Origin of the sequence: Salinarimonas rosea DSM 21201 (genome assembly GCF_000429045.1) — a bacterium.
Lineage (GTDB): Bacteria > Pseudomonadota > Alphaproteobacteria > Rhizobiales > Beijerinckiaceae > Salinarimonas > Salinarimonas rosea.
In genome coordinates this window covers 114,471-226,092 of sequence record NZ_AUBC01000010.1, presented here as the reverse complement: position 1 = coordinate 226,092, position 111,622 = coordinate 114,471, and the positions used below count along the sequence as shown (strand labels likewise).

Genomic DNA, 111,622 nt, shown 5'->3' with positions numbered 1-111,622 from the left:
CGTCGGCTACCTCTACTTCATCGACGAGATCTTCCTGCCGCAGAAGGCGCTGCTCGAGGCGCTCGTCGAGCGCCCGGTCGTCTTCGGCGTGCAGACGCGCATCGACCTGTGGAAGCCCGACCTGCTGGAGCTCTTGGGCGAGGCGGGCTGCGTCTCCATCGAGGCGGGACTCGAGAGCCTCACCGAGGAGGGGCGCGCCATGCTGGCCAAGCGCTGCCGCATGGACACGCCGGAGCTGGCGGCGCTCCTCGTGAAGGCGCGCGCGCACGTGCCCTTCGTGCAGGCGAACCTGATCGGTACGCCGACCGACTCGACGGAGATCGTCGCGCACTGGCGCGAGCACCTGATCTCGCGCGGCGTGTGGGCGAACGATCCCGTGCCGCTCTACCCCTATCCCTCCTCGCCGTCCTACCGCGACCTCTGGGGGATGCCGGACGACCGGGCCTGGGAGCGCGCGCACGAGCATTATCTCGCGGCCTTCGACCGCTTCAGCGACATCCAGGACGAGCGCCCCCGGCCGCTGCCGGAGCTGGAGAACGCCTGCTGCGGGGTGCGGGCATGAGGACACCGCCCCTTCGCTCGCCCTCGCTCTCGTCTCCCCCCGCCCCGCGCCGGATCCTCGTCACCTGCGATGCCGTCGGCGGGCTCTGGCGCCACGCCCTCGACATGGCCCGCGCGCTCGCGCAGCACGACGTCGCGATCGTCCTCGTCGCGTTCGGCCCGGAGCCCGCCGCCGAGCAGCGCGAGGAGGCGCGCGAGGTGCCGGGCCTGACGCTGCTCTGGTTCGACCATCCGCTCGACTGGCTCGCCGGCGACGAGACGGCGCTCGCCGGGGTGCCCGCGGTCCTCGACGGCGTCGCCGAGCTCTACGACGTCGACCTCCTGCACCTGAACTATCCCTCGCAGGCGCGCGGCCTCGCCACAACCCGGCCCGTGGTCGCCATGTCGCATTCCTGCCTCGCGACCTGGTGGGAGACGATGCGCGAGGGGCCGATGCCCGACGCCTTCGCGCTCAACCGCAGGCTCGTGAACGAGGGCTTCGCCCGCGCCGACCGCGTCCTCGCGCCGAGCCGCAGCCATGCGAACGCGCTGCGGCGCGCCTACGGCCCGATCCCGGGCCTCGCCGTCGTGCACAACGGGCGCTACCCGACCCCGACGCCGGAGGAGGCGCGCGGCGACGGGACGGAGGCCGTCGTCCGGGCCTGCGCCGTCGGCCGCTGGTGGGACGAGGCGAAGAACGCGCACGTCCTCGACGCCGCCGCCGCGCGCGCGACGACGCCGATCGCCGCGATCGGCCCGACCGAGGGGCCGCAGGGCCAGCGCGTCGGCTTCGCGCATGTCGAGGCGCGCGGCACGCTCTCGGCCCGGGAGACCTGTGCCGCCCTCGCCCGGGCGAGCGTCTTCGTCTCGCCGGCGCGCTACGAGCCCTTCGGCCTCGCCGTGCTGGAGGCCGCGCAGGCGGGCTGCGCGCTGGTTCTCGCCGACATCCCGACCTTCCGCGAGGTGTGGGACGGCACGGCCTTCTTCGTCGAGCCCGACGACGCCGCCGGCTTCGCGCAGGCCATCGACCGGATCGCCGCCGACCCCGACCTGCGGGCCGCGCGCGTCGCCCTCGCCCGCGAGCGCGCCGGCGCCTACGCGCCGACGGTCCAGGCGGCGCGGCTCCTCGACGTCTACGCGGACGTCCTGGCGAACGCCCCCGACGATCCGATGCGTCCGCTCCCCTCCTCCCTGGCCGAGACGGTGTGATGCGTTTCGTGTTCTACACCCACTCGCTCACGTCCGACTGGAACCACGGCAACGCGCATTTCCTGCGCGGCGTCATGCGCGAGCTCGTCGCGCGCGGGCACGCGGCCACCGCGCTCGCGCCCTTCGACGCCTGGAGCCGGGCGAATCTCGTCGCCGACCAGGGCTTCCGGGCGCTCGACCGCTTCGCGCACGACTTCCCCGAACTCGACGAGCAGCTCTACGAGTCCGGCTTCGATCACGCCGCCGCGCTCGAGGGCGCCGACGTCGTCGTCGTGCACGAATGGACCGATCCGGCGCTGGTCGCGGAGGTCGGCCGGCTCCGCCGCGAGGGCACGCCCTTCACGCTCCTCTTCCACGACACGCACCACCGGGCGGTCTCCGCCGAGGACGCGATCGCCGGGCTCGACCTCTCCGGCTACGACGGCGTGCTCGCGTTCGGCGAGACACTGGCCGCGCGCTACCGCGCCGCCGGCTGGGGACGGCAGGTCCACGTCTGGCACGAGGCCGCCGACACGCGGCTGTTCCGGCCGATGCCGGAGATCGAGAAGACCGGCGACCTGATCTGGATCGGCAACTGGGGTGACGGCGAGCGCGACGCGCAACTGCGGGAGTTCCTGGTCGAGCCGGTGCGCGATCTCGGGCTCGCCGCCGAGGCGCGGGGCGTACGCTACCCGCCGCACGCGCTCGCCGCGCTCGACGAGGCCGGCATCGCCTACGGCGGATGGATCGCCAACGCGGATGCGCCCGACGCCTTCGCCCGCCACCGCGTCACCGTCCACGTGCCGCGTCGCCCCTACGTCGAGAGCCTGCCCGGCATCCCGACGATCCGCCCCTTCGAGGCGCTGGCCTGCGGCATCCCCCTCGTCTGCGCGCCCTGGGACGACGCCGAGGGGCTGTTCCGGCCGGGGGAGGATTACCTCCTCGCCCGCGACGGCGACGAGATGCGCGCGGCGCTTCGCGGCATCCTCGACGATCCGGACCGCGCCGCGGCCCTCGCCGCGTCCGGCCTGGAGACGATCCGCGCCCGCCACACCTGCGCCCACCGCGTCGACGAGCTGATCGGCATCCTCGCCGACCTCGGCGTCGACCACCGCGAGACGGAGACCGTACCGTGAAGATCGCCTTCTATGGGTCGAGCCTCCTGTCGTCCTACTGGAACGGCGCCGCGACCTACTACCGGGGCCTGCTGAAGGCGCTCGCCGCCCACGGCCACGAGATCACCTTCTACGAGCCCGACGCCTTCGACCGGCAGACGCACCGCGACATGGACGAGCCGCCCTGGGCGCGCGTCGTCGTCTGGGAGGCGAGCGCCGAGGGGCTGCGCGGCGCCGCGGCGCGGGCGGCGGAGGCCGACGTCGTCGTCAAGGCGAGCGGTGTCGGCTACGCCGACGACGCGCTGCTCGAGGCCGTGATGGGCGCCGCACGCGCGGACGCGGTGAAGCTGTTCTGGGACGTGGACGCGCCCGCGACGCTGGCCGAGATGGCCGCCGACGAGAGCCACGCCGTGCGCCGCATGCTGCCGCGCCTCGACGCGGTGATGACCTACGGCGGCGGCCATCCGGTGGTGACCCGCTACGAGGGCTTCGGCGCCCGCGCCTGCCACCCGATCTACAACGCCCTCGACCCGGACACCCACCACCCGGTGCCGGCCGACCCGCGCTTCGCCGCCGATCTCGCCTTCCTCGGCAACCGCATGCCCGATCGCGAGGCGCGGGTGCGCACCTTCTTCCTGGAGCCCGCGGCGGCGGCGCCCGACAAGTCGTTCCTGCTCGGCGGCTCGGGCTGGGAGCCGTGGCAGCTCACGGGCAACGTCCGCGCCATCGGCCATGTCGGCCAGGGCGAGCACAACGCCTTCAACGTCACGCCCAAGGCCGTCCTCAACGTCAACCGCGAGAGCATGGCGCATATCGGCTTCTCGCCGCCGACCCGCGTCTTCGAGGCGGCGGGCGCGGGGGCCTGCCTGATCACCGACCATTGGGAAGGCGTGGCGGAGTTCTTCGCGCCGGGCGAGGAGATCCTCGTCGCCCGCGACGGAGCGGACGTCGCCGAGATCATGGGCTGGCTCGAGCCCGACGACGCGCAGCGCATCGGCCGCTGCGCCCTCGAGCGCGCGCTGCGCGACCACACCTACGCCCGGCGCGCGGTGGAGGCGGACGCCATCCTGCGCGCGCTCGCCGGTGCGAAAGGCCGCGAGGGAGCCGCCGCATGACGAAGCCCCTCGACATCGTCGTCCTCGGCCTGTCGCTGTCCTCCTCCTGGGGGAACGGCCACGCGACCACCTTCCGCGCGCTGCTGCGCGGCGCGGCGGCGCTCGGGCACCGCATCACCTTCCTCGAGCGCGACGTGCCCTGGTACGCCGACCACCGCGACCTGCCGGACCCGGACTTCTGCGACTTCCGGCTCTACCCGGACCTCGCGGCGCTCGACGCCCATGCCGCGACGATCCGCGATGCGGACGCCGTGATCGTCGGCTCGTACGTGCCCGACGGGCCGGCCGTGATCGACCGCGTGCTGGAGATCGCCCGCGGCGTCGTCGCCTTCTACGACATCGACACGCCGGTGACGCTGGCCCAGCTCGCGCGCGGCGAGACGCCGTCGCTGGAGGCGCGGCAGATCCCGCTCTTCGACGTCTACTTCTCCTTCACCGGCGGCCCGACGCTGGATCGCCTGGAGCGCGACCTCGGCGCCCGGGCGGCGCGGGCGCTCTACTGCTCGGTCGAGCCGGAGCGCTACCGGCCGACGGGCGAGCCGTACGCGTGGGACCTCGGCTATCTCGGCACCTACTCGCCCGACCGCCAGCCCGCCCTGGAGCGCCTCCTCCTCGAGCCCGCCCGGCGCCTGCCGGACAAGCGCTTCGTCGTCGCCGGGCCGCAATATCCCGACGACATCGCCTGGCCCGACAACGTCACGCGGATCCCGCACCTGCCGCCGGCGGAGCACCCGTCCTTCTACGCCCGCCAGCGCTTCACGCTCAACGTCACGCGCGCGGACATGATCGCGGCCGGCTTCGCGCCGAGCGTGCGCCTGTTCGAGGCGGGCGCCTGCGCCACCGCCATCGTCGGCGATTATTGGGAGGGGCTCGGCACGCTCCTGCCGGACGGCGCGGCGATGCTCGTCGCGCACGACGCAGACGACGTCGTGCGCATCCTGACCGAGCTTCCCGCCATGCGCCGCGACGCCATCGCAGCGCGCGCCCGCGCCATCGTGCTCGCCGAGCACACCGGCGAGGCCCGCGCGCGCGAGCTGGTCGACGGGCTCGAGCAGGCCCGCGCCGCTCGCACGGCTGCGCCTCGGAAAAAAGTCGCCGCCCTGTGAGCCGGGCATGCATCTTCTCTCCGGCCCGGTGCGTTGGGGCGAGGAAATCCACCCGATGCCGGATGGGATCGGCGATCTTCGGAAAGGTGATCCAGTATGAATACTTTCCGTTCACGCAACAAGCCGCGCTCGCGCGCCGTCCTCGTCGCCGGTGGCGCCGGCTTCCTCGGCTCTAATCTGTGCGAGCGCCTGATCGCCGACGGCGAGCGCGTGATCTGCCTCGACAACCTGCAGACCGGCACGACGCAGAACCTCGCCGCGCTCGCCCGCGAGCCGCGCTTCTCGCTCGTGGAGCAGGACGTCTGCGATCCGATCCCGCGCGCGATCGAGGTCGACGCGGTGCTCAACCTCGCCTGCGCCGCCTCCCCGCCGCGCTACCAGGCGGACCCGGTCCACACGATGATGACGAGCGTGATGGGCACGCGCCACCTGCTCGACCATTGCGCGGCGCACGGCGCCCGCTTCGTCCAGGCCTCGACGAGCGAGGTCTACGGCGATCCGCGCGAGCACCCGCAGCGCGAGGACTACTGGGGCCACGTCAACCCGATCGGCCCGCGCGCCTGCTACGACGAGGGCAAGCGCGCCGGCGAGACGCTGTGCTTCGACTACCGGCGCGGCAAGGGCGCCGGCACGCCGGTCGACGTGCGCGTCGCACGCATCTTCAACACCTACGGCCCGCGCATGCGCCCCGACGACGGGCGCATCGTCTCCAACCTGATCTGCCAGGCGCTGGCCGACGAGCCGTTGACGATCTACGGCACGGGGGAGCAGACGCGCTCGTTCTGCTACGTCGACGACATGATCGAGGGGCTCGTGCGCCTCATGCGAGTCGATCCCGCCCCGGAGACCCCGATCAACCTCGGCAACCCCGGCGAGTTCACCATCCTGGAGCTCGCCGAGATGGTCCTCGACCTCGTCGAGACCACCTCGCGCCTCGTCCACGAGCCGCTCCCGACGGACGATCCGCAGCGCCGCCGCCCCGACGTCTCGCGCGCCGAGGCCCATCTCGGCTGGCACCCGAAGACGCCGCTCGCGGCGGGCCTGCCGCCGACGATCGACTGGTTCGCCGGTCTCGCGCAGCCGCGGCGCGGGGAGCGTCGCGCCCCGGCGGCGGCGACGGCGCTGCACGGCGTCGCCTGAGGGCGCGCGGGCCGATCACACTCGCGTGACCGGCCCGCGTCGCGACCCGCACGGCCTCGTCGCGGGGCTGTCCGCGGCGGAAAGCCGCGCTATCCTCCTCGGAGCCGCTCCGATCCGGACGCCAGCCCGAGGGGGACCCCGTGACGCTCAGACCGACCCGCATCGCCTACGTGACCGGCCTCGCCGTCGCCCTCGCCGCGCCCGCTGCGCTGGCTCCCGTGCTCTTCGCAGCGAGCGCCCTCGCGCAGGGCGAGCCGATCGCCGCGCGCCAGGAGATCATGAAGGGCGTCGGCAACGCGACCCGCACCGGCGTGCAGATGATCCGCGGCGAGGCGCCCTTCGACCTCGATACCGCCCGCGAGACCTTCGCCGTCTACATCGACGCGTCCGAGCGCATGCCCGGCCTCTTCCCGGAGGGGACCGAGACCGGCGGCGACACCAAGGCCGCCCCGGCGATCTGGGAGGACAAGGAAGGCTTCGACGCGCTGTTCGTCGAGTTCGGCGAGCGCGCCGCGGCGGGCCTCGAGGCGACGACGGACCAGGCGAGCTTCCAGGCCGCGCTGGGCACCGCGACGCAGTCCTGCCGGACCTGCCACGAGCAGTTCCGGCTCGACAATTGAGCGGCAGCGGGTCCGCTCGCATGAGGGACGCGCTCCAGAAGACGGCGGTGGTCGCGGCGACGCTCGGCATCCTCGCCGTCTTCGGCTTCTTCCTCCTCACCGATCCCGACCTGCAGGGCACGGGCCTGGAGCGCGTGCCCGGCGGGGAGGTCGACCTCGCCAACGGCGAGACCCTGTTCCGGGCGGGCGGCTGCGCCTCCTGCCACGCGACGCCGGAGCAGGACGACCCCCTCCACCTCGGCGGCGGGCTCGCTCTCGAGACGGACTACGGCACGTTTCGGGTCCCCAACCTGTCGCCGTCGCGCGACGGCATCTTCGGCTGGACGACCGCGCAGTTCGTGCGCGCCATGCGCGGGGGCGTCTCGCCGGAGGGGGAGCACTATTATCCGTCGTTCCCCTACACGTCCTACACGCGGATGACGGCCGCGGACCTGCGCGATCTGCACGGCTTCCTGATGACGCTGGAGCCGGTCGACGGCGCCGCTCCCGACCACGACCTGCGCTTCCCGTTCTCGGTCCGCCGTGGCATCGGCCTGTGGAAGCTCGCCTACCTCGACGGCGAGCCCTTCGCGGCACCCGAGGGGATGGACCCGCTGCTCGCGCGCGGCGCCTATCTCGTCGAAGGCCCCGGTCATTGCGCGGAGTGCCACTCGCCCCGCAACGCGCTCGGCGCCATCCGCGAGGACGCCCGTTTCGCCGGCGGGCCGAATCCGGAGGGGCGCGGATTCATCCCCAACATCACCCCGCACGAGACCGGCATCGGCGGCTGGTCGCGCGCCGAGATCGTCGAGCTTCTGGCGAGCGGCTTCACGCCGGAGTTCGACGTCGTCGGCGGGCAGATGGCGAAGGTCGTCGACAACACCTCGGAGCTTTCGGCGGAGGACCGCGACGCGATCGCCGCCTACCTCCTCGCGCTTCCGCCCCGTCCCGAGACGCCGCGGGATTAGGCGCCGCGGCGCCTGTAGAGCGTCCGGCTGACGTAGTCCTTCGCCGGCCCGCGCACGCGGTGGACGATCCGCATCGTGCCGTCGGGCTCGAAACGATAGGTGCTCTCGTAGGTATCGGCGCCGCAGAGGTGCGCGGCCGTGCCGACCAGGGCGTCGCCTTCCGGCACGGGCAGGATGCGGTGGAACCGGCGCTGCGGCGCCTCGTCGAACAGCACGTCGAAGCCGCCGCCGACCGCACGGAAGACGTAGCGCCGCGCGGCCCTCAGGCACCGGCCGTCCGCCAGCGCCAGCGTCCCGCTCTCGTGGTAGGCGAGCGCGCCGTCGCGCATCGGCGTGAAGCGCGCCGCCCCGCGCAGGGTCGCCAGCCCCTCGACGAGGCGGTCGATCTCCCAGGCGCCTTCCAGAACGGCGAGGACGGCGTCGGGGGAGCCCCAGCCCACGTCGTGCGGCCCGATCAGGAACGCGCCCGCGCCGGCGCCTGCGCGCCGCCCGCGCCCGGCTCGGCGGCCTGGCCGGCGCTCGGCGGGACGGTGGCGGGCGCGTCCGCGCCGGCGTCTCGGCCGGCCTCCGGCGAGAGCCGCCCGGCGGAGCGCCTGACGCGAGCGTCGACGACCTCCGCACGATGGGCGAGATCGCCCGCCTCGTCCGCGGGCTTGCGCTCGCCCCGCCGCTCGCGCCCGTCCCGCGTCGCCCGCGCCCGCGCGCGCTCGGCGCGCGCCGTGGCGAGCGCGCCCTCGAGCGAGCCCTTCTCGGCCTTGAGCACCTCGATGCGCTCGTTGAGCGCGCGCAGCGCGGTCTCGTGAGCGGCGCCGAGCGCGCGCTCCCGCGCCTGGATGTCGGCGATGCGCCCCTCGAGCCGCGCGGCGGTCTCCCGCGCGGCGGCGAGCGCGGCGTGGGCATCCGCCACGATGGCGCGGGCGAGGTCGCGCTCGCCCCGCGTCTCGGCCAGCTCCGCGGCACGCGCGGCGGCATTCGCGGCCTCGCGCTCCGCGGCGGCGGCCGCCTCGGCGAAGCGCCGGTCGAGGACGGCGCCCCGGGCCTGCTCGTCGGCGAGGGCCGCGCGGGTCCGCTCGTGGGCGGTCCGCTCGGCCGCCAGCTCGGTGCGGCGCTCACCCAGGCGCTTGTCGAGATCGTCGCCACGGCGCGTCTGCGTCGTCAGCCGCGTCTCGAGATCGGCGATGGCGATGCGCCGGGCGTCGTTCTCCTGGAGCGTGGCATCGTGGCGGGAGGCGAGGTCCGCGTGGGCGCTCTTGAGCTGGGCGAAGGCCTCGCGCGTGTCTGCGAGGTCGCCCCGCGTATCGGAGAGGGTCGCCTCCGTCTCGGCCAGGGTCCCGCGCGTCGCCGCGAGATCGGCCTCGAGCACGGCGATGCGCGCGTCCCGGCCGGCGACGTCGCGCCCGAGCGCCTCGATGCGCACGGCGCGGCGCCCGAGCTCGGCGAGGTCGGCGTGCTTGCCGGCGAGCGTCGACTCGAGCCGCTGCTCGATCCGGCGCTCGCGCAGGGCGAGCTGCGCGCGCAGATGATCGCGCTCGGCGTTGAGCTCGACGAGGGATCGCGGGAGCTGCGCCTCGAGGCGGCGGCGCGCGAGCCGGTCGGCACGCGCCGCGAGCGCGGGCGCCATCAGCAGCGCCAGGAAGGTCGCCGCCAGGAAACCCAGCGCTATGAACATCGCGGCTTCGATCACGCGTCGCCTTCCGAGGCATGGGTCCGAGGCATGAGCCAGCATGCGTCAGTTAAGCCAAACGCCCGCGCGACGCCAGCGTTGCAGCGGCATCGACGACGCTAGAAGGGATTCCAGGTAGGCTGCGCGGTGAACTTGAGGTACCCGAGGTTGACGCCGAGCCGCGCGCCCACGCCCGTGCGGATCGGCACGACCACCATGTCGTCCGCCATCAGCGCCGTCATGCCCACGCCGCCGACGAGGTACGCCGACCCGTCGATGCCGACGAAGCGCCGGTAGAGCGCCTCCGTGGCGGGGAGATTGTAGACGAGCATCATCGTGCGCGCGCCGTCGCCGCCGACGTCGAAGCCGAGCGTCGGCCCCTGCCAGAACACCGGGCGGTGGCCGGCATTGCGGGTGTAGAGCGTGCCCTCGCCGTAGCGCAGCCCGCCGAAGAAGGCGCCCGAGCCCTCCTGCCCGAGGATGTACCCGTTCGGCTGGCCCCAGCGCGAGACCGCCTGCTCGATCGCGAGCGCGAGGCCCCGCGAGGTCGAGCCGAAGAAGCGGTGTCCCGCCTCGACCGTCTCGGCGGTCGTGTAGGTCTGCGTGTCGCGCATCATCTGCGCGTTGGTCGCGCGCGGATCGTTCGGCGCGGCGGCCGCGACGCTCGGCGCGACGAGCACCAGCGCGGCGACGAGGGCGGCGATCGCGGGAGCCGCGGGCGCGAGACGGGCGAGGCTCGCGAGAACCTGTCGGGCGGCGCGCATGTCTTCGTCTCCGGCTTATGGGCCGATCGCTACAATTCGAGCGATCGGCTCGACGTGATCTTCAGCCATGATGGCCATGTTTGCGGCCGACACGGGGCGAGGGCCGCACCTGCGGCTCACGGCAGGGAAGAATTCACTCGAGATGCACAACAGATCCTTAACGCTGGCAGCGCTCGCGCTCCTCCTCGCGACGCTCCCCGCGGGAGAGAGCCGCGCCGCGAGTGCCGCGCGCGCGGGCACCGAGGGCGCCGCGCTCGTCGCGGCGCTGCCGTCGGCGATCGGCGTGACCGAGCAGCTGGCGTTCCACGCACTCTCGGGTTTCGCGCTCGACGGGCTCGACCCGGTCACCTACTTCCTTCCCGAGGGTCCCCGGCCGGGGCGCGGCGCCTACGAGATCGTCTGGCGCGGTGCGGCCTGGCGCTTCCATTCCGCCTCGAACCGCGCCGCCTTCGCCGCCGGCCCCGAGCGTTTCGCGCCGCGGCTCGGCGGCTACGACCCGGTGGCGCTCGCGCAGGGACGTCTCGCGGCCGGCCGCCCGGATCTCCACGTGGTCGTGGACGGCAGGCTCTACCTCTTCCACGACGCGCAGAGCCTCGAGCGCTTCGCCGAGGCGGCGGCGGGCGGGGTCCTCGCCGACGCCGAGCGCGCCTGGCCGCGGGTCGCCGCGGGGCTGGTCGATCCGGCGAGCGGGAGCTGAGCGCCGCCGGACCCGCGCTCTCGCGACGGCTTTGCAACGCGACGCCTTGCGGTTACGAAGGGCGACGGCGCACGCGCGCCCGAATCGCACGCGACGGCGCCTTCGCTGGAGAGGCCGGCGCCGCTCGCCGCCCAGGTCCCGCGGAGGTCCCCATGGCCACGGTCTCGCTCGACTCCCTCGATCTCGCCGCGCTCCTGTGCTCGCGCGTATGCCACGACGTGATCAGCCCCGTGGGCGCGATCGTCAACGGCCTGGAGGTCATGGAGGAGGAAGGCGGCGACGAGGAGATGAAGACCTTCGCGCTCGACCTCATCCGCAAGAGCGCCCGCCAGGCCTCCGCCCGCCTCCAGTTCGCCCGCATCGCCTTCGGCGCCGCCGGCTCGGCAGGCGCGGCGATCGACCTCGGCGACGCCGAGAGCGTGGCCAAGGGCTTCTTCACGGACGACCGCACGACGCTGACCTGGACGGCGCGGCGCATGCTCCTGCCCAAGAACCGGGTGAAGCTGCTCCTCAACCTCATCGTCATCGCCGCCCAGGGCATCCCCCGCGGCGGCACGATCGACGTCACCGTCGGCGGCGACGAGGCCACCTCGACCTTCATGATCAAGGCGCAGGGGCGCAACGCCCGCATCCCGACCCACGCGCCCGCGCTGGTGCGCGGCGAGGCGGAGGACGGCACGGTCGACGCCCACGCGATCCAGACCTACTACACCGGCCTCGTCGCCCGCGCCGCCGGCATGGGCGTCGACTTCGCCCTCGACGGCGAGACGCTGACGATCGCCTCGGCCCCGGCCTGACGGATCGGCCCCGAAGACCCGAGGCGGTCCTCGTCCGTGGGCTCGCCGGTCCGCTCGTCGGCCGGCTCGCGCCGGCGCCGCCGCGGGATGCCGCGAGCTCCATCGCCCCGCGCGCAGGGCAGCCTCGCCACGTTGCTCGGCGCGCCGCCCGACGTCGGCGGCCCGATCGGGCTCGTGGGCAATTCCGGAAACACGACCGAGCCACATCTGCACGTCCATGCCCCGCGCAGAGGGAGCGGCCGAGGCCCGGTCGATGCCGGGCCCGTCGCGCTTTCCATCGAGGGTCGGCTTCCGATCCGAAACGACACCATTACGGTCCGCTGGCTCCGTTACGACGAGCATTCGCGCTCGGCGCGCCCATTCGAGGAAACGGAACTTAAACGACTTCGGGCCACTCTCGATCAGACCCGGCCCAGCCCTCTGGTGGATCGAGAGATATCCATGGATGAACTGCTTCGCGAATTTTTGACCGAGACGAGCGAGCACCTCGACACGGTCGACGTCGAGCTCGTTCGCTTCGAGCAGGACCCCAACAACGAGAAGATCCTCTCGAACATCTTCCGGTTGGTCCACACCATCAAGGGGACCTGCGGCTTCCTCGGCCTGCCGCGCCTCGAGAGTCTCGCCCATGCCGCCGAGACCCTGATGGGTCGGTTCCGCGACGGGCTGCCGGTCACCTCGAGCGCGGTGACGCTGATCCTCGCCACGCTGGACCGGATCAAGGAGATCCTCGCGGAGCTGGAGCGGACCGCCGCGGAGCCGGAGGGCGTCGATTCCGACCTGATCGGCGAGCTCGAGCGCATGGCGAGCGCCGACGAGACGACGCTGCTCGCCGAGGCCGCCGCCGCGCCGGAGCCCGCGCCCGAGCCGGTCGCGCCCCCCGCGCCCGAGCCGGAGGCGCCGCGCCTGGGCGAGGTGTCCCTCGACGAGCTCGAGCGCGCCTTCCTGGAGGCGCCCGGTCCGGACGAGGACTTCGCCCCGCCCGCGCCCGCGCCGATGCCGGCCGCCGTCGCGGTCGTCGCGGAGCCGCAGCCCGCTCCGGCGCCCGCCCCCGAGGCCGCGAAGCCCGCACCGGCGCCGAAGCCGGCCGCGAAGCCCGCCGGCGCCAGGGACACCGCCGCCAAGGACAACGCCTCCCAGGAGGGTGCCGCGAGCGGCGAGAACGTCGCCAAGGTGCAGACGATCCGCGTGAACGTCGACACGCTCGAGCACCTGATGACGATGGTCTCCGAGCTGGTGCTGACCCGCAACCAGCTGCTCGAGATCGCCCGCCGTCACGAGGACAACGGCTTCAAGGTCCCGCTCCAGCGCCTCTCCCACGTCACGGCCGAGCTGCAGGAAGGCGTCATGAAGACGCGCATGCAGCCGATCGGAACGGCCTGGCAGAAGCTGCCGCGCATCATCCGCGACCTGTCCTCCGAGCTCGACAAGAAGATCGAGCTCGTCATGCAGGGCGCCGACACCGAGCTCGACCGCCAGGTGCTCGAGGTCATCAAGGACCCGCTCACCCACATGATCCGCAACTCGGCGGATCACGGCATCGAGACCCCCGCCGAGCGGCGCGCCGCCGGCAAGCCCGAGCGCGGCAACATCCGTCTGAACGCCTATCACGAAGGCGGCACGATCACGATCGAGATCTCGGACGACGGCAAGGGCCTGAACTTCGAGGCCATCCGCAAGAAGGCCGTCGATCGCGGGCTCGGCAGCGAGGCCGAGATCGAGCGGATGAGCGAGGCGCAGATCGCCAAGTTCATCTTCCATCCCGGCTTCTCGACGGCCAAGGCCGTCACCGCGGTCTCCGGCCGCGGCGTCGGCATGGACGTCGTCAAGACGAACATCGAGCTCATCGGCGGCACGGTCGAGATCGCGTCCGAGCAGGGCAAGGGCTCGACCTTCACGATCAAGATCCCGCTCACCCTGGCCATCGTCGCCGCCCTCATCGTCGCCGCTCGCGACCAGCGCTACGCCATCCCGCAGGTGGCGGTGCTCGAGCTCGTGCGCGTCAAGAAGGGCTCCGACCACCAGATCGAGCGCATCAACGGCACGCCGGTGCTGCGCCTGCGCGACCGGCTCCTGCCGATCGTCCCGGCAGCCAAGGTGCTCGGTCTCGACGGCGCCGCGGCGGATGCCGGCGACGAGGGCTTCGTCGTCGTCTCCCAGGTCGGCCGCCAGCGCTTCGGCATCCTCGTCGACGGCGTCTTCCACACGGAAGAGATCGTCGTGAAGCCGATGTCGACGAAGCTGCGCCACATCCCGCTGTTCTCCGGCAACACCATCCTCGGCGACGGCGCCGTCGTGCTGATCATCGACCCGAACGGCGTCGCCAAGATGGTCGACAGCGGCAAGTCCGAGCAGGGCTACGGCTTCGAGGAGCCCACGGAGTCCGAGGCGACGGAGGAGACCGAGACCGTGACGCTGCTCGTCTTCCGCGGCGGCGGCGCGAGCCTCAAGGCGGTGCCGCTCTCGCTCGTCACGCGCCTCGAGGAGATCGACGCCTCGAAGATCGAGTGGGTCGGCGGGCGTCCGCTGATCCAGTACCGCGGCAAGCTGATGCCGCTCGTCCCGGCCGACCCGTCGATCCAGATCAAGAGCGAGGGCACCCAGGCGCTCGTCGTCTTCTCCGACGGGGATCGCACGATGGGTCTGGCGGTCGACGAGATCGTCGACATCGTCGACGACGTGCTCGACATCGAGCTCGCCGACGACCGGTCCGACCTCGTCGGCTCGGCGGTGGTGCGCGGGCGCGCCACCGAGATCGTCAACGTGGCGCACTACCTCCCGCTGGCGCACGAGGACTGGACCCGCGGCGGCCCGCCGCGGATCGCCAACCTCTCGCGCACGCTGCTGCTCGTCGACGACAGCCCGTTCTTCCGCGACATGCTCACCCCTGTCCTCAAGGCCGCCGGGTTCAAGGTGATCACGGCGGGCTCGACCGAGGAGGCGCTGCAGGTGCTCGCCGCCGACAAGCGCATCGACGTCATCGTCACCGACATCGAGATGCCCGGCCGCGACGGCTTCGCCTTCGTCGAGGCGGTGCGCGCCCAGGCGCGCCTGCACGACGTGCCGGTGATCGCGCTCTCCTCCGGCATCACGCCCGAGGCGATCGAGCGGGCGCGTCGCCTGCGCATCTCGGAGTTCGTCGCCAAGTTCGACCGTTCGGGCCTCGTCGCCGCGCTCGCCGAGACGCAGCCCGACATCCGCAGCTCCCTCGGAGAAGCCGCATGATCGCCGCCAACCAGAACGACACCGCGCGCGACGGCCGCCTGTCTGGCGACATGGAGGAGTTCGTCACCGTGATGGTGGCCGACCAGATGTTCGGCCTGCCCATCGACCGGGTGCACGACGTCTTCATCGCCTCCTCGCTGACGACCGTCCCGCTCTCCCCGCCCGAGATCGCGGGCCTCCTGAACCTGCGTGGCCGCGTCGTCACCGCCGTCGACCTACGCCGGCGTCTCGGCCTGCCGGACCGCTCCACGTCGGGCGACGAGATGGCGGTGGGGCTCGAGCACAAGGGCGAGAGCTACGGGCTCCTCGTCGACTCCGTCGGCGAGGTGATGAAGCTCTCCGTCGACACGCACGAGCCGAGCCCGGTCCACATGGATCCGCGCTGGGTCAAGCTCTCGCACGGCGTGCATCGCCTCGAGGGCCGGCTGCTCATCATCCTCGACGTCGACGCCGTCCTCGCCTTCGACGCCGAAGCCCGCGCGGCCTGACCCGCGCGAAGGAGCCCGCCATGAAGCACTGCCTCGTCGTCGACGACTCGGCCGTCATCCGCAAGGTCGCCCGCCGCATCCTGGAGGGCCTGTCGTTCCGCATCAGCGAGGCGGAGGACGGCGAGCAGGCGCTCGTCGCCTGCCGCGCGCAGATGCCGGACGCGGTGCTGCTCGACTGGAACATGCCCGTGATGGACGGCTACGACTTCCTGCGGGCGCTGCGCGCGCTCCCGGGCGGCCAGCACCCGAAGGTCGTGTTCTGCACCACCGAGAACGACGTCGCCAACATCGCCCGCGCCATGCGCGCGGGCGCCGACGAGTACATCATGAAGCCCTTCGACAAGGAGATCATGACCGCGAAGATGCAGGAGGTCGGGCTCGCCTGAGCAGCTCCCTCGGTTCGTCAGCCCTCGCGCCGCGTCCGCCCTGCCGGCCGCGCCGCGCTACCTTCGAGCACGCGTCATGTCATCCGCCCTCGCTTCGACCTCGCACAACGCGCCGCCGCAGGCCACGCGCGTCATGATCGTGGACGACTCCGTCGTCGTGCGCGGGCTCACCTCCCGCTGGCTGGAGGAGGAGGGCTTCGTCGTCGCCGCCACCTGCTCGAACGGCCGCGTCGCCGTCGAGCAGGTCGAGCGTGCGCGCCCCGACATCATCGTCCTCGACATCGAGATGCCGGAGATGGACGGGCTGCAGGCCCTGCCGCTGCTGCTCGCCAAGGCGCCGCGGGCGACGATCATCGTCATCTCCACGCTGACCCAGCGCAACGCCCAGGTCTCGCTCAAGTGCCTCTCCATGGGCGCGACCGACTACCTGCCCAAGCCCGAGAGCCACCGCGGCGTGACCACGTCCGCGAGCTTCCGGCAGGAGCTCATCGCCAAGGTCCAGGGCCTCGCCGCCCGCCACCGCCGCGCGCCCGCGGCTCCCGCGATGCGCTCGCCCTCCCCCGCCTCCGCACCGGCCCAGCGCACGAGCTTCTCGCCGACGACGCGCACGCCGGTCTCGGCGCCGGTCGTCGGCCAGATCCGCCCGGCGCCGGAGGCGGCGCAGGCGCGCATGCAGACGACGCGGGTCGTGGTGCGGCCCCGCGTCGGGCTGGTGCATCCCAAGGCGCTCCTCGTCGGCGCCTCGACCGGCGGCCCCCGCGCCGTGGGCGAGGTGCTCTCCGCGCTCGCGCCCTCGCTCAAGTCCGTGCCGGTCCTCATCGTCCAGCACATGCCGCCGATCTTCACCGCCGTCTTCGCCGAGCATCTCGGCACGCAGACGCGCATGCCCGCCGCCGAGGGCCGCGACGGCGAGAAGCTCGAGCCCGGCCGCATCTACGTCGCGCCGGGCGGCAAGCACATGGGCCTGCGCAAGGACGCGTCGGGCGCGGTCCACGTGCGCATCGACGACGGCCCGCCGGAGAACTTCTGCAAGCCCGCGGTCGACGTCCTCTTCCGCGACGCCGCCGCCGTCTACGGCGCCTCGGCGCTCTCCGTCGTGCTCACGGGCATGGGCTCGGACGGCACGCTCGGCGCCAAGGCGCTCGTCGCCGCCGGCGGGCTCGTCTACGCCCAGGACGAGGCGACGAGCACCGTCTGGGGCATGCCCGGCTCGATCGCCAAGGCCGGCCTCGCCCACGATATCCTGCCGCTGCCGGCGCTCGCGCCGGCCCTCAAGTCCCTGCTCACCGGAGGCGCGGCATGACGGACGCCGACTTCGAATACCTGCGCGCCCTCCTCAAGTCCCGCTCGGGCCTCTCGCTCGCGCCGGAGAAGCGCTACCTCGTCGAGAGCCGGCTCGGGCCGGTGTGCCGCAAGCACCAGATCCCCGGCCTCCCCCAGCTGGTGCAGGTGCTGCGCGGCGGGCGCAACTCCTCCGTCGAGACGGAAGTCGTCGAGGCGATGACGACGAACGAGACCTTCTTCTTCCGCGACAAGACGCCCTTCGACATCTTCCGCGATCAGCTCCTGCCCAAGCTCGCCGCCGCGCGCGCCACGCAGAAGCGCCTGCGCATCTGGTGCGCCGCCGCGTCGACGGGCCAGGAGCCCTACTCGCTCGCGATGATCGTCGACGAGATGAAGCCCCGCCTCGGCGGCGTGCAGGTGGACATCCTCGCCACCGACCTCGCCGACGAGGTGCTCGCCAAGGCCAAGGCCGGCGTCTACTCGCAGTTCGAGGTCCAGCGCGGCCTGCCGATCCAGATGCTGCTGAAGCACTTCAAGCAGGACGGCGAGCAGTGGCGGATCTCGCCGGCGATCAAGAACATGGTCCAGTTCCGGCCGCTGAACCTGATCCGCGACTTCTCGAGCCTGGGCCAGTTCGACATCGTCTTCTGCCGCAACGTGCTGATCTACTTCGACCAGCCGACCAAGGCGGACGTGCTGCGGCGCCTGTCGAACGCGCTCGCAGCCGACGGCGCGCTGTTCCTGGGCGCCGCCGAGACGGTGATCGGCCTCACCGGCGCCTTCCAGCCGCATCCCGAGCACCGCGGCCTCTACGTCCCCACCCGCGCCCAGCCGGCTCCCGCGCCGCGCCTCGCCGCGAGCGCCTGAGGACGACGCGCCGGCTGCACAGGGAACGGGTGGCGCCACCGCCCGCGCCCCCCGAAGCTCGCCTCTCGATGATCGACATCGGAGGGCGGGCGGCATGGAGACGACGGCGGGTATGCGCACGGGGGCCGCGGCGCGGCTCCTCGTGGGGCCGGGGCTCGTCGCGGGCTTCACGCTCCTCTCGGCGGTGCGCGACGTCTTCCTTTCCGATCGGCTGCAGGCCGAGCCGCCGCTCGTCGTCGCGGCGCTGGCGTTCGCCGTCACCAACCTGGCCTTCGGCCCCTTCCTCCTGCGTGCCGTGCGTGCGAAGCGCGAGGCCCTCCGGGGTGCGGGGCGCCTCGCACTCGGCGTCAACGCCTCCACGGCGGCCGCCTGGCTCCTCTACTTCGCCGCACTGGCGAACAGCCCGCCGGCGATCGTGATCACGATCTGGTCGGCGGCGGGCCCGCTCGCCGCCGCCTGGCTCGTCACCCGCGCGAAGCCGGGGGAGGCGATCGGCGCCGGTGCGCGGATCGGCCCGCGGGAACGGCTCGCCTACGGGCTGCAGTTCCTGCTCGCGCTCGGCCTCGCCCTCGGCACCGGGGGCGTGGCGCTGGCGGGAGGCGACGGGCCGGTCATGCTCGTCGGCAACCTGTGCGCGCTCGCCAGCGGGCTCGCGATCACGGTCTCGGTCCTGCAGTCGCAAGCCCTCGCCCTGCGCGGCCTCGCGCCCGCCGAGATCATGGGCCTGCGCTTCCAGCTCACCGGCGCGCTCGCCGTCGTCGGGGTCCTCGTCGCCGGCCCGCCCCTCGCGACGCTCCTGGACGAGCGGCTCGTCGCGGTCGCCGGGCTCGTGGCGGCGCTGATCGTGCTCCCGAACTTCGTGCTCCAGATCGGCGTCGTGCGCACGAACGCGGTGACTGCGAAGATCATCCTCTCCTTCGCCCCGAGCCTCACCTTCGCCCTCCAGACCCTCGTCCTGGGGATCGCGCCGACCACCGCGACAGCGGTGGCCGTGGGCCTGTTCTTCGCGCTCGCCGTGGCGGGCGCGCTGGCGCGTGCGGCGCGGGCATGACGGGAGCGTCGCGGGCGGCCGGTGGGCGGCCATCCGTGCCGGAAACCTGTTGGTCGCCCGCCGCGCCGTCTGGACAGACAGAACGGGAACGCGTCTGATGCGCGGATGAGGACCGCCTCGCTCTTCACGGGAATCGGTGGCCTGGAGCTCGGCCTGGCGCGCGCGGGGCACCGCGCGACGTTGGCTTGCGAGATCTGGGAGCCGGCCCGCGCCGTTCTCGCGGCGCGCTTCCCGGACGTCCAGAGCCACGACGACGTGACGACGCTCGCCGGTCTCCCCGCCGACACCGAGCTGCTCACGGCGGGCTTTCCCTGCCAGGACCTCTCACAGGCCGGGCGAACGCTCGGCATCGGCGGGACCCGTTCCGGCCTCGTCGGGCACGTGTTCCGGCTGCTCGACGCACGCGCGGTTCCCGTCGTGGTCCTGGAGAACGTCTCCTTCATGCTCTCGCTCGACCGGGGCGCGGCGATGCATCATCTCGCCAGCGCGTTCGAGGAGCGGGGCTACCGCTGGGCCTACCGCACGATCGACGCGCAGGCCTTCCTCCACCAGCGGCGCGAGCGCGTCTTCCTGGTGGCGACGCGCGGCGAGCTCGATCCCGCCGACGTGCTCTTCCAGGGCGACGTGCCGATGCCGCCACTGAGCACGACCCTCGCGTCGCACGCGCACGGCTTCTACTGGACGGAAGGCACGCGCGGCCTCGGCTGGGCTCCCGACGCCGTCCCGACGCTGAAGAACGGCTCGACGGTCGGCATCCCCTCGCCTCCCGCCATCCTGCGCACCGACGGCGTCGTCGTGAAGCCGGACCTGCGCGACGCCGAGCGTCTCCAGGGCTTCCCGGCGGACTGGACGCAGCCAGCCGAGGAGGTGGGACGCGCGTCGCTGCGCTGGTCTCTCGTCGGCAACGCGGTGTCGGTCCCCGTCGCCGAGTGGCTCGGCGAGCGACTGCGCGCTCCACGCCCGCACGAGACGGAGCGGGACGTGCCCTGGCCGACCGGCCGCGGATCGTGGCCGCGCGCCGCGCGGTTCGACGGGGCGACGCGGCACGCGGTGCGGATCGGCGCCTATCCCGTGTTCGCGGATCGCGAGCCCCTGGAGCGCTTCCTGGAGCATCCCGGGACGCCGCTCTCCGCCCGGGGCACGGCGGGCTTCCTGTCGCGGGCCGAGGCGTCCTCGCTGCGCTTCGCCCCCGGGTTCCTCGACGCCGTCCGCCGGCACCTCGCCGCCCAGCGGGGCGAACGGGGTACAGCGCTCGCGGCTTGACATGGAGGATGCCGAACGGCGCAGCGCGCTGATGCGGCGCGTGAGGCAGCGCAAGACCGCACCGGAGGAGAGGGTCGCGCGCCTCCTGCGCGACCTCGGCATCGCCTATCGCCGGAACGTGCGCACCCTGCCCGGTTCGCCCGACTTCGTGAACCGCAGGCGCGGGTGGGCTCTGTTCGTGAACGGGTGCTACTGGCACCACCACACCGGCTGCCGCCGCGCCACGACACCCAAGAGCAATCGCGATTTCTGGGAGCGGAAGTTCGCCGACAACCGCCGGCGCGACGCGCGCAAGGTGCGGGAGCTGCGCGCAGCCGGGCTGCGGGTGATGATCGTCTGGCAATGCGAGCTGGACGATCCGGCGGCACTCCGCTCGCGGCTCGCGCGCCTGCGCCGGGAGGCCGTGCCTCACTCCCCCGCCACGACCCCCTCCACCCGCAGCCGCGTCTCCTCCAGCCCCGCCTCGACCGGCAGGAGCCGGACCTCGAGCGTGAGCGGGCCGTCGGCTTCGGCAAGCGTCGACAGGTCGAGGGGAAAGCGGCGCGGGGTGCCTTCGCGGGGCGGGGGGAAGAAGGCGTAGGAGCCGATCTCGCGCTCGGCGCCGTCGGGCCCGATCGCGACGACGGAGACGAGGAACGCCTCGTCCTCGGCGATCCGGGTCGGCACGAGGGCGAGGGAGAGCGGGCCCACGGCCGCGCGCACGCGGTCGCGGGGCAGGACGAGGCGGGCGGGCGCATCGGGCGCGACCTCGGCGCCCGCGCCCTCCGCGAGCAGGCCGTCGGCGGGGCGGCTCTCGCCCGAGGCGTCGGTGGCGGACGTCTTCATCGTGGACGATCCGGTCGTGTCCCCCGCGGCCGCCCCGTGGACGAGGACAGGTCCCGCGAGGGCGAGGAGCAGCGCGCCGGCGAGGCCGGCGCGGCGCATCGAGGGGAAGGCGCATCGGGTCATGGGCTCGAGCCTCCCCGATCGGCGCGGCGAAAGCATGGCCGCGCGCGCGGCCTCAGGTGCGCACGATCTCGATGCCGTCGAAGGTGAAGCCCGTATCCGCCGGCTGTCCCTGCGCCGGCAGCGGCACGACCTGCAAAGTGATCGCGTCGTCGGTGAGCCGGCCGAGCCGCGCGAGCGCCAGCAGCGCGTTGGTGATGTCGACCGGGTAGCTCGTCCCGGTGTGGCCGTTGCCGTGGTCGGTCATCCCCGCCATGAAGAAGGCGAAGGTGCCGGCGTAGTGCGGGTCCGTGGGCGGCGTATCGGGGCCGGCCTCGGGCAGGTTCACGAAGACGTTGACCGCGAGGCCCCGCGCCTCCTCGGGCACCATCACGCCCGTGAGCCGCGCGAGCACGCGCCCGGGCTCCGTGCCGATCCGCGGCTCGCCCGTCGCGCCGAGCAGGCGGAAGGAGCGCGGCGAGAACAGCGTCTGCGCGAGCCCGCGCGTGTCGACCGGTACCGTCGTCGTCGTGTTGGCCACGGCGCGGAAGTCGCCCTGGGTCCCGCCGAGGGGCTGCGTGACGATCGCCGGCGCGGCGAAGAGCGACATCATCGCGACGGCCCCCGCCGCCGGCCCGGTGATCAGGCCCGACGGCGTCTCGTAGGCGTAGCCCATCGCGGAAATGTCGAGCGCCGTCGCCGAGCTCGCCGGAGCGGGCTGGCCCTCGCCGTTCACGAACTGGCCGGAGAAGTCGTAGTCGAGCGGCGGCATCGTGTTGCCGGCCGCCTGCCACTGCGCGCCGAGCCGGTCGACGTTGCAATGATGCAGCCAGAAGATCGGGTCGAGCGGCGACATGCCGTCGCCCATGTGGCCCTGGCTGCCGCCGACGATGACGTGGGCGGTGTTGTGGGGCGAGTGCTCGAGCAGGTTCGTGAAGTTGGTGAAATCGGTCTGCGCCAGGATCGAGTCGATGTTCTGGTCGCTGAAGGCACCGCCGCCGGGCGCCTGCTTCACGCCCGAGCCCTCGGCGAGCGCGCGCACCCCCGTCGTCGTCACCTCGTCGGGACCCCAGTTGTCCGACTGCGCGTCGGACGGGTCCTTCCAGAACGTGACGTTGAGCTGGTCGATATCGTAGAACGGGTTCGGCACCTGGCCGATGCCGGATTGCCAGTTCCAGTAGGGCAGCGCGAAGTCGCTCTTGCCGATGAGCGTCCCGCAGATCTCCTCGTAGTAGCGGATGTACCACCGGTGCCAGTGCACGAACGGCATCGCCACGCCCGGGTAGGGCGGCGCGCCGGAATGCGGGCAATGGTTCAGGTGGATCAGCGCCTGGGCGCGCCAGTTGCGCCCGTCGCTCGGGTTCGACGTCTGCAGATCGTGCATGGCCGCGACGGCGTCGGCATAGTCCTTGAAGAACGGGTCGTCGGCCGACATGCCCATCACGTCCCTGCGGACGAGCGGCGTCTGGCCCAGCGCGGCGCGGCGCATGACGAAGGGCGCGGCCACCACGGTGCCGGCGCCGACGATGAACTGCCTGCGATCGATCATGAGCATCCCCCTCGAGCCGCGAATCGTTGCGTGCGGCGGAGGGACGCTATCAGGAATTTGGCTTGCGGCAAGCGGGGATTGTTTCGACGCCTAAAGAGCGGATCGTGGGGCGTCGCGGGAGAGGCCGGGCTCGTCGCGCACGAAAAAACCCGCCGCGGCGAACGCCGGAGCGGGTGATCCCGTGTCGCGGGCGGCGGGCCGGGGGGCGCCGCCTCGCGTCTGGACGAGGGCCGCGGGGCTTACCCCGCCATGCGGTCCTCGCCGGTCTCCGGCTCGCGCAGCACGTAGCCGCGGCCCCAGACCGTCTCGATGTAGTTCTTGCCCTGGCTGGCGTTGGCCAGCTTCTTGCGCAGCTTGCAGATGAAGACGTCGATGATCTTCAGCTCGGGCTCGTCCATGCCGCCGTAGAGATGGTTGAGGAACATCTCCTTGGTCAGCGTGGTGCCCTTGCGCAGGGAGAGGAGCTCCAGCATCTGGTACTCCTTGCCCGTCAGGTGCACGCGGGCCCCGGCCACCTCCACCGTCTTGGTGTCGAGGTTGACGACGAGGTCGCCCGTGGTGATCACCGATTGAGCGTGGCCCTTCGAGCGGCGCACGATCGCATGGATGCGCGCGACGAGCTCGTCCTTGTGGAAGGGCTTCGTCAGGTAGTCGTCCGCCCCGAAGCCCAGCCCCCGCACCTTGTCCTCGATGCCGGCGAGGCCGGACAGGATCAGGATCGGGGTCTTGACCTTGGCGACCCGGAGCGTCCGGAGCACCTCGTAGCCGGACATGTCCGGCAGGTTCAGGTCGAGGAGGATGATGTCGTAATCGTACAGCTTGCCGAGATCGACACCCTCCTCGCCGAGATCCGTCGTGTAGACGTTGAAGTTCTCGGACTTCAGCATCAACTCGATGCTCTGCGCCGTCGCGCTGTCGTCCTCGATGAGAAGTACGCGCATCCTTCCATCCCCAGCCTGGTCGTGGAGCCCGACGGGACATCCCGCCCTCCCCCGGCCGCGGCCGGAGGCGCTCCCACCATTTGCGACTCGCGACGCTACGCCCCGATGGTTAACAAACTGATTCTCCGGCGCAAGGGGGTAGAGACATCGACTTCACGAATCCGTCCAAATCCCTGTTCTGCCGATCGATTCAGGTCTCCATCCAGCTCACGTCACGCATGAAGAAAATCGTCCAAGCGACTCTCGCGACTCGCACTGGCGCAGATTCGGCCCTCGGGCTTAATCTCGCCTCATCCAGTCTTAACGAAGCGGGTAAACAGAAGGTTGACGTCCGTGAGAGAACCCTCCGACCGCCCCTCCCGCCTCGGTTCGGCACTCGAGGCGCTCGAATCAGTCGAGCCGCTGTCGCTGTACGGTCGCGTCGTCGCCGTGCGCGGGCTCCTGATCGAGGTCGCCGGCCCGGTCTCGGCGATGACGCTCGGCGGGCGCCTCGAGATCGAGATCGCGGCGGGCGCGCGGGTGCCCTGCGAGGTGATCGGCTTCTCCGGCGAGCGGGCGCTGGCGATGCCCTTCGGGGCGCTGGAGGGCGTGCGCCGGGGCTGCCCGGCCCACGTGATGGCGAACGCGGGGGGCGTGCGGCCCTCCTCCGCCTGGCTCGGCCGCGTCGTCGACGCGCTCGGGCGACCGATCGACGGCAGGGGGCCGCTGCCGCAGGGCGACGTCTTCCGTCCCTTCCGCACCGATCCGCCGCCGGCCCACGCCCGCCGACGCGTCGGCCCGCCGCTCGATCTCGGCGTGCGCGCGCTCAACACCTTCCTCACCTGCTGCGAAGGCCAGAGAATGGGCATCTTCGCCGGCTCGGGCGTCGGCAAGTCGGTGCTGCTCTCCATGCTGGCACGCAACGCGGGTGCCGACGTCGCCGTGATCGGCCTCGTCGGCGAGCGCGGGCGCGAGGTGCAGGAGTTCCTGCAGGACGATCTCGGCGAGGAGGGGCTCGCGCGATCCGTGGTCGTGGTGGCGACATCGGACGAGCCGGCGCTGATGCGCCGCAACGCCGCCTACCTGACGCTCTCGCTGGCCGAGCACTTCCGCGACGCCGGGCAGTCCGTGCTGTGCATGATCGATTCGATCACCCGTTTCGCCATGGCCCAGCGCGACATCGGGCTGGCGGCCGGCGAGCCGCCCACCGCGAAGGGCTACACGCCGACCGTCTTCGGCGAGCTGCCGCGCCTGCTCGAGCGCGCGGGGCCGGGGACCGGCGAGGGCGTCGTCACGGGGCTGTTCACCGTGCTCGTCGAGGGCGACGACCACAACGAGCCGGTGGCGGACGCCGTGCGCGGCATCCTCGACGGCCACATCGTGATGGAGCGCGCCATCGCCGAGCGGGGGCGCTACCCGGCGATCAACGTCCTCAAAAGCGTGTCGCGCACGATGCCCCGCTCCTGCGACCCCGCCTTCTATCCGCACGTGCAGCGCGCGCGGCAGGTGATGGCGACCTACGCGGACATGGAGGAGTTGATCCGGCTCGGCGCCTATCGCAGCGGATCCTCGGCGGAGGTCGACGAGGCGATCGGGCTCAATCCGGCCCTCGAGGCCTTCCTCGGGCAGGGTAAGGAAGAGTCAACTTCCATCGGCGATGGTTACCGCCGTCTCGCCCGGCTCCTCGACGCCGATCGGGACGCGTGATCCCCTGGAGAATGACCTGCGATGAAGTCGCGTGAGACGCTCATCCGCCTGAAGCGCTTTCAGCTCGACGAGAAGCGCCGAAAGGTCGCGCAGATCGAGGCGATGATGGCCGACTTCGAGCGCATGGCCGTGGAGCTCGACAGGGAGATCGCGGCCGAGGAGCTCAAGGCCGGCATCTCGGACACCGCCCATTTCGCCTACCCGACCTACGCCAAGGCCGCCGCCCAGCGCCGCGACAACCTGCGCTCGTCCGCCGACGACCTCAAGGTCCAGCTCGACGATGCGCAGAGCCAGCTGGCGGAGGCCTTCGAGGACCTCAAGAAGGTCGAGATCCTCGACGACCGCGAGCGCGGCAGCGAGCGCGCCGCCGCCAACTCCCGCGAGCAGGCGGCGCTCGACGCGATCGCGCTTTCGCGCGTGGCGCGCTGAGGCCGGGTCCCGGCCCGCCACCGTGCAGCGCGCCGGCCGTCACGACGACCGCCGCGACGGCCGCCACGGCAATTGCGGGCACGGCGCCCAGCGGCTCCGCGAGCAGCGCGACGCACGTGCAGAACGCCGCGAGGCTCGACGTGCCCAGCGTGGCGCCGGCGAGGGTCGCCGTCACGGCCGGCACGCCGCCCCGGCGATGGATCTGCACGGCGATCACCGTCGTCCCCACCGGATAAGCGATCAGCAGCCCCGCGAGCGCCGGCCCGAGACGCGCCGAGGCGGCGGTCACGCCGCCGACGAGGAGGCCCGCGAGTGCGCCGCGCAGGACGAGGGCGGCCGCGCCCTCGTTCGTCCGAACCGGCGCGTCGGGCACGGCGAGACGGGCGTGCGCGGCGCGGGCGAGCATCGTCGCCGCGCCGAACGCGACGAGCGCAGCGGCGACGCCGACGTCCTCGACCCGAGCGAGGACGAGCGCACAGAGTGCCCAGGCACCGATCGCCGCCGCGAGCGCGCCCGGCACGCCGGTCCCGCTCCGTGCGGCGGCGGAATAGGCGAGCATGAAGGCCTGCGTCGCGACGAGCGAGAGCAGCGCGTGGGCCGCCGCGCTCCCGACATAGGCGGCGGGCTCGACGAGGGCGAGCACGGCGAAGCCCGGCCCGAGCACGATGGGCAGCCCCACGAGCACGCCCCCGCGCCGCGGGCCGAGGCGCTCGACCGCGATCGCGACCCCGACGACGATCGCCGCCGTCGCGAGCGCCCGCACGAGGAGAGCGCCGACCTCGAGCGCGCTCACGCGTCAGGCGACCACGGGGAGGGCGCGGGTCGTGTAGGCGTGGGTCAGGCGTCGCTCGCCGTCCCCGATCTCCACGCGGATCGCGTGGGCGGGGCGCACGCCCCCCGAGAGGACGGGGAGCGTCCCACACAGCATCGCCGTGTTCGCCGGCAGCCGTCCGTCGATCGCGACCGGCGATCCCGCGATCAGCTCGACGAGCGGGCGGATCGCGGCGAGCGTTCCCGCCTGGTAGGGCACGAAGGGACTATCCGCCTCCTCCTGCACGAAGGAGGCGAGGGAGAGCCCGTCGAGCCGCTCCATCAGGGGTGCGAGCGGCCAGGCCGCGCGCGCCAGCGGCTTCGCGCAGACCTGCTTGGAGAGCGCCACCGACGTCGCCTCGAGCGCGCGGTCGGTGTGGTCCGATCCCACGGTCAGCCAGAGCGCGCCCGTGGCATCGGAGATCACCACCGGCTCGGCCTCACCGGACGTCTGCGCCCCCACGACCTCGATCGTCTCGTCCTGGGTGAGGAGCGCGGCCGCGATGCGATAGTAGAGCGGCACCGTTGACGGCGCCGGCACGCCGATGGCGGCGAGCTCCTCGATATGGTGATCGACGGCGGCGCGGTCGCGCGCGGTCCAGCCGGCGACGATGGCGGTCTCGACGCGGACGTCGAGCGTTCCGCCGTCCGGCGTCGCGAAGGCGAGCGTGGCGCTCATGGCATCGGGCCTCACAGGTTGGGAAGGAAGAGGGCGATCGCGGGAAACAGGATCAGCACGCCGACCATGGCCAGCATGGCCACGACGTAGGGGACCGCACCGACCATCACGTCCGAGAAGCGCCCGCCCGGGTTGGCGCCGTGGACGACGTAGAGGTTCAGCCCCACCGGCGGGGTGATCAGCGCCATCTCGACGAGCACGATGAGCAGGATGCCGAACCAGATCTTCGTGTCGGCCGGCGACATGCCGAAATCGAGCCCGGCGACGATCGGCACGACGATGGGGATCGTGGCGATCATCAAGGCCATCGTCTCGATGAAGAAGCCGAGCACGATGTAGAGCGCGACGATCACGAGCAGCGTGCCGTAGGGCCCGAGCCCGAGGCCCTCGAGCATCGCGGTGAGCTCGCGGCCGAGGCCGGCGGCGCCGAGCGTGTAGTTGAGGAAGTAGGCGCCCACGATGACGAACATCACCATGGCGGTGATCTTCACGGTGCCCAGCAGCGCCGCGACGAGAACGGGGAGCGTCAGCGTGCGGTTCGCCGCGGCGATGGCGAGGGCCATGGCCACGCCGATGGCGGCGCTCTCGGTGGGCGTCGCCCAGCCGGCATAGATCGAGCCGATGACCACGGCGAAGAGGGCGAGCAGAGGCACGAGATGGCGCAGCCCGCGGATGCGCTCGCCCCAGCTCGCGGAGCGGCTCGGGCCGCCGAGCCCGGGGCGCAGCCGGCACAGGATCGCCGTGATCGCCATGAAGGCCGCCGCCATGGCGAGGCCGGGCACGAGGCCCGCGAGGAAGAGCTTGGGGATCGAGCTCTCGGTGAGGAAGCCGTAGACGATCAGGTTCATCGACGGCGGGATCATGATGCCGAGCGTTCCGCCTGCCGCGATGGCGCCGGCGAAGAGGCGCTGGTCGTAGCCGAGCGCCCGCGCCTGCGGCATCGCCACCGTCGCGACCGTCGCCGCCGTGGCGACCGAGGAGCCCGACGTCGCCGAGAACATGGTCGCCGTGCCGATATTGGCGTGGATCAGCCCGCCGGGGAGCCAGGAGAACCAGGCGTCGAGCGCCTTGTAGGTCCGCTCCGCGATGCCGGCGCGCACCAGGATCTCGCCGAGCAGGACGAAGAACGGGATCGCGATCAGCAGGAACGAGTCGGAGGCGGAATAGACCACCTGCCCGAGGCCGCGCATCAGCGGGAAGGCGGAGAAGAACCAGTCCACCCCGAAGCCGAGGAGGAAGAGCACGACGCCCACGGGGAGCGACAGCGCGAGGAGCCCGAGGAGCGCGGAGGCGACGGAGACGATCACGGCGTGTCCCCCCCGGCTTCGGCGGCGAGACCCGCGGTATCCTGCGCCTCGCGCCAGCGCCGGCCCGCGATCAGCGCCGCGGTCGCCAGCGTGAGCAGTGCCGCGACGAGCGTCAGCCAGGCCCAGCCCGAGAGCCAGATCGCCTGCGGGATCCACAGCGGCGTCTCCAGCGGCGTGTTGGCGCGCGAGCCGCGGGCGAGCGTGGTCTCGAGCACCCGCCAGCCATAGGCCGTGACGGTGCCGGCCACCGCCGCGAGGGCGGCGAGCGCGAGGAGATCGAAGAGGGCACGGCCGGGCGCGGGCAGCCGGCCGGTGAGGACGTCGATGCGCACGTGCGCCCGCTCGACGAGCGCATAGGAGAAGCCCCAGGCCGCGATGCCGGCCATCACGTAGCCGGAGATCTCGTCGGCCCCGCCGATGCCGTGCCCGGCCAGCTGCCGCAGCACGATCTCGGCGAGGATGAGCAGCATCGCGGCGAGCAGCACGACGCCGCACACGACGGCGATGGCGCGGTTCACGCGCGCGAGCAGCGCCACGAGGCGCAGCGGCCAGGATGAGGGTGAGGCGTCCGGCATGAGGGGTCCTCGCAAACGACGCGCTGTTCGATACTCCCCGAAGCGGAGGTGGGCCGCGCGGCGCGGACCGGAGGGGGCGAGCGGCGACCTGCTCGACCGTTCGCCCCCACCCGCCGGCCTGCGGCCCTCGACCTCCCCTTGCGACCTCCCCAGCGGGGAGGTCGCATCCGCCCCTCAGTCGAGCGGGATCTCGACGCCCGTCGCCTGGCCGACGCTCTGGTTCCAGCGCTGGGCCCAGTCCGTGCCGGCGCGCTCGGCCCAGTCGGGGAGGACCGTCTCCTGGAGCGCGGCCATCGCCGTCTGCCGGTCCTCGTCGGAGGCCTCGACGAGGGTCATCGCCGCCTCGGTGTCGCTGGCGCATGCGCCACCCGTGAGGCAGGCGACGTCGCGTTCCAGCGCGCCCTGCGCGTCGGCCCAGGCCGGGGCCTCGAAATGCTCCGAGATCTGCGCCTGCAGGAAGGCCTGCGTCTCGGGCGAGAGGCTCTCCCAGCGATCGCGGTTCATCGCGGTGACGACCGGGTCCCAGCCGCCGAGCGGGAGGGTGAGGAGATAGTTCGCGCTCTCCCACCAGCCGGCGTTCAGGCCCGAACCCGCACCCGTGATGGCGCAATCGACGATGCCGCGCTCGAGCGCGCCGGGCACCTCGGAGAAGGCGAGGTTGATGCCCTCGGCACCGAGCGCCTGGAGGAACTGCGTGGTCATGCGGCCCGAGCCGCGGACCTTGCGGCCCTCGAGATCCGACAGCGAGGCGATCTCGTCGCGGCAGAACACGACCTGCGGCGGATAGGGCGCGATGGCGAGGAGCTTCGCGTTGAAGCGATCGCGCATGATGTCCTCGACCATCGGGCGCGCCGCGTCCACCGCCGCGCGCGCCGTCTCGGCGTCGGTCGCGATCAGCGGCACGTCGAGGCCCTCGAGCTCCGGCGCGTCGGCGACGGTGTAGTCCGCCACCGTCATGCCGACGTCGAACACGCCGTCGGCGAGCAGGCGATAGACGTCCGAGCCCGACGAGCCCAGCTGGTTGAACGTCGTCATCTCCACCGTGATGCGGCCGTCGGAGGCCTGCGGCAGGTGCTCGGTCCAGAACGGCTGCTCGAATTGCTGGTAGAGCGGCAGGCTCGACCAGGAACCGACGACGGAGAGCGTCACCTCGTCGATCTCCTGCGCCCCGGCGGCGCCGACGGCGGCGAGGAGGCTCGCACCGGCGAGGAGGCTCGCCTTCGAGAACTTCGTCATGGCTGTTCCTTTCCCTCTGGTTGGCGCCCTTTCGGGCGCGTGGAACGACGGCGGTGGATCGCGCGTCACGGGCCGATGCTCGCTCCTTCCGCGGGCTTGTCCGTGACGAGCATGTGCCCGGGCTCGTGCGTGACGGCGAGGTCGGGCCGGGCCTCGCGAATGGCGATCTGCGGTGTCACCCCGCAGGCCCAGAAGACCGGGACGTCGCCCGGCGCCAGGACCGGCGGATCGCCGAAATCGGGGCGCATCAGATCCGCGATGCCGATCCGCGCGGGATCGCCGAAATGGACCGGCGCGCCGTGGGCGAGCGGCTGGCGCTCCGAGAGCACGATGGCCCGGATCGCGTCCGCCGGCGAGAAGGCGCGCATCGAGACCACCATGGGCCCGCCGAAGGGGCCGGCGCGGCGGGTCTCGAGGTTCGTCACGTACATGGGCACATTGCGCCCCGCCTCGATGTGGCGAACCGGGATGCGGGCGCGGCTGAGGCTTTCCTCGAAGGAGAACGAGCAGCCGATGACGAAGCCGACGAGATCGTCGCGCCACACGCCGCCGAGGTCGGCGACGCGCTCGTAATCGGGTCCGCCGCGGAAGACCCGGTAGGCGCCGACATCCGTCGCGAGGTCGAGATCCGCGCCGAGGGACGGCACGCGGGACTCTCCGGGCTCGGACACCCCGATCAAGGGGCAGGGCTTGGGGTTCGCGACGCAGAAGGCGAGGAAGTCCTGCGCATGGGCGCGGGGCAGGATCGCGAGGTTGCCCTGCAGGTATCCGGGCGCGCGCCCGCTGGTCGGGCCGCGGAACCTGCCGGCGCGGATGGCGCGGCGCAGGTCCGCCGGGCTCTCGTCCACGATGCGCGCGATGGGCTGCATGCGCTCCCCTCTCGGCTGCGAAATACCGTAGGGGAAGTGTTCCATTCGGAGAAAATCGCGTCAATCGATCAAAAACTGATCATCTTGATCGCTCCAGGTGATCGTCGAGGAAGCCTTCGATCGCCGCGCGCGCCGCCTCGAGCAGCGCCTGCATCGCGCTCGGGCTCTGGCGCGGCATGTGGGCGAAGGCGAAGGCGAGATCCGGCAGATGCGCCTCGCGCGTCGTCTCGATCCGCCTCAGCGTGCCGCGGGCGAGGTCACCCGCGGCCATCGGCGCGGGCAGGAGGCCGACGCCGAAGCCGTCTCGGGCGAGGTGGAGCGTCGTCGACAGCGACGCGCAGGCGTGCAGCAGGGGCGGGGCGAGCCCGTCGGCGGGCAGCCGTCGCTCGAGCTCGGCATAGGGGATCGTGCCGCGCGCGAAGGTGATGATCGGCTGCGCCGAGAGGGCGGCCGGGTCGAGCGGCTCCGGCGGCAGAGCCAGGGAAGGGGCGGCGAACCAGTCGAGCCGGCAGGTGTAGAGCGGCGCCGCGATCGCGCCCTCCGGGGTGAGCGGCTCCATCAGGACGGCGACGTCGAGCACGTCGTCGAGGAGCTGTCGTGCGAGGATCGGCGACGTCTCGACCGAGAGCTCGATGCGGATGCGCGGCAGCGCGTCCCGCACCCGCGTGAGCATCCCGGCGAGCCAGGTGTGCACGATCGTCTCCGCGACGCCGATGCGCAGCGTGCCGACGAAGCCCGCCTCCGGCGCGAAGCTCTCCGCGATCGCGTCGCGCAGCGTCACGAGCCGACCAGCCTGCTCCAGGAAGGCTCGCCCCTGCGGGGTGAGCCGCGCCCCGCGCCGCTTGCGGTCGAAGATCGTGATGGAGAGGCGTTCCTCGAGCGCCGAAACCCGCGCGGAGATGGCCGATTGCGTCAGGTTCAGCCGCGTCGCCGCCGCGCGGAACCCGCCGCAGCGCACCACCTCCCGCACGACCTCGGCATCGCGGATCTCGAACATCGGCTCAGGTCGCCGGCTGGATCACCGGCCAGCGCTCGGCCGCCGTCTCGCGCGGGTAGTACCCGGCCAGCCGCGGGTCGTCGTGGATCTCGATCGCGCGCTTGTACGGGCGAAAGCCCGAGCGGACGTAGAAGGCGACCGCGTCCGGGTGGTCGAACGTGCAGGTGTGGACCGTGAGCCGCGCGATCGGCCGCGCGAAGGCCTGGGCGAGCGCCGCGTCCATCAGCCAGCGCCCGCTGCCGCCGCCGATCGCCTCCGGCACGAGGCCGAAATAGGCGAGCTCGGCCTCGCCGTCCTCTCCGAACGCCACCTCCATCAGCCCGATCGCCTCGCCCGCGCGCACGAGCGTCCGCGAGACGAGCCGCGGGCCCGCGAGGGTGCGGGCGAGCGCGGCGTCGGAGAGGGCGAGCCGGCCCATCCACAGCCAGCGCGCCCCGATGCGCCGGTAGAGTGCGCGGTACGCGTCGGGGTCGCGCGTGGTCTCGACGAGCGTGAGATCGGGCCGCGCCGGCGCCCGCGGCGGCGGCGGGCGGGTCATCTCCAGGTAGGTCACGAGGTTCGCGAGCTTGCCCGGCGGCAGCTCGGTATACCCGTCGATCCGGCAGGCGAGGAACTCGGGCTCAGCGGGGGCGTGCATGGAGGAGGCTCCGCGATGTGTCGCGGGCGATCCCTAGCAGAGCCGGACGGATGCATCCACACGGGCGCGCCGCCGGTGCAGGCCTACCCCGACAGCTCCCCCGCGCGGCGCTTCGCGGCGGCGACGGTGTCGCGCACGAGATCGGCGAGGCCGCCGTCCTCCCGCTGCAGCACGGCGAGGCCGGCGGCGGTGGTGCCGCCGGGCGAGGTGACGTTCGCCCGCAGGGTCGCGGCCGGGAGGTCGCTCTCGCCGAGCAGCGCGCCCGCGCCGACCACGGTCTGGCGCGCGAGGCGCATCGCGAGATCCTCCGGCAGGCCGGCCGCGCGGCCGGCGTCGGCGAGCGCCTCGACCAGCGCGAAGACGTAGGCCGGGCCGGAGCCCGAGACGCCGGTGACGGCGTCGATCAGCGCCTCGTCCGCGACCCATTCGACGAGGCCGGACGCCCGCAGCAGCGTGTCCGCGACGACGCGCTGCGCCTCGCTCGTCGCCGCGTTGGCGAAGGCGCCGGTCGCGCCCTTGCCGATCGCGGCGGGCAGGTTCGGCATGGCGCGCACGACGGCGCGGGCGGCGGGGAGCGCCGCCTCCAGGTTCGCCACCGTCTTGCCGGCGAGCACGGAGACGACGAGCGTGTCCGCGCCGACGAGCGGTGCGAGCGCGGGAGCGGCGGCCTCCAGCATCTGCGGCTTGATGGCGAGCACCAGCACGTCGACGGGGCCGCGCGCTCCCGGGTCGGGATTGGTCGCGAGCCCCTGCGCCGCGGCGAGGGCGGCGATCGCGTCCGACGGCTCGGGATCGTGCACGGACACGGCCGCGCCGGGCAGGCCGGCGGCGAGCCAGCCTTCGAGCATGGCGCCGCCCATCTTGCCGGCGCCGACGAGGGCGAGGCGCGCGGGGAATGCGGTATCGGTCATCGCGGGGGCTCCGAGGGTACCGGCCGGTCAGGCCTCACCTTCGGTCTCGAAGAGCACGCTGTCGAGGGCCTCGCGCGCCGACTTGCCGGCCCAGATGATGAACTGGAAGGCCTGGTAGTGCCGCTCGCAGGCCTCGACGGCCGCCTGCATCAGCATCTCGCACTGGCCGCGACGCGGCTCGGCGCCGCCGGTGAGCAGCAGCGCATGGCGGAACATCACCACGCCCTCGTTCGACCACAGATCGAAGTGCCCGACCCAGAGCTGCTCGTTGATCATCGAGACGAGGTTCAGGATCTCCCCGCGCCGACGCTCCGGGACCCGCAGGTCGAAGGCGCAGGCGACGTGGAGGGCCTCGACGTCCTCGATCCAGGTGAACGCCACCTGGTAGTCCGCGTGCGTGCCGCGCACCGCGACGGACATCTCGTCCGCCTCCGCGCGGTCGAACGCCCAGTCGCACATCGCGGCCACGCGCTCCACCACGTCGAGGGGGTGCTCGGTGCGGTCGCTGTCGAGGAGGAGGAGATCGGTCATGGCGTTCCGATTTGCGCCGCGGGGCGCGAGAGAGGGTCGAGGGCACGTCGAAGGCGGGTGACGGTGGGCGAATACGCTGCCCCGGACCGAGATCGCCGGATGAATCGCCACTGCGGCCGGGCTTCACCGACGCGCCACCCGCGAATCACCTCGCTCTCGACTTTAGCCCGCCCGACTCCCGACTTGCAAAGTGGTTCGACCGTCGAAGATTCGGCCCCGATCGACAAGCGCACCGGCAACCCTTGTCCACATGGAAGCCGCCGACGGGCCGCGACCGTTCGACTCGGGAGGGTCGGTTCGGGGGGCGCTACTCCGCCGCGTCCGCGATCGCCGCCGCGGCGGCCGAGCCGAGGTTGTCGAGGCTCGCGCGGATCTCGTCGGCGAGTGCCGCGGACAGCGCCGTCGCGGCGGCGCGGTTGCGCAGGATGGCGATCTTGCAGGTGGGCAGGGCGGGGAAGCCGTCGGACGGGCCGAGCACCCGCATCCCGGCGCGCACGGCGCTCTCGGGCAGGACGGAGACGGCGAGCCCCGCCTGCACGGCGGCGCCGACCGCGCTCGAGTTCCAGCTCGCGTAGAGGATGCGGAAGGGCTTGCCGAGCGCCTCGAGCCGCCCCGTCGCCGCCTGGCGCCAATCGCAGGTCGGGCGCCCGAGCGCGAGCGGCAGCGGGCTCGCCTCGTGCACCGCGTGCCGCGCCGAGGCGACCCAGACGAGCCGCTCGATGCGCACGATCTCGGCGGGATAGCCGCGGCTCGCGACGTGGGTGACGATGGCGAGATCGAGATCCTCGCCGCGCACGCGATCCATCAGCATCGGCGACGGTTCGCAGACCACCGTCACCTCCGCCTGCGGGTGCGTGCGCGAGAAGCGCGCGAGGATCTCCGGCAGGTAGCGCTCGGCGTAGTCGTCCGGCACGCCGAGCCGCACGCGCCCGGTCAGCGCCGCCTCCTCGAAGCTCGCGAGGCACTCGGAATTGAGCCGCACGATGCGCCGCGCGTAGTCGAGCAGCCGCTCGCCGTCCTCGGTGAGGCGCACGCCGCGCCCGTCGCGGGCGAAGAGCGGCCGGCCGACGCGCTCCTCGAGCCGCTTCATCTGCATGGAGACGGCCGACTGGGTCTTGTGCACGACGTCGCCGGCGCGGGTGAACGACTTGTGGTCGGCGATCGCCAGGAAGGTCCGCAATTGCTCGACGTCGATCATGTGCGCCATCGCGGCCTCCCGGCTCATGAGAGAGCTTGATCCTTCCTATCAGGAACATTCGTTTCCGTCATCCGCCCGAAGCTGTCATGAAAGCGGGGCAGCCGTCCCAGCCCGATCTGGACTGCCGGGCCCGCTTCCGCGGCGCCCGCCGTTTCGCATTCGCGCCCGTCCGCACCCGCATGCGGGCGCACCACCCTCTCGAAAGGAGAGCCGACCATGTCCGGCAAGATCCTCCCCCCGACCTCTTCGTCGAAGGGCGAGATCCTCGCCCGCTTCGTCCTCGTCTCGATCGCGGCGACCGTCGCCGCGCTCTGGAAGGCCATGGTCAACCGCCGCGCCGTGCTGCGGCTCTCCGAGCTCGACGACCGCCTGTTGCAGGACATCGGGGTGACGCGCTCCGACGTCCGCCACGTCCTGCAGGAGCCCTACCGGGTGGACCCTTCCTACCGCCTCGCGCTTCGACGCCTGGAGCGCACGCGATCGCAGCGACCGACCCTCACCCTGATCGAGGGCGGCCGCGGCGGCGCCGAGGCGGCGGACCGAGCGCGACTGAAGGCCACGCTCCAGGCGGCGTGACACCGGCGCGGCGCCCTCCGCAGCGCTGACGAGAACGACACCCGCACCCCCGGAGCAGGCTCCGGGGGTGCGGGACGTTCGCGGCCCGGCCGCATGCCTCGTCGGCCATCGAGCGGCGGGTGCCGCATCGTCGGATCACCATCCCGCGACAAACGCTTCACGTCTATACTGCTATGCGGAAATTACGTTACGTCATAGAACACAACTATTGACACGCCCTGCGATTGGGAACATTACTTATCCCATGACCGCGCGAACCCTCTCCCCGCCCCTCCTCCCGCACGCCGCCTCGTTGTGGCCGGCGTTCGGGCTCGGCCTCGCCGTCGCGGTGGGCAACGGGCTCGCGCGCTTCGCCTACGCGCTCATCCTCCCCGCCATGCAGGAGGACCTCGGCTGGACCTACACGCAGGCCGGCTGGCTCAACACCGCGAACGCGCTCGGATACGTCGCGGGCGCGGTGACGGGCTACCTGCTGCTGCGCCGCCTGCGTCCGGCCCGGCTCTTCGCGGCCGGTCTGTGGCTCGGCTTCGCGGGGCTCCTCGCCACGGGCCTCCACGAGAGCCAGGCCTGGCTCACGGCGATGCGGATCACGGCGGGCATCGGCGCCGCCTGGACGTTCTCCTGCGGCGGCGCGCTGATCGCCGCACGCTACCGGGAGAGCCCGCAGCTGATGGGCACCGCGACCGGCCTGTTCTTCGCCGGCGCGGGCATCGGCATCGCCGCCGCCGGGCTCGCGGTGAACCCGCTCCTCGCCGCCACCGGCCCCGGCGGCTGGCCCCAGGCCTGGCTCGCGCTGGGCGTGCTGGCCGTGGCCTTCTCGATCTGGCCGCTGCTCGAGGCGCGCCGCGGGCGCGGCGACGCGACGGATGCCGCCGCGCCGGAGGGGCTCGCGCTGGCGGGGCTCGGTGCGCCCCTCGCGAGCTACACGCTCTTCGCGGCCGGCTACATCGTCTACATGACCTTCATCCTCGCCTGGCTGCGCGAGGCGGGCTTCTCCTGGGTCGCCGCGACCGGCGTGTGGCTCGCTCTCGCTGTGGCGGTGGGCGTCTCGCCCTTCGTCTGGCGCCGTGCGCTCGAGGGCTGGGCGCCGCGGCTGACGCTCGCCGCCGCCTGCGCCGCCTGCCTCGTCGGCACCGCGATACCGCTCGTCGACACGGGAACGCCGGCGCTCCTGGTTTCCGCCGTCGTGTTCGGGCTCGGCGTCTTCATCGCGCCCTCGGCGGTGGCGCTGATCGTGCGCCGGTCGATGCCCCCGGCGCAAATCGCCAAGGGCATGACCTTCTTCACCGTCCTGTTCGCCGTCGGGCAGGCGATCGGCCCCGTCGCCGCGGGCCTGATCGGCGACCGGGGCGACCTCGACGACGCCCTCGTCTTCGGCGCCGTGCTGCTGGCGCTGGCGACGGCGCTGCCCCTCGCGGGAGCGCGCCGGCCCGGGTGACCCCTCGCACCACACATCCATCGGAGGACACGACCATGACCAGCGATCCCATCGAGCGCCTGAGGACCTTCATCCGAGACAACCAGGACGAGCCCCGCGCCTTCACCGAGCACGACGACCTGATCGAGTCCGGCCTGATCGACTCGCTGCGCTTCGTCGACTTCGTGCTGCTCGTCTCCGAGCTGTGCGGGCGCGACATCCCGCTCGACGACATCGACATCGAGGCCTTCCGCACCCTCGACGCGATCCGCGCCGCGTGGTTCGCGCCCGCGGCGCCGGAGGCGGTGGCGTCGTGAGCGGAAGCGGGCCGACCCACGCGGAGGACTACACGCAGGGAGCGGTCTTCGCGCTCGGCAGCGTCGTCGTCGGCGCCGGGGAGATCGTCGACTTCGCCCGCCGCTTCGACCCGCAGCCCTACCACGTGTCCGCCGAGGCGGGCGCGGCCTCGTTCTTCGGCGGGCTCGTCGCCAGCGGCTTCCACACCACGGCGATCTGGATGGGGCTCTATGTCCGCGCGCTGCTCGACGGCGCCGCCGTCGAGGGCTCGCCGGGGCTGGAGAACGTGCGCTGGCACGCGCCCGTTCGCCCGGGCGACACGCTGGAGGGCCGCTGCGAGGTGGGCGAGATCGTGCCGAGCCCGTTCCGCAGGGACATCGTCACCATCAAGAAGAAGGGCAGCCTCTCCCGCCCCGGCGAGGCGAAGCCGGTGATGACGCTCGTCCTGCTCAGCCGCTTCCGCCGGCGCGACGCTATCGGCGGCTGACCCGCCGCCGACGCCGCCCGCACCGGCGGCAGTCCCGACCGACCATCCCCCGACGCGGCCCGCGCGCCGCGCCGGAGCGCCGAGTCACGCCCTGCAATACAACTCAGAATCGTTCATCTCTCGCAAGGGAAGTTCTGCATGCAGCCCGTCTCCTACACCGCGCAATGGACCGCGGCGATCCGCGCCCTGGAGAGCGAGCGCCCCGAGGGCGCGCTCTTCGTCGACCCCCTCGCCCGCCGCCTCTCCGAGCCCGACGGGTTCGCCCTGGTCGAGCGCTATCGCGGCGGCGGCGTGAAGGAGTTCGTCACGATCCGCACGCGCTACTTCGACGACGCCGGCGGCGCGGTCCTCGCCGCGCGGCCGGACCTGCGCCAGATCGCCATCGTCGCGGCCGGCATGGACACCCGCGCCTTCCGCCTCGACTGGCCGGCGGACGCCTGCGTCTACGAGATCGACCACGAGGCGCTGCTCGCCGAGAAGGCCCGTCGGCTCGAGGCCGCCGGCGCGACGCCGCGCACCCGCCGCGTGCCCGTCGCAGCCGACCTCGCGGAAGGCTGGACGCCGGCCCTGCTCGCCGCCGGCTTCGACCCGCGGGCGCCGACGCTGTGGCTCGTCGAGGGCCTGCTCTTCTTCCTCACCGACGCGCAGGCGCGCGGCGTGCTCGAGACCTGCCGCGCGCTCAGCGCCGAAGGCAGCCGCCTCGTCGTCGACATGACCAGCGCCGCGCTGCTGCGCAGCCCCTTCACCCGGGGCTTCCTCGGGGTGCTCGAGGCCGAGGGCAATCCCTGGCGCTTCGGCACCGACGAGCCGGAGGCCTTCCTCGCCGAGAGCGGCTGGCGGGTGGAGGACCTGAAGGAGCCCGGCAGCCCGGGGGCCGGCGCCGATCGCTGGCCCTATCCGCCGCGCCCGCGCGAGGTGCGCGGCGTCGCCCGCAGCTGGCTCGTCACCGCCGCGCCGGGTCCCTCCGCCGCATCGCGCCCGGCCTCCGTCGCGGCGGCGTCCCCGACGCGCGCCCTGGAGGCCACGCCATGAAGATCACCGGCGCCTGGACCGCGCTGCGGCGCGACCTCGAGGGGGCGATCGAGCGCCTCTTCGCCCTCCCGCCCGAGGACAATGTCGAGTTCGACAGCCTGCTGCGGCCCGACGAGCTCGATCGCCTCGGCTACCTCCGCAACTTCCCGCACCTGACCTGCCTGATGTGCGCCGTCGACGAGGCGGACCGCCCCGCCTTCGCCGCCGGCCGCCGGCTCGATTCCGGCTACGCCCCACCGGCGACCCGGCTCGGGCTGCTGCCCGCGACCTGCTACAAGGTGTATCTCGACCACGAGGGGCGCACCCTGCCCGGCCCCGTGCGGGTGTGCTGCGTCGCCCGCTGCTTCCGCCACGAGGACAAGCCGCTCGACCGCTACCGCGGCTACAACTTCACGATGAAGGAGATCGTCTGCCTCGGCAGCGCGGAGGACGCCCGCGCGCACGCCGAGGACGGCGCCGCGCGCATCGCGCGGCTGATGGCGGCGCTCGACGTCCCCTTCGCCTTCGAGGCGGCGACGGACCCGTTCTTCGACACGTCGAGCTCCGTCGCCGTGCTGTCGAAGGCCGCGCCGACCAAGCGCGAGGTCGTCGTCGCGGGGCGCGCGCTCGCCTCGATCAACCTGCATCGCAACTACTTCGGCGCGAAGTTCGGCATCCGGCTCGCCGGCGCACCGGTGCACACGAGCTGCGTCGCCTTCGGGCTCGAGCGCTGGATCGCGATGTTCCAGGAGACGTTCGCGAGCGCCGACGCCGTGCGCGAGCGCCTCGCGGCGCTCGACGCGCGAGACCCCACGCCGATCGAGCCCGCCTTCGCCTGACCCCGCCCCACGCACTGGAGGAACCGTCCATGACCGTCGCCACCGCTCCCGGCACCGCCCACCTGCCCGACCCCAAGCACGTCGAGCGGCTGCTCACCCTCTCCCGCAAGAACAACTACGATGCGTATTCCCGCTTCGACTGGCCGGCCCCGGACGCCATCGCGCGCGACGTCCTGTGGTGCGACGAGGACCTGCTCACCACCTGGGGCACCGAGCTGCACGAGACGTTGCCGCGCGAGACGCTGGTCGCGCTCAGCCATTGGGAATGCGTGAACTTCTTCAGCCTCAACGTGCACGGCATCAAGGACGCGCTCGCCTTCGTGATGCAGGCGATCTACCAGGATCGCTACGCCCCCTGGTCGGAGTACCTGCACTTCTTCATCGCGGAGGAGAACGCCCACATGTGGTTCTTCGCGAAGTTCTGCCTCGACTACACCGGCACGATCTACCCCACCCCGGCGATCCCCGCCGGCAAGCTCGAGGACCCGCTCGAGCGCGACCTGTACATGTTCGCCTCGACGCTGGTCTTCGAGGAGTTCGTCGACTTCTACAATCACAAGGTCAGCCGCAACGACGCGGTGCCGGCGATCCTCAAGGAGATCAACCACGTCCACCACGTCGACGAGAGCCGCCACATCTCCTTCGGCCGCGGCGTCGTCGCCCAGCTCCACGCCGAGATCCTGGCCCGCGACGAGACCGGCGAGGTGAAGGCCCGCATCGCCCGCACGATCCAGAAGATCTTCCTCCACTTCATCGGCCAGATGTACAACCCCCGTGCCTACGAGGATGCCGGCGTCACCCGGGCCACCGGCCTCTCCGCCGCGGCGGTGCGCAACCGGCTGAGGAACGACCCGGCCCGGGTGGCGTACCACCAGCAATGGTTCAAGCGCACGGCGGACTGGTTCGTGCGGCAGGGAATGCTCGGCGACACCGCCTTCCTGGAGCGCTGACCCGTTCGGGCCCTTTCCCCGGGGCGGCCGCGCCGCCGCCCCGGACCATCTTGACACCACTCCGCCGACCATCCAAATACCATCCATGTGGATGGAGGAAGGCATGGCGGAGGGTGGCCGGACGGCCCGCGAGAAGGCGGCGCCGGACAGCGAGAAGATCACGCTCAACCTCGGCTACGTCGACCTCGGCCGCATCGACCTCCTGGTCCAGGAGGGCTTCTATGCCAATCGCAGCGACTTCATCCGCACCGCGATCCGCAACCAGCTGACGCGCGAGGGCGAGGTCGTGGCGCGCACCATCGAGCGCCACACCTTCGACCTCGGGCTGCGCGTCCTCGACCGCGCCGACCTCGAGGCGGCCCGTGCCGCCGGCGAGCGCCTGCACGTCAAGGTGATCGGCCTCGTGCGCATCGCCGCCGACGTCGACCCCGATCTCGCCCGCGAGACCATCGCCTCCATCACCGTGCTCGGGTCGCTCCAGGCCGACGCCGCCGTGCGCGCGGCGCTCGCCGAGCGCATCCGATGAGCGAAAGACCCACCATGAACAAGCCCATGCTCCCGCCCGCCATGCGCGAGGCGCTCTCCCTGACGCGGGCGGGGCGCGTCCTCGACGCGACGCGCGCCATCCAGCAGGCGCTCGGCGCCGGCGCGCACGCGCCGAGCGGCGACGCGGGAGGCGAGCCCGCGCGCGAGGCCCTTCCGCCGCCGACGAACACCACATCTCGTAGCGCCCGCCCGCGCCGCCCCCTCGGCGCGGTGATCGCCGCCCTGCGCGAGGGCCGCCGCGGGCTCGATCTGCCGCCGCTCGACCTGCCGCCGTTCCCCGGCGGCAAGCCGGGCGAGGCGCCGGGAAGGATACCCGGCGCCACGCCCGCTCCCCTGCCCGCCGGCGCGCGCGTCGAGGCGCGCACCCATGCCGGCGCCGCCGGCTCGCGCCGCTACAAGCTCTACGTGCCCGCCGCCGCGGCCGCGCGGCCGCGCGGGCTCGTCCTGATGCTGCACGGCTGCACGCAGGACCCGGACGACTTCGCCGCCGGCACGCGCATGAACGCGCACGCCGAGGCGCACGGCCTCCTCGTCGCCTATCCCGCGCAGGCGCGCGGAGCCAACCCCAACCTGTGCTGGAACTGGTTCTCGCCGGAGCACCAGGCGCGTGGCGCCGGCGAGCCGGAGATCCTGGCGGGCCTCGCCCGGGCGCTCGCCGCCGAGTTCGGCGTGCCCGACGACCGCGTCTTCGCGGCGGGCCTCTCCGCCGGCGGCGCCATGGCCGCCGTGCTGGGGCAGGCCTATCCCGAGCTGTTCGCCGCCATCGGCGTGCATTCCGGCCTTCCCGCCGGCGCCGCGAGCGACGTCGTCTCCGCCTTCGCGGCGATGCGCGGCGACGGCGGCGGGAGCGTCACGCCAGCCGAGAGAATCCCCGGCACCCGCACCATCGTCTTCCACGGCTCGGGCGACAGGACGGTGCACGTCTCCAATGCGACGCGCCTGGCCGACGCCCTCCACCCCGGCGCCGCCGCGACCCCGCCGGAGCACGGCGAGGCGAACGGCCGCCGCTACCGCCGCGTGCGCGTCGCCGACGGCCCCGCCGCCGCCCTCGAGCTCTGGACCATCGACGGCGCCCCCCACGCCTGGTCCGGCGGCAGCCCGGCGGGGAGCTACGCCGACCCGGCGGGGCCGGACGCGTCGGGGGAGATGGTGCGGTTCTTCATGGAGGCGTGACGGGGGCCTGCGGTGGCCCGTCCCGCCGGGGGACGGGGCCGACCGGCAGGAGAGCTTCCGCCCCCTCGGGGCGGGGACGATCCGCGGAGCGGATCAGGGGCGGGGTCCCGTGGCACCGACGCGGGTGATTTCGGCCGTCGCCGAACGCGCCTTCGGCGCCCCCCTCCGTCTCGTCGCCTTCGGCGCCGATCCACCTGCCCCGGTGGGGGAGGAGCGATGCCGCCGCCGGCTCCTCACCGCTTCCCCCAGACCCCCTCCATCATCGCCCGCATCATCGCGATCTGCGCGTCCTGCATCTCGCGGCCGGCGTCGATCATCTTGCGCCAGGCGTCGAAGGCGGCTTCCGCTGCGGCCTGGGGGTCGCCGGGAAGCTCCGGCTCGGGCTCGGGCTCCGGGGCGGGCTTGGGGGGCGCGCCCATCATGGAGGCGAACATGTCCTCCCACGGATTGCCGGACGGCGGCGGCGGGGCGGGCTCCGGCCGGGGCTTCGCGGCGCCGCCGCCCGCCGCGTTCATCTGCGCGCCCATCATCGCCATGCCGTCCATCAGCGTCGAGGCGAGGATCGGCAGCATCTTGCCCGTCGCCTCTCCCGCCACGCCCGAGAGCGCCGCCGCCTGCTCGGAGACGCGCTTCACGTAGTCGGGCGAGCCGAACATGGTCGTGAGCGCGTCCGCGCCGGTGTCGCGGGAGCGCTGGGAGAAGGCCGTCTTCGGGTCGGCCCAGGCGCCGGCGAAGGCGCCGCCGGCCATCATCCGCACGAGCGCGTCCATCGCCTCGGGTCTCGCGGCGGAGCGCTGGAGGCCCATGGCGAACGCCGGCACGAGGGCCGCCACCGCCTTCTGCGTCTCCTCCGTCGAGAGGCCGAAGGCCTTGGAGAGGTTGTCGAAGGCGGCGCCGCCCTGGGCGGTGCGCATCAGGTCGAAGAGGTTCGTCATCGCGGGCTCGGCGCTCGTGCTGGCTCGAGGCCATCCTGGGGCAACACGCGCGGGAAGGGAACAGCCGTCGGCGGGATCGGGCGTCGTGCGGATGCGCGGGCTACTCCGCCGGCTTCAGAGCGGCGCTCCCCTCGGCGGACGCGGTGGCTGGAGCGGCCACCGGAGCGGGCTTGCCCGCCTTAGGCTTCCAGGGCGAGGCCTTGAACCAGCCGACCACGTAGGCGGTGGCCACCAGCGCCGCGATGCCCGCGACGTTGGCGATCGCGTAGGTGACCGGCTCGCGCCCGGCGAAATCGAGGTAGATGCCGGCGAGCCGCGAGACGACGAGACCCACGGCGAACACCGCGAGGGACTGCTGCCCGACCTTGGCGAGCACCCGCGCCGGCGCGTTGTGCAGGAGCCCGCCCCAGCGGTCCACCACCCACAGCGCCACATAGGCGAGCGCCAGGAAGTGGACGAGACGCAGGATGCCGAAGCGCGTCTTCGTGATGAGCGGGGCCAGCGCCTCCCGGGCGGTGCCGAGCCAGTCCACCGCCTGGAAGATCGGCCAATGGGCGAACGGCACCGTGACGACGAGGATCGCGACGCAGGCCGCGAGCAGGAGCGGGCTTCCCCGCGGCGGCGCCGGCAGGTCCCCGCGCATCCAGAAGAAGCCGAGGAAGAAGGCGAGCTGCCAGGCGAAGGGGTTGAAGAACCACGTCCGGTCCGACCACGGCTCGGCCGGCAGGTCGAGCAGCCGCAGCTGCGCCGCCGTCCACAGCGCCACGACGAAGCCGAGCGCCAGGGCGAACCGGACGCGGGAGAGCAGCGCGACCACCGGCAGCAGAGCCAGGATGACGAGGTACATCGGCAGGATGTCGAAGTAGTTCGGCACGTAGGTCAGCGTCAGGAAGCCGACGAGGTTCGTCGCCGTGTTCTCGAAGAACGGCACCAGGTTGAGCTGCTGCATGTAGGTGCGGTCGCCGAAGGGCATCGGACCCATCACGACGACGAGCGCGGCGATGACCAGGAACACCGCCACGTGCACCCAATAGACCTGCCACACCCGCTGCGCGACCCGCGCCGTGCCCATCACCGGCCCCTGGCGATCGAACACGCGGCCGAAGGCGATGGCCGAGGCCATGCCCGACATGAACACGAACATCTCGGTCGCGTCCGAGAACCCGTAGCGGGCGGGAATGAAGTTCGACCACAGGTTCCACGGCACGTGGGCGATCATGATGATGATCATGCCGAGGCCGCGGAACACGTCCAGGCGCGCGTCGCGCGGGCGGACGGCGGCGGGCTGTCCGGCGTGGCTCGTCGGCATGGCGTCCTCCGGCGTGCTCGTCCTGCGGCGCGCCTCCGGCGCGGGCCACGCCGTTCTATACGCGCGAGGCGGGCATGCGGGTCACGATCCTGCGAGAATCGCGAGGGCGCGAGAAATCCGCGCGCGGGCGAGAAATCCGCCTCGCGGGACATGCGCGTGCGCGCCGCATGCTCTAGTTATCCCGCGGCCCGCCCCGAGCGGGCGAACGCACACGGAGACAACGTACCATGACGATCGAGGTCGGCGAACGCCTTCCAGAGGTGACCTTCCGCGCGATGACGGCGGAGGGTCCCGTCGAGCGCCCGTCGAAGGCGGTGTTCGAGGGCCGCAAGGTGGTCCTGATCGCCGTTCCCGGCGCCTACACCCCCACCTGCACGCTCAACCACGTGCCCGGCTACATCACCCACGCCGATGCCATCAAGGCCAAGGGCGTCGACGCGATCGTGGTCACCGCCGTGAACGATCCGTTCGTGATGGGCGCCTGGGAGAAGTCGCTCGGGGCCGACGGCAAGCTCGAGTTCGTCGCCGACGGCAACGGCGACTTCGCCCGTGCGATCGGGCTCGAGCTCGACGGGTCGGGCTTCGGGCTCGGCCTGCGCTCGAAGCGCTATTCGATGATCGTCGAGGACGGCGTGGTGCGAGCGCTCAACGTCGAGGACGCGCCCGGCAAGGCGGACGCGTCGGGCGCCGAGGCGCTCCTGGCGCAGCTCTGAGCGGCCGCCTCCGCGGTACGGCACCGCTGCCGTCAAAGCCAGGCGAGCGCGCCCGACAGGAGCGCGACGCCGGCGAGCAGCGCCGTGCCGAGGAGGAGCGAGACCCGCGACAGCCGCGCGACGTGGTCGGGCGCGATCCGCGCCGCCGTTGCGCGGTAGCGCCGGAAGCCGAGCGCGAGCACGACGAGGGCGAGGAGCGCGAGGCCGCTCGCACCCGCGCGCAGCAGCCAGTCCGGCTCGATGTCGGAGAACAGGCGCGGGAAGACGATCGCCGCCGCGATCGCGGCCATGGCCGTGCGCCACCAGGCCGCGAGCGTGCGGTCGTTGGCGAGCTGGGTGCGGTCCTCCGCCAGATCGTCGCGGGTGCGACGGGAGGCCTCCGCGGCGGTCTCGGGGTCTCGCTCGTGGTTCGACACGCGCCGTCAACGCGCGGGACCGCGCCGAGGCTCCCGGGTCCGACGCGCTCACGCGTCCGCGTGAAGCGGCGCGTGCCGGCGAGGGGCGGAGGCGGGCTCGTCCGGCGGCGCTAGCGCCTCCTCCGCGAGGGCGTAGGCGATCAGGTTCGCCTCCGTCTCCGCCATGGCGGCGCGGGCTTCGAGCTTGCGCCGCATCTGGGCGGAGCCGCCGCGATAGCGGTCGGCCTTGTCGCGGGCGAGGCGGGCGCGCCGCCGGGCGGCGGCGAGGTCCGCGGGGGTGTAGACGCCGTCGATGCCGATCACGACGGCCTCCCGCAGGCGAGGGGCCGCTCCGCCGGTCCGAGGAGCGCCGCCGCGGCGGCCGCGGTGCGCGCCACGCGGCCCTCGGCCGCGCCCGCACCGTCGGCCCGGGCGCGGGCGACGTGCGCGAGGAGCGCGACCTCGTCGGCGGTCGCGCGGCAGCAGGACGCCGGCAGCACCGCGAGCGGGCGCCCCGCATGCGCCTCGAGCGCCCGCACCAGCCCGGCCAGCGCGCCGACGAGCAGCGCGGCGCTCTCGGGCGGAAGCGCCGCCTCGGCCTCGGCGAAGGCGGCCTCGATGCAATCGGTCTCGCCCGTGGCGCGGGCGCCGGCGACGTAGCGGGCGATGGCGAGGGCGAGACGGGCGCCCGCATCCGGGCAGACGTCGGGCACGCGGCGCGGTATCGCCGCCGCGCGGGGGCACGGCGCCTCGCAGGGGACCTCCACCGCCTCGACGGCGGTCGAAGGCGGCAGGACCGCGGCGTGGGTGGGCACGCGCACGGGATTGGCGGGCATTCGGATCATCGCAGCTCTCCAGACCGCCGGGTTCAGGGCCCGGGCTCCAAGCTCCCGCCCACCTTGCCGGAGGCAGCGCGGCGGTCAAGGAAAAACATCATTGAAATCAACAGCTTGTAATTAGAACAGGTCGAAGCTGGAGGGCATGCGCGCCGCCCCGGCTTGACAGCGGCCCGCGCCGCGGGCTCGTCTCGACGAAAGACAACGCCGGGAGGAGGCGAGCGTGAGCGTCGAGATGGTCATCAGCGTCATCGCCCGCGACAGGCCGGGGCTGGTCAAGCGGCTCTCGGCGCTGGTCGCCGAGGTGGGCGGCAACTGGATCGATTCGTCGATGGCACGGCTCGGCGGCGCCTTCGCCGGCATCGTGCGCGTCTCGCTGCCCGAGGCGGCCGCGGCCGCGCTGGAGGCGGCGCTCGACGGCCTCGCCGAGGAAGGCATCACCGCGCTCGCACGCCGCTCCGAGCCCGAGCCGCCGCCGGCGGGGCAGACGGCCGTGCTCGAGCTCACCTGCGCGGATCACCCCGGCATCGTGCGCGACATCGCCGACCGGCTCGCAGTGCGCAAGGTGAGCATCGACGAGCTCGAGACGGAGGTGTTCGCCGGCTCGATGTCCGGAGACGCGCTGTTCTCGGCCAAGGCCCGCATCGTCCTGCCCGAGGGCGTCTCGGCGAGCGCCGTGCGCGAGGACCTCGAGGCGATCGGCCTCGACATCATGGCGGAGATCGTGCTGCGCGAGACCGACTGAGCCCGCCGCCGGTCGCGAGAACGCACCCGGGTCCCTCGGCGTTGTCCCTGGCGACACGGAGGGTCCCATGAACGACGAGAAAGACCGCGACCGCACCCCCGATCCGCGGCGCGAGAGCGAGCCGCGGGACGAAGCCACGCCCGCGCGGACGCCCGCGCAGGAGAAGGCCGGGAGCCACCGGCGCGGGCCGATGCCGCCCGCGGGTCCCCACGATTCTCCTGATCTCACCAATCCCGACGCGACACCGGGATCCGGCGTCCTGCCCGGACATCGACGCAAGGGGGTGGACACCGATCCCGGCGGCGGCTGAGCGGGCGCCGGAGGGAGCGGCCCGCCGCTCTCGACACCCGCCCCGGAGGCGCTATCTACAGCGCGCGCATGTGTGTGCCGCCTCACGAGCGGCCTGCGCCGCAGCTCTACATCGGGTCGCTTCTTCGCGGAAGCGGCCCTTCCTTCGCCGGAGACCCGAGTGACCACGACGAACGAGCGCGACGAGCCCTTCCACGCGGACGCGAGCACCAGCGACGGTCGTGTCGGCGCGGGCGCCGAGACCTCGCGGCTGTCTCGCGGCGGCAACGCGCGCGGTGAGGGCGTGCAGGACCGGCACTCGGACATCTTCTTCGCCGCCGTCGAGAAGACCCGCATGCCGATGGTCGTCACCGATCCGCGCCAGCCGGACAACCCGATCGTCTTCTGCAACCGCGCCTTTTCGCAGATGACCGGCTACGCCATGGCGGAGATCGTGGGCCGCAACTGCCGCTTCCTGCAGGGGCCGGAGACCGATCGCGACGTGGTGGCGGAGGTGCGGCTCGCCGTGGAGGAGCGGCGCGAGACCGCGGTCGAGATCCTGAACTACCGCAAGAACGGTGCGGCCTTCTGGAACGCGCTGTTCATCTCGCCGGTCTATGCCGACGACGGCGAGCTCGTCTTCTTCTTCGCCTCCCAGCTCGACGTGACACGCCGGCGCGACGCCGAGGACGCGCTTCGCCAGTCGCAGAAGATGGAGGCGCTGGGCCAGCTCACCGGCGGCATCGCGCACGACTTCAACAACCTGCTCCAGGTCGTGAGCGGCTACGCCGAGATCCTGGACAACCAGCTCGACCTCCTGCCCGAGCGCCCGCCGCGCATGGAGCGGGCGATCGCCCAGATCCGGATCGCCTCCGATCGCGCGGCGACGCTGACGCAGCAGCTCCTCGCCTTCGCCCGCAAGCAGCGGCTCGAGGGGCGGGTCGTCGACCCCAACGAGCTCGTCGAGACGCTCTCCGAGATGGCGCACCGCACGCTGGGCGACGCCGTCACCGTCTCCATGGATCTCGCGCCCGATCTCTGGAACGCGCGCCTCGACGTCGTGCAGGCGGAAGTCGCCCTCCTCAACGTGCTGATCAACGCCCGCGACGCGATGCCCGGAGGGGGCAAGGTCACGCTCTCCACGCGCAACCGCGAGATCGCGCCCGGCGACGAGGCGGCCTTCGACGACATTCCCGCCGGACGCTACGCGATGATCGCGATCACGGATACGGGGGTCGGCATGCCGCCGGAAGTGGCGCGGCGCGTGATGGACCCCTTCTTCACGACCAAGGAGGAGGGCAAGGGCACCGGGCTGGGGCTCTCCATGGTCTACGGCTTCATGCGCCAGTCCGGCGGCGCCGCGCGGATCTACTCCGAGGTGGGCCACGGCACCACCGTGCGGCTCTACTTCCCCGCGGCGACCGGCGACGTCGTCGCGGACACCGCCCGCCCGCGCGGCGCGACCGGCGTGCGCCTGCGCGAGCAGGACGGCGGCACGGAGACGATCCTCGTCGTCGACGACCGCGCCGAGGTGGCGGATCTCGCGGAGAGCATCCTCGCGGACTTCGGCTATCGCGTGCTCAAGGCGGGCGACGCCGCGGAGGCGCTCGAGGTGCTCGACGGCGCCGAGGACGTCGACCTCCTGTTCTCGGATCTCGTCATGCCCGGCGGCATGAACGGGGTGATGCTCGCGCGCGAGGCGCGCCGCCGCCAGCCCCGGCTCAAGGTCCTGCTGACGACGGGCTATGCCGAGGCCTCGCTGGAACGCCAGGACGCGGGGGGCACCGAGTTCGACGTCCTCGACAAGCCCTATCGCCGCACCGAGCTCGTGCGTATGGTGCGCCGCGTGCTGGACGGGCCGACCGGCGTCGGTTGAGCGCGCCCCCGCCGAATTGCCGCATCGGGGCTGGACCCGAAGGCAAGCTGGAGCGTTGTCGTGCGCTCGTCCCGATGCCGGTTCCTGGAGTACGCCTGCGATGCCCACCATCCTCCTCGTCGACGACGACGCCCTCACGGCCATGGGCTCGGCCGACCTGATCGAGGATCTCGGCCACACCGTCCTCACCGCCCATTCCGGCAAGGAAGCGCTGGCGATCGCGGCGGAACGGCCCGATCTCGACCTCGTCGTGACCGACCAGTCGATGCCCGGGATGAGCGGCGTCGAGCTCGCCAAGGCGCTGCGGGCCGAGCGGCCCGCGCTGCCGGTGATCCTCGCCACGGGCTACGGGGCGGCGCCGGACGGCGAGAGCCTGCCGACCCTCCCCAAGCCCTACGATCAGGCCCAGCTCGCCGAGGCGATCCGCAGCGCGCTCGCGCGCTGAGCGCGTCCGCCGTCAGCGGCCGCGGAAACGCACGCCGAGCCGCGTCGGGCTGCGGCGCACGACATCGCACACGCGGCGAATCGCATCGGTGCCGTTGACGAGCAGCACGAAGGTGTCGGGCAGCGCGTCCGCCTTCGAGCAGTGCACCTGCGCGCCGTGCTGCGAGATGTCGACGACCGTGCAGGCGTAGCGCAGGCGGCGCGCCGTGTCGTAGGCGACGCTGGGAATGCCGATCGTGCGGCGAATCTCGCGGCGCCTCTCGTCGCTCGGCGCAGCGCCCTCGTACACCCAGCCGCGGCTCATGCCATCCTCCCGCTCGCGGCCGAACGATAATCCCCGAACGTGAGCGGTTCGTTAATCCTTTCCCCCGAGCGCATCCGATCGCGCCTGCGCGTCCTCGGCCGTACGCGTGAGCGATCCGCCGAGGAAGGCGCCGAGCACGTGCCACGACGGCAGGTGGTCGCACACGGTCTTGAACGCGACGAGGAGCGGCACCGCGAGGAAGACGCCGACCGCCCCCCAGAGCCAGCCCATCGCCGCGACCCCGATCAGGATCGCGATCGCGTTGAGCTCGAGGCGCCGCCCGAGGATGAGCGGCGTGACGACGTTGCCCTCGAGCGTCGTGCAGGCGAGATAGACGAGCGGCGGCGCCAGGGTGGCGCCCAGGCCGTCGAAGGTGACGACCGCCACCACCGCCGTGATCGCCACGCCGAGGATCGCGCCGATGTAGGGCAGGAAGTTGAGGAGCGTCGCCATCGCCCCGAACAGGGCCGGCGTCGGCATGCCCACCGCCCACAGCAGCAGGCCGACGACGATGCCGAGGCCGGTGTTGATGAGCGCGATCGTGAGGAGATAGGTCGAGATCGAGCGCTCGATGGCGCGCCCGATCTCCACCGCCGTGCGCTTGTCGTGGAAGGTCGGCATCACGTGCACGATGCGCTCGTAGATGCGGTCTCCCGAGGCGAGCAGGAAGGCCGTCAGCAGCGCCGCGATGGCGACGATCGCCGCCCCGCGCAGCACGCCGCTGGACGCGGTGGCGAGGAAGCCGCCCTCGCGCACGACCACCTCCTCGACGCCCGGCTCGGCGTCTCCGCCGGTGATGGCGTCGACACGCTCGCTCGCCTGCTCCACGGCGGCGAAGGACGAGCGCAGGTCCCGCAGCTCCCGCTCGATCTCGTAGCCGATCTGCGGGGCACGGGCGACCCAATCCGAGAGCGGATAGCTGAGCGTGTAGGCGATCAGGGCGAGCGCGCCCGCGAGCGCCGCCACCAGGAGCGGGGACGTGAGCCATGCGGGGATGCCGCGCCGCGCCAGCAGACGCACGATCGGGCTGAGCGTCAGGGTGACGACGAGGGCGAGCGCGAGCGGCAGGATGAGGTCCTGCGCCACGTAGAGCGCCCCGGCCCCGAGCACGACGGCGCAGACGTGGATCGAGAACGCCACCGAGCGCGTGAGCCGTGCATCGACGATCTGGCGCGGCGTCTCCGGGGTGCGCGGCGCACCCTCCTGTGCTCCCGGCGGCTCCGGCCGCCTCCGCTCCAGCATGTCGGCGGCCTTTCCCACGTACGTCGTACCCTCGAATTTCGAGCGAGAACGGCGCCGCTGACGACGCGGTTCCACAGGAAACGGAGCGGATCGCGACGCGAGGTCGCAGCTCTTCTGGTAAGCTCGGCCATGACGCGGCTGGAACCCGCGGACGAATCGGGAGCGACGGGCGATGGATGTCGGGCTCCTCTACGGCGGGCTTCTCGCGGCGGGAGCGCTCTGGGGCGTCCTCGCGGGGCTCGTGGCGGGCCGCACGCTCGGCCTGCCCGCCTTCGCGCTCGGGCTCATCCTCGCCCTCGCGACGCAGGTGATCGCCGACACGCTGGCGGAAGCGGGCACTTTCCCGACGATCTGCCGCGCGCTCGTCCTCGCCGCGGTCCTGCAGGTCGCCTACGGCCTCGGCCTGCTGCTGCGGCGGCTGCGCCGCGGGGCGACGCACGGGGCCGGCGGCTCCGCGCGCGAGCGGTCGCGCGCTCTGGTCGAGCGGCCCTGACCCGTCGAACGGCCGTGGGCTTCCGAGCGTTGTCGCGTCACACCCCGCGACACGCGAGAAGGAGAGCACCCATGGCGACGCGCTTCGAGGACGGCCCGCCCGGCTACCACGACATCTACCGCGAGAACGGCCGCGAGGGCGCGCGTGCCCGCGTGGCGGTGCGCCACGCGGCGCGCTCCGCGCGCGACGCCATGCCCCCCACTCGCCGTCTCGCGGCGGCGAGCGTCGGCGCCGCCGCCGTGGGCGTGCTCGCCGTCGGCGCCTTCGCCATCGGCGCGCTGGCGATCTCGCGGCTCGCGATCAACCGCATGGGCCTGCGCCAGGGGCACATCCAGTCGCTGACGATCGACGAGCTGCGCGTGCGCCGCCTGCGCATCGACCGCCAGGACGGGCCCGACGCGCGGCCGCGCTACGCGTCGATTCGCCGGGTGTGACGGGAGCGGAGCCCGCGAACCAAACCGCGACGCGGCCCGTTCACCGGCCGAACCGGACAGCCCGAACGAGGAGCCCCAGATGACCACCGACCCCAAGGCCCGCGAGAAGCTCTTCGACCTGATCGAGGACGTGCGCGTGGCGATGATGACCACCGTCGAGGCCGACGGCTCGCTGCGCGCGCGCCCGATGTGGACGCAGAAGCCCGACGCGAACGGCGACCTCTGGTTCGCCACCCGCATCGACAGCGCCAAGGCCCGCGAGATCGGCCGCACGCACCAGGTCGGCCTCGCCTATTCCGACCCGGACGACCAGGACTACGTCTCGATCTCCGGCCGCGCCGAGATCGTGCGCGACCGCGCCGCGATCGAGGCGCACTGGCAGGAGGGCATGCGCACCTGGTTCCCCAGCGGCAAGGACGACCCGGAGCTCGCCTTCGTCAAGGTCACGCCGGAATACGGCGAGTACTGGGACGCGCCCTCCTCGAAGATGCTCCACGTCTACGGCTACGCCAAGGCCGCGGTGACCGGCGAGCCGCCGCACCGGCCGGGCGACCAGGAGAAGGTCGACCTCTGACGCCCGGCCGCGCCGCGCCTCACTTGCGCGCTGCGCGGCTTTTCCTGGCGCTGCGGTCGAGCGCGATCGCGGCCCCGTTGATCTCCCCGCCCACGATGAAGATCACGGCGATCGTATAGAGGAAGATCAGCGACATCATCGCGGTCGCCAGCCCGCCGTAGGTGGACGCGTAGGCGCCCGGGAACTGCGCGAGGTAGATGCCGAAGGCGATGCCGCCGACCGTCCAGAGAACGAGCGTGACCACGACGCCGGGCAGCACCGAGACGACGCTGCGCGTCCCCGCCGCCAGGAACTTGTGGGTGATCACGAGGGCGACGGTGATGAGCAGCGTCGTCGTGCCGAGCCGCACGAGCCCGACGATCTGCGAGAACGGCGCGAGCGCGGGGAAGAAGCCGGTCGCCGCCCGCCACAGGAGCGGCCCGAGCACCACCGCGAGCGAGAACACCATCATCACCGCCGCGACGATGACGACGAACACGATCGATTCGAGCCGCGTCACGTACCAGGCCCGGTTCTCCCGCACGCCGTAGGCGCGGTTCAGCCCGACCCTGAGCGCCTCGATGCCGTTCGAGGAGAACCACAGCGCCAGCGCCGCGCCGATGGTCAGGAGGTCGCCGCGCCACTCCGTGAGCACCGTGCGCACCTCCGAGGCCAGCGGCTCGGCGATCTCGACGGGCAGCACGTCGAGGATGATATCGGTGGCGTTGTCCGCGAGCGTCCCGAACTCGAACGTCGAGGCCAAAGCGGTGAGCAGGATCAGGAACGGAAAGAACGAGAACAGCGCCGAGAGCGCGATATGGCTCGCGATCGCCCAGCCGTCGTGCAGCAGGAAGCGGTCGTAGGCCAGGTTCAGGACGGCGAGGATCCTGCGCGCACGCGCCAAGTCGAGCTGCCTCCGCTTCGGCCGGCCCGTGTGGCCCGCCTGCTCCTCCCTCCGCAGATGGCGCAAACGCGCACGCGAAGCAAGCTGGCGTACGAGACCCGCGCCCGATATGCCGTGTGCGATGCCCGGACGAACCGACAAGACGCCCGCCGGGGCGGGTCCCGATCTCGCGACGCGGCTCGCGCCGCCGCTCTTCGTCCTGATCTGGGCGACGGGCTTCATCGTCGCGCGCCTCGTCGCGCCGCACGCCGACCCGCTCACCTTCCTGTGGATCCGCTATGCGCTCGCGATCGCCGTGCTCGCGCTGGCGGCGTTCCTCGCCCGCGCCCGCTGGCCGGAGGGGCTCGCGGGATGGCGCGACGGGATCGTCGCCGGCGTGCTCCTGCACGGGGCCTATCTCGGCGGGATCTTCTGGGCCGTCGGCCACGGGCTTCCCGCGGGGATCGCCGCGCTGGTGGCCGGGCTCCAGCCGCTGCTGACGGGGCTCCTCGTCGCCCCGCTGCTCGGCGAGGCGGTGTCGCGCCGGCGCTGGCTCGGCATCGTCGTGGGCTTCGCCGGCACGCTCCTCGTCGTCCTGCCGCGGCTCGGGGAGGCGGGGGGCATCCCGCTCGTGCCGCTCGCGATCGCCTTCGGCGGCGTCGTCGCGATCACCTTCGGGACGATCTGGCAGAAGCGCACCGCCGCAGGCGTGGATCTGCGCACCAACACGGTCGTGCAATATTGCGGCGCTCTCGCCGTCACGCTTCCCCTGGCGCTCCTGCTCGAGGACGGCGAGATCGCCTTCACGGCGGAGGTGGTCCTCGGCCTCGCGTGGGCGGTGCTCGGCCTGTCGATCGGGGCGATCTCGCTGCTGCTCGTGCTGATCCGCCGCGGCGCGGTGGCGGGCGTCGCCTCGCTGCTCTTCCTCGTTCCGCCCTGCTCGGCGGTGATGGCGTATTTCCTGTTCGGGGAGACGCTCGCGCCGGTGCAGATGCTCGGCATGGCGGTGGCGGCGGCGGGAGTCGCGCTCGCGAGCCGAGGCTGACGCGTTACGGTGCGCGCGCCCGCCCGGCGAGCGCCCGCGACAGGTCCTTCGCGCCGTAGGGCTTGCGCACCAGCTCGAAGCCGCCGAGCCCCTCCTCGGCGAGAACGTGGCTGTACCCGGTGGTGAGCACCACCGGCAGCGCCGGGAGCCGCGTGCGGATCGCGCGGGCGAGCGCGACGCCGTCCATGCCCGGCATCACCACGTCGGAGAAGACGACGTCGAAACGCTCCGGACCGTCGTCGAGCGCGGCGAGCGCCGCCTCCCCGTTCGGGACCCAGGTCGTGTCGAAGCCGAGGTCCTGGAGCGTCTGCGTGGCGAAGGCGCCGACCTCACGGTTGTCCTCGACGACGAGCACGCGCCGGCCGCCGCCGTCCTCGAGCGGCCGCGCGTCGTCGCCCCGGCCCGCCGCCTCGGTCGTCGCGGGCGCGACGCGCGGCAGGCACAGCGTCATCACCGTCCCCTCGCCCACCGAGCTCTCCGCGGAGACGTCGCCGCCCGATTGCCGGGCGAACCCGAAGACCTGCGAGAGCCCGAGCCCGGTCCCGCGCCCCACCTCCTTCGTGGTGAAGAACGGCTCGAAGATGCGCGCGAGCGCGTCCGGCGGGATGCCGCAGCCGCTGTCGGCGAGGGCAACGAAGACATGGTCCTGCGACTGGGTGCCGACGGTCAGCGTCAGCCGCCCGGCGCCGTCCATCGCGTCCTTGGCGTTGAGGGCCATGTTGACGAGCGCCGTGTCGAACTGCGTGCGGTCGGCCTCGATCCAGCAGGGCTCGTCGGGCGTCTCGACGGCGATCTCGATCCCGGCGCCGAGCACGGGGCCCAGCATCTCGGCCATCGCGGAGACGCGGGCGCCGACGTCGAAGGGCACGGGCTCCAGAGCCTGCCGGCGCGCGAAGGCGAGGAGCTGGCCCGTCAGCTTCGAGCCGCGGTCCACCGCCTCGGAGACCGCCTCGACGTAGCGCCGACGCCGCTCCTCGGGGAGGTTCTCCCGCCGCAGGAAGCCGACGGACGTGCGCACGATGGTCAGCAGGTTGTTGAAGTCGTGGGCGATGCCGCCGGTGAGCTGGCCGATCGCCTCGAGCTTCTGGGACTGGCGCAGCTGCTCCTGCGCCGTCTCGAGCTCGGCCTGGCGGGCCATCTCGTCGGTGACGTCGCGTCCCACCGCGTAGACGAGATCGCCTTCCGGCGCCGCGCCCCACGAGATCCAGCGATAGCTGCCGTCCTTGTGGCGGTAGCGGTTGAGGCGCCCGGTGACGGCGATCCCCTCGCGCAGCCGGGCGAGGTCCTCCTCGTCCGCCGCGACGTCCTCGGGATGCTTGAAGCGCCGGTGCCGGCGCCCGACGATCTCCTCGGGCTCCCATCCGAGCACCCGCGTCCAGGCCGGGTTGACGCTGACGAAGGTGCCGTCGACGTCCATGACGACGAACAGGTCCTGGCTCTGGCGCCACATCCGGTCGCGCTCCTCGGTGCGCTGCGCGACCTCCGCCTCGAGCCTCTCCGTGAGCCGGTGCAGCGCCTCCTGCGCGTAGCGCTGGGCGGTGACGTCGGTGTTGCTGCCGAACCAGCGCACGATCGCCCCGCGCGCGTCCCGGATCGGTACCGCGCGGCTGAGGAACCAGCGATACTCCCCGTCCTTGCCGCGCAGGGGGAAGGTGTCCTCCCACGGCTCGCCGGTCCGGTAGGCGCGCGAGAGCTTGGCGACGACGCGGTCGACGTGGTCGGGATGATGCACCGTCCGCCAGCCCCAGCCCTGCATCTCCTCGAGCGTCGTGCCCGTGTAGTCGAACCAGCGCTTGTTGTACCAGTGGATCCAGCCGGTCTCGTCCGTCGTCCAGACGAACTGGCTGATGTTGTCGGCGAGCTCGCGCAGGCGCGCCTCGCTCTCGCGCAGCTCGGCTTCCGCACGCGCCCGTTCCACCGCCTCCCAGGTCCGCTCGCCGACGTCGCGCACGAGGGCGACGTCGTCCGCCGACCAGTGCCGCGGCGCGGAGGCGTGGACGAAGAGCAGGGCGACGAGCCGCCCGCCCCGCACGAGCGGCAGCGCGACGTGCGCCCGCACCCCCACGGCGAGATAGGCGTCGCGCGCCCCCGACCCCGCCGCGAGCGGGTCCGTCACGACGTCTCCGATCACCACCGTCTGTCCCGCGCGCAGGGCCGCCTCCATGCCCGGCCCGTAGCTCGCGAGCCGATGGCGGCCCACGATCGACGCGACGCCCTCCCCGCTCCAGTCGGCGTGCACGACGGACGCGGCGCCGTCGGGCTCCATCTCGGCGTAGCCCACGCGCGCGACGCCGAGCCGCCGGGCGAGCATCTCGGCCGCCGCCGCCATGATCCCGCGCGGCGCCTGGATCTCCCGCAGGCGCGTCTCCAGCGCGCTGCGGAATTCAGCGCGGCGCTCCGCAACGACACGCTCGGTGACCTCGACGCATGCGCAGTAGACGCCCTCGACGCGACCCTGCGCCTCGTCGCGCAGCGGCGCGTAGAAGAACGAGAAGAACGTCGTCTCGGGGTAGCCCTTGCGCATCATGACGAGCTCGAGCGCGTCCATCGACGTCGGCTCGCCGGCATAGCCGCGCTCCATGATCGGCCCGACGCTCTCGACGAGCTCGGACCAGGTCTCGAAGAACGGGCGCCCGAGCGCGCGCGGGTGCTTGCCGCCGAGGATCTCGGCATAGGCGTCGTTGTAGAGCATCGTGCGCTCGGCGCCCCAGACGACGAACATCGCCTGGTTCGCCGCGAGGATCACGCCGACGATCGTCTTGAGCGGCTGCGGCCAGCGCTCGGGCGGGCCGAGCGGCGTCCCCGCCCAGTCGTGCGCACGCATGCGCACGCCCATCTCGCCGCCTCCCGCGAGGAAGGCGGGTGCGCTCGGTCGTGCCTGGTCGAGGGATATCATCGCGCGGCCTTCGTTGTCGTCGCCGCGAGAGGTCGGCGGCGTCCGGCGCAATCTAGCCAAATTCGGCCGAGATGCGAGCGTGGCCGTGCCACGCCGGGCCGGGTGCAGCCGACGCCGACGCCGGCGGCACCTTTCCCGCCACCCCCGTTCCATGCCAGAAGGACGCCGCGGACGCATCCTCCATCCGCGCCGCCGGAGCCCCATGGCCACGATCGACGACACGCTGCGCGTCCTCGAGGACGTCTTCGGCTATCCCGGCTTCCGGCCCGGGCAGGAGGACGTCGTGCGCGCCGTACTCGAGGGCGAGGACGTGCTCGCGGTCATGCCGACCGGCGCGGGCAAGTCCCTGTGCTACCAGCTGCCGGCGCTCGTGCGCGACGGCCTCACCGTCGTCGTCTCGCCGCTGATCGCGCTGATGCGCGACCAGGTGGCGGCGCTGCGCAACAACGGCGTCTCGGCCGGCGCGCTCAACTCCGCCAACGACGAGGCGGAGGCGGCCCGGGTGCGCGAGGAGCTGCGCGAGGGCTCGCTCAAGCTCCTCTACGTCTCGCCCGAGCGGCTCGGCTCGGAGAGCCTCGCCGACTTCCTGATGCGGCGCGGCGTCTCGCTGCTGGCCATCGACGAGGCGCATTGCGTCTCGCAATGGGGCCACGACTTCCGGCCCGACTACGCGCGGCTGGGCGACGTGCGCCGCCGGCTCGGCGACGTGCAGACCATGGCGCTGACGGCGACCGCCGACGCGGCGACCCGCGACGACATCGCCCAGCGCCTCTTTCCCGGCACCCCGCGGATCTTCGTCCACGGCTTCGACCGGCCGAACCTGCGCCTCGCGATGAGCCCCAAGACGGACGCATCGCGCCAGATCGCGGCCTTCCTCGCCAAGCATCGCGAGGAGAGCGGCATCGTCTACTGCTCCACCCGCAACGCGGTGGACAAGCTCGCCGAGAAGCTCTCCGGCCTCGGCCTGCGCGCCCTGCCCTATCACGCCGGCCTCGTGCAGGAGGTCCGCCAGGCGAACCAGGACACGTTCCTGCAGGAGGACGGGATCGTCATGGTCGCGACGGTCGCCTTCGGCATGGGCGTCGACAAGCCGGACGTGCGCTTCGTCGCCCACGCGGCGATGCCCAAGACCATCGAGGCCTACTACCAGGAGATCGGCCGCGCCGGCCGCGACGGCGCGCCTGCGGACACGCTCACCCTCTACGGCCTCGACGACATGCGGCTGCGCCGCCAGCAGATCGCCGAGAGCCAGGCGCCCGACGAGGTCAAGCGCATCGAGTTCCGCCGCTTCGACGCGCTCGTCGCCCTGTGCGAGGCCCCGCGCTGCCGACGCCAGACGCTGCTCGCCTATTTCGGCGAGACCTCGGAGCCCTGCGGCCATTGCGACCTGTGCGAGGGCGGCCCGACGCTGTTCGACGCCACCCGCGAGGCGCAGATGATCCTCTCGGCCATCGCCCGCACCGGCGAGCGCTTCGGCTCGGAGCACATCGTCTCGGTCCTCGTGGGCGACGAGACCGACCAGGTGCGCCGCTTCGGGCACGAGCGCATCCGCACCTTCGGTGTCGGCCGCGAGAAGGCGAAGAACGAGTGGCGCGGGCTCATCCGCCAGGTCTATGCCGGCGGGCTGATCGAGAACGACATCACCGGCTACGGCGCCTGGCGCATCACCGAGCGCGGCGACGCCGTGCTGCGCGGGGGCGAGACGGTGACGCTGCGCGCCGACGTCCACGCCCCCAAGGACACGAAGAAGGCGCGCCGCGCGGCCGCCATCGCCGATGCGGGCCTCGCCTCCGACCCGCTGCTGAAGGCGCTGCGCGCGCTGCGCACCCGCCTCGCCAAGGACGAGGGCGTGCCGGCCTACGTCGTCTTCACGGACCGCACGATGATCGACATCGTCGAGCGCCGGCCCGGCTCCCTCGACGCGCTCGCCGCCTGCCACGGCGTCGGCACGGCGAAGGTCGCGCGCTACGGCGAGGAGATCGTCGCGACAGTGCGCGAGGCCGGCTGACAATCCCAGGTCGGGCGCGCCGACGTATAGGATAAAGGTCTCGGAAACTACCCGACGAATCGCACCCTATCGCACCGGGTTCCATGGAGTGGCCTTAGGGCGGTCTTAATCGCCCCGGGCGCATCCATCGCATCGTGCGAGGAGGTGCCGCCATGAATTTCGGATGTCGGATGCGAGAGGCGATTGCGAGCAGGGGCGGGAACGTCACACTCGCATTCGCACTGGTGATGGTGCCGATCCTCGGTCTCATCGGGGCGGCCGTCGACTACACCCGCGCGCGCAACGCCGCGGACCGCATCCAGCTCGCGCTGGACAACGCGGCGCTCGCCGCCGTGCGCGACCCCGACGCGACGTCGAAGGAGACCCTGCTCACCTTCGCTCGCCAGCAGCTCGAGACGGTGCTCGGCCCGGACGCGTCCCTGACCATCGCCGAGCTCGACGGCGACAAGGTCGACGAGACCGTCTGGCTGCGCGCCCGCGTGCGGGTCGGAACCACCTTCATGCGCGTCGTCAACGTCGACGACGTGTCGGTCTCGCGCTACAGCGAGGCGAGCTACGGCCGCAAGTCGATCGACATCGCGCTCGTCATGGACAACACGGGCTCGATGGGCTCGCGCTCCAAGATGACCGAGCTCAAGCGCGCCCTGTGCGGCGACACCTCCTGCACGAACGCCAACCCGACGAGCGGCTTCATGCATATCATGCGCGAGGCGGCGAGCGGGCCCGACCGCATCCGGGTCGGCCTCGTGCCCTTCGACATCGGGGTCCGCGTGCCGCAGGCAGTCCAGGACACGGTGCGCACCGAACGTCCGCTGACCTCGCGGGTCACGGTGCCGCCGCGCGGGAGCGGTTACTGCGCCGTCCCCCGCGGGCCCGTCGACGTCCAGCGTGTCTCCTGGCTGCGCTTCGCCGCCGCCGACGCCGACCCCGTCGTCACCGACTGCTCGCGGTGGGGCCGGACGACGCCGGCGACCTGGGACGGCTGTGTCTGGGATCGCGACCAGATCCCGGACGATCTCGACGTCACCGACGCCGATGTCGACCTCGACGACCCGCGCACCCTCTTCCCGGCGGTGAACTGCCCCAACACGAGGCTCGCGCGCATGGCGCCGCTCGCCGACGTCTGGACGCAGAACGCCGGCATCATCTCCTCGCTTCGCCAGATGGAGCCGTCGGGCAACACCAACGTGACGATCGGCGCCGCTTGGGGCATGGCGATGCTGACCGAGCGCGCGCCCTTCGTCGAGGCGGGCACGATCACCGGCGACGAGGTCGAGCGCTTCATGATCCTGCTCACCGACGGCGACAACACCCAGAGCAAGTTCAGCCGCAACCGCTCCGAGATGGACCCGCGCACGCAGGCCGCCTGCGACAGCGCCAAGGACGCCGGGATCGTCGTCGTCACCGTGCGGGTGATCAACGGCAACCGCGACCTCCTGCGCCGCTGCGCGACCTCCCCGGACCTCTACTACGAGGTCTCGCGGGCCTCCGACCTCAAGCAGGTCTTCGACGAGATCGCGCGCCGCATCGGCTCGATCCGCCTGACGCAGTGACCGAAGGCCGACCGCGTCGGGGCACACGCATCCCGAGCGCGGCCGTCGGAACGCCTCCGCGGCCCTGGTGTTCACAGGGCTGCGGACGGCCCGAGCCTCCGCGCAACCGGAGGCCCCGCATGAGAGCGCTGAGCTGGCACGGCAAGCACGACATCCGCTGCGACACCGTTCCCGACCCGCAGATCGAGCACCCCCGCGACGCCATCGTCCGCGTCACCAGCTGCGCGATCTGCGGTTCCGACCTGCACCTCTACGACAATTTCATCCCGGGCATGAAGCCGGGCGACGTGATGGGCCACGAGTGCATGGGCGAGGTGGTCGAGGTCGGCCCCGACTCGCGCCACGCGCTCAAGCCCGGCGACCGCGTGGTGATCCCCTTCACCATCTCCTGCGGCGAATGCCCGCAATGCCTGCGCGGCAACTACTCGGTCTGCGAGCGCTCGAACCGCAACGCCGCCCTCGCGGAGAAGGCCTTCGGGCGCACCACCGCGGGCCTGTTCGGCTACACCCAGCTGACCGGCGGCTACCCGGGCGGCCAGGCGGAGTACATCCGCGTCCCCTTCGCCGACAAGACGCACGTGAAGGCGCCGTCCACGCTCTCCGACGAGCAGTTGCTCTTCCTGTCCGACATCCTGCCCACCGGCTGGCAGGCGGCGGTCCAGCTCGGCATCGAGGAGACCGACACGGTGGCCGTGTGGGGCTGCGGCCCGGTCGGCCAGTTCGCGATCCGCTCGGCGGTCCTGCTCGGGGCGCGGCAGGTGATCGCCATCGACCGCGTGCCCGAGCGCCTCGACATGGCCGCCGCCGGCGGGGCGATCCCGATCAACTTCGAGGTCGAGAGCGTGATGGAGCGCATCGACGACCTGACGAACGGGAAGGGTCCCGAGAAGTGCATCGACGCCGTGGGGCTCGAGGCCCACGCGTCCGGCCACATCGACTCGATGTACGACCGCGCCAAGCAGGCGGTGATGGCCGAGAGCGACCGCATCCATGCGCTGCGCGAGATCATCTACCTGATCCGCCCGGCCGGCACGATCTCCATGCCCGGCGTCTACGGCGGGCTGGCCGACAAGGTCCCGCTCGGCGCCCTGATGAACAAGGGCATCACCGTGCGCACGGGCCAGACGCATACCCAGCGCTGGACGGACGATCTCCTGCGCCGGATCGAGGAGGGCCAGATCGACCCGACCTTCGTGATCACCCACGTCGCCGATCTCGCCGACGGGCCCGCGCTCTACGAGACCTTCCGCGACAAGAAGGACGGCTGCGTCAAGGTCGTGCTCAAGCCCTGAGGAGACCCCCATGCGCTACGAATCCACCGGCTCGCCGCGCCGCGGGCACCCCGACCGCGAGACCGACCGCCTCGCCCGCGGGCTCGGCCTCTTCTCCATCGCGCTCGGCGTCGCCGAGCTCGCGGCGGCGCCCGCCCTCGCGCGCGCCGTAGGCATTCCCGGCCGCGAAGGCCTGGTGCGGGCCTGCGGCGCCCGCGAGGTCGCGACCGGCGTCGCGCTCCTCGCCGCCGAGGATCCGGCGCCGTGGATGTGGGCGCGCGTCGCCGGCGACGCCGTCGACCTCGGGCTCCTCGCGACAGGGCTCGACGACGGCCCGCGCCGGCGCGAGCGCGCCGGCCTCGCCATGGGCGGTGTCGCCGCGATCGCGCTCCTCGACCTCGCTGTGGCGACGACGCTCGCGCGCGAGGACCGCCGCCCGGCGCCGCCGCTCGCCGACTACCGCGACCGCACGGGCTTCCCCCGCCCGCCGGCGGCGATGCGGGGCGTGGCGCGGGAGGTGGCGTCGACCTATTGATCGGCGCGCCGCGCCGCACGAACGAGATCCTCGTGCGGCCGGCGCAGGACCGGCTGCTCCGTCACATCCCCCCGTCGCGCCCGAACCGCTCGCGGGTGGCGGCGAAGCGCAGGACGCGCTGGGCGCTCTGCACGGAGAGCTTCTCGAAGCTCTCGAAGGCGGCCTGGGTGAGATCGAGCGGGGGCGTGCGGCCGGCCTTCTTGGTGAGGAGCAGCTTCAGCGTCGCCCAGGTGAAGTCGACGGCGCGCACCACGAAGAGAAGCGCCTCCCAGTCCGGCGCGTGGTAGGCGTTCGCCACCATCTGGACGGGGATGCCGCCGACATGCGCGATCGCCGCGAGGGCGTCCTCGATACGGTTCCGGTTGAGCCAGTCGACGACGTCGCGCTCCTCGAGCTTGCGACTGCGGGCACGGGCGCTCACGAAGTCGAAGGATCCGACGAGATCGGCCTTCGCCACCTCCGGCGCGTCGGTGTCCGCCATGCGCCGGGCGAGATCCTCGACCACGGAATCGATGGCGCGCTGCATGCGCTGGCCGAGCTCGTCCTGGAGCGTCTCCCGCACGCGCTCGCGGGCGATCTCGACGAGCTTGCCGACCTGCTCCGGGGAGAGATGGCTGCGCGCCTCGAGCACCTCCTGGAGCGCGGAATCCGCGCGGGCGCGCTCGAGCAGGGTCGAGAACCCGCGATCCGAGAAGCTTGCGCCGTCATTGTCCGCGACCGAGCGCACGACGACGGTGTCGCCGCGGTCGATCAGCACGTCGGTGACCCGCGCCGACAGGGTCACGCGGCGCGACAGCGCGAGCAGATGCTCCTGCCCCTTGGTGTTCGCCACCGCGACGAGGTCGTCCTCCGAGAGGCGTCCGCTGCGGGCCAGGACGGGGGCGGCGACCGCCACCTCGTCGTCGAAGGCGAGATCGCGCACCACCTGGCGCGGCGCCATCGCCTGGTCGGCGAGACGTTCCGACAGCTCGATGCGCGCGCGGAATTCCAGGTTGCGCGCGAGCCGCAGGATCACCTCGTCGAAGGCGCCGACGCGCTCCTCGTCGAGCTCGGGCGCCTTCTCCAGGAACAGGTTCGTGATCTTGCGCAGCATGGCCGTACGACGACGCGCGTCGGCGCTCGACACGATGTCGTCGATCTCGTCCATCACGCTGATGAGTGCCACCATGTCGGACCTTCTGGCTCCTCTCGGCTACCACTACGGCATAAAGTCCTTATGGAATTGTGAAATCGGTTGCGTCGCAGGTTAGGGGAGTGACCATCATGCCGCGCTTGTTCGTCGGCCTCGAGATACCGGACGACGTCGTTGCGTCGCTCGCCGCCTGCCGCGGCGGGCTGCCCGGGGCGCGCTGGATCGAGCCGGAGAACTATCACGTCACCTTGCGCTTCATCGGCGACGTGGACGAGGACGTCGCCGAGGACGTCTATGCGCTCCTCGCCGAGCGGCGCCCGCGCGCCCCCGTCGAGATCGTGATCGACGGGCTCGGCTGCTTCGGCGGGGACAAGCCGCATGCCGTCTTCGCGAACGTGCACGCGAGCGAGGCGCTGGTCGCGCTCCACGACGAGGCCGAGCGGCTGGTGCGCCGTGCGGGGCTGGCGCCCGAGCGCCGCCGGTTCACGCCCCACGTCACCCTCGCGCGCCTGCGCCGGGTCACGCCGCGGGACGTCGCCGCCTGGATCACCGCGCGCGCCCCCTTCGAGCGCACCGCCTTCTTCGCCGATCGCATGGCGGTGTTCTCGGCGCGGGAGCAGACGGGCGGCGGGCCCTACGTCGTCGAGGCCGCCTACCCGCTCGGCTGACCGGGATCACGGAACCACGCGCCGGCAGCACGGGTTCGGCCGATACGCATGGTTCACGCCCGCGGTGGACCGCGGAGGGTCGCGCGCGGGCCAGCGACAGGAGAGCGCCATGAGAGGTCCCGGCGATCGGCATCCAGGCGCCGGCGCGGGCGGGCGGCTGCCGCCCACCGACCCGGCGGAGCGCGACCGCTTCGGCATGACCGGACGCGGCTACGAAGAGTTCGACCCGGACGACGACGATCGGCCGACGCGCCGGTCCGGCCGCGGCAACGAGCGGCCCGGGCCGATGGGCCGGGTCGGGTTCGACCCGAACAGCCAGCGCCACGGCGATTACGGCGACTACGGCGACGAGCTCGGCACCACGACGCCGATGCGGGCCTTCTACGAGGGCGAGCTTTCGAGCGTCGGCGGCGGCCCGGCGCCTCGCGGCGGGCGGGGCCGCGGCTACGGCGCCGGCGAAGGCGGCGAGCCGCGCTACCGCTCCGGCGCGGACGCCGTCGACTACGACCGCGGCTACACGAGCGCCCGGCGCGGCCCCTATGCCGACTACCGCGACTATCAGGCCCGGCCCGATCGCGGGCTCTATCGCGGCCAGGGCGGGTCGATAGAGGACGCCGACGCGCATCGTACGGGGCGCGACCAGGAGCCGGACTACCGCGGCCGCGGCCCGCGCAACTACCGGCGCACGGACGCGCGCATCTCCGAGGACGTGCACGACCACCTGACGGAAGACCCGCACGTCGACGCGAGCGAGATCTCGGTGCGCGTCGAGAACGGCGAGGTCACGCTCGACGGCACTGTGGCGAGCCGCACCATGAAGCGGCGCGCCGAGGACGTCTGCGACGCGGTCTCCGGCGTTGTGCACACCCAGAACAACCTGCGCGTCGTGCGCCATGCCGAGGGCGGCCGGACCACGTTCGGCGAGGCCTCCGGCGCCCGCGAGCCCGGCTCCATCGGCCGCGAGCCGCCGGAGGAGCCGGCGACCGGCCCGCGCACCGGCGACCGCATCGGCGACACCGGCACGGCCCACGGGTCCGGCCGGACCACCGGGGAGCGCTGAGCCATGGCGGGCGGACGCGGCGACGACGACGAGGGCGCGCGCGACCGGCGCGCCCGCCGAACGGGCTCCTACATCGGCTCCTCCGCCGGCGGCTACGGCTCCGGCGGCGGCTATGCCGACTATCGCGAGGTGGTCGGGCCCGGCCAGGACGCGCCCGACCCGGAGCGGGTGTTTGCGCGCGAGCGCTTCCCCCGCGACCGCTTCGACGAGGGCCATCGCGGCCGCGGGCCGCGCGGCTGGCGCCGCTCGGACGCGCGCATCCTGGAGGATCTCGCCGAGCGGCTCACCGAGGACCGGCACATCGACGCCTCGACGATCGAGATCCATGTCCGCGACGGCGAGGTGACGCTCGAAGGCACCGTGCCCGCCCGGCCGCACAAGCGCTACGTCGAGGACCTGGCCGAGGACACCGGCGGCGTGACGCACGTGCAGAACAACCTGCGCGTCGACCAGCGGGCGCGAACGACGACGGGCGGCGGGCGGACGACCGGCGGCGCCGGCGGCGGAGGTGGGCCGGTGGTGCTCTGAGACGCGCGGACGTTGCGCGGGCCGCGTGGGGCGGGTCTACTCGACCCGGAACCAATCCGCGGAGCCGCGCATCATGACGATCCTGGTCACCGGCAGCGCCGGCCATCTCGGCACGGCGCTGATGCGCCGCCTCCGGGCGCAGGGTCAAACGGGGATCGGGCTGGACCTGCGCGCCTCGCCCGAGACCGATCGCATCGGTGCGATCGGCGATCGCATGCTCGTGCGCGCGGCGATGACCGGCGTGCGCGCCGTGCTGCACACCGCCACCCTGCACAAGCCGCAGCTCGCGACGCATTCGAAGCAGGACTTCGTCGACGTCAACGTCACGGGCACCCTCGTGCTGCTCGAGGAGGCCGTGCGCGCCGGCGTTGCGGCCTTCGTCTGTACCAGCACCACCAGCGTCTACGGCGCCGCCCTGACGCCGCCGCCCGACGCGCCGGCCGCCTGGGTCACCGAGGCGACGGCCCCGGAGCCGCGGACGATCTACGGGGCGACGAAGCACGCCGCCGAGGACCTGTGCGCACTCTTCCACCGCGAAGCCGGCCTGCCCGCGATCGTGCTTCGCACCGCACGCTTCTTCACCGACGCGGACGCTCAGAGCGAACGCCTCGGGATCACGGACGCCAACCTGCACACGAACGAGCTGCTGAACCGGCGCGTCGCGCTGGAGGACGCCGTCGACGCCCATTTCGCCGCGCTGGAGCGTGCCCCCGCGCTCGGCTTCGCCCGCTACGTGGTCTCGGCGACGACGCCCTTCGCCGCCGGGGACCGGGCGGCGCTGCGACGGGACGCGGCCGGCGTGGTGCATCGGCTGTTCCCGGACTGCGCACGGCTCTACGCCGCGCGCGGCTGGCGGCTGTTCCCGACGCTCGACCGGGTCTACGACAACACGGCCGCGCGCCGCGACCTCGGCTGGCGGCCGCGCCACGACTTCGCCGGGGCGCTCGCGGCACTGGCCACGGAGGAGACCGGCACCACCGCGGCTCGGTAGCTCACGCGCGTACAGCGCAGCTCTCCCATGCCTCCCCGCCCCTTGCCCGTGGATTGCGGCTCCGCTGCACTGTCACCGGCAGGCAGGGAGGCGAACCGCGATGAGGCGCAAGACTGAGACCCGCCGGCGACGGCGCGCCCGATGACGGTCGGCGGCCTCGCGGCACTGTTTGCGGCGATGGCGGTGCTTGCCGCCATGCCGAGCGCGAGCGTGCTCGCCGTCTCCGCACGCGCCGCCGCCGGCGGGTTCGCGCAGGGCGCGGCCACCGCGCTCGGCGTCGTCGCCGGCGACGTGGTCTGGCTGCTGGTGGCGCTGTTCGGGCTCGCGCTGCTGAAGAGCGCGCTCGGGGACTGGGCCGGGCTGATCCGCTGGGTGGGCGCCGCCTACGTCATCCTCGTCGGCATCGCCCTCGCCCGATCGGCGTGGAGGGGACCGGCAGCGACCGCGCCGCCCGAGAGCCCGGGCCGGGCGGCGAGCTTCTCGGCCGGCCTCGCGATCACGCTCGCGGACCAGAAGGCCGTGCTGTTCTACCTCGGCTTCCTGCCGGGCTTCGTCGATCTCGCGCGCATCGGCCCCGGCGAGGCCGCGCTCCTCGTCGTGGTCATCGCCGTCTCCGTTGGCGGCGTGAAGCTCGCCTACGCCTATGCGGCAGCGCGCGCCGGCGTGATGGTCGGCCCCGCCGCGGGCCGGGCCCTGACCCTGCTCGCGGCGGCGATCCTCGTCATCGTGGGCATCGCTCTTCTCGTCGGCGGCTGACCGCTGGCGCAGGCGCGGAAAGAGCCGATGGCCGCCCGGTGGCGCTCCGAAGCTCAAGGCGCCGAGATCGGCGTCGGCGTGCGCGCCGTCGTCGCGCCGTGCCAGCGCGGCTCCTCCTCGCCGCACATGAAGCCCAGCGCCAGCCGGTCGGCCACGTCGCGGGCGAGCACGTTGGCGTCGGGGTTCGCCTGCGCGTCGACGAAGCCGACGCGGCAGCCGGGTGCGCTGTCCGGCTGCCAGACGCGCGAGACGACGAGCACCTGGCGCTCGCCGCCCTCTAGATCCGAGACGAGCCAGCGGTGGACAGTCGCGAAGGGCCGGCCCTCGCGCAGCCGCCACTCGATCGTGTCGTGGACGCGGTTGAAGCTTTGGAAGCTCGTCCAGGGCAGCTCCTCCGGCGCGAAGCCGTAGGCGAGGCTCATCCGCCCGTCGGAATCGCGCACGATCACGGGATAGTCGCCCCAGCCCTCGCATTCGAGCACAACCCACTCCGCGGGCTCGCCCGGCTCGGGCGCATCCAGCGTCAGGCAAGCGTCGTAGGCGAGCGTCGTATAGGCGCTCTCCTGAGCCGTGGCGGGCGCGGCGACGAGCAGGGCTGCGACGAGGAGGTCGAATCGGCGCGTCATCGGGCGATCCTCCCAGACGCGCCGGCCGCTGTCATCACTCCGCGGCTTCGCGCACCGGCTGCGGCGGGGTCCAGCGCAGGATGGGCTGGCGCGCCGCGCGAGTCTCGTCGAGGCGCCGGCGCGGCGCGTGGTAGGGCGCGCCGGAGAAGCGCGCCGTCTCGCCCGCCGTCGCCGCCATGGCGAGGTCCCGCAGGGCCGCGATGAACAGGTCCAGCGAGGCCTTCGATTCGCTCTCCGTCGGCTCGATCAGCATGGCGCCATGGACGACGAGGGGGAAGTACATCGTCATCGGGTGGTAGCCCTCGTCGATCATCGCCTTGGCGAAATCGAGGGTGGAGACCCCGGTGTCCTTCAGCCACTCGTCGTCGAACAGCACCTCGTGCATGGACGGGTGGTCCGGGAAGGGCAGGCTCATCAGGTCGACGAGGCCGGCGCGAATGTAGTTCGCGTTCAGCACCGCGTCCTCGGAGGCCTGCTTCATGCCGTCCGAGCCGTGCGAGAGCATGTAGGCGAGCGCGCGCACGTACATGCCCATCTGGCCGTGGAACGCGGTGATCCGCCCGAAGGGCGCGCCGTCCACGACGGCGCTCTCGTGCTCGACCAGCGTCAGCGCGCCGTCGGCTCCTTCCGTGATGAACGGCACCGGCGCGTAGGGCGCGAGCCGCTGCGACAGCACCACCGGGCCCGAGCCAGGCCCGCCGCCGCCGTGGGGCGTCGAGAAGGTCTTGTGCAGGTTGATGTGCATGGCGTCGACGCCGAGGTCCCCCGGCCGCGCCTTGCCGACGATGGCGTTGAAGTTCGCGCCGTCGCAGTAGAAGTAGGCGCCGACCTCGTGGAGCGCGTCCGCGATCTCCACGATCTGCGGCTCGAACAGGCCGCAGGTGTTGGGGTTCGTCAGCATGATCGCCGCGACCTCGGGGCCGAGGAGCTCCTTCACCGCCTCGACGCGCACCGTGCCGTCGTCGGCCGCGGGCACCTCGCGCACGGTGAAGCCGAGCAGCGCCGCGGTCGCCGGGTTGGTGCCGTGGGCGCTCTCGGGAACGAGAACGACCGTGCGCGTCTCGCCCTCGCCCTTGGCGTCGATGGCGGCCTTGATCGCCATCATCCCGCACAATTCGCCGTGCGCGCCGGCCTTGGGCGAGAGCGCCACCGTGGTCATGCCGGTCAGCGTCACGAGGTAGCGGGCGAGCTCGTCCATCAGCGCGAGCGCGCCGGGCACGGTCGAGACCGGCTGGAGCGGGTGCACGTCGGAGAAGCCCGGCAGCCGCGCCATCTTCTCGTTGAGCCGGGCATTGTGCTTCATCGTGCACGAGCCGAGCGGGAAGAGGCCGGTGTCGATGCCGTAGTTCTTCTGGCTGAGCTTGACGAAGTGGCGCATCGTCTCCGGCTCGGAGAGCGCGGGGATGCCGATCTCGCCCTCGCGCGCCAGCCCGCCGAGGCGCGGCGCGAAGTCCTCGGGCTCGTCGAGGTCGACGCCGGTGACGTCGTATCGCCCGATCTCGAAGGAGAGCGCCTCCTCCTGCATGAGGGCGCGATTGCCGGTGAAGGTGCCCGCGCTCTCGGCGCTCTCGGCCGAGCCGGCGGCGGTGGGACGTCCCTGACGGTTCAGCATGAGAGGGCTCCGTAATGGGAAAGCGTGTGTGCGAGGGCGACCTTTTTCCTTCCCTGTAGGGGAAGGTGGCGCCGCGCGAAGCGCGGTGACGGATGGGGCGCGCGGGACGCGCGTTCGGCGAAGCCGAGACCGGCTGCCGGACCCCACCCCTGGCTCGCTGCGCGAGCCGTCCCCTCCCCTACAGGGAGGGACAGGGCGGCGGCCCTCATCCGAGCGCCCCCTTCAGCCCGTCGACCAGCGCGTTGCGATCCTCGTCCGTGTTCACCTCCGTCGAGGCGACGAGCAGCAGGTCGTCGAGCCCCGCCTGCGGCGCGAGCCGCGAGTAGGGCACGCCGGCCAGCACGCCCTCGCCCGCGAGGCGCTCGACCACCGCGGCCGCCGGCTTCGCCAGCTTCAGCGTGATCTCGTTGAAGAAGGCCTCGTTGACGACCTCCACCCCCGGCACGCCGGCGAGCCTGTCGGCGAGCTTCACGGCATTGGCGTGGTTGATCCGCGCCAGACGCTGGAGGCCGGTCTGGCCGAGCAGCGTCATGTGGATGGTGAAGGCGAGGCAGCAGAGGCCGGAATTGGTGCAGATGTTCGACGTCGCCTTGTCGCGGCGGATGTGCTGCTCGCGGGTCGAGAGCGTCAGGACGAAGCCGCGGCGGCCTTCCGCGTCCACCGTCTCGCCGCACAGGCGCCCGGGCATCTGGCGCACGTGCTTCTGCCGCGCGGCGAAGAGGCCGACATACGGCCCGCCGAAGTTCAGCGCGTTGCCGATCGACTGCCCCTCGCCCACCACGATGTCCGCACCCATGGCGCCCGGCGGCGCGACCAGGCCGAGCGACACGACCTCGGTGAAGACCGCGATGAGCAGCGCGCCGTTCGCATGCGCCGCGTCGGCGATCTTGCGCAGGTCGCGCAGGTTGCCGAACACGTCGGGGGTCTGCACGACGACGCAGGACGTCTCCTTGTCGATGCGCGAGACGATGTCCTCGGCCGCGGTGACGTCCGGCGCCAGGCGCTCGACCCGGTCGTTCGCCATCTCGGAGAGGGTCTCGATCACCTCGGCGTATTGCGGGTGGAGGCCGCCCGACAGGATCGCCTTGTTGCGCTTCGTCACCCGGTGCGCCATCAGCACCGCCTCGCCGGCGGCGGTGGAGCCGTCGTACATGGAGGCGTTGGCCACATCCATGCCGGTGAGCGCCGCGACCTGCGTCTGGAACTCGAACAGGTATTGCAGCGTGCCCTGGGCGATCTCGGGCTGGTAGGGCGTGTAGCTCGTCAGGAATTCCGAGCGCTGGATCAGATGGTCCACCGAGGCCGGGACGTGGTGCTTGTAGGCGCCGGCGCCCACGAAGAAGGGCACGGACGACGCGGGCACGTTGCGCGCGGCCATGCGCCCGAGGATACGCTCGACCTCGAGCTCCCCCTTGCGGCGCGGCAGGTCGACGGGCTCGGTGAGCAGCTTGTCGGAGGGCACGTCGACGAAGAGGTCGTCGATGTGCGAGACGCCCACCTTGGCGAGCATCTCGGCGCGGTCGTCGGGGGAAAGCGGGAGGTAGCGCATCGGCTGGCCGTCTCGTCAGTGGGAAGAGGTGTCGTCCACGCCCGCGACCACGATCTCGGTCCTGACCGAGTTCGCGATGAAGCACTCGCGGTGCGTGAGGTGATGCATGGCGGCGATGGTCGCCGGGTCGGGCCGGCGCTCGCCGGCCCAGTCGATCGCGGGGTCGAGCACGACGCGCGAGACCCAGAGCTTGCCGGCCGCGTTCGGCGTCATCACGCCGCGCGCCACGTCCTCGTAGCGCTCGACGAGGAAGCGCTTCTTCGCCGCGATCGAGAGGAAGACGAGCATGTGGCAGCTGGCGATGGCGGCGACGAAGGCCTCCTCCGGGTCGACCGCGTTCTCCCGCGAATGCGGCAGCGGCACGACGAGCGGGGAGGACGAGGCCGGCACGGTGATGCCGCCGTCGAACGCCCAGGTGTGGCCGCGATCGTAGGCCGCGCCGAGGAAGTCGCCACCCTCGCGCGCCCAACGGATCGTCGCCGTGTAGAGGTGCCCGCCACCCTCGGCCAATCCCGCCTCCCTCAGCCGATCGACGTCACATAGGCCTCGTAGTCGGCCTCGCTCATCAGGGCGTCGAGCTCGGAGGGGTCCGCGAGCTTGAGCTTCACGAACCAGCCCGCCCCGAGCGGATCCTCGTTGATGGCGGCGGGCGCGCCCTCGAGATCGCCGTTGACCGCGACGACCTCGCCCGAGACCGGAGCGTAGACCTCGGAGGCGGCCTTGACGCTCTCGACCACCGCCGCCTCGCCACCCTTTGCGATCGTCTTTCCGACCTCGGGAAGCTCGACGTAGACGACGTCGCCGAGCTGGCCCTGCGCGTAGTCGGTGATGCCCACCGTGCCGACGTCGCCGTCGACTCGGATGTATTCGTGGTCCTTGGTGTAGCGAACGGTCATGACGGCCTCCTGATGCGGCTCTCGACGATCTCAGCGCTTGAAGCGGGCGGGCGTGAAGGGCAGCGGCACGACGAGGCCGACGAGCGGCTTGCCGCGCACGACGCAGTGCAGCGCAGTCCCCACCTCCGCCGCCTCCGGCGTCACGTAGCCCATGACGATCGGCCGCTCGACGCTCGGCCCGAAGCCGCCCGAGGTGACGATGCCGACGCCCTCCCCGTCCGGCGTCGTGATCGGCGCGCCCTCGCGCGCCGGCGCGCGGCCCTCGAGCGCAATGCCGATGCGCTTGCGCGCGGGCCCCTCGGCGAGCTCGCGCTGGATGCGCGCGGCGCCCGGGAACCCGCCCTCGACGCGGCGGCGCTTCTGGATCGACCAGACGAGCCCCGCCTCGACCGGACTCGTCGTCGTGTCGATGTCGTGGCCGTAGAGGCACAGGCCGGCCTCGAGCCGCAGGGAATCGCGCGCGCCGAGCCCGATCGGCTTGACCCGGTCGTCGGCGAGGAGCGCGTCCCACAAGGCGGGCGCGTCGGCGGCGCGGACCGAGATCTCCCAGCCGTCCTCGCCCGTGTAGCCCGAGCGCGAGACGGCGACGTCGTGCCCGTGCAGCACGACGCGGGCAGTGCGCATGAAGGTCAGCGCGACGGCGTCGGCCGCACCCGCGTCCGCCATCACCGCCTCGGCGGCCGGACCCTGGAGCGCGAGGAGCGCGCGGTCGTCGTGCCGCTCGAGGCGCACGTTCGGGGGCAGCCGCGCGGCCATGTGGGCGTAGTCGCCCTCCTTGGTGCCGGCGTTGACCACGAGGTGGAGCTTGCCCTGGTCCGCATCCGCGAGCGGACGCGAGACCATCAGGTCGTCGAGGATGCCGCCCTCGTCGGTGAGGAGCTGGGTGTAGCGCTGCTGGCCCGGCGCGAGCTCGAGGATCGCGGCGGGCACCAGCGTCTCGAGCGCACGCGCCGTCGTCTCGTGATCGGGCCCGACGAGGGTCGCCTGGCCCATGTGGGAGACGTCGAACAGGCCCGCCTGGGAGCGCGTCCAGAGGTGCTCGGCGAGGATGCCGGTGGGGTACTGCACCGGCATGGCGTAGCCGGCGAAGGGCACGAGGCGCGCCCCCGCGGCGGCGTGCCGGCCGTGGAGCGGCGTCTGCGCCAGGGTGTCGGCGGATCCGGCCTCGGTGTCGGCCATGGGTGCCTCTCGGTCGAAGGTGGACGGACGCGCCGACGGCTCGCTGGCGAACCTTCGTTGCGCGCCCCCTCTGTCCTCGACCTGAGAGATTTCCCGCCGCGGCCCGGGGCGTGACCCTGGTCCACGATCGGTTACGCCCTTCGGTGGGCGGAGCGAACGGGCTCCGCCGCTTTCCAGAGTGCCAGCTCCCCGCGGTCCGTTTGCCTGAGCGTTTCCGGGGCGGTTGCGCCTTCGGCGCCGGGCTCGGGACCCGGTCTCTCCCGCGGGGATCGTGCGGCTGGTGACGTTGTAGCCCTGCCCCCCGGGAAGTCAATCGGCGGGCGTGAGCAAAAGCCGGGCAGGGGTGGTCGTGCGGTGGGCAGGCCGCAGCGACGCGCGATTCACGGTAGCATCACTCCGCCGCAGCCGCAGCCTTCGCCTGCTGCGCCGGCGTCGGCTTCCGCGCGGGCGCCTTGCGCTGGACCGGGGCTGCGAGGCGGGCCGGCCAGTCGTGCGGGGGGATGCCGGTCTCGGCCACGGCGCGGGCGAAGATCGCCTGGGTGACGCGGGCGTCCTCCAGGGCGTCGTGGTGGCGGAAGGAGAAGCCGAGCCGGGCGGCCAGCTTGGCGAGCCCGTAGCCGGGCAGGCCGGGCCAGGCGCGGCGCGCGACGGAGACGTTGTTGATCCAGCGCGCGTCGATCTCCGCGCACCCGCAGGCCTCGGCGGCGCGGGCGAGCGCCGTCTTGTCGAAGCCGCCCTGCTGCACCACGAGCCGCCCGGTGAGGCGCTCGCACAGGTCGGCGTAAAGCGCCTGGAAGGTCGGCGCGCCGGCGACGTCCTGCGCGCGGATGCCGTGGACGCGGATGTTGAACGGCGAGAACGTGCAACAGGGATCGACGAGCGTGACGTGCTCCTCGACGATCGCGCCGTCGACCACCCGGACGATGCCGATCTGGCAGATCGATCCGCAATCGCTGCTCGCCGTCTCGACGTCGAGGACGCAGTAATCCACGAATCGGCTCCCTCGCGCGTGGCGGACGTCGTCCTGCCTAGCCTGCGCGGGAGCCGCGGGTCCAGTGCGGAAGAACGCCGGGCGCGACGGGGACGCCCGTCACGTCGCGCGTCCCTGCAGCCACTTCCAGGAGAAGACGCCGAACACCGCGACGAGCACCGCCGCGAGGCCGAACCAGGTGAAGGCGTATTGCAGATGATTGTTGGGCGGCTCGAGCACGGTGGCGCCGCCGCGGGGCCAGGCGGTGTCGGCGCTCTCGTCGCGCACGGCGTCCACGTAGAACGGCGCGACCCGGTCGAGCCCGCGCGCGTCCGCGATCGCGGCGAGGTCGCGCGTGAACCACTGGCCGGCTTCCGGGTCGTTCTCGGGCACGAAGGGCGTGCGCTCCTCGCTGGCGCGCACGAGCCCCTCCACCGTCAGCGCGCCGGCGGGCCGCGCCGCCTCGTCGACGAGAGGGGTCGGCACGAATCCGCGGTTCACGACGACGACCGCGCCCGTGTCGAGCTCGAGCGGGGTGAGCAGGTAGTAGCCCTGCAGCGGCTGCCCCCGCGTCTCCCCCGGAAGCAGGCCGTGCACGGCGACCTCGTCCTCAAAGCGGTACGAGCCTGTGACCGCGACGCGCCGGTATTCCTGCTCGTCGCGCGAGAACGTGTCCCACTGAGCCTCGGGCAGGATCTCCCCGGGCGCGCCGTGGGCCCGCGCCTCGATCCGGGCGATGACGCCCTCCTTCCAGGCGAGGCGCTGCAGCTGCCAGGTGCCGAGCCCGATCAGGATGGCGAGCGAGACGAGGGTCGCCACGCCCGCCATGATCAGCGACCGCCAGCGGGGCGGCGGCGCGCTCTCGTTCTCGCTCAGGGTCCGAGCCGCCACGGGCCTCTCCCTCACTTGCTCTCCAGGCGGCCTTCCTCGGCCCTGTGGTGGTATTGCAGCGCGATCATGACGCCCTTGAGCGGTCGGATGATGGCGAGGCTGAGGATCGCGGTCAGCGGGAACCACAGCGCGACGTGCACCCACACCGGCGGCGTGTAGGCGAACTCCAGCCACAAGGCGAGCCCCACGACCAGGAAGCCGACGATGAACATCACGAACACGGCCGGCCCGTCGGCGGCGTCGGCGAAGCCGTAGTCGAGGTCGCAGACCTCGCAGCGCTGCCGAACGGACAGGTACCCGTCGAACATGTGCCCCTCGCCGCAGCGCGGGCAGCGGCCCTTGAGCCCCGCGGGAATCGGGGGCGGCTCGGAACCGGGGCGATAAGCCATGACCTGGCGTACTCCTGCGTGAAACGACGAAGGGCGGCGCTGCCGCCGCCCTTCATGTGGGGTCCCGCCCGGCGGATGTCAGCGGCGCGCCTCAGTGGCCGCCGTAGCCGTAGACGTAGATCGCGGCGAACAGGAACAGCCAGACCACGTCGACGAAGTGCCAGTACCAGGCGGCGAACTCGAAGCCGAGGTGCTGCTTGGTGGTGAAGTGGCCGAGATAGACGCGCCACAGGCACACGGCGAGGAAGATCGTCCCGATGATGACGTGCGCCCCGTGGAAGCCCGTCGCCATGAAGAACGTCGCGCCGTAGATGTTGCCCGAGAAATCGAAATTGGCGTGGCTGTACTCGTAGATCTGCAGCGCGGTGAAGAACAGGCCCAGCGCGACGGTCAGCCACAGGCCCCACTTCAGGCCCTGGCGATCGTCCTCGAGCAGCGCGTGGTGCGCCCAGGTGATCGTCGTGCCCGACGTGAGCAGCACGAGCGTGCCGAACAGCGGCAGGTGCCACGGGTCGAAGGTCTCGATCCCCGCGGGGGGCCAGGCGCCGCCGGTGATCTCGGTGCGCAGGAACTGGTTCTCGGCGGCCGGGAACAGCGCCACGTCGAAATAGGCCCAGAACCAGGCGACGAAGAACATCACCTCGGAGGCGATGAACATGATCATGCCGTAGCGATGGTGGAGCTGCACCACGCGGGTGTGGTCACCCTGGCGCGCCTCCTTGATCACGTCCATCCACCACCCGGCCATGGTGTAGAGGACGCCGATCAGGCCGAGCCCGAAGATCAGCCCGCCGACCTGGAGGCCGGCGATCGGCATGCCGCGGATGAAGGTGATGAACCCGACCGCGAGGACGAAGGCGCTGACCGAGCCGATGAACGGCCACGGGCTCGGGTCGACGAGGTGGTAGTCGTGCTTCTTGGCGTGGGCGTCGGCCATGGCTCTCTAGGTCTCCGGTGCCTTCTCTCGCGTCCCCCCGGAAGGGAACGTCCCGCGTCGTTGCTCACAGGGCGGACGGCGCTGCCTCGGGGATGGGCGCCGTCGCGTTGGTGAGGGTGTCGCCGTCCAGGTCCGCCGGGTCGTCCTCCGGCAGGCCGTTCTTGGACGGAAAATAGGTGTAGGACAAGGTGATCGTGGAGATGTCCCGCGCGGCCGGGTCCTCGACGATCGCCGGGTCGATGTAGAACATCACCGCGGAGTCCATCGTCTCGCCGGCGGCGAGCGTGTTCTCGGTGAAGCAGAAGCACTGCAGCTTGACGAAGTACTGCCCCACGACCGCCGGCGTCACGTTGAAGGTCGCGATGCCCGCACGCGGCGCGTCGGTCGGGTTCGAGACGCGGTAGAACACCGTCTGCGTCTCGCCGATGCGCACCTCGACCTGCGGCGCCTCCGCGGCGAACTTCCAGCCGAGGTCGCGCGAGACGTTGGCGTCGAACCGCACCTTCACCGTCTCGTCGAGCACGGTGCCCGCCTCCGCCGTGCCGACGATCGGCGTGCCGCCGAAGCCGGTGATGCGGCAGAACAGATCGTAGAGCGGCACGGAGGCGTAGGCGAGGCCGATCATGCCGGCGACCACGCTCACGCAGGTGACCACCGTGCGGCGCACGGCGCGGGACTGGTCCGTGGTCGTCGTCTCGGTCGTGTCCGTCATCGCGTCGCCTCCTCCAGTCTCAGAGCGGCCGGTCGAGCACGCCGGGGCCCATCTTGACGATGGTCACGGCGTAGAACAGCGCCACCAGGGCCGCGAGCGCGATCGCCAGCGCGATCGAGCGCCCGCGCCGGCGCCGGCGGAACGCCTCCGCCTCGCGCTCCTCCGGCGTCCCCTCGCCCGCGTCGTGGTCCTCACCGGCCCGCGCCATCACGCGAATCCCGGGATCACGAGGGCGGGGACCGCGCGGAAGAGCCCGAGCCCGTGCTCGGCGAGCAGCACCGCGAACAGGATGAACAGGTGCAGGATGGTGAAGCCGAACAGGCGCTGCGCCGCCTTGGCCGCCTCGTCGCCCTCACGGACGCGGTAGACCCGCCAGGTCAGCCCCAGCATCGCGAGCGCGGTGGCGCCGCCGATCACCGTATAGACCAGGCCGCCGAAGCCGAGCGGGATCGGCGCCAGCGTTACCGGCACGAACACGAGCGTGTAGAGCCAGATCTGCCGGCGCGTCTCGTCGGGGCCGGCGACGTTGGGCAGCATCGGCACGCCGGCGCGGGCGTAGTCGCCGGACTTGACGAGGGCGAGCGCCCAGAAGTGCGGCGGCGTCCACAGGAAGATGATCGCGAACAGGACCAGCGTCTCTATGCCGAGCGAGCCGGTGACCGCGGCGTCCGCCACCATCGGCGGGAAGGCGCCGGCGGCGCCGCCGATGACGATGTTCTGCGGCGTCGCGCGCTTGAGCCACATCGAGTAGACGACGGCGTAGAAGAAGATCGTGAAGGCCAGGAAGCCGGCCGCGAGCCAGTTCGCCACGAGGCCGAGCGTCAGCACGGCGCCGATCGAGAGCGTCAGCCCGAAGGCGAGCGCCTCGCCGGGCGCGACGCGTCCGTCGGGGATCGGGCGCTTGCGCGTGCGCGTCATCACCGCGTCGATGTCGGCGTCCCACCACATGTTGAGCGCGCCGGACGCGCCGGCACCGACCGCGATCGCCAGCAGCGACGCGAAGGCGACGATCGGGTGGACCGTGCTGTCGACGACGACCATGCCGACGAGCGCCGTGAACACGACGAGGAACATCACCCGCGGCTTCAGCAGCGCCAAGTAGTCACCGGCCTCCGCCGTCGATCCGCCGATGGCGGTGGGCGCGGGCCGCGCCTGAGGCGCGTGGTCGGTCATCACGGTCATGAGATCGGGCGTCGTCTCTGCTCTTCGGGGCGAAGGCCCCGCATCACGGGATCGATCCGCGCGGGTTGGCGCGCGGATCGCGGCTCGGGACCCGGTGGGGCCCCTCCCCGCAGCGCCGCATGGCGACGCTCCGGAGAGGGGCCGGGCGGCGCGAGGCCGCCCGGCCGGACGAAGGATCAGTGGCGCGTGTCCGCGATCTTCGGCAACTCCTCGAACTGGTGGAACGGCGGCGGGGAGGACAGGGTCCACTCCAGCGTCGTCGCGCCCTCGCCCCACGGATTGGCGGCGGCGACTTCCTTGCGGCGGAAGGCCACGACGATCCCGTAGAGGAAGACCAGCAGCCCGACGGCGAAGATGTACGAGCCGATCGACGACACCAGGTTCCAGCCGGCGAACGCGTCCGGATAGTCGGCGTAGCGGCGCGGCATGCCGGCGAGACCGAGGAAGTGCATCGGGAAGAAGAGCACGTTGGCGCCGATGAAGGCGATCCAGAAGTGCAGCTTGCCGATCCACTCCGGCATGACGTAGCCGGTCATCTTCGGGAACCAGTAGTAGACGCCCGCGAAGATGATGAACACGGCGCCCAGGGAGAGCACGTAGTGGAAGTGTGCCACCACGTAGTAGGTGTCGTGCATGTAGCGGTCGATCGAGGCGTTGGCGAGCACGACGCCCGTCACGCCGCCGACGGTGAACAGGAAGATGAAGCCCACGGCCCACTGCATCGCGGCCGAGAACTTGATCGACCCGCCCCACATCGTCGCGATCCAGGAGAAGATCTTGATGCCGGTCGGCACCGCGATCACCATCGTCGCGAAGACGAAGTAGGCCTGCGTCTGCAGCGAGAGGCCGACGGTGTACATGTGGTGCGCCCACACGACGAAGCCGACGACGCCGATCGCGACCATGGCGTAGGCCATGCCGAGATAGCCGAAGATGGGCTTCCTCGAGAATGTGGCGATGATGTGCGACACGATCCCGAAGGCCGGCAGGATCATGATGTACACTTCGGGGTGCCCGAAGAACCAGAACAGGTGCTGGTAGAGGATCGGGTCGCCGCCGCCGGCCGGGTCGAAGAAGGTCGTGCCGAAGTTGCGGTCCGTCAGCAGCATCGTGATCGCGCCGGCCAGCACCGGGAGCGCGAGCAGCAGCAGGAACGCCGTCACCAGCATCGACCAGGCGAACAGCGGCATCTTGTGCAGCGTCATGCCCGGGGCGCGCATGTTCAGGATCGTGGTGATGAAGTTGATCGCGCCCAGGATCGAGGCGGCACCCGCGAGGTGCAGCGACAGGATCGCGAAGTCGAGCGCCGGGCCGGGGTGACCCATCGTCGACAGCGGCGGATACACCGTCCAGCCGCCGCCGAAGCCGAGCGAGCCGGGCGCGCCCTCGACGAAGAGTGAGAGCACCAGCAGGCAGAAGGCCGCGACCGTCAGCCAGAAGGAGATGTTGTTCATGCGCGGGAACGCCATGTCCGGCGCACCGATCATGATCGGCACGAACCAGTTGCCGAAGCCGCCGATGAGCGCGGGCATCACCATGAAGAACACCATGATGAGGCCGTGGCCGGTCACGAACACGTTGTAGGTCTGCGGGTTCGTGAAGAACTGCATCCCGGGCTCCTGGAGCTCCAGGCGAATCCCGATGGAGAGGGCACCGCCGACCAGACCCGCGATGAACGCGAAGATCAGGTACATCGTGCCGATGTCCTTGTGGTTCGTGGAGTAGATCCAGCGCCGCCATCCGGTGGGATGGTCGTGCGCGCCCTCGTGCGCGGCGTGGGTCGCGGTAGCCATGTCGTCCTAACCCTCTCGGCCCCGAACGGGCCGGTCTCGCATGTTGACCTCGCCGGCGGCGCCCAAGGGAGCGCGCCGCCGAGAACTCATCGGGTCGGCGCCTGCGCGCCGGAAGGCCGCCGGGTCGGCGCGCTCAGCGCACCGGCTCCTGGATCGTGGCGGCGACGCGGGTCGCGCCGTACTCGGTCGCGGCGAAGCGCGTCTGCGCCTCCGCCAGCCAGGAGGCGTACTCGGCCTCCGAGACCACGCGGATCGCGATCGGCATGAAGGCGTGGCGCGCGCCGCACAGCTCCGAGCACTGGCCGTAGTAGACGCCCTCGCGCTCGGCCTCGAACCAGGTCTCGTTGAGGCGACCCGGCACGGCGTCGATCTTGAGCCCGAAGGACGGCAGCGCGAAGGCGTGGAGCACGTCCGCGGAGGTGACCTGGAGCTTCACCACCTTGTTCACCGGCACGACGACCTCGTTGTCCACGGCGAGCAGGCGCGGCAGGCCGGCGGCGGCCGCCTCGTCGTCCTCGAGCATCAGCGAATCGAAGACGAAGCCGCCCTGGTCGGTCGGGTACTCGTAGGACCAGTACCAGGAGTGCCCCGTCGCCTTCACGATCACGTCCGGCTCGGGGATCACGAGCTGCTCGCGCAGGATGCGGAAGGAGGGGATGGCGATGCCCACCAGGATCAGGATCGGGATCACCGTCCAGGCGACCTCGATCATGGTGTTGTGGGACGTCTTCGAAGGCGTCGGGTTCTTGCGCTCGTTGTAGCGCAGGATCACGATCAGCAGCAGCGCGCCCACGAAGAGCGTGATGACGGTGATGATCCACACGAGAGCCGTGTGGAAGCCGTACATGTTCTGCGCCGTCGCCGTCACCGGCGTCTGCATCGCGATCTGCCAGTCGACCGGCTGGCCGACCTGCGCGAGCGCCCCGGTCGACGCCGAAAGACCCGTCGCGCCGGCGAGCGCCGCGGCGAGCGTCCGGCGAGCCGCCGTGAAGCACCTGAACTGACCAATCCGCATCGTCTACCTCGAAGCTCCTCGTGCCCTCCCGCGCGCCTCGCACCCGTCTCTCGGGGGAATCGGCGGACCGGCTGGCATGCGCGGTGGATTTGATCCACGTCAAAATCACAATAGGGTGACGGACGCAACGCCTCCGTCGTCGCAGCCCGACACGACTTTCGCCGCGTTTTCGCCTCGGACGCTCGGGAAGATGGGCGCCCACCCTCCCCTGCCCACGGCAGCGCGTCGTCGCGCCGCGCGACGCGCGGCCCCATCCGGGACGGCCCCGCGGCCGCTTCCTTGACAAAGCGTCGCGGCGGTGTTCGGGAAGGGGCGAGGCTGCGGGAACACATTCGGTTCTCCGCAGGTGTCTTCAGGCCGTGCGCGCCGCCGCGCCGGCAGCGAGATCAAGGACCCGTCCATGGCAGGCAGCGCCGTCGCCGTCCCGAGCGCCTCGTTCCCCGACCGCCTCTCCGGCCCGCGCGCGCACCCCCGGATGCGCCCACCGGTGCGCGGCCTTCGGAGCGCGCCCCTGCGCGCCCTTGTCGCAGGTCTCGTCGCCATTCTTCTGGGGAGTGCGGTGCTCGCGCCGCAGGCGTCGGCTCAGGGCACGGTGCGGGGCACGTACGGCGACTGGCAGCAGCGCTGCGAGACGCCCCCCGGCGCGCAGGCCGAGCAATGCGCCATCGTGCAGAACGTCGCGGCCGAGGATCGGCCGAACGTGACGCTCCTCGTCATCGTGCTGTCCACGGCGGACACCAACCAGAAGCTCCTGCGCGTCGTCGCGCCGCTGGGCGTGCTGCTCCCGGCGGGGCTGGGGCTGCGCGTCGACGACGTCGACGTCGGCTCGGCCGGCTTCGTGCGCTGCCTGCCCACGGGCTGCGTCGCCGAGGTGATCATGGACGACGCGCTCGTCGACCTCCTCTCGGGCGGCAGCCAGGCGACCTTCATCATCTTCCAGACGCCCGAGGAAGGGATCGGGATCCCCGTCTCCCTGAACGGCTTCGGGGAAGGCTTCGAGACGCTGGCGAGCGACGTCGCGCCGCAATGATGGACGCGCGACCGGCGCACGGCACGGCCGCGCCCCATCGACACCCCGCCCCGACGGGGCTAGAGACTCGGGGCAAATGAGTTCGTCTTCGGTCGCGTGAGGGGGGCATCCACCGTGTCGGCGCATCGTGGTCTCGTTGCCAGCGTGGGTTTCGCCGCGCTCCTGGCCCTGTCGGGCTGCAGCTCCGTCTCCGGCGGAGGCGGCCCGTTCGCGGGGATCTTCGGCGGCGGCGCGGAGCCGGTCGCGGCCGAGGCGCCGGTCGCGACCAGCTTCGAGGACTTCGTCGGCTCGGACCCGACGCCCTGCCCGCGCCCGGAGGTGATCCAGGGCTCGGCCGCGCAGCGCGTCTATCGTAGCGGGCGCTCCGGCTCCAACCAGGACCTGCGCTACCAGATCGCGGTCATCGACCTCGCCCGCGAATGCGTCTCGACGCCCGAGGGGCAGAACCGCATCAAGCTCGGCGTGCAGGGCCGCGTCCTGATCGGCCCCGCCGGTGGCCCCGGCAGCTTCACCGCGCCGGTGCGCATCCGCGTGCGCACGCCGTCGACCGTCTACGAGGACGTCGCGCGGCGTGTGGCGGTGACCGTTCCCGCCGGCCAGACGCTCGCGGACTTCACGCTCGTCGAGGAAGGGCTCGAGATCCCGCTCTCGGTCGGGGACAACTTCCTCATCGAGGTGGGCATCGACGGCTGAGGGGCGCGCGCGTCCCCATTCCGGCCGCAAAGCGGGCGCACCCCGGACCCGGCGCGGGCGCCGCGTGCTTGCGTGTCCCGCCCGCCCGCTCTACCAACCAGGGGAACCGTGGCCGCGCCCCGGCGGCGGCCCCGCCCCGAGCCGACGCCAGAGCCTCCGCCGCTCGGGCGCAGGCGAGCCCCCGCCCGCTCGGGCACAGGAGAGTATCGAGCGTTGCGCGCCGTCCGTCCCGCTTTCGCCCTCGTCCTCGCCGTCCTGGCCGCGCTGCTGGTCGTCGTCGGCGCGAGCGCGCCCGCCGCGGCGGTCGACGCCGTGCGGGTGAACCGGGACGTCACCGCCATCGACCTCACGCCGGCGATCGAGCGCTACCGCTCCGACGGCGACGTCATCCAGATCTCCACGGCACCGGGCGCGGACGGCATCGTGCGCCGCATCGCCGTGCGAGCCCGCGAGGCCGGCACCCGGCCGGACTGGATCGTCTTCGCGCTAACCAACGACGGCGACGAGCAGATCGACCGCCTCCTCGTCGCCCCGCACTTCCTGCTGCCGGGCTCCGGCGTGATCTGGCCCGATCTCGGCGCATCGCGCATCGCCGCCATCACGGCGAGCCAGGGCATCCGCCCCGACCGGCTGGAGGAGCCCGGCGCCGACCTCTTCCTGCTCACGCTCGACCCCGGCACGACGGTGACCTTCGTCGCCGAGCTGCGCGGGCCGGACGTGCCCAAGCTCCTCCTGTTCGAGCGCGGGGTCTACCGCGAGAAGCAGAACGGGCTGACGCTCTACAAGGGCATCATCATCGGCATCGCGGGGCTCCTCGCGCTGTTCCTCACCGTGATCTTCGTCGTCAAGGGCGCGCTGATCTTCCCCGCGGCCGCGGCGCTGGCCTGGGCGGTGCTCGCCTATGCGGGAATCGACTTCGGCTTCTTCCAGCGCGTGTTCCCGCTCGCCGAGGACGCGGAACGAATCTACCGCGCGGCCGCCGAGGCGATCCTGGCGGCGACGCTGCTCGTCTTCCTGTTCGCCTACCTCAACCTCAACCGCTGGCACGTGCGCTACGGCCACGTGACTCTGCTCTGGCTCGCCTTCCTCGCGGGCCTCGTCGCGCTCGCCGTGGTCGACCCGCCGGTGGCGGCGGGCGTGGCGCGGATCTCGCTCGCGGCGGTGGCGGGCATCGGCTTCATCCTCGTCCTGCACCTCGCCACCCACGGCTACGACCGGGCGGTGATGCTGATCCCGACCTGGTTGCTCCTCGTCGTCTGGGTGACGGCCGCGGGCTTCACCGTGCTCGGCCGGCTCGAGAGCGACCTCGTCGCGCCGGCGCTGATCGGCGGGCTCGTGCTCATCGTCATGCTGATCGGCTTCACGGTGATGCAGCACGCCTTTTCCGGCGGGGCGCTCGCCCACGGCTCGGCGAGCGAGGCGGAGCGGCGCGCGCTCGCGCTCTCCGGCTCCGGGGACGTCGTGTTCGACTGGGACGTCGTCTCCGACCGCGTCTATGTCTCCCCCGAGGTCGAGACCCTGCTGGGCCTCTCCCGCGGCGCCCTCTCGGGCCCGGCGCGGGACTTCCTCGACGCGATTCACCCGTTCGACCGGGACCGCTCCGGCGCGGCCCTCGACGCGCTCATCGAGCAGCGCCGCGGGCGCATCGCGCAGGACTTCCGGCTTCGGGCGGCGCAGGGCACGTATCACTGGTTCCGCCTCAAGGCGCGCCCGGTGGTGGGCACCGACGGCGAGGCGATCCGCATCGTCGGCACGCTGTCGGACGTCACCGAGAACAAGACCTCGGAGGAGCGCCTGCTCGTCGACGCGGTGCACGACAACCTCACCGGCCTGCCCAACCGCCAGCTCTTCGAGGACCGCCTCGACGCCGCCCTCGCCTTCGCCGCGCAGGACCCGACGCTGCGGCCCGCCGTGCTGATGGTCGACCTGGACCGCTTCAAGGCGGTCAACGAGGCGGCGGGGCTCGCCGGCGGGGACGCGATCCTGCTCACCCTCGCGCGCCGCCTCGGGCGGCTGCTGCGCCCGCAGGACACGCTGGCGCGTATGGCGGGCGACGCCTTCGCGGTGATCCTGCTGTCCGAGCGCGATCCGGAGCGGGTGATGGCCTTCGCCGAGATGATGCGCCGGGCGCTGTCGACGCCGGTGACCCACGCCGACCGCGAGATGTTCCTCACCGCCTCCATCGGGGTCGCGCTGCACGACCAGACCGCCGACACCCGCCGCGAGGACGTGATCCGCAAGGCGGAGATCGCCGTCGCCCACGCCAAGCGCCAGGGCGGCAACCGCATCGAGATCTTCAAGCCGACGATGCAGACCGGGCGCGACGACCGGCTGACGCTCGCCGCCGACCTGCGCCGGGCGCTGGAGCGCGGCGAGATGAAGGTCGAGTTCCACGCCGTGGTGCGGCTCGAGGACCGCACGGTCGCGGGCTTCGAGGCGCAGCTGCGCTGGGATCACCCGCGGCTCGGGCGCCTGTCGCCGGCGACCTTCGTCCCCATCGCGGAGGAGACCGGCACGATCGCGAGCCTCGCCGGCTTCGTCCTGGAGCGCGCCGCCCAGGAGCTCGCGGCCTGGCAGGCGGCGCTCGACGTCGACCCGCCGATCTTCGCGAGCGTGCGGCTGCCCTCGCGCCAGCTGCTGCGGCAGGACTTCCTCGGCGAGGTGAAGACGGTGCTCGCCCGCACCGGCGTGCTGCCGGGCTCGCTCAAGCTCGAGCTGGCCGAGAGCCTCGTCATGGAGAACCCGGAATACGCGGCCCAGATGCTCGCGCGCCTGCGCGACCTCGGCGCGGGGCTCTCGCTCGACGATTTCGGCACCGGCTATTCCTCGCTCGCCTACCTGCAGCGCTTCCCCTTCGACACGATCCGGATCGACCGCTCCTTCGTGCGCGACCTCGCCCGCAACGGCCGCCCCTCGATCCTGCGGGCGATCGTGCGGCTCGCCGGCGAGCTCGGCATGGACGTGGTGGCGGAGGGGGCGGAGACCGAGGACGAGGCGACCGCGCTCGCCGACCTCGGCTGCGACTACGCCCAGGGCGCCGTCTTCGGCGCCCCGATGACCCCGCTCCAGGCCCGCCGCTTCGTCGGCGCCACGCCCGAGGCGGCCTGAGGCGGCGGCCCTTCCCCATCGCGGCGACTCCGCCCATATTGCGGGCATGGCGAAATCCCCGAAAAGCTCCCCGAACCAGCCCACCTCCGATTCGGGCGCGCCCGCGCGCAAGGGCGCGCGACCGAAGGCGCAGCGGCCGGAGCTGAAGCCGCTCGACGAGCACCTGGCCGAGCTGCTGAATCCCGCCCTCAGCAGGAAGAAGGGCGGCGACGGCGGCGGTGTGACCGGCTTCGCCGAGGCGCCGCAGCGCGGCTTCGAGACCGGCTTCGTCGGCGCGCTCGACCCCGACCTCGCCGCGCCGGAGGCGCGCGACCTCGCCGAGCGGCCCGGCGGCCCGCCCCGCAAGCGGCCGAAGAAGCCCTCCGAGCTGCCCCCGCCGGAGGACCTGGTCGAGGGCGGCGTTTCCGCCACCGTGAAGGCGCTGGAGGACCTGCTCACCTCCGGCAACCCGCTGTTCAAGAACGGCGAATTGTGGACCCCACACCGCCCCGCCCGGCCGGAGAAGTCCGAGGGCGGACGGCGCTTCGTGATGAAGTCCGACTTCCAGCCCGCCGGCGACCAGCCGGCAGCCATCAAGGAGCTCGTCGCCGGCGTCGAGGCGCAGGAGCGCGACCAGGTGCTGCTCGGCGTCACCGGCTCGGGCAAGACCTTCACCATGGCCAAGGTGATCGAGGAGACCCAGCGCCCCGCGCTGATCCTGGCGCCGAACAAGACGCTCGCCGCACAGCTCTACGGGGAGTTCAAGTCCTTCTTCCCGGACAATGCGGTAGAGTACTTCGTCTCCTACTACGACTACTACCAGCCGGAGGCCTACGTCCCGCGCTCGGACACGTTCATCGAGAAGGAGAGCTCCATCAACGAGCAGATCGACCGCATGCGCCACTCGGCCACGCGCGCCCTGCTCGAGCGCGACGACGTCATCATCGTCGCCTCCGTCTCGTGCATCTACGGCATCGGCTCGGTGGAGACCTACACCGCCATGTCCTTCAGCGTGAAGGCGGGCGAGCGCGTCGAGCAGCGCCAGCTGATCGCCGACCTCGTGGCGCTGCAGTACAAGCGCATCCAGTCCGACTTCACCCGCGGCACGTTCCGCGTGCGCGGCGACGTCATCGAGCTGTTCCCGGCCCACCTCGAGGACCGCGGCTGGCGCATCGGGCTGTTCGGCGACGAGGTCGAGACCATCCAGGAGTTCGACCCGCTCACCGGCCAGAAGACCGCCGACCTCGAGGCGGTGAAGATCTACGCCAACTCGCACTACGTCACCCCGCGCCCGACGCTGCAGCAGGCGATCAAGGGCATCAAGACCGAGCTGAAGCAGCGGCTCGACGAGCTCACCAAGATGGGCCGCCTGCTGGAGGCGCAGCGGCTGGAGCAGCGCACGCAGTTCGACCTGGAGATGATCGAGGCCACCGGCGCCTGCAACGGCATCGAGAACTACTCGCGCTACCTCACCGGCCGCCGCCCCGGCGAGCCGCCGCCGACCCTGTTCGAGTACCTGCCGGACAACGCCATCGTCTTCGCCGACGAGAGCCACGTCACCATCCCGCAGATCGGCGGCATGTATCGCGGCGACTTCCGCCGCAAGGCGACGCTGGCGGAGTACGGCTTCCGCCTGCCGTCCTGCATGGACAATCGCCCGATGCGCTTCGAGGAGTGGGACGCCATGCGCCCGCAATCGGTGCACGTCTCCGCCACCCCCGGCGGCTGGGAGATGGAGCGCACCGGCGGCGTCTTCGTCGAGCAGGTGATCCGCCCCACCGGCCTGGTCGACCCGGTGGTCGAGGTGCGCCCCGCCAAGACGCAGGTGGACGACCTGCTCGGCGAGGTGAAGGACACGGCACGCAGGGGATACCGGACGCTGGCGACGGTTCTCACCAAGCGCATGGCCGAGGACCTCACCGAGTACCTGCACGAGAACGGGGTCCGGGTGCGCTACATGCACTCGGACATCGACACGCTGGAGCGCATCGAGATCATCCGCGACCTGCGGCTGGGCGCCTTCGACGTGCTGGTGGGCATCAACCTGCTGCGCGAGGGCCTCGACATCCCCGAATGCGCGCTGGTGGCGATCCTCGACGCGGACAAGGAGGGCTTCCTGCGCTCCGAGACCTCGCTGATCCAGACCATCGGCCGCGCCGCCCGCAACGTCGACGGCCGCTGCCTCTTGTATGCGGACCGCGTCACCGGCTCCATGGAGCGCGCCATGGCGGAGACCGAGCGCCGCCGCGAGAAGCAGCTCGCCTACAACGCGGAGCACGGCATCACCCCGGAGAGCGTCAAGCGCGCCATCGGCGACATCCTGGAGAGCGTCTACGAGCGCGACCACGTGCGGGTGGACACGGGCCTGGCCGACGCCGGCCGCACCGTCGGGCATAATTTGAAGGCCATCACGGCGGATTTGGAAAAGCGCATGCGCGAGGCCGCCGCCAACCTGGAGTTCGAGGAAGCCGCCCGGCTGCGCGACGAGCTCAAGCGCCTGCAGGAGACGGAGCTGATGATCGGCGACGACCCGATGGCCCGGCAGGGCGAGGTGGAGGCTGTCGCCGGGCGCTACGGCGCGGGGGACGCGCGCGGGGGGCGGCCGCGCGGCGGCTCGCGGGTGGCGAAGCCGGTGCCGGGGGAGATGGGGCCGGGGACGGACCGCGAGACGCCGCTGGGGGCCGGGGCGTATGTGCGGCCCGCGGGGCGGAGCATGGAGGGGCGGCCGGGGCAGGCGCCGAAGTACAGGGGGCGGAAGGGGAAGAGGGGGTGATATGAGAGGCGATGTCAAGTTACCGCCATTCACGCGGTTGCAAAACGACTTTAGCGTTTCTTTTCAACGACACCTGAAAGAAGCTGTAAAACGCGGTTCTGTTTTTTCTCACGTTAGATCACATGTCGTTCACGAGGGACAGAAAAATAGTATCCAACGCGAACAAGGTGAAATCGATGAGACCCTTATGTCTCTTGCATCCGCGGAGACAACGTTGACCTATGAAGAGATAGAACGTTTCGACGTGAAGGCGCTTGGTTTATTGATCCAAAGCATGGCTGAGCAGTTTAGAAGTGCGCAGACAAGAGGCCTCGTTGAGACGCTCAACGCGGCCACGGAACGGAGCGGGAACATTGTTTCCGGCAAACTCGATCCTGAGGCAGTGTTAAGAACCCTTGACAGCATGGAGATGAGCTTTAACAAGGGAGAGTTGACACCAGACCTCGTGCTACTGACGCATCCGGATATGGAGCCTCATCTTCGCAAAATCGATGAGGCTTTTCAAAACGACCCCGACCTCAAACGTCGACACAGAGAGCTGATACGGAAGAAATATGAGCAATTTAGATCTCGCGAAATGGACCGAATTCTGGTTGGATAGAGCGAACGAACGCGCTTACCAGTCCGCGTTTGTGAGCGCCCTATTTTTTCATGGTTACACGGTACTCCACAATACCAGCCATAATCCGATGGAACAAGGAAAGGATGTAATTGCTTTATCGCCGGTCGGTGAACTTGTCGCGTTCCAGCTCAAGGGAAATCCGGGAAGTCGACTAACGCCTAGCCAGTGGTTTGAATTAGTTCCACAGATTAACCAGCTCGCATTTTCGCGCGTTGGTAGATCTTTGAATCCGCACAATCTCAATCATAAGCCTGTGCTGGTTACAAACGGCGAAATAGAGGAGAGTGTACGCGCATTTGTAGATAGCTTTAACAGTCAAAGTATTCCTACAGCTCCTGGCGCACAGCCAATTGAACTTTGGAGTCGTGGCAACTTGGTAAAGTTCTTTCTTGAAGCTTTTGTTGTTGCTTGGCCGGCGGATATCTCAGCCCAGATCATAGCATTGAAGGCGGCAACCTATTCTGGAACCGAAATCATTGAACATTCTGACCTTCAGGCATTATTCTTACAGACGTTGAAGTGGGAGGCCGACGATGATCAAAGAAAGCTTTCAGTTCCCGCTACTCTGGAGAAGCTGTCTGGCCTTATGACTTTAATAAATGTTATGATAGCACAGCATCAGAAAGAAGGAAATCTTTTTGAGACTATAAAGGTAAAGACTATCTTTGCTGTATTAGTTACTGGATATTTAGAAGAATTTGATCTGAAAACACGTAAGCATATTGAGTTTCTTGATTTGATTATATCAGATCTAAGAGAGGAGATTTTATATTTCTCTAGCGGAATTGCTAAAAACTACAAGGATCAGCCAATGATCGATAGTTTTGTAGCTGATGAATTTGCGTTTGCGAATGAGAGGAAGGTGATGGTTTTGTCGTTGCTTGCAGCGTGTTTCTTAGCTTTCGATGGGAAAGATATCAATGAAGACATCGTCTCGATGCTGAGACGGGATACGCGATATCCTTTCGTATCTTGGGAAGGTATAATTCCCGCTTACCTACTGATTTTCTGGGCGCAGGAGCATATCCGTGGCGATCGTGATCCTGATAGGATCCTATATGCGGTGACCCGTGCACTTATACAAAAATCGCACCAAGGTAAGTTGCCTGCTAGCTATTATAGTCTTGAAGAGGTGGTGAGGTGGCAGTATCGCCATTACCTTCATTTATCCTCTCCGATTGAACATGATGAACGAGAAAGCATGGCTCAATTTCCATATGTGATGACGCTTCTACTTACAAAAAGAAATTGGAAACAAAGCGTTAAATACATATGGTCAGAGGTAAGTAAGATCTTGAGAATGGAAGCGCTTCTTCCCCGTGCATCACTTTTTGGATTTCATCGATGCGAATTGTCTGAAGAAAGAACGATAATCACACCTGTTCCACAGACCTGGACGTCTTTGCTCGATATTGTTGAGAAGGCGCCAGAGCCTCTCATCCCCTCGGCTCTAATTCAGCGGCCTTGGCTCGCTGCCCTGTATTTAGTCTTTGCACCGCACCGAGCGAACGAAAGCATCGTCTTATGGCTAGACGACGTATACGGAAAATGTTGGTACGGTCCAAGAAGGCGTCGTTTGAAGTAGTTGGCTGACCTTAGGTTTGTGGGGTGTTTGCCGCTCTTTACGAAAAACAGTGCCTAGTCATCTAGAGCCGCACCGCTCGTCGCCTCATATTGCCTCTTCTAATTACCCCGACCTTCACCCTCCATCGTCCGCGAATTGCAGTGGCGGACCCTTTCCGGTTCGCCGAGCGCGCGTTTCGTGCGCCCCATCGGTCTCGGCTGCCTTCCCCTGCAGGGAAGGAGGGCGGCTGTTTCTACCCGTGCCTGTATCTTCGTACACCCGCAGTCTTCCGGATGCACCGGCGGCTCGAGACGGTCCAGTCTGTTCGTGGTTCGTTCGGAAGGGATGGCAGACGATGAGCAGCGGCCACCACAAGCGCCCCCGCACGGCCGTCCCCGTGCAGGTCGCACGCGCGCAGCGCAAGCGCATGACGCGGCAGGAGGCGAGGCTCTGGGTCGCGCTGCGCCGCCTGCGCCCGGCGGGCTTCACGTTCCGGCGGCAGGTGCCCATCGGCCCCTACGTCGTCGACTTCGCCTGCCTCAAGGCGCGCCTCGTCGTCGAGGTGGACGGCGCGCAGCACGGGTTCGACGCGCATCTCGCCGGGGACGGGCTGCGGGACGCCCGGCTGGCGGAGCGCGGGTTTTTGGTGTTGCGCTTCTGGAACCATCAGGTCGACCTTGAGCTCGACAGCGTCATGGACACGATCTTCGCCCGCCTCACCGAGCCCCGCGCCTCTCCTTCCCTGTAGGGGAAGGTGGCGCCGGCGAAGCCGGTGACGGATGGGGCGCGGCGCGTAGCGACGCGTTCCGCGAAGCGGAAGCCCACGGTGTCCGGCTCCGGCGGGGCATTTCGGCTTCGCCGAACACGCCTGCGGCGTGCCCCATCCGTCTCGGCGCTGCGCGCCGAGCCACCTTCCCCTACAGGGAAGGAGAAGGCGCGGCGCCGATGCCTCCTTCCTTCCTGGGGCGAAGGCATTGGCGGGGGCCGTACGCCGGCAGGATGGACGAGCCGCGCGTGGCGCGCGATCTCCTTCCCCGTAGGGGAAGGTGGCGCCGGCGAAGCCGGTGACGGATGGGGCGCGGCGCGAAGCGACGCGTTCCGCGAAGCGGAAGCCGACGCGTCCGGCTCCAGCGGGGCATTTCGGCTACGCCGAACGCGCGTGCCGCGCGCCCCATCCGTCTCGCCGCTTCGCGGCGATCCACCTTCCCCTACAGGGAAGGAGAAAGGGGTGGCTCGCGGAAGCGCACCCCAACCCCGCCGCCGTTCGCCTCGATGAACACCACCCCCGCGTCCTCGAAGGCGCGGCGGATCGCCGTGGCGGTGACGGCGTAGCCTCCCAGCGGGCCCGACTTCGCCTCCAGGCGCTTGATCGTCTGCACCGAGATCTCGGCAGCGTCGGCGAGCTGGGCCTGGGTCCAGCCCAGCAGGCCGCGGGCGGCGCGGACCTGCTCGGAGGTGAGGCGGGGCGGCTTGGCGGCCATCGGGCACTTTCGGATACGGATGTCACTTTAAGTCTTGACTCGGGCCGATGGCCTGGCTGATACTAAAGGTCCCACATCACCCCCGCCACCCCCGTGCGCACCCCCTGCGCGGGCCCGCCCGCGCGCCCGTCCGGAGCCCGCCATGCACCCCTCCCCGCTCCAGCCGTCCCCCACGCCGTCCCCGCTCTCGCGCGCAGCCTCCTGCCCGCTCGCCGCCCTCGCCCGGGAGGCGGAGGGGATGATCGGGCGGCATCAGGCGTGCGACCGGCTCGCGCGGGAGGCGGCCGATCCGCGGGTGCGGGCGGCGGCGGATCGGGAGATGGATGCGCTGGGGGAGGCGCTCGATCGGCTGGCGGAGCGGGCGGCCGGCCTTCCGGCCGGGTCGCGGGAGGGGGCGCTGCTCGCCCTCGTGCTGGCCGCGGGCGAGGCGGAGATCCTCGCCGTGTCCGACGATGCGCCCGCCCCTGCCCTCGAGCGTCTCGTGCGCCACCTCTGGACCGCCCGCCGGGCGCTGGAGCGCGAGGCGTCCCTCCCCGCCGCCGTGTCCGAGTTCTGGATGCCCCGGCGGCTCGCGCCGGGGTGAAGCGCCCCCAGCCCCCAGCCCCCCAGCCCTCACCCCCGCAGCCGCGCCGCGATCGTGCCGAGGGGCGGGAGCGTCTTCAGCGGGCCGATGGCGGCGAGCGTCGGCGCGCCCTCGAGCAGCGCCGTGCCGGCGGCGCGGGCGGCGGCGACGTCGACCGCCTCGACGCGGGCGACGAGCTCGTGCATCGGCACGATCCGGCCCCAGGCCAGCATCTGGCGGGCGAGGCGCTCGATGCGCCCGCCGGGCGTCTCCAGCGCGGCGAGGAGGCCCACCTTCACCTGCGCCTTGGCGCGGGCGAGCTCGGCCTCGGTGAGCGTCGCCGCGGTCTCGCGCAGGGTGTCGACGGCGACCTCGGCGAAGGCGGCGGCGTCCTCCTCGGCGACGCCGGCGGCGATGCCGAACACGCCGGTGTCGGAGAAGGGCCAGTGGAAGGCGTCGACCGAGTAGGCGAGGCCGCGCTTCTCGCGCACCTCCTGCCACAGCCGCGAGGAGATCGAGCCGCCGAGCACCTGCGCGAAGAGCTGCGTGGCGTAGTAGTCCCGCGCCCGGAACGAGCGGCCGGGCAGGCCGAGCATCAGGTTGACCTGCTCGTGCTTGCGCTTCAGCCGCGTCTCGCCGCCGCGATAGCTCGCCGCCGGCGCGTCGGGCCCGGCACCCTCGGGCATCGCGCCGAAGAAGCGGTGCGCGGCGTCGACCACGGCCTCGTGCTCGACCGCGCCGGCGGCGGCGATCACCATGCGGCCGGGGCGGTAGTGCCGCTCGACGAAGGCGCGGATCCCGTCCGGCGTGAACGCCGAGACCGTCTCCGGCCGGCCGAGGATCGGCCGCCCGAGCGGCTGGCCCGGGAAGGCGGTCTCGACGAAGAGGTCGCCGACGAGGTCGTCGGGCGTGTCCTCGACGGCGGCGATCTCCTGGAGGATCACCCCGCGCTCGCGCTCGAGCTCGGTCGGGTCGAAGCTCGACGCCGTGAGGATGTCGCCGAGCACGTCGAGCGCGAGCCCGACGTCCTCGCCGAGCACCCGGGCCGTGTAGCAGGTGTACTCGACGGAGGTGGCGGCGTTGATGTCGCCGCCGACGTTCTCGATGTCCTCGGCGATGGCCTGCGCCGAGCGGCGCGCCGTGCCCTTGAAGGCCATGTGCTCGAGCAGGTGCGAGAGGCCGTGCTCGTCCTCGGCCTCGTCGCGGGCGCCGGCGCCGATCCAGACGCCGAGCGCCACGGTGGCGACGTGCGGCATCGCCTCGGTGACGACGACGAGACCGTTGGCGAGCCGCGTCTCGCGGTGCTCCTGCGAGGGCAGGCTCATGCCCGCGCTCCGGAGGCCCGTGCTCCGGGGATGCGCGAGCGGGCGCGGATGAAGCGCTCGATGGCGCCCTGGTCGTTCGGCTGCACCTCGAAGCGCTCGGGGCGGTCGTAGAGGTCGGCGAGGTGCGGCGGCAGCGGCGGACGCACGCCGCAGGCGGCCTCCACCGCGTCGGGGAACTTGGCGGGGTGCGCTGTGGCGAGCGCGACCATCGGCACCCCGGGATCGCGGGCGAGCGCCGCGCGCCCGGCGGCGACGCCGATCGCGGTATGCGGATCGAGCAGGTAGCCGGCCTCGCGCCGGGTGCGCGCGATTTCGGCCGAGACCGCGTCCTCCGGCACGGCGCGCGCCGAGAAGCTCCGGCGCAGGCGCGCGAGCGGCTCCTCGGCGATGGCGAAGGCTCCGCCTTGCGCGAGCTGCCCCATCAGCCCGCGGATCGCGGCGCCGTCGCGGTCGTGCAGCTCGAACAGCAGCCGCTCGAAGTTCGACGAGACCTGGATGTCCATCGACGGCGAGGTCGTCGGCGTCACGCCCGTGACGGTGTAGGACCCCGTCTCCAGGGTGCGCGGCAGGATGTCGTTGGCGTTCGAGGCGATCACCAGCTCCCCGATCGGCAGGCCCATGCGCCGGGCGATGTCGCCGGCGAGGATGTCGCCGAAATTGCCGGTGGGGACCGCGTAGGAGATCGGCCGATGCGGCCCGCCCAGCGACACGGCGGAGGTGAAGTAGTAGGTCGCCTGCGCCGCGACGCGCGCCCAGTTGATCGAGTTCACGCCCGACAAGAGCAGGTCGTCGCGGAAGCGGGCGTGGTTGAACATCCCCTTAACGATGGCCTGGCAATCGTCGAACGTGCCTTCCAGCGCCACCGCGTGGACGTTCGGCGCCGCGACCGTGGTCATCTGGCGGCGCTGGACCTCGGAGACGCGCCCCTGCGGGAACAGGATGAAGACGTCGACCTGGTCGAGGCCGGAGAAGGCGTCGACGGCGGCGGAGCCGGTGTCGCCGGAGGTCGCGCCGACGATGGTGGCGCGCTGGCCGCGCGCCTCGAGCACGTGGTCCATCAGCCGCCCGAGCAGCTGCATCGCCACGTCCTTGAAGGCGAGCGTCGGGCCGTGGAAGAGCTCCAGCACGAAGAGATTGTCGTCGATCTGGACGAGCGGGCAGGTCGCCGGATGGCGGAAGGACGCATAGGCGTCCTCGATCATCGCATCGAGCGCCGGCGTCTCGATCTCGCCCTCGACGAGCGCGCCGAGAACGCGCTGGGCGGTCTGCGCGAAGGACAGGCCCGAAAAGCCGGCGATCGCCTCGGGCGGCAGGGTCGGGTAGGCCTCCGGCACGTAGAGACCGCCGTCGCGCGCGAGCCCGGTGAGCAGCGCGTCGGTGAAGCCGATGGCGGGGGCCTCGCCGCGGGTGGAGATGTGGCGCACGTCGGTGTCGTCCTTCGTCGAACGCGGCGGACCATAGGGGGAGCGCCGGCCCGGGACAAGCGGGGCGCGCCGCGGAACGTGGGGCATTCGCGCCGCGTTGCTCTCGCGACGGACACGATCACGGGAGGATCCCATGCACGACCCCCGCTCCGAGGAGGAGAAGGCGCGCGCCGCGCTCAAGCGGAACCAGGAGATGGGCCACGCACCCAAGCAGAGCCCGCTCACGCGCCAGCCCTCGACCACGCCCGAGACGTTCGGCGAGCATCACGGCCACCCGCCCGAGGACTATGCGGCGGACCGGGGCGCGGACCCCGGCCGTCCGGGCTCCGACAACGACCCGCGCCAGCACGGCCACGGCCACGCCGATACCCGCATGGGCCACGAGCACGTCTCCGACCTCTCCGAGGTCGAGCGGACGATCACCGGCGAGCCGGCAACGCGCAAGCGCTGAGGACGAGCATCATGGCAGAGCACGAGACCGAGCAGCAGAAGGCGGCGAAGAAGGCGCTCGAGATGAAGCGCAGGAACGATCCGCACGCCGACATCCCCGAGCACCGGACCGCCGACGAGGGCATGCATCCCCACGACGGCCCGAAGGCCCCGCCGTCCGGCGCGCTCGACCATGGCGGCGAGGCGCCGGCGCTGTCGCGCTCGCACGGAGCGCGGCGGTCCGACCAGGGTTCGCACTGAGCGGCGCATCCGAGCGGCGTACGCCGCGCGACGAGATCACGGGACGGCCGGGCGCGAGCTCGGCCGTCCCGCCTCGCGTTACAGAGACTTAATGTCCGGGAAAGGGGCGCGACATCGCCCCGCGTCTAGAACCACCGGCGAGGCCCGACGTTCGCGTCGAGGCACAGGCGAGGGCACGAGCCCTCCCGCATCGCTTCACGGCGCAGAGACAGAGGTTCCATGACCACGAACTCCCCCGAGCGCATCACCAGCCGCCGGTTCGCGTCGACGCGCACCGCGCTCCTCGCCGCCGTCGGCATCGGCGCCCTCGGCGTCGCCGGCCTCGGCACCGGCCCGTTCCAGGCGTCGCTGCCGGCGCAGGCCCAGACGCAGGCGGAAGCGCCCTCCGGTGCGCTGACCCTCGAGACGCCGGACGCCCGCGTTCCCTCCTTCGCCGACGTCGTCGAGCGCGTGCGCCCGGCGGTCGTCTCCGTGCGCACCCGCCTCGGCAACGAGCCGGCGATGGCGACGGGCCGCGGCATCCCCGGCCTGCCTCCGGGCATGGACATCCCCGAGGACAGCCCGCTGCACGAGTTCTTCGAGCGCTTCCGCGGCGGCGGCGAGGGCCTCGCGCCGCGCGGGCCGGCCCCGCGCCGCGGCGCCCAGGGATCAGGCTTCTTCATCTCCGGCGACGGCTACCTCGTGACGAACAACCACGTCGTCGAGAGCGCCGAGACCGTCGAGGTCCTGATGGACGACGGCACGACTCTCGACGCGGAGATCGTCGGCCTCGATCCGAAGACCGACCTCGCCCTGCTCAAGGTCGAGGAGCGCGACGATCCGTTCGCCTACGTTGAGTTCGCGCCCACCGCGCCGCGCGTCGGCGACTGGGTGGTTGCGATCGGCAACCCGTTCGGGCTCGGCGGCACCGTTACCGCGGGCATCGTCTCGGCGCGCGGGCGCGACATCGGTGCGGGCCCCTACGACGACTTCCTGCAGATCGACGCGCCGGTGAACCAGGGCAACTCGGGTGGCCCGGCCTTCGACCAGTCCGGCCAGGTGATCGGCGTCAACACGGCGATTTCCTCGCCGACGGGCGGCAACGTGGGCATCGCCTTCGCGATCCCCTCCGAGACCGTCCAGCGCATCGTCGCGCAGCTGCGCGAGACGGGCGAGGTCGAGCGCGGCTTCCTCGGCGTGCAGATCCAGCCGGTGAACGAGGACATCGCCGCCGGCGTCGGCCTCGACACGGCGCAGGGCGCCATCGTCGGCCAGGTCACGCCGGACAGCCCGGCCGCCGAGGCCGGCTTCGAGGTCGGCGACATCGTGCTCGAGGTGGCCGGCGACGACATCGAGGACGCCCGCGACCTGTCGCGCACGATCGCGTTCATGGACCCGGGCGAGACGATCGAGGTCGTGATCTTCCGCGACGGCGAGCGGCAGACGCTGGACGTCACGATCGGGCGGATGCCGACGGACGAGGTCGTCACCGCGGCCCGCGAGCCGGAGGCGCAGGAGTTCAACGATCTCGGCCTCCAGCTCGCCCCCGTCGAGGGCGACATGGCGGGCGTCGCCGTGGTCGAGGTCGATCCCGACGGGCCGGCCTTCGAGAAGGGCATCGCCGAGGGCGACGTGATCGCCGAGATCGGTGGCGAGCCGGTGGCGAACCCGCAGGACGTCGAGGAGGCTCTCGCGGCAGCGGCGGAATCCGGGCGCGAGGCCGTGCTGGTGCGCGTCGAGCGCGACGGCGCCTCCCGCTTCATCGCCTTCCGCCTGCCGATCGGCTGATCGGCCCCGCGGGAGGGCTTTCGAGAGACGATGGCCGGTGCGTCCGCGAGGGCGCGCCGGCCGTTCTCGTTCATGATCCGGCTGGACGTCGTGGCGGCCCATGCGAGGCGCCGAGGCCAATTCCGTAGCTCTCCGAGCCCTGTGGATCGGCTACGCCATCAGCAGCGCCACCACGACCACGAGCCCCACCAGCACGATCAACGCCACGAACCCGCCGACCACCCGGCCGCCGCCGGTGCGGGCGATGTCCGTCGGGGCGGGGGCGTCCACCTTCGGCGCATTGCGGGCCTGCTCCTCGCGGGCGAGGCGCATGCGCTCGGGAGAGGCGGGAGTGCCGGCGACCTCGTCGTCGGTGCCGAGCATGGACATGCCCGGGTCGAACACCGCGTTCTTGTCTCCGGTGCGGCCGGAATCCACGTCGGCCTTGAGCATCGCCGCGTTGGGGCGGGCGTCGTCGACGGGCGCGTGATCCCCGGTCATCCGCTCGGAGGACGCGTCCGGCACCATGTCGGGCGTGGGCGGCTTCTCCGTCGCGTCCGCTGCGGTCGCTCGCCGCCCGGTCGCGGGCTCATGGTGAGGGGACGGCTCGTTCGCAGGCTTCTTCGCAGGCTCGTTCGTCGGCATGGGGGCGCCTCGTCTCGGTTCTGGTCGATCACGAGACGCAAACGCCGGGGCCGCGCCCGGCGTTCAGCCGAGCCAGTCCGGCACGCTGTCGCGACCGATCAGGTCCTCGTAGCGCTCGCGCGGGCGCACGACCGCGTGGCGCGCGCCGTCGACGAGCACCTCCGGCACCAGGAGGCGGGTGTTGTAGGTGGAGGACTGCACCGCACCGTAGGCGCCCGCCGTCATGATCGCCACGAGGTCGCCCGCGGCGACCTCCGGCAGCGCCCGCCCCAGCGCGAGGTAGTCCCCGGTCTCGCAGACGGGCCCGACCACGTCGACCACGCGCCGGGGCGCATCCGGCGCCGGCCGGCGCAGGGGCTTGATGTCGTGGTGCGCCTCGTAGAGCGTCGGGCGGATGAGGTCGTTCATCGCCGCGTCCACGATGACGAAGGTCTTGCCCTCTCCCTCCTTCACGTAGACCACGCGCGAGACGAGGACGCCGGCGTTGCCGGCGATCATGCGACCGATCTCGAACAGGAGCTGGAGGCCGAGATCCTTGGTGTGGCGCTTGATCGTCTGCGCGAACACGGAGGGCGCCGGCGGCGGCTCCTCGTCCTCGCGATAGGGCACGCCGAGCCCGCCGCCGAGGTCCATGTGGTGGAGCGGATGGCCCTGCGCCATCAGGTCCCGGGCGAGCTCGGCCATCAGCGCGGTGGCGTTGTCGAAAGGCGCGAGATCGGTGATCTGGCTGCCGATGTGCATGTCGACGCCGGTGATCGCGATCCCCGGCAGCGCGGCGGCGCGGGCGTAGACCTCCCGGGCACGGGAGATCGGGATGCCGAACTTGTTGTCGAACTTGCCCGTCGAGATCTTGGCATGCGTGCGCGCGTCCACGTCCGGGTTGACGCGGATCGAGATCGGCGCCTCGATGCTCATCTCCGTCGCCACCGAGGAGAGCGCCTCGAGCTCGGGCTCGCTCTCGACGTTGAAGCACAGGATGCCCGCCGCGAGCGCCGCCGCCATCTCGGTGCGGGTCTTGCCGACGCCGGAGAACACGATGCGGTTGCCGGGCACGCCGGCGGCGAGCGCCCGGCGCAGCTCGCCCTCCGAGACGATGTCCATGCCCGCGCCGCGGCGCGCCAGCGTGCGCAGCACCGCCTGGTTGGAGTTGGCCTTCATCGCGTAGCAGACGAGCGCGTCCATGTCGGCGAAGGCGGAGGCGAAGACGTCGTAGTGGCGCTCGAGCGTCGCCGTGGAATAGCAGTAGAAGGGCGTGCCCACCTGCGCCGCGATCGCCTCCAGCGAGACGTCCTCCGCGTGCATGACGCCGTCGCGATAGGCGAAGTGGTGCATGACGCGCCCTTCAGAGGAGAAAGTCGAGGGGGAACGGCCGGTCCGGCTGCGTGACGGGGACGCTCTCGGGCTCGCGCGGGCCGCCGACGGGCACCTCGGTCAACGGATCGGAGGGCACGCGCGCCTCGTCGGCGAGCGGGGCGGGACCCGCGCCGGGCGGCGGCTCCAGCGAACCGCGGCGTCCGCAGGCGGACAGCGCCAGCACCGCCGCGACACCCAGGATGACACCAACGCTCGCCCGACTCGCACGCATCGCACACCTCCGCTCGTCGCCGCGAGCTAAAGCACAGATCGCACGGGCTGGCGAGAGGGGAGGATGGGCCGCCTGCGTCTCGGAATCGACGCGCCGTAGGGTTCCGGACCCCGCCCCGAGCCGCCTTCGGCAGCATTCCCCGCCCCTAGAGGGCGGGATCGGCCTCGAGCCGCTGCAGCAGGTGCTGGGAGGCGGCCAGACGGGCGAAGCGGCCGCCCGCGGCGAGAAGGCCCTCGTAGGAGCCGTCCTCGACGATGCGGCCCTCGTGCAGGACGAGGATGCGGTCGGCGTCGCGCACGGTGGCGAGGCGGTGGGCGATGACGAAGACGGTGCGCCCGCGCATCGCCTCGGCGAGCGCCTCCTTGAGGCGCGCCTCGGTGACGGCGTCGAGCGCGCTCGTCGCCTCGTCGAGGACGAGGATCGGCGGGTCCTTCAGGAGCGCGCGGGCGACCGCGATGCGCTGGCGCTCGCCGCCCGACAGCGAGCGGCCGCGCTCGCCGATCTCGGTGTCGAGGCCGCGCGGCAGCCGGGCGAGGAAGCCGCCGGCCTGGGCGCGCTCCAGCGCGGCGACGAGCTCGTCGTCGCGCGCGTCCGGCTTGCCGACGAGGAGGTTCTCCCGCAGCGAGCGGGCGAACAGCATCGGCTCCTGGAAGACGACGCCGATGTTGCGCCGCAGCCCCTCGAGCTGCCAGTCCCGCGCGTCGACCCCGTCCAGCAGGACGCGCCCCGTGTCCGGGTCGAAGGCGCGGTGGAGGAGCGCGAGGGCGGTCGACTTGCCCGACCCGGTCTCGCCGACGAGGGCCACGGTCTCGCCGGGCGCGACCGAGAAGGTCAGCTCGCGTACGGCGGCGCGCTCGCCGTCGTAGGAATAGGACACGCCCTCGAAGGCGACGGCGCCGGCGAGCCGGCCGGGATCGCGCGCGCCCGGGCGCTCGGCGACGGCGGGGATCGTGTCGCGCACGGCGAACAGCTCGGCGATCTTGGGGGCGTTGAGCAGGAGCCCGTTGACGAAGAACACGAGCTGCTCCAGCCGCCCGATCAGCATCGTGGCCAGCGCGACGAAGGAGACGATCTCGCCGATCGTCGCGAGCCCTTCGCGGAAGAGCGCGATGCCGAGCAGCAGGATGGCGAGGACGGTGAGCGTCCCCGCGCAGCGCGTCGCGACGGAGGCGAGCGCCCACCAGGAGAGCACCGGTGCCTGGGCGGCCAGGAGATCGGCCATGACGGCGCGCATGTGCCGCACCTCGGCGTCGATCCGGGTGAAGGACTGCACGACCGCGACGTTGCCGAGCGCGTCCGACGCATTGCCGGCGAGCGCCGTATGGTGGCCCTCGACGGTGCCCTGCATCCGCTCCGTCCGGCGCAGCACCGCGTGCGTGAGGAGCCCGCTCGCCAGCACGAGGACGACGAGGACGAGACCCAGCCGCCAGTTCAGGAACAGCGTCAGCGGCAGCAGCACGGCCACCGCGACGAGCGCCGCCGCCTGGTCGCGCAGGAAGGACAGCCACAGCGCGAAGAGGGCGCCGGCGCCCTCGATCATCACCTTGAGCGCGCGGCCCGAATGCGTCCCCGCGTGAAAGGCGAGAGGCAGCGCGAGCGCATGCTCGAAGACCTCCGCCATGGCGGCGAGCCGGCCGCGGTGGGCGAGGCGGTCGGCATGGAGCGCGACGAGGACTCCCGCCGCGATCGTGAACAACCCGAAGCCGACCCAGGCGGCGAGCAGCGGGCCGAGCCCCGCGAGCGCCGCCGCGGGATCGGCCTCCGCCTGCGCCCGCGCCAGGCGATCGACGATCATCCCGAACAGCACCGGCTCTGCGAACGCGGCGGCCGCGAGCGCCACGTTGGCGAGCGCGAGCGTGACGGCGAGCCGCCGCTCCGGGGCGAGGAGCGCGATCGTCGACAGCAGGATCCGGGAGAGCGGCATCGCGGGTTCCGTGCGCGCGGGCGGGGCCGGCGCTGGAGAAGCTAGTGCGCGCGCCGCGTCCCGTCACCCGCGCCCCCCGCTAAACCATTTCTTCAGCACGTGGGCCTTAGCTTCGCTGCAATGCGGAACCCGGGGAACGCAGCCCCGCGCCGGAGCACGCCACATGGATTTCGCCACCGCACTGGGCCTCGTCGCCGGCGTCGCGACCGTCGTCGGGATGATTCTCGTGGGCGGCGGCAGCCTCGCCTCCTACTACGATACCGTGGCGCTCGTGTGCGTCATCGGCGGGTCGTTCGCCTCGACGATGGTGCGCTTCACCTTCCCGACGATGATGAGCGGCCTGCCCATGGGCATCCGCTACGGCCTGAGCATGCTCAAGGAGACGCCGCGCAGCCTGCTCGACGAGATCACCCAGGTCGCCGACGTCGTCCGCAAGTCCGGCCCGATGGGCCTCGAGAACGTGCAGGTGGCCAACCCAACGCTCGCCCAGGGCCTGCGCTACATCGCCGACGGCTACGACCGCGACTTCATCAAGGACGCGCTCGAGAAGGACCGCGACAACTTCGTCCAGCGCCTCGACGACGGATCGAAGGTCTGGCGCGGCATCGGCGACTGCGCGCCGGCCTGGGGCATGATCTCGACCGTGGTCGGCATGATCATGATGTTCGCCAACATGGAGGACCCGTCCAAGCTCGGTCCCGCCATGGCCGTGTCGCTGCTCGGCACGCTCTACGGCTCGCTCGTGGCGAACCTGATCGCGCTGCCGATCGCCGACAAGCTCACGCTGCGGCTGACCAACGAGGACCTCCTGCGCTCGATGATCATCGACGGGGTACTGCAGGTCCGCGACCAGCGCTCGCCGACGATCGTGCGCGAGATGCTCACGGCCTACCTGCCCGAGCATCACCGCGCCGACCTCGCCGAGGCCTGAGCCCGGCGCCGCACGCCACGCAGGAGACCACGATGCCGCGCAGGAAGCAGGATCCGCCCGCCGGCGCGCCGATGTGGTTCGTCACCTTCGCCGACCTGATGGCGCTGCTGATGAGCTTCTTCGTGATCCTGGTCGCCTACTCGACGCAGGATCAGCGCAAGATGCAGATCGTCGCGGGCTCCGTGCGCGAGGCCTTCGGCGTGAACCCGGAATCGCGGTTCTCCGGTATCATCGAGCAGGACGGCCTGCCCACGCTCACCGCGCTCCAGAACGTGCGGCAGGTGAAGCCCGAGGAAGCCTCCGACCACACAGTGCCCAACGAGCTCGACAACCAGGAGCGCGGCTTGTTCTCGGTGACGTTCGACCGCGGCTTCGGCACAGCGGCAGCGTCGCTGCGCCAGGCGCTGCAGGACATGCCCGAGATCGCGGAGCTCTCGCGCAACCTCGTCATCCAGCAGACCGAGGAGGGGCTCGACGTCTCGCTCGTCGACCAGGACGGGCGCTCGATGTTCCCGGAGGGCTCGGTCTACCCCTACGAGCGCACGCGCCTCGTGCTCGAGGCGATCACGCCGGTGATCCGGCGCCTGCCCAACCGCCTCGCCATCCGGGGGCACACGGCGGCGCTGCGGCCGGGCGACACCGCGCAGGTCGACGGCTGGAGCCTCACCGCCGGGCGCGCGCTGGCGGTGCGCGAGATCCTCGCCGGTGCCGGCATGCCCGAGGAGCGCTTCGCCACCGTCGCCGGCAAGTCCGACACCGAGCCGGCCTTCCCCGACAACCCCTACATTGCCCCCAATCGCCGCGTGACCGTGACGCTGCTGGCCGAGGACCCGCCGATCCCTCCGAGCTTCCGCCCCTGAGCGCGGGGTTCGGCGAGGCGGGCCCGCTCCGCCTCCGCACCGGAAGGAACGGGCTCGGCACGGCTCCCCGCTTGTCAAGCGAGGGCGCGCGCGCCACACCCGGCCCATGCGCGCCTTCGACACGCCCCTGCCCATCGACGCCGTCCTCGCCGATCTCGCGGCCGCCCTGCGGGCGGGTCCGCGTGCGGTCCTCGTCGCACCGCCGGGTGCGGGCAAGACGACGCGCGTGCCGCTCGCGCTGCTCGACGAGCCGTGGGCGCGCGGCGGCAAGCTCGTCCTGCTCGAGCCCCGCCGACTCGCCGCCCGCGCCGCCGCCGAGCGCATGGCGCGCACGCTCGGCGAGCGCGTCGGCGAGACCGTGGGCCTGCGCGTGCGGCTCGGCACGCAGGTCTCGGCGAAGACCCGGATCGAGGTGGTCACCGAGGGCGTGTTCACCCGCATGATCCTCGACGACCCGACGCTCGACGGCATCGCCGCGGTGCTGTTCGACGAGTACCACGAGCGCTCCCTCGACGCCGACCTCGGCCTCGCGCTGGCGCTCGACGCGCAGGGCGCCCTGCGCGAGGACCTGCGGCTCCTGGTCATGTCCGCGACGCTCGACGGTGCGCGGGTCGCCGCGCTGCTCGAGGGCGCGCCTGTCGTCGAGTCGGAGGGGCGCGCCTTTCCCGTCGAGACCCGCCATGTCGGGCGCGATCCGCGCGCGCGGATCGAGGAGGCGGTCGGCGCCGTGGTGATGCGCGCGCTCGCCGAGGAGACGGGCTCGCTCCTCGTCTTCCTGCCAGGCCAGGCCGAGATCCGCCGCACGGCGCGGCTCCTGGAGGAGCGCGTGCGCGATCCCGCGGTGGAGATCGCCCCGCTGTACGGGGCGCTCGACCGGGCGGAGCAGGACCACGCCGTCTCGCCCGCCGCCCCCGGGCGGCGCAAGGTCGTGCTCGCGACCTCCATCGCGGAGACCTCGCTCACCATCGAGGGCGTGCGGGTCGTGATCGATTCCGGCCTCTCCCGCGTGCCGGTCTACGAGCCGGCGGTGGGGCTGACACGGCTCGCGACGGTGCGGGTCTCGCGCGCCTCCGCCGACCAGCGCCGCGGCCGCGCGGGCCGCACCGGGCCGGGCGTCTGCTGGCGGCTCTGGGAGGAGGCGGCGACGGGGGCGCTCCAGCCGTTCTCGACGCCCGAGATCCTCGCCGCCGATCTCGCCTCCCTCGTCCTCGACTGCGCGGCCTGGGGCGTCACCGACCCCGGGACGCTCCCCTTCCTCGATGCGCCCCCGCGCCCGGCGCTGGCGGAGGCGCGCGCGCTCCTCGGCGAGATCGGCGCGCTCGACGCGGACGGCCGGATCACCCCGCTCGGCGCGCGGGTGCGCGCGCTGCCGCTGCCGCCGCGCCTCGCTGCGATGGTGCTGCGCGCCGCCGAGCGCGGTGAGGCGGCGCGGTCGGCGGAGATCGCGGCGCTCCTGGTGGAGCGCGGCCTGGGCGGCGAGGACGTCGATCTCGCCCATCGGCTCGATCGCGTCGCCCGCGAGCGCGGCGGGCGTGCGCAGGACATGCGCCGCCTCGCCCGCGGCTGGGCGGCGCAGGCGACGGAGGGGCTCGCGCCCGGCGCGCCGGAGGGGCTCTCGGTCGGCGCGCTCGTCGCGCTCGCCTATCCGGACCGCATCGCCCGTGCGCGGGGCAAGCCCGGCGATGTCGTCCTCGCCAACGGGCGCGGCGCGGCGCTGGAGCCCCATCTCGCGCTCGCCCGCGAGCCGTTCCTCGCCATCGCCGAGATCGCCGGGTCCGCCGGCGCGGCGCGGGTGCTCGCCGCGGCGGCGCTCGCGCCGGAGGAGATCGAGGCGCTCTTCCCCGACCGCATCGTGTCGCGCGACGAGATCGCCTTCGACGCGAAGGCGAAGGCGGTGCGCGGGCGCGCCGTGCGGCGGATCGGGTCCGTGGTCCTGTCCGAGCGCCCGATCCCGCTCGCCGACGACCCGCAGACGCCCGTCGTGCTCGCGCGCGGCATCGCGAAGCTCGGCATCGACATGCTGCCCTGGTCGAAGGCCGCGACCCAGCTGCGCCGGCGCATCGCCTTCCTGCGTGCCGCGGAGGGCGCCCCCTGGCCGGACGTGTCGGACGAGGCCCTCGCGGAGACGATCGAGGCTTGGCTCGCGCCGATGCTCGCGGGCCGCACGGCGCTCGCGCAGGTCGAGGGCGCCGATGTGCTGGAAGGGTTGCGGACGCTGCTCCCCTGGGACCTCCAGCGGCGGCTGGACGCGGAAGCGCCGACGCATTGGCGCGCGCCGACCGGCACGTCGGTGGCGGTGGACTACGACCGCGCGGAGCCCGCGATCGCCATCCGCGTGCAGGAGCTCTACGGGCTCGCCACGCACCCGGCGCTGGCCGGCGGGCGCCGGCCGCTCGTGCTCGAGCTGCTCTCGCCGGCGCATCGCCCGATCCAGGTGACGAAGGACCTCCCCGGCTTCTGGCGCGGCTCCTGGGCCGAGGTGCGCGCCGAGATGCGCGGGCGCTATCCCCGGCACGTCTGGCCCGAGGACCCCGCGGCCGCCGCCCCGACCACCCGCGCGAAGCCGCGCGGGACGTGAGCGGATCTCAACGCTGCAGTCGAACGCGCACATCGCCGAAGGCCGATGCGAACGTCCTCCATCCCTGTCGGGGAAGGAGGCGCCGGCGAAGCCGGTGACGGATGGGGCGCGGCGCGAAGCGACGCGTTCCGCGAAGCGGAAGCCACCGTGTCCGATCGGGCGTGTCCCTTTCGGCTTCGCCGAACGCGCGTCCCGCGCGCCCCATCCGTCTCGCCGCTGCGCGGCGATCCACCTTCCCCTACAGGGAAGGAGAAGGCCTTGCGCGGGGAGACCGGCTGGATCGACGCTGCCTCAGCCGCCGATGTTGAACGCCGCGAGCGCCGCCATGTTGACGATGTCGGCGTCCGTCGAGCCGAGCGTGACGATCTGCACCGGCTTGTCGAGGCCCACGATCAGCGGGCCGAGCACCGTCGTGCCGCCGAGCTCCTGCAGCATCTTCGTCGAGATGGCGGCGGAGTGGAAGGCGGGCATCACCAGCACGTTGGCCGGGGCCTTGAGGCGCGAGAACGGGTACGCGGCGAGCTGGTTGGCGTTGAGCGCCACGTCGGCGCCCATCTCGCCGTCGAACTCGAAGTCGACGCGCTTCCTCTCGAGCAGTTCCACCGCCTCCTGCACGCGCTCCGCGCGCTCGGCGCGGGGCTGGCCGAAGGTGGAGAAGGAGAGCAGCGCCACCCGCGGCTCGTAGCCGAGCCTGCGCGCGACGCCAGCGGCCTCGACCGCGATCTCGGCGAGCTCGTCGGCGGACGGCATCTCGTGAATCGCCGTGTCCGCCACCAGCACGGCGCGGCCGCGCGCCAGGCACAGCGAGACGCCGATGACCCGGTGGCCGGGCTTGGGGTCGATGACGCGGCGGATCTCCTCCATCGCCGTGGAGTAGTTGCGGGTCACGCCGGTGACGAGCGCGTCCGCGTCGCCGAGCGCCACCATGGCGGCGCCGAAATGGTTGCGGTCCTGGTTGATCAGGCGCTGGCAGTCGCGGAACAGGAAGCCCTTGCGCTGCAGCCGGTCGTAGAGGAACTGCGCGTAGGCCGTGTTCCGCTTCGACAGGCGCGCGTTCATGATCTGGATGTTGTCGCGCCCCTCGAGCTCGATGCCGGCGAAGGTCGCGGTCTCGTAGATGCGGTCCTCGCGCCCGACCAGGATCGCGGTGCCGAGCCCTTGGTTGGCGAAGGAGAGCGCCGCGCGGATGACCTGCTCCTCCTCGCCCTCGGCGAAGACGACGCGCTTGGGGAACTTGCGCACCCGCTCGAAGATGCGGTTCAGCGTGCCGGCGACAGGATCGCGCCGGGCCGAGAGCTGGCCGCGGTAGGCGCGCTTGTCGACGATGGGGCGGCGGGCGACGCCGGTGTCCATCGCCGCCTGCGCCACCGCCGGCGGCACGGTGGAGATCAGCCGCGGGTCGAACGGCACGGGGATGATGTACTCCCGCCCGAAGCGCGGGCGCGAGCCCTGGTAGGCGGCGGCGACCTCGTCGGGCACGTCCTCGCGCGCCAACGCCGCGAGCGACTCGGCGGCGGCGATCTTCATCTCCATGTTGATCGTCGTCGCCTGCACGTCGAGCGCCCCGCGGAAGATGTAGGGGAAGCCCAGCACGTTGTTGACCTGGTTCGGGTAGTCCGACCGGCCGGTGGCGACGATGGCATCGTCGCGGATGGCGGCGACCTCCTCCGGGGTGATCTCGGGGTCCGGGTTCGCCATGGCGAAGATGATCGGCTGGGGCGCCATGGAGGCGATCATCTCGGGCGTGAAGGCGCCCTTCACCGACAGGCCGAACACCGCATCGGCGCCGTCGAGCGCATCCGCCAGGGAGCGCGCGTCGGTGGCCGCCGCGTGGGCGGACTTCCACTGGTTCATGCCGCTCTCGCGGCCGCGGTAGATCACGCCCTTGGTATCGCACAGGACCACGTTGTTCGGCGAAAAGCCCATGGCCTTCAGAAGCTCGACGCAGGCGATGCCGGCCGCCCCCGCGCCGTTGACGACGAGGCGCGTCTCCTTGATGTCGCGCCCGGTGAGGTGCAGCGCGTTGATCAGCCCCGCCGCCGCGATGATGGCGGTGCCGTGCTGGTCGTCGTGGAAGACCGGGATGTCCATCAATTCGCGCAGGCGCTCCTCGATGATGAAGCACTCCGGCGCCTTGATGTCCTCGAGGTTGATGCCGCCGAAGGACGGCCCGAGGTAGCGCACGCTGTTGACGAACGCGTCCGCGTCCTCCGTGTCGACCTCGAGGTCGATGGAATCGACGTCGGCGAAGCGCTTGAACAGCACCGCCTTGCCCTCCATCACCGGCTTCGAGGCGAGCGCCCCGAGATTGCCGAGCCCGAGGATGGCGGTCCCGTTCGAGATCACCGCCACCATGTTGCCCCGCGCCGTGAGGTCGAAGGCGCGCGAGGGATCCTCGTGGATCGCCTTCACCGGCACGGCCACGCCCGGCGAGTAGGCGAGCGACAGGTCGCGCTGCGTCGCCATGGGCTTCGTCGGGACCACCTCGAGCTTGCCGGGCCGCCCCTGGCTGTGGAACGCGAGCGCCTCCTGGTCGGTGAAGGTGGGACGCGGGCGGCGGGGCGGCGGGGTCGACATGGCGATGGCGGCTTCTCTGTTCGGTCCGAGGCGGAGCGGGACCTTACGCGGGGGGCCAGTGGGGGGCAAGGGCGGGAAGGACAGAGTTCCCGGGGCTGGCATGCCGGATTGCGAAGCGCGCCCGGGACCGAGAACCACCGCCGTTCTGCTCAGCGTGCGCGGGAGCGCGCGCGTCCGCGGACCTCGGCGGAGGCCTCCCCCGCCGCGGCGCTCGCGCGCCGCCCTGCGAAGACCTGTGGATCTGGATCCCGGACTTGCTTCGCAATCCGGGATGACGAGCGAGGACGCGGATCAGCGGATTTCGCCGGCGTCGATGGCAGCCGCGCCCTCCCCGCAGGGGAGGACGACGGCCGAAGGCCGGAGGGTGGGGCGGGCGGCGGCCGGCTCGACAGGTCATGTGAACGGCCCCACCGCCCGCACTTCGCGCGGACTCCTCCCCTCCGGGGAGGATGCGGGTCGGCGGATGTCGTCGGCGTCCAGGCTGACGCGACCGTCACCCGACCGGAGGAGAGGCGGAAGGGAGTGCGAGGCGGCGTTTCCGCTTCCCTCTCGCTTTCATCAGCGCCCGACAGCAGGGCGGAAGGCGAGGGACAGGCTCGCGTTCCGCACCGCGGGGCTCTCCGGCCGACGGCTCACTTCACCACGAGCACGGCACAGGGCGCGTCGTGGACGACCTTCTGCGAGACGCTGCCGAGAATGAGGCCCTTCAGACGGCCGAGACCGCGGCTGCCGATGACGAGCAGGTCGGCGGCTTCCTCCTGCGCGACCTGGACGATCGCCTCGACCGGCGGGGCGTCGGCGATGCGCGCGTCGACGGTGACGCTGCGCCCCTCGAGCGTGCGGCGCGCGGCGGCGATCACCTCGTCGGCGACGTGCCGGAGCGTGTCCGGCGAGACCATGATCACGGGAATCGCCCCGCCCATGGCGGCCGCGGGCATGACCGGTGTCGCGGAGGCCTCGTCGAGCTCGGCCTTCACACGGTCGAGGAAGCCGAGCCGCTCGGCGACCGTGTAGAGCTCCCCGTACGGCACCCCGCGCAGCAGCGCATGC

The 111,622-nt window shown here is 71.9% G+C and carries 111 protein-coding genes, 1 pseudogene and 1 riboswitch (2 of these 113 only partly in view); of the genes and pseudogenes, 61 read left to right on the top strand and 51 right to left on the bottom strand.

The window, feature by feature from the left end:
• The 8 genes from G407_RS0108850 to G407_RS0108815 form a co-directional block, all read left to right on the top strand.
• Positions 1-562, top strand: the 3' portion of a protein-coding gene (locus G407_RS0108850; RefSeq protein WP_029030519.1) for a TIGR04295 family B12-binding domain-containing radical SAM protein. The gene continues 740 nt to the left of window position 1, outside the view; 562 of the gene's 1,302 nt are visible here — the last part of the coding sequence; its start codon lies beyond the left edge, outside the window; it ends in the stop codon at positions 560-562.
• A complete protein-coding gene (locus G407_RS26660) occupies positions 559-1,749 on the top strand; it encodes a glycosyltransferase family 4 protein (RefSeq protein WP_052341132.1) in 1,191 nt (396 codons plus the stop codon). The genes G407_RS0108850 and G407_RS26660 overlap by 4 nt, the downstream gene beginning before the upstream one ends.
• Positions 1,749-2,864 (top strand): CgeB family protein, encoded by a 1,116-nt coding sequence (locus tag G407_RS31670; RefSeq protein ID WP_029030518.1) that lies wholly within the window; start codon positions 1,749-1,751, stop codon positions 2,862-2,864. Before G407_RS26660 ends, G407_RS31670 begins: the two co-directional genes overlap by 1 nt.
• Entirely contained in the window at positions 2,861-3,958 is a 1,098-nt protein-coding gene (locus G407_RS0108835) for a CgeB family protein (RefSeq protein WP_029030517.1), read from the top strand. The genes G407_RS31670 and G407_RS0108835 overlap by 4 nt, the downstream gene beginning before the upstream one ends.
• On the top strand, positions 3,955-5,064 hold the full coding sequence (locus tag G407_RS0108830; RefSeq protein WP_029030516.1) for a CgeB family protein: 1,110 nt from the start codon (positions 3,955-3,957) through the stop codon (positions 5,062-5,064). The genes G407_RS0108835 and G407_RS0108830 overlap by 4 nt, the downstream gene beginning before the upstream one ends.
• A 96-nt stretch (positions 5,065-5,160) precedes the next feature.
• Positions 5,161-6,204, top strand: coding sequence for a UDP-glucuronic acid decarboxylase family protein (locus tag G407_RS26655; RefSeq protein ID WP_052341131.1), 1,044 nt, complete (start codon positions 5,161-5,163; stop codon positions 6,202-6,204).
• A 140-nt stretch (positions 6,205-6,344) separates the two neighbouring features.
• Positions 6,345-6,824 carry a c-type cytochrome gene (locus G407_RS0108820; RefSeq protein ID WP_052341130.1) on the top strand — a complete coding sequence of 160 codons (480 nt, stop codon included), beginning with the start codon at positions 6,345-6,347 and terminating at the stop codon, positions 6,822-6,824.
• A 20-nt stretch (positions 6,825-6,844) separates the two neighbouring features.
• Entirely contained in the window at positions 6,845-7,771 is a 927-nt protein-coding gene (locus G407_RS0108815; RefSeq protein WP_029030514.1) for a cytochrome c, read from the top strand.
• Here G407_RS0108815 and G407_RS0108810 read toward each other — a convergent pair.
• The 3 genes from G407_RS0108810 to G407_RS0108795 form a co-directional block, all read right to left on the bottom strand.
• Positions 7,768-8,211 carry a DUF6314 family protein gene (locus G407_RS0108810; protein ID WP_245259057.1) on the bottom strand — a complete coding sequence of 148 codons (444 nt, stop codon included), beginning with the start codon at positions 8,209-8,211 and terminating at the stop codon, positions 7,768-7,770. The genes G407_RS0108815 and G407_RS0108810 overlap by 4 nt on opposite strands.
• Before the next feature lie 14 nt (positions 8,212-8,225).
• The gene (locus G407_RS30340) at positions 8,226-9,455 is read right to left on the bottom strand and encodes a coiled-coil domain-containing protein (RefSeq protein ID WP_052341129.1); all 1,230 of its coding nucleotides are present in this window, start codon (positions 9,453-9,455) and stop codon (positions 8,226-8,228) included.
• A gap of 98 nt (positions 9,456-9,553) precedes the next feature.
• Positions 9,554-10,198, bottom strand: coding sequence for a DUF1134 domain-containing protein (locus G407_RS0108795; RefSeq protein ID WP_084327405.1), 645 nt, complete (start codon positions 10,196-10,198; stop codon positions 9,554-9,556).
• Positions 10,199-10,340: 142 nt separating this feature from the next.
• Here G407_RS0108795 and G407_RS30335 point away from each other — a divergent pair, with 142 nt between their 5' ends.
• The 10 genes and pseudogenes from G407_RS30335 to G407_RS32505 all read left to right on the top strand — a co-directional run.
• Positions 10,341-10,895: a YHS domain-containing (seleno)protein gene (locus tag G407_RS30335; RefSeq protein ID WP_156917519.1), complete on the top strand. Its 555-nt coding sequence runs from the start codon at positions 10,341-10,343 to the stop codon at positions 10,893-10,895.
• A gap of 152 nt (positions 10,896-11,047) precedes the next feature.
• Entirely contained in the window at positions 11,048-11,692 is a 645-nt protein-coding gene (chpT, locus tag G407_RS0108785; protein ID WP_029030511.1) for a histidine phosphotransferase ChpT, read from the top strand.
• A gap of 441 nt (positions 11,693-12,133) precedes the next feature.
• Positions 12,134-14,917 carry a hybrid sensor histidine kinase/response regulator gene (locus tag G407_RS0108780; protein ID WP_029030510.1) on the top strand — a complete coding sequence of 928 codons (2,784 nt, stop codon included), beginning with the start codon at positions 12,134-12,136 and terminating at the stop codon, positions 14,915-14,917.
• Positions 14,914-15,405 (top strand): chemotaxis protein CheW, encoded by a 492-nt coding sequence (locus G407_RS0108775; RefSeq protein WP_029030509.1) that lies wholly within the window; start codon positions 14,914-14,916, stop codon positions 15,403-15,405. Before G407_RS0108780 ends, G407_RS0108775 begins: the two co-directional genes overlap by 4 nt.
• 20 nt (positions 15,406-15,425) lie before the next feature.
• Positions 15,426-15,791 carry a response regulator gene (locus G407_RS0108770; protein WP_029030508.1) on the top strand — a complete coding sequence of 122 codons (366 nt, stop codon included), beginning with the start codon at positions 15,426-15,428 and terminating at the stop codon, positions 15,789-15,791.
• A gap of 76 nt (positions 15,792-15,867) precedes the next feature.
• Positions 15,868-17,094, top strand: coding sequence for a chemotaxis-specific protein-glutamate methyltransferase CheB (gene cheB / locus G407_RS0108765; RefSeq protein ID WP_029030507.1), 1,227 nt, complete (start codon positions 15,868-15,870; stop codon positions 17,092-17,094).
• Complete coding sequence (locus tag G407_RS0108760; RefSeq protein WP_029030506.1) at positions 17,091-17,942, top strand: CheR family methyltransferase; 852 nt, start codon at positions 17,091-17,093, stop codon at positions 17,940-17,942. The genes cheB and G407_RS0108760 overlap by 4 nt, the downstream gene beginning before the upstream one ends.
• A 94-nt stretch (positions 17,943-18,036) precedes the next feature.
• Positions 18,037-18,993 (top strand): hypothetical protein, encoded by a 957-nt coding sequence (locus tag G407_RS0108755; protein ID WP_029030505.1) that lies wholly within the window; start codon positions 18,037-18,039, stop codon positions 18,991-18,993.
• A 105-nt stretch (positions 18,994-19,098) separates the two neighbouring features.
• Positions 19,099-20,256 carry a DNA cytosine methyltransferase gene (locus G407_RS26635; RefSeq protein ID WP_052341127.1) on the top strand — a complete coding sequence of 386 codons (1,158 nt, stop codon included), beginning with the start codon at positions 19,099-19,101 and terminating at the stop codon, positions 20,254-20,256.
• 1 nt (position 20,257) lies between these two features.
• Positions 20,258-20,593, top strand: a pseudogene (locus G407_RS32505) (very short patch repair endonuclease); the annotation flags it as partial.
• 71 nt (positions 20,594-20,664) lie between these two features.
• On the opposite strand, the gene G407_RS32500 reads toward G407_RS32505, so the two are convergent.
• The 3 genes from G407_RS32500 to ctrA form a co-directional block, all read right to left on the bottom strand.
• Positions 20,665-21,204, bottom strand: a complete 540-nt coding sequence (locus G407_RS32500) for a hypothetical protein (protein WP_029030504.1) — start codon at positions 21,202-21,204, stop codon at positions 20,665-20,667.
• Between the two features lie 52 nt (positions 21,205-21,256).
• Positions 21,257-22,729, bottom strand: a complete 1,473-nt coding sequence (locus tag G407_RS0108740; RefSeq protein WP_029030503.1) for a tyrosinase family protein — start codon at positions 22,727-22,729, stop codon at positions 21,257-21,259.
• 239 nt (positions 22,730-22,968) lie between these two features.
• Positions 22,969-23,670 carry a response regulator transcription factor CtrA gene (gene ctrA / locus G407_RS0108735; protein ID WP_029030502.1) on the bottom strand — a complete coding sequence of 234 codons (702 nt, stop codon included), beginning with the start codon at positions 23,668-23,670 and terminating at the stop codon, positions 22,969-22,971.
• 333 nt (positions 23,671-24,003) lie between these two features.
• On the opposite strand from ctrA, the gene fliI reads away from it, so the two are divergent.
• Positions 24,004-25,356: a flagellar protein export ATPase FliI gene (gene fliI / locus G407_RS0108730; RefSeq protein ID WP_029030501.1), complete on the top strand. Its 1,353-nt coding sequence runs from the start codon at positions 24,004-24,006 to the stop codon at positions 25,354-25,356.
• A gap of 21 nt (positions 25,357-25,377) precedes the next feature.
• Complete coding sequence (gene fliJ / locus G407_RS0108725) at positions 25,378-25,785, top strand: flagellar export protein FliJ (RefSeq protein ID WP_029030500.1); 408 nt, start codon at positions 25,378-25,380, stop codon at positions 25,783-25,785.
• On the opposite strand, the gene G407_RS0108720 is transcribed toward fliJ, so the two are convergent.
• The 11 genes from G407_RS0108720 to G407_RS0108670 form a co-directional block, all read right to left on the bottom strand.
• On the bottom strand, positions 25,673-26,578 hold the full coding sequence (locus tag G407_RS0108720; protein ID WP_029030499.1) for a hypothetical protein: 906 nt from the start codon (positions 26,576-26,578) through the stop codon (positions 25,673-25,675). The genes fliJ and G407_RS0108720 overlap by 113 nt on opposite strands.
• Positions 26,579-26,581: 3 nt before the next feature.
• The gene (locus tag G407_RS0108715) at positions 26,582-27,274 is read right to left on the bottom strand and encodes a DUF2848 family protein (protein ID WP_029030498.1); all 693 of its coding nucleotides are present in this window, start codon (positions 27,272-27,274) and stop codon (positions 26,582-26,584) included.
• Positions 27,275-27,285: 11 nt separating this feature from the next.
• On the bottom strand, positions 27,286-28,581 hold the full coding sequence (locus G407_RS0108710) for a TRAP transporter large permease (protein ID WP_029030497.1): 1,296 nt from the start codon (positions 28,579-28,581) through the stop codon (positions 27,286-27,288).
• Positions 28,578-29,156, bottom strand: a complete 579-nt coding sequence (locus G407_RS26630; RefSeq protein ID WP_052341125.1) for a TRAP transporter small permease subunit — start codon at positions 29,154-29,156, stop codon at positions 28,578-28,580. The genes G407_RS0108710 and G407_RS26630 overlap by 4 nt, the downstream gene beginning before the upstream one ends.
• A gap of 174 nt (positions 29,157-29,330) precedes the next feature.
• Complete coding sequence (locus G407_RS0108700; RefSeq protein WP_029030496.1) at positions 29,331-30,392, bottom strand: TRAP transporter substrate-binding protein; 1,062 nt, start codon at positions 30,390-30,392, stop codon at positions 29,331-29,333.
• Positions 30,393-30,457: 65 nt separating this feature from the next.
• Positions 30,458-31,261 (bottom strand): putative hydro-lyase, encoded by an 804-nt coding sequence (locus G407_RS0108695; RefSeq protein ID WP_029030495.1) that lies wholly within the window; start codon positions 31,259-31,261, stop codon positions 30,458-30,460.
• A gap of 79 nt (positions 31,262-31,340) precedes the next feature.
• Positions 31,341-32,258, bottom strand: coding sequence for a LysR family transcriptional regulator (locus G407_RS26625; RefSeq protein ID WP_052341124.1), 918 nt, complete (start codon positions 32,256-32,258; stop codon positions 31,341-31,343).
• Positions 32,259-32,262: 4 nt separating this feature from the next.
• On the bottom strand, positions 32,263-32,895 hold the full coding sequence (locus G407_RS0108685; RefSeq protein WP_029030494.1) for a GNAT family N-acetyltransferase: 633 nt from the start codon (positions 32,893-32,895) through the stop codon (positions 32,263-32,265).
• Positions 32,896-32,978: 83 nt separating this feature from the next.
• Positions 32,979-33,806, bottom strand: coding sequence for a pyrroline-5-carboxylate reductase (proC, locus tag G407_RS0108680; RefSeq protein WP_029030493.1), 828 nt, complete (start codon positions 33,804-33,806; stop codon positions 32,979-32,981).
• A gap of 27 nt (positions 33,807-33,833) precedes the next feature.
• A complete protein-coding gene (locus tag G407_RS0108675; protein ID WP_029030492.1) occupies positions 33,834-34,337 on the bottom strand; it encodes a type III secretion system chaperone family protein in 504 nt (167 codons plus the stop codon).
• 307 nt (positions 34,338-34,644) lie between these two features.
• Positions 34,645-35,562: a LysR substrate-binding domain-containing protein gene (locus G407_RS0108670; protein WP_425337488.1), complete on the bottom strand. Its 918-nt coding sequence runs from the start codon at positions 35,560-35,562 to the stop codon at positions 34,645-34,647.
• A gap of 189 nt (positions 35,563-35,751) precedes the next feature.
• Here G407_RS0108670 and G407_RS30330 point away from each other — a divergent pair, with 189 nt between their 5' ends.
• From G407_RS30330 to G407_RS0108625, 9 genes are all read left to right on the top strand, one after another.
• Positions 35,752-36,111: a DUF1127 domain-containing protein gene (locus G407_RS30330; RefSeq protein ID WP_052341123.1), complete on the top strand. Its 360-nt coding sequence runs from the start codon at positions 35,752-35,754 to the stop codon at positions 36,109-36,111.
• 244 nt (positions 36,112-36,355) lie between these two features.
• Positions 36,356-37,549 carry a YbfB/YjiJ family MFS transporter gene (locus G407_RS0108660; RefSeq protein WP_029030490.1) on the top strand — a complete coding sequence of 398 codons (1,194 nt, stop codon included), beginning with the start codon at positions 36,356-36,358 and terminating at the stop codon, positions 37,547-37,549.
• A 35-nt stretch (positions 37,550-37,584) separates the two neighbouring features.
• Positions 37,585-37,845 carry a phosphopantetheine-binding protein gene (locus G407_RS31665; protein ID WP_029030489.1) on the top strand — a complete coding sequence of 87 codons (261 nt, stop codon included), beginning with the start codon at positions 37,585-37,587 and terminating at the stop codon, positions 37,843-37,845.
• Positions 37,842-38,312 carry a MaoC/PaaZ C-terminal domain-containing protein gene (locus G407_RS31660; protein ID WP_043539271.1) on the top strand — a complete coding sequence of 157 codons (471 nt, stop codon included), beginning with the start codon at positions 37,842-37,844 and terminating at the stop codon, positions 38,310-38,312. Before G407_RS31665 ends, G407_RS31660 begins: the two co-directional genes overlap by 4 nt.
• A gap of 138 nt (positions 38,313-38,450) precedes the next feature.
• A complete protein-coding gene (locus G407_RS26610; protein WP_084327402.1) occupies positions 38,451-39,344 on the top strand; it encodes an SAM-dependent methyltransferase in 894 nt (297 codons plus the stop codon).
• A complete protein-coding gene (locus tag G407_RS30325) occupies positions 39,341-40,162 on the top strand; it encodes a class-II aminoacyl-tRNA synthetase family protein (RefSeq protein ID WP_052341122.1) in 822 nt (273 codons plus the stop codon). The genes G407_RS26610 and G407_RS30325 overlap by 4 nt, the downstream gene beginning before the upstream one ends.
• A gap of 29 nt (positions 40,163-40,191) precedes the next feature.
• Positions 40,192-41,112, top strand: a complete 921-nt coding sequence (locus G407_RS26600) for a diiron oxygenase (RefSeq protein ID WP_052341121.1) — start codon at positions 40,192-40,194, stop codon at positions 41,110-41,112.
• 103 nt (positions 41,113-41,215) lie between these two features.
• Positions 41,216-41,638, top strand: a complete 423-nt coding sequence (locus tag G407_RS0108630) for a CopG family transcriptional regulator (protein WP_029030488.1) — start codon at positions 41,216-41,218, stop codon at positions 41,636-41,638.
• Positions 41,635-42,831, top strand: coding sequence for an extracellular catalytic domain type 1 short-chain-length polyhydroxyalkanoate depolymerase (locus tag G407_RS0108625; protein ID WP_245259056.1), 1,197 nt, complete (start codon positions 41,635-41,637; stop codon positions 42,829-42,831). Before G407_RS0108630 ends, G407_RS0108625 begins: the two co-directional genes overlap by 4 nt.
• Positions 42,832-43,064: 233 nt before the next feature.
• On the opposite strand, the gene G407_RS32730 is transcribed toward G407_RS0108625, so the two are convergent.
• Both G407_RS32730 and G407_RS26595 read right to left on the bottom strand, forming a co-directional pair.
• On the bottom strand, positions 43,065-43,766 hold the full coding sequence (locus G407_RS32730; RefSeq protein ID WP_029030486.1) for a DUF937 domain-containing protein: 702 nt from the start codon (positions 43,764-43,766) through the stop codon (positions 43,065-43,067).
• Between the two features lie 100 nt (positions 43,767-43,866).
• Positions 43,867-45,075 carry an OpgC family protein gene (locus G407_RS26595; protein WP_052341120.1) on the bottom strand — a complete coding sequence of 403 codons (1,209 nt, stop codon included), beginning with the start codon at positions 45,073-45,075 and terminating at the stop codon, positions 43,867-43,869.
• A 227-nt stretch (positions 45,076-45,302) separates the two neighbouring features.
• Between G407_RS26595 and G407_RS0108610 the strand changes: the two genes are divergently transcribed.
• On the top strand, positions 45,303-45,788 hold the full coding sequence (locus G407_RS0108610) for a peroxiredoxin (protein ID WP_029030485.1): 486 nt from the start codon (positions 45,303-45,305) through the stop codon (positions 45,786-45,788).
• Positions 45,789-45,820: 32 nt separating this feature from the next.
• Here the strand turns inward: G407_RS0108610 and G407_RS26590 are convergent, their stop codons facing one another.
• From G407_RS26590 to G407_RS30320, 3 genes are read right to left on the bottom strand one after another with little or no spacing between them, the layout of a single operon-like run.
• A complete protein-coding gene (locus G407_RS26590) occupies positions 45,821-46,204 on the bottom strand; it encodes a DUF202 domain-containing protein (RefSeq protein WP_052341119.1) in 384 nt (127 codons plus the stop codon).
• 48 nt (positions 46,205-46,252) lie between these two features.
• Positions 46,253-46,507, bottom strand: a complete 255-nt coding sequence (locus G407_RS0108600; protein ID WP_029030484.1) for a hypothetical protein — start codon at positions 46,505-46,507, stop codon at positions 46,253-46,255.
• Positions 46,504-47,028, bottom strand: coding sequence for a hypothetical protein (locus G407_RS30320; RefSeq protein WP_052341118.1), 525 nt, complete (start codon positions 47,026-47,028; stop codon positions 46,504-46,506). The genes G407_RS0108600 and G407_RS30320 overlap by 4 nt, the downstream gene beginning before the upstream one ends.
• Positions 47,029-47,242: 214 nt before the next feature.
• On the opposite strand from G407_RS30320, the gene G407_RS0108590 reads away from it, so the two are divergent.
• From G407_RS0108590 to G407_RS0108575, 4 genes are all read left to right on the top strand, one after another.
• The gene (locus G407_RS0108590; RefSeq protein WP_029030483.1) at positions 47,243-47,764 is read left to right on the top strand and encodes a glycine cleavage system transcriptional repressor; all 522 of its coding nucleotides are present in this window, start codon (positions 47,243-47,245) and stop codon (positions 47,762-47,764) included.
• Positions 47,765-47,831: 67 nt separating this feature from the next.
• Positions 47,832-48,074, top strand: coding sequence for a hypothetical protein (locus tag G407_RS26580; RefSeq protein ID WP_043539270.1), 243 nt, complete (start codon positions 47,832-47,834; stop codon positions 48,072-48,074).
• Between the two features lie 249 nt (positions 48,075-48,323).
• Positions 48,324-49,928 carry a histidine kinase famiy protein gene (locus G407_RS0108580; RefSeq protein ID WP_029030482.1) on the top strand — a complete coding sequence of 535 codons (1,605 nt, stop codon included), beginning with the start codon at positions 48,324-48,326 and terminating at the stop codon, positions 49,926-49,928.
• A 100-nt stretch (positions 49,929-50,028) separates the two neighbouring features.
• The gene (locus G407_RS0108575; RefSeq protein ID WP_029030481.1) at positions 50,029-50,373 is read left to right on the top strand and encodes a response regulator; all 345 of its coding nucleotides are present in this window, start codon (positions 50,029-50,031) and stop codon (positions 50,371-50,373) included.
• A gap of 12 nt (positions 50,374-50,385) precedes the next feature.
• Here the strand turns inward: G407_RS0108575 and G407_RS0108570 are convergent, their stop codons facing one another.
• Both G407_RS0108570 and G407_RS26575 read right to left on the bottom strand, forming a co-directional pair.
• The gene (locus G407_RS0108570; protein ID WP_029030480.1) at positions 50,386-50,676 is read right to left on the bottom strand and encodes a PilZ domain-containing protein; all 291 of its coding nucleotides are present in this window, start codon (positions 50,674-50,676) and stop codon (positions 50,386-50,388) included.
• A gap of 51 nt (positions 50,677-50,727) precedes the next feature.
• Positions 50,728-51,918, bottom strand: coding sequence for an AI-2E family transporter (locus G407_RS26575; RefSeq protein WP_052341117.1), 1,191 nt, complete (start codon positions 51,916-51,918; stop codon positions 50,728-50,730).
• A gap of 172 nt (positions 51,919-52,090) precedes the next feature.
• Between G407_RS26575 and G407_RS0108560 the strand changes: the two genes are divergently transcribed.
• The 3 genes from G407_RS0108560 to G407_RS0108550 all read left to right on the top strand — a co-directional run bounded on the left by G407_RS0108560 (position 52,091) and on the right by G407_RS0108550 (position 53,419).
• Positions 52,091-52,411, top strand: coding sequence for a hypothetical protein (locus G407_RS0108560; RefSeq protein WP_029030479.1), 321 nt, complete (start codon positions 52,091-52,093; stop codon positions 52,409-52,411).
• A gap of 71 nt (positions 52,412-52,482) precedes the next feature.
• Entirely contained in the window at positions 52,483-52,845 is a 363-nt protein-coding gene (locus G407_RS26570) for a hypothetical protein (RefSeq protein WP_245259055.1), read from the top strand.
• 79 nt (positions 52,846-52,924) lie between these two features.
• Positions 52,925-53,419 carry a pyridoxamine 5'-phosphate oxidase family protein gene (locus tag G407_RS0108550; RefSeq protein WP_029030478.1) on the top strand — a complete coding sequence of 165 codons (495 nt, stop codon included), beginning with the start codon at positions 52,925-52,927 and terminating at the stop codon, positions 53,417-53,419.
• Between the two features lie 19 nt (positions 53,420-53,438).
• Here the strand turns inward: G407_RS0108550 and G407_RS0108545 are convergent, their stop codons facing one another.
• Positions 53,439-54,302 carry a YihY/virulence factor BrkB family protein gene (locus tag G407_RS0108545; protein ID WP_029030477.1) on the bottom strand — a complete coding sequence of 288 codons (864 nt, stop codon included), beginning with the start codon at positions 54,300-54,302 and terminating at the stop codon, positions 53,439-53,441.
• A gap of 121 nt (positions 54,303-54,423) precedes the next feature.
• Here G407_RS0108545 and G407_RS0108540 point away from each other — a divergent pair, with 121 nt between their 5' ends.
• Positions 54,424-55,326: a DMT family transporter gene (locus G407_RS0108540; protein WP_029030476.1), complete on the top strand. Its 903-nt coding sequence runs from the start codon at positions 54,424-54,426 to the stop codon at positions 55,324-55,326.
• Between the two features lie 4 nt (positions 55,327-55,330).
• Here G407_RS0108540 and G407_RS0108535 read toward each other — a convergent pair whose 3' ends face one another.
• The gene (locus G407_RS0108535) at positions 55,331-58,222 is read right to left on the bottom strand and encodes a PAS domain S-box protein (protein WP_029030475.1); all 2,892 of its coding nucleotides are present in this window, start codon (positions 58,220-58,222) and stop codon (positions 55,331-55,333) included.
• 202 nt (positions 58,223-58,424) lie between these two features.
• Between G407_RS0108535 and recQ the strand changes: the two genes are divergently transcribed.
• The 4 genes from recQ (at position 58,425) to G407_RS26565 (ending at position 63,589) form a co-directional block, all read left to right on the top strand.
• Entirely contained in the window at positions 58,425-60,230 is a 1,806-nt protein-coding gene (gene recQ, locus G407_RS0108530; RefSeq protein WP_029030474.1) for a DNA helicase RecQ, read from the top strand.
• A 170-nt stretch (positions 60,231-60,400) separates the two neighbouring features.
• Entirely contained in the window at positions 60,401-61,783 is a 1,383-nt protein-coding gene (locus G407_RS0108525) for a VWA domain-containing protein (RefSeq protein WP_169728773.1), read from the top strand.
• A 119-nt stretch (positions 61,784-61,902) separates the two neighbouring features.
• Entirely contained in the window at positions 61,903-63,075 is a 1,173-nt protein-coding gene (locus G407_RS0108520; protein ID WP_029030472.1) for a zinc-dependent alcohol dehydrogenase, read from the top strand.
• 10 nt (positions 63,076-63,085) lie between these two features.
• Positions 63,086-63,589 carry a hypothetical protein gene (locus tag G407_RS26565; RefSeq protein WP_052341116.1) on the top strand — a complete coding sequence of 168 codons (504 nt, stop codon included), beginning with the start codon at positions 63,086-63,088 and terminating at the stop codon, positions 63,587-63,589.
• Between the two features lie 61 nt (positions 63,590-63,650).
• Here G407_RS26565 and G407_RS0108510 read toward each other — a convergent pair whose 3' ends face one another.
• Positions 63,651-64,757 carry a DUF2336 domain-containing protein gene (locus G407_RS0108510; RefSeq protein ID WP_029030471.1) on the bottom strand — a complete coding sequence of 369 codons (1,107 nt, stop codon included), beginning with the start codon at positions 64,755-64,757 and terminating at the stop codon, positions 63,651-63,653.
• 95 nt (positions 64,758-64,852) lie between these two features.
• Between G407_RS0108510 and thpR the strand changes: the two genes are divergently transcribed.
• The 5 genes from thpR to G407_RS0108485 all read left to right on the top strand — a co-directional run bounded on the left by thpR (position 64,853) and on the right by G407_RS0108485 (position 68,724).
• Positions 64,853-65,389 (top strand): RNA 2',3'-cyclic phosphodiesterase, encoded by a 537-nt coding sequence (gene thpR, locus G407_RS0108505; protein ID WP_029030470.1) that lies wholly within the window; start codon positions 64,853-64,855, stop codon positions 65,387-65,389.
• A 109-nt stretch (positions 65,390-65,498) separates the two neighbouring features.
• Positions 65,499-66,449, top strand: a complete 951-nt coding sequence (locus G407_RS30315) for a BON domain-containing protein (protein ID WP_052341115.1) — start codon at positions 65,499-65,501, stop codon at positions 66,447-66,449.
• A 3-nt stretch (positions 66,450-66,452) separates the two neighbouring features.
• Positions 66,453-66,977: a BON domain-containing protein gene (locus G407_RS30310; RefSeq protein ID WP_052341114.1), complete on the top strand. Its 525-nt coding sequence runs from the start codon at positions 66,453-66,455 to the stop codon at positions 66,975-66,977.
• Positions 66,978-67,050: 73 nt separating this feature from the next.
• Entirely contained in the window at positions 67,051-67,968 is a 918-nt protein-coding gene (locus tag G407_RS26550) for an NAD-dependent epimerase/dehydratase family protein (protein ID WP_084327399.1), read from the top strand.
• A gap of 141 nt (positions 67,969-68,109) precedes the next feature.
• A complete protein-coding gene (locus tag G407_RS0108485) occupies positions 68,110-68,724 on the top strand; it encodes a LysE family transporter (protein WP_029030469.1) in 615 nt (204 codons plus the stop codon).
• Between the two features lie 53 nt (positions 68,725-68,777).
• On the opposite strand, the gene G407_RS26545 is transcribed toward G407_RS0108485, so the two are convergent.
• The 15 genes from G407_RS26545 to coxB form a co-directional block, all read right to left on the bottom strand.
• Positions 68,778-69,350 (bottom strand): hypothetical protein, encoded by a 573-nt coding sequence (locus G407_RS26545; protein WP_052341113.1) that lies wholly within the window; start codon positions 69,348-69,350, stop codon positions 68,778-68,780.
• A gap of 34 nt (positions 69,351-69,384) precedes the next feature.
• Positions 69,385-70,962: an aminomethyl-transferring glycine dehydrogenase subunit GcvPB gene (gene gcvPB / locus G407_RS0108475; protein WP_029030468.1), complete on the bottom strand. Its 1,578-nt coding sequence runs from the start codon at positions 70,960-70,962 to the stop codon at positions 69,385-69,387.
• 205 nt (positions 70,963-71,167) lie between these two features.
• Positions 71,168-72,511 carry an aminomethyl-transferring glycine dehydrogenase subunit GcvPA gene (gene gcvPA, locus G407_RS0108470; protein ID WP_029030467.1) on the bottom strand — a complete coding sequence of 448 codons (1,344 nt, stop codon included), beginning with the start codon at positions 72,509-72,511 and terminating at the stop codon, positions 71,168-71,170.
• 15 nt (positions 72,512-72,526) lie between these two features.
• Complete coding sequence (locus G407_RS0108465; protein ID WP_029030466.1) at positions 72,527-73,021, bottom strand: OsmC family protein; 495 nt, start codon at positions 73,019-73,021, stop codon at positions 72,527-72,529.
• 11 nt (positions 73,022-73,032) lie between these two features.
• The gene (gene gcvH / locus G407_RS0108460) at positions 73,033-73,407 is read right to left on the bottom strand and encodes a glycine cleavage system protein GcvH (RefSeq protein WP_029030465.1); all 375 of its coding nucleotides are present in this window, start codon (positions 73,405-73,407) and stop codon (positions 73,033-73,035) included.
• A gap of 30 nt (positions 73,408-73,437) precedes the next feature.
• The gene (gene gcvT / locus G407_RS0108455; RefSeq protein WP_029030464.1) at positions 73,438-74,586 is read right to left on the bottom strand and encodes a glycine cleavage system aminomethyltransferase GcvT; all 1,149 of its coding nucleotides are present in this window, start codon (positions 74,584-74,586) and stop codon (positions 73,438-73,440) included.
• Positions 74,587-74,768: 182 nt separating this feature from the next.
• Positions 74,769-74,859: riboswitch (glycine riboswitch) on the bottom strand.
• Between the two features lie 118 nt (positions 74,860-74,977).
• Positions 74,978-75,577 (bottom strand): exonuclease domain-containing protein, encoded by a 600-nt coding sequence (locus G407_RS26540; protein WP_052341112.1) that lies wholly within the window; start codon positions 75,575-75,577, stop codon positions 74,978-74,980.
• Between the two features lie 99 nt (positions 75,578-75,676).
• The gene (locus G407_RS0108445) at positions 75,677-76,447 is read right to left on the bottom strand and encodes an SURF1 family cytochrome oxidase biogenesis protein (protein WP_043539269.1); all 771 of its coding nucleotides are present in this window, start codon (positions 76,445-76,447) and stop codon (positions 75,677-75,679) included.
• 11 nt (positions 76,448-76,458) lie between these two features.
• Positions 76,459-76,836 carry a DUF983 domain-containing protein gene (locus G407_RS0108440; protein WP_029030462.1) on the bottom strand — a complete coding sequence of 126 codons (378 nt, stop codon included), beginning with the start codon at positions 76,834-76,836 and terminating at the stop codon, positions 76,459-76,461.
• Between the two features lie 91 nt (positions 76,837-76,927).
• Complete coding sequence (locus tag G407_RS0108435) at positions 76,928-77,773, bottom strand: cytochrome c oxidase subunit 3 (protein WP_029030461.1); 846 nt, start codon at positions 77,771-77,773, stop codon at positions 76,928-76,930.
• A gap of 64 nt (positions 77,774-77,837) precedes the next feature.
• Positions 77,838-78,485 carry a cytochrome c oxidase assembly protein gene (locus G407_RS0108430; protein ID WP_029030460.1) on the bottom strand — a complete coding sequence of 216 codons (648 nt, stop codon included), beginning with the start codon at positions 78,483-78,485 and terminating at the stop codon, positions 77,838-77,840.
• Between the two features lie 19 nt (positions 78,486-78,504).
• Positions 78,505-78,693, bottom strand: a complete 189-nt coding sequence (locus G407_RS0108425) for a hypothetical protein (RefSeq protein ID WP_029030459.1) — start codon at positions 78,691-78,693, stop codon at positions 78,505-78,507.
• Positions 78,693-79,667 carry a heme o synthase gene (locus G407_RS0108420; RefSeq protein WP_029030458.1) on the bottom strand — a complete coding sequence of 325 codons (975 nt, stop codon included), beginning with the start codon at positions 79,665-79,667 and terminating at the stop codon, positions 78,693-78,695. The genes G407_RS0108425 and G407_RS0108420 overlap by 1 nt, the downstream gene beginning before the upstream one ends.
• 176 nt (positions 79,668-79,843) lie before the next feature.
• The gene (ctaD, locus tag G407_RS0108415) at positions 79,844-81,460 is read right to left on the bottom strand and encodes a cytochrome c oxidase subunit I (RefSeq protein WP_029030457.1); all 1,617 of its coding nucleotides are present in this window, start codon (positions 81,458-81,460) and stop codon (positions 79,844-79,846) included.
• Positions 81,461-81,593: 133 nt separating this feature from the next.
• Positions 81,594-82,475, bottom strand: coding sequence for a cytochrome c oxidase subunit II (coxB, locus tag G407_RS0108410; protein ID WP_029030456.1), 882 nt, complete (start codon positions 82,473-82,475; stop codon positions 81,594-81,596).
• Between the two features lie 475 nt (positions 82,476-82,950).
• On the opposite strand from coxB, the gene G407_RS0108405 reads away from it, so the two are divergent.
• The 7 genes from G407_RS0108405 to G407_RS0108380 all read left to right on the top strand — a co-directional run bounded on the left by G407_RS0108405 (position 82,951) and on the right by G407_RS0108380 (position 92,992).
• Positions 82,951-83,505: an invasion associated locus B family protein gene (locus G407_RS0108405; RefSeq protein ID WP_029030455.1), complete on the top strand. Its 555-nt coding sequence runs from the start codon at positions 82,951-82,953 to the stop codon at positions 83,503-83,505.
• A 114-nt stretch (positions 83,506-83,619) separates the two neighbouring features.
• A complete protein-coding gene (locus G407_RS26535) occupies positions 83,620-84,198 on the top strand; it encodes a hypothetical protein (RefSeq protein ID WP_169728772.1) in 579 nt (192 codons plus the stop codon).
• Positions 84,199-84,411: 213 nt separating this feature from the next.
• Complete coding sequence (locus tag G407_RS0108395; RefSeq protein ID WP_029030453.1) at positions 84,412-87,306, top strand: EAL domain-containing protein; 2,895 nt, start codon at positions 84,412-84,414, stop codon at positions 87,304-87,306.
• A gap of 46 nt (positions 87,307-87,352) precedes the next feature.
• Positions 87,353-90,058: an excinuclease ABC subunit UvrB gene (gene uvrB / locus G407_RS0108390; protein ID WP_043539268.1), complete on the top strand. Its 2,706-nt coding sequence runs from the start codon at positions 87,353-87,355 to the stop codon at positions 90,056-90,058.
• Position 90,059: 1 nt separating this feature from the next.
• On the top strand, positions 90,060-90,659 hold the full coding sequence (locus tag G407_RS31655) for a hypothetical protein (protein WP_156917516.1): 600 nt from the start codon (positions 90,060-90,062) through the stop codon (positions 90,657-90,659).
• Positions 90,613-92,265: a hypothetical protein gene (locus G407_RS31650; protein ID WP_169728771.1), complete on the top strand. Its 1,653-nt coding sequence runs from the start codon at positions 90,613-90,615 to the stop codon at positions 92,263-92,265. Before G407_RS31655 ends, G407_RS31650 begins: the two co-directional genes overlap by 47 nt.
• A 334-nt stretch (positions 92,266-92,599) precedes the next feature.
• Positions 92,600-92,992 carry an endonuclease domain-containing protein gene (locus G407_RS0108380; protein WP_029030451.1) on the top strand — a complete coding sequence of 131 codons (393 nt, stop codon included), beginning with the start codon at positions 92,600-92,602 and terminating at the stop codon, positions 92,990-92,992.
• Positions 92,993-93,452: 460 nt separating this feature from the next.
• On the opposite strand, the gene G407_RS0108375 is transcribed toward G407_RS0108380, so the two are convergent.
• A complete protein-coding gene (locus G407_RS0108375) occupies positions 93,453-93,725 on the bottom strand; it encodes a helix-turn-helix transcriptional regulator (RefSeq protein WP_029030450.1) in 273 nt (90 codons plus the stop codon).
• Between the two features lie 142 nt (positions 93,726-93,867).
• Between G407_RS0108375 and G407_RS0108370 the strand changes: the two genes are divergently transcribed.
• On the top strand, positions 93,868-94,308 hold the full coding sequence (locus G407_RS0108370) for a hypothetical protein (protein ID WP_029030449.1): 441 nt from the start codon (positions 93,868-93,870) through the stop codon (positions 94,306-94,308).
• Between the two features lie 29 nt (positions 94,309-94,337).
• Here the strand turns inward: G407_RS0108370 and G407_RS0108365 are convergent, their stop codons facing one another.
• Positions 94,338-95,612, bottom strand: coding sequence for a M16 family metallopeptidase (locus G407_RS0108365; RefSeq protein ID WP_029030448.1), 1,275 nt, complete (start codon positions 95,610-95,612; stop codon positions 94,338-94,340).
• Positions 95,609-97,036, bottom strand: a complete 1,428-nt coding sequence (gene thrC / locus G407_RS0108360) for a threonine synthase (RefSeq protein WP_029030447.1) — start codon at positions 97,034-97,036, stop codon at positions 95,609-95,611. The genes G407_RS0108365 and thrC overlap by 4 nt, the downstream gene beginning before the upstream one ends.
• Before the next feature lie 133 nt (positions 97,037-97,169).
• Between thrC and G407_RS0108355 the strand changes: the two genes are divergently transcribed.
• The 3 genes from G407_RS0108355 to G407_RS0108345 all read left to right on the top strand — a co-directional run bounded on the left by G407_RS0108355 (position 97,170) and on the right by G407_RS0108345 (position 99,493).
• Positions 97,170-97,487 carry a hypothetical protein gene (locus G407_RS0108355; protein WP_029030446.1) on the top strand — a complete coding sequence of 106 codons (318 nt, stop codon included), beginning with the start codon at positions 97,170-97,172 and terminating at the stop codon, positions 97,485-97,487.
• Between the two features lie 11 nt (positions 97,488-97,498).
• Complete coding sequence (locus tag G407_RS0108350; RefSeq protein WP_029030445.1) at positions 97,499-97,726, top strand: hypothetical protein; 228 nt, start codon at positions 97,499-97,501, stop codon at positions 97,724-97,726.
• A gap of 219 nt (positions 97,727-97,945) precedes the next feature.
• Complete coding sequence (locus tag G407_RS0108345) at positions 97,946-99,493, top strand: Do family serine endopeptidase (protein WP_029030444.1); 1,548 nt, start codon at positions 97,946-97,948, stop codon at positions 99,491-99,493.
• A gap of 150 nt (positions 99,494-99,643) precedes the next feature.
• Here the strand turns inward: G407_RS0108345 and G407_RS30305 are convergent, their stop codons facing one another.
• The 4 genes from G407_RS30305 to G407_RS0108325 all read right to left on the bottom strand — a co-directional run bounded on the left by G407_RS30305 (position 99,644) and on the right by G407_RS0108325 (position 103,626).
• Complete coding sequence (locus G407_RS30305) at positions 99,644-100,117, bottom strand: hypothetical protein (protein WP_052341111.1); 474 nt, start codon at positions 100,115-100,117, stop codon at positions 99,644-99,646.
• Between the two features lie 63 nt (positions 100,118-100,180).
• Positions 100,181-101,449 carry a diaminopimelate decarboxylase gene (gene lysA / locus G407_RS0108335; RefSeq protein WP_029030443.1) on the bottom strand — a complete coding sequence of 423 codons (1,269 nt, stop codon included), beginning with the start codon at positions 101,447-101,449 and terminating at the stop codon, positions 100,181-100,183.
• A gap of 10 nt (positions 101,450-101,459) precedes the next feature.
• Entirely contained in the window at positions 101,460-101,702 is a 243-nt protein-coding gene (lptM, locus tag G407_RS0108330; protein WP_156917514.1) for an LPS translocon maturation chaperone LptM, read from the bottom strand.
• A 145-nt stretch (positions 101,703-101,847) separates the two neighbouring features.
• The gene (locus G407_RS0108325) at positions 101,848-103,626 is read right to left on the bottom strand and encodes a glucan ABC transporter ATP-binding protein/ permease (protein ID WP_029030441.1); all 1,779 of its coding nucleotides are present in this window, start codon (positions 103,624-103,626) and stop codon (positions 101,848-101,850) included.
• Positions 103,627-103,789: 163 nt separating this feature from the next.
• Between G407_RS0108325 and G407_RS0108320 the strand changes: the two genes are divergently transcribed.
• The 3 genes from G407_RS0108320 to hrpB all read left to right on the top strand — a co-directional run bounded on the left by G407_RS0108320 (position 103,790) and on the right by hrpB (position 107,995).
• Positions 103,790-104,557 (top strand): motility protein A, encoded by a 768-nt coding sequence (locus G407_RS0108320; RefSeq protein ID WP_029030440.1) that lies wholly within the window; start codon positions 103,790-103,792, stop codon positions 104,555-104,557.
• Positions 104,558-104,589: 32 nt separating this feature from the next.
• Complete coding sequence (locus tag G407_RS0108315) at positions 104,590-105,417, top strand: OmpA/MotB family protein (protein ID WP_029030439.1); 828 nt, start codon at positions 104,590-104,592, stop codon at positions 105,415-105,417.
• Between the two features lie 106 nt (positions 105,418-105,523).
• Positions 105,524-107,995, top strand: a complete 2,472-nt coding sequence (hrpB, locus tag G407_RS0108310) for an ATP-dependent helicase HrpB (protein ID WP_029030438.1) — start codon at positions 105,524-105,526, stop codon at positions 107,993-107,995.
• A 291-nt stretch (positions 107,996-108,286) separates the two neighbouring features.
• On the opposite strand, the gene G407_RS0108305 is transcribed toward hrpB, so the two are convergent.
• Positions 108,287-110,572: an NADP-dependent malic enzyme gene (locus tag G407_RS0108305; protein ID WP_029030437.1), complete on the bottom strand. Its 2,286-nt coding sequence runs from the start codon at positions 110,570-110,572 to the stop codon at positions 108,287-108,289.
• A 632-nt stretch (positions 110,573-111,204) separates the two neighbouring features.
• Positions 111,205-111,622, bottom strand: partial view of a universal stress protein gene (locus tag G407_RS30300; protein ID WP_029030436.1) — the 3' portion only. The gene runs 107 nt beyond the window's last position; the window shows 418 of its 525 coding nt (coding positions 108-525); its start codon lies off the right edge, out of view; it ends in the stop codon at positions 111,205-111,207.

Bases quoted from the DNA above. Each gene is read 5' to 3' on its own strand.
- G407_RS0108755 (WP_029030505.1), top strand. From the start codon at position 18,037: ATGGAGACGACGGCGGGTATGCGCACGGGGGCCGCGGCGCGGCTCCTC.
- G407_RS0108830 (WP_029030516.1), top strand. From the start codon at position 3,955: ATGACGAAGCCCCTCGACATCGTCGTCCTCGGCCTGTCGCTGTCCTCC.
- G407_RS30325 (WP_052341122.1), top strand. From the start codon at position 39,341: ATGAAGATCACCGGCGCCTGGACCGCGCTGCGGCGCGACCTCGAGGGG.
- G407_RS26595 (WP_052341120.1), bottom strand. From the start codon at position 45,075: ATGCCGACGAGCCACGCCGGACAGCCCGCCGCCGTCCGCCCGCGCGAC.
- G407_RS0108670 (WP_425337488.1), bottom strand. From the start codon at position 35,562: ATGAGCCGGGAGGCCGCGATGGCGCACATGATCGACGTCGAGCAATTG.
- G407_RS31655 (WP_156917516.1), top strand. From the start codon at position 90,060: ATGAGAGGCGATGTCAAGTTACCGCCATTCACGCGGTTGCAAAACGAC.
- thpR (WP_029030470.1), top strand. From the start codon at position 64,853: ATGCCGCGCTTGTTCGTCGGCCTCGAGATACCGGACGACGTCGTTGCG.
- G407_RS0108430 (WP_029030460.1), bottom strand. From the start codon at position 78,485: ATGACGGACACGACCGAGACGACGACCACGGACCAGTCCCGCGCCGTG.
- gcvH (WP_029030465.1), bottom strand. From the start codon at position 73,407: ATGACCGTTCGCTACACCAAGGACCACGAATACATCCGAGTCGACGGC.
- G407_RS31650 (WP_169728771.1), top strand. From the start codon at position 90,613: ATGAGCAATTTAGATCTCGCGAAATGGACCGAATTCTGGTTGGATAGA.
- G407_RS0108795 (WP_084327405.1), bottom strand. From the start codon at position 10,198: ATGCGCGCCGCCCGACAGGTTCTCGCGAGCCTCGCCCGTCTCGCGCCC.
- G407_RS31665 (WP_029030489.1), top strand. From the start codon at position 37,585: ATGACCAGCGATCCCATCGAGCGCCTGAGGACCTTCATCCGAGACAAC.
- G407_RS0108520 (WP_029030472.1), top strand. From the start codon at position 61,903: ATGAGAGCGCTGAGCTGGCACGGCAAGCACGACATCCGCTGCGACACC.
- proC (WP_029030493.1), bottom strand. From the start codon at position 33,806: ATGACCGATACCGCATTCCCCGCGCGCCTCGCCCTCGTCGGCGCCGGC.
- G407_RS32500 (WP_029030504.1), bottom strand. From the start codon at position 21,204: ATGACCCGATGCGCCTTCCCCTCGATGCGCCGCGCCGGCCTCGCCGGC.
- G407_RS0108420 (WP_029030458.1), bottom strand. From the start codon at position 79,667: ATGACCGTGATGACCGACCACGCGCCTCAGGCGCGGCCCGCGCCCACC.
- G407_RS0108770 (WP_029030508.1), top strand. From the start codon at position 15,426: ATGAAGCACTGCCTCGTCGTCGACGACTCGGCCGTCATCCGCAAGGTC.
- G407_RS0108715 (WP_029030498.1), bottom strand. From the start codon at position 27,274: ATGAGCGCCACGCTCGCCTTCGCGACGCCGGACGGCGGAACGCTCGAC.
- G407_RS26660 (WP_052341132.1), top strand. From the start codon at position 559: ATGAGGACACCGCCCCTTCGCTCGCCCTCGCTCTCGTCTCCCCCCGCC.
- gcvPB (WP_029030468.1), bottom strand. From the start codon at position 70,962: ATGCTGAACCGTCAGGGACGTCCCACCGCCGCCGGCTCGGCCGAGAGC.
- lysA (WP_029030443.1), bottom strand. From the start codon at position 101,449: ATGCACCACTTCGCCTATCGCGACGGCGTCATGCACGCGGAGGACGTC.
- G407_RS0108440 (WP_029030462.1), bottom strand. From the start codon at position 76,836: ATGGCTTATCGCCCCGGTTCCGAGCCGCCCCCGATTCCCGCGGGGCTC.
- G407_RS0108700 (WP_029030496.1), bottom strand. From the start codon at position 30,392: ATGACGAAGTTCTCGAAGGCGAGCCTCCTCGCCGGTGCGAGCCTCCTC.
- G407_RS26625 (WP_052341124.1), bottom strand. From the start codon at position 32,258: ATGTTCGAGATCCGCGATGCCGAGGTCGTGCGGGAGGTGGTGCGCTGC.
- lptM (WP_156917514.1), bottom strand. From the start codon at position 101,702: ATGCGTGCGAGTCGGGCGAGCGTTGGTGTCATCCTGGGTGTCGCGGCG.
- recQ (WP_029030474.1), top strand. From the start codon at position 58,425: ATGGCCACGATCGACGACACGCTGCGCGTCCTCGAGGACGTCTTCGGC.
- G407_RS0108425 (WP_029030459.1), bottom strand. From the start codon at position 78,693: ATGGCGCGGGCCGGTGAGGACCACGACGCGGGCGAGGGGACGCCGGAG.
- G407_RS0108375 (WP_029030450.1), bottom strand. From the start codon at position 93,725: ATGGCCGCCAAGCCGCCCCGCCTCACCTCCGAGCAGGTCCGCGCCGCC.
- G407_RS0108630 (WP_029030488.1), top strand. From the start codon at position 41,216: ATGGCGGAGGGTGGCCGGACGGCCCGCGAGAAGGCGGCGCCGGACAGC.
- G407_RS0108760 (WP_029030506.1), top strand. From the start codon at position 17,091: ATGACGGACGCCGACTTCGAATACCTGCGCGCCCTCCTCAAGTCCCGC.
- G407_RS0108570 (WP_029030480.1), bottom strand. From the start codon at position 50,676: ATGAGCCGCGGCTGGGTGTACGAGGGCGCTGCGCCGAGCGACGAGAGG.
- G407_RS32730 (WP_029030486.1), bottom strand. From the start codon at position 43,766: ATGACGAACCTCTTCGACCTGATGCGCACCGCCCAGGGCGGCGCCGCC.
- G407_RS26610 (WP_084327402.1), top strand. From the start codon at position 38,451: ATGCAGCCCGTCTCCTACACCGCGCAATGGACCGCGGCGATCCGCGCC.
- G407_RS0108780 (WP_029030510.1), top strand. From the start codon at position 12,134: ATGGATGAACTGCTTCGCGAATTTTTGACCGAGACGAGCGAGCACCTC.
- G407_RS0108370 (WP_029030449.1), top strand. From the start codon at position 93,868: ATGCACCCCTCCCCGCTCCAGCCGTCCCCCACGCCGTCCCCGCTCTCG.
- chpT (WP_029030511.1), top strand. From the start codon at position 11,048: ATGGCCACGGTCTCGCTCGACTCCCTCGATCTCGCCGCGCTCCTGTGC.
- gcvT (WP_029030464.1), bottom strand. From the start codon at position 74,586: ATGGCCGACACCGAGGCCGGATCCGCCGACACCCTGGCGCAGACGCCG.
- G407_RS0108610 (WP_029030485.1), top strand. From the start codon at position 45,303: ATGACGATCGAGGTCGGCGAACGCCTTCCAGAGGTGACCTTCCGCGCG.
- G407_RS0108740 (WP_029030503.1), bottom strand. From the start codon at position 22,729: ATGATCGATCGCAGGCAGTTCATCGTCGGCGCCGGCACCGTGGTGGCC.
- G407_RS30330 (WP_052341123.1), top strand. From the start codon at position 35,752: ATGTCCGGCAAGATCCTCCCCCCGACCTCTTCGTCGAAGGGCGAGATC.
- G407_RS30320 (WP_052341118.1), bottom strand. From the start codon at position 47,028: ATGATCCGAATGCCCGCCAATCCCGTGCGCGTGCCCACCCACGCCGCG.
- ctaD (WP_029030457.1), bottom strand. From the start codon at position 81,460: ATGGCTACCGCGACCCACGCCGCGCACGAGGGCGCGCACGACCATCCC.
- G407_RS0108350 (WP_029030445.1), top strand. From the start codon at position 97,499: ATGGCAGAGCACGAGACCGAGCAGCAGAAGGCGGCGAAGAAGGCGCTC.
- G407_RS0108345 (WP_029030444.1), top strand. From the start codon at position 97,946: ATGACCACGAACTCCCCCGAGCGCATCACCAGCCGCCGGTTCGCGTCG.
- G407_RS0108510 (WP_029030471.1), bottom strand. From the start codon at position 64,757: ATGGTGGCACTCATCAGCGTGATGGACGAGATCGACGACATCGTGTCG.
- G407_RS0108695 (WP_029030495.1), bottom strand. From the start codon at position 31,261: ATGCAGCCCATCGCGCGCATCGTGGACGAGAGCCCGGCGGACCTGCGC.
- G407_RS0108320 (WP_029030440.1), top strand. From the start codon at position 103,790: ATGGATTTCGCCACCGCACTGGGCCTCGTCGCCGGCGTCGCGACCGTC.
- G407_RS30305 (WP_052341111.1), bottom strand. From the start codon at position 100,117: ATGCCGACGAACGAGCCTGCGAAGAAGCCTGCGAACGAGCCGTCCCCT.
- G407_RS0108435 (WP_029030461.1), bottom strand. From the start codon at position 77,773: ATGGCCGACGCCCACGCCAAGAAGCACGACTACCACCTCGTCGACCCG.
- G407_RS0108550 (WP_029030478.1), top strand. From the start codon at position 52,925: ATGACCACCGACCCCAAGGCCCGCGAGAAGCTCTTCGACCTGATCGAG.
- G407_RS26570 (WP_245259055.1), top strand. From the start codon at position 52,483: ATGGCGACGCGCTTCGAGGACGGCCCGCCCGGCTACCACGACATCTAC.
- G407_RS0108380 (WP_029030451.1), top strand. From the start codon at position 92,600: ATGAGCAGCGGCCACCACAAGCGCCCCCGCACGGCCGTCCCCGTGCAG.
- gcvPA (WP_029030467.1), bottom strand. From the start codon at position 72,511: ATGCGCTACCTCCCGCTTTCCCCCGACGACCGCGCCGAGATGCTCGCC.
- G407_RS26545 (WP_052341113.1), bottom strand. From the start codon at position 69,350: ATGACGCGCCGATTCGACCTCCTCGTCGCAGCCCTGCTCGTCGCCGCG.
- G407_RS0108405 (WP_029030455.1), top strand. From the start codon at position 82,951: ATGCGCCCACCGGTGCGCGGCCTTCGGAGCGCGCCCCTGCGCGCCCTT.
- G407_RS26575 (WP_052341117.1), bottom strand. From the start codon at position 51,918: ATGCTGGAGCGGAGGCGGCCGGAGCCGCCGGGAGCACAGGAGGGTGCG.
- G407_RS0108675 (WP_029030492.1), bottom strand. From the start codon at position 34,337: ATGACCGATCTCCTCCTCCTCGACAGCGACCGCACCGAGCACCCCCTC.
- G407_RS26630 (WP_052341125.1), bottom strand. From the start codon at position 29,156: ATGCCGGACGCCTCACCCTCATCCTGGCCGCTGCGCCTCGTGGCGCTG.
- G407_RS0108575 (WP_029030481.1), top strand. From the start codon at position 50,029: ATGCCCACCATCCTCCTCGTCGACGACGACGCCCTCACGGCCATGGGC.
- fliJ (WP_029030500.1), top strand. From the start codon at position 25,378: ATGAAGTCGCGTGAGACGCTCATCCGCCTGAAGCGCTTTCAGCTCGAC.
- G407_RS0108485 (WP_029030469.1), top strand. From the start codon at position 68,110: ATGACGGTCGGCGGCCTCGCGGCACTGTTTGCGGCGATGGCGGTGCTT.
- G407_RS30315 (WP_052341115.1), top strand. From the start codon at position 65,499: ATGAGAGGTCCCGGCGATCGGCATCCAGGCGCCGGCGCGGGCGGGCGG.
- G407_RS0108315 (WP_029030439.1), top strand. From the start codon at position 104,590: ATGCCGCGCAGGAAGCAGGATCCGCCCGCCGGCGCGCCGATGTGGTTC.
- G407_RS0108525 (WP_169728773.1), top strand. From the start codon at position 60,401: ATGCGAGAGGCGATTGCGAGCAGGGGCGGGAACGTCACACTCGCATTC.
- G407_RS26635 (WP_052341127.1), top strand. From the start codon at position 19,099: ATGAGGACCGCCTCGCTCTTCACGGGAATCGGTGGCCTGGAGCTCGGC.
- G407_RS26550 (WP_084327399.1), top strand. From the start codon at position 67,051: ATGACGATCCTGGTCACCGGCAGCGCCGGCCATCTCGGCACGGCGCTG.
- G407_RS0108355 (WP_029030446.1), top strand. From the start codon at position 97,170: ATGCACGACCCCCGCTCCGAGGAGGAGAAGGCGCGCGCCGCGCTCAAG.
- G407_RS30335 (WP_156917519.1), top strand. From the start codon at position 10,341: ATGCACAACAGATCCTTAACGCTGGCAGCGCTCGCGCTCCTCCTCGCG.
- G407_RS0108815 (WP_029030514.1), top strand. From the start codon at position 6,845: ATGAGGGACGCGCTCCAGAAGACGGCGGTGGTCGCGGCGACGCTCGGC.
- G407_RS0108775 (WP_029030509.1), top strand. From the start codon at position 14,914: ATGATCGCCGCCAACCAGAACGACACCGCGCGCGACGGCCGCCTGTCT.
- G407_RS26600 (WP_052341121.1), top strand. From the start codon at position 40,192: ATGACCGTCGCCACCGCTCCCGGCACCGCCCACCTGCCCGACCCCAAG.
- G407_RS0108325 (WP_029030441.1), bottom strand. From the start codon at position 103,626: ATGCCGCTCTCCCGGATCCTGCTGTCGACGATCGCGCTCCTCGCCCCG.
- cheB (WP_029030507.1), top strand. From the start codon at position 15,868: ATGTCATCCGCCCTCGCTTCGACCTCGCACAACGCGCCGCCGCAGGCC.
- G407_RS31670 (WP_029030518.1), top strand. From the start codon at position 1,749: ATGCGTTTCGTGTTCTACACCCACTCGCTCACGTCCGACTGGAACCAC.
- uvrB (WP_043539268.1), top strand. From the start codon at position 87,353: ATGGCGAAATCCCCGAAAAGCTCCCCGAACCAGCCCACCTCCGATTCG.
- ctrA (WP_029030502.1), bottom strand. From the start codon at position 23,670: ATGCGCGTACTTCTCATCGAGGACGACAGCGCGACGGCGCAGAGCATC.
- G407_RS26580 (WP_043539270.1), top strand. From the start codon at position 47,832: ATGAACGACGAGAAAGACCGCGACCGCACCCCCGATCCGCGGCGCGAG.
- G407_RS30310 (WP_052341114.1), top strand. From the start codon at position 66,453: ATGGCGGGCGGACGCGGCGACGACGACGAGGGCGCGCGCGACCGGCGC.
- hrpB (WP_029030438.1), top strand. From the start codon at position 105,524: ATGCGCGCCTTCGACACGCCCCTGCCCATCGACGCCGTCCTCGCCGAT.
- G407_RS26655 (WP_052341131.1), top strand. From the start codon at position 5,161: ATGAATACTTTCCGTTCACGCAACAAGCCGCGCTCGCGCGCCGTCCTC.
- G407_RS0108660 (WP_029030490.1), top strand. From the start codon at position 36,356: ATGACCGCGCGAACCCTCTCCCCGCCCCTCCTCCCGCACGCCGCCTCG.
- G407_RS0108305 (WP_029030437.1), bottom strand. From the start codon at position 110,572: ATGTCGACCCCGCCGCCCCGCCGCCCGCGTCCCACCTTCACCGACCAG.
- coxB (WP_029030456.1), bottom strand. From the start codon at position 82,475: ATGCGGATTGGTCAGTTCAGGTGCTTCACGGCGGCTCGCCGGACGCTC.
- G407_RS0108540 (WP_029030476.1), top strand. From the start codon at position 54,424: ATGCCCGGACGAACCGACAAGACGCCCGCCGGGGCGGGTCCCGATCTC.
- G407_RS0108560 (WP_029030479.1), top strand. From the start codon at position 52,091: ATGGATGTCGGGCTCCTCTACGGCGGGCTTCTCGCGGCGGGAGCGCTC.
- G407_RS0108365 (WP_029030448.1), bottom strand. From the start codon at position 95,612: ATGAGCCTGCCCTCGCAGGAGCACCGCGAGACGCGGCTCGCCAACGGT.
- G407_RS0108535 (WP_029030475.1), bottom strand. From the start codon at position 58,222: ATGATATCCCTCGACCAGGCACGACCGAGCGCACCCGCCTTCCTCGCG.
- G407_RS0108685 (WP_029030494.1), bottom strand. From the start codon at position 32,895: ATGCACGCCCCCGCTGAGCCCGAGTTCCTCGCCTGCCGGATCGACGGG.
- G407_RS26565 (WP_052341116.1), top strand. From the start codon at position 63,086: ATGCGCTACGAATCCACCGGCTCGCCGCGCCGCGGGCACCCCGACCGC.
- G407_RS0108625 (WP_245259056.1), top strand. From the start codon at position 41,635: ATGAGCGAAAGACCCACCATGAACAAGCCCATGCTCCCGCCCGCCATG.